97 protein-coding genes, 2 tRNA genes and 2 pseudogenes are annotated in these 87,248 nt (G+C 60.1%); 50 read left to right on the top strand and 51 right to left on the bottom strand.

Annotated elements, in window-relative coordinates:
- The 4 genes from M5J09_RS11175 to M5J09_RS11190 form a co-directional block, all read right to left on the bottom strand.
- On the bottom strand, window positions 1–538 hold a 538-nt coding region (locus tag M5J09_RS11175; RefSeq protein ID WP_257157906.1), incomplete at its 3' end, for an MFS transporter.
- Window positions 539–554: 16 nt separating this feature from the next.
- A complete protein-coding gene (locus tag M5J09_RS11180; protein WP_257157907.1) occupies window positions 555–1,637 on the bottom strand; it encodes a ThiF family adenylyltransferase in 1,083 nt (360 codons plus the stop codon).
- A 701-nt stretch (window positions 1,638–2,338) separates the two neighbouring features.
- Window positions 2,339–2,427, bottom strand: a tRNA-Ser gene (locus M5J09_RS11185).
- Window positions 2,428–2,491: 64 nt separating this feature from the next.
- Window positions 2,492–3,628 (bottom strand): CdaR family transcriptional regulator, encoded by a 1,137-nt coding sequence (locus M5J09_RS11190; RefSeq protein ID WP_257157908.1) that lies wholly within the window; start codon window positions 3,626–3,628, stop codon window positions 2,492–2,494.
- Window positions 3,629–3,657: 29 nt separating this feature from the next.
- Between M5J09_RS11190 and M5J09_RS11195 the strand changes: the two genes are divergently transcribed.
- From M5J09_RS11195 to M5J09_RS11210, 4 genes are read left to right on the top strand one after another with little or no spacing between them, the layout of a single operon-like run.
- Entirely contained in the window at window positions 3,658–5,139 is a 1,482-nt protein-coding gene (locus M5J09_RS11195; protein ID WP_239181209.1) for an amino acid permease, read from the top strand.
- Between the two features lie 17 nt (window positions 5,140–5,156).
- Window positions 5,157–6,830: an alpha-keto acid decarboxylase family protein gene (locus M5J09_RS11200; RefSeq protein ID WP_257157909.1), complete on the top strand. Its 1,674-nt coding sequence runs from the start codon at window positions 5,157–5,159 to the stop codon at window positions 6,828–6,830.
- A gap of 10 nt (window positions 6,831–6,840) precedes the next feature.
- Window positions 6,841–7,899, top strand: coding sequence for a histidinol-phosphate transaminase (hisC, locus tag M5J09_RS11205; protein WP_070537767.1), 1,059 nt, complete (start codon window positions 6,841–6,843; stop codon window positions 7,897–7,899).
- 21 nt (window positions 7,900–7,920) lie between these two features.
- A complete protein-coding gene (locus M5J09_RS11210; protein ID WP_257157910.1) occupies window positions 7,921–8,292 on the top strand; it encodes a phage holin family protein in 372 nt (123 codons plus the stop codon).
- Here M5J09_RS11210 and M5J09_RS11215 read toward each other — a convergent pair.
- Complete coding sequence (locus M5J09_RS11215) at window positions 8,289–8,543, bottom strand: MoaD/ThiS family protein (protein WP_257157911.1); 255 nt, start codon at window positions 8,541–8,543, stop codon at window positions 8,289–8,291. The genes M5J09_RS11210 and M5J09_RS11215 overlap by 4 nt on opposite strands.
- Window positions 8,544–8,583: 40 nt before the next feature.
- On the opposite strand from M5J09_RS11215, the gene M5J09_RS11220 reads away from it, so the two are divergent.
- From M5J09_RS11220 to M5J09_RS11240, 5 genes are all read left to right on the top strand, one after another.
- A complete protein-coding gene (locus M5J09_RS11220) occupies window positions 8,584–9,735 on the top strand; it encodes a molybdopterin molybdotransferase MoeA (RefSeq protein ID WP_257157912.1) in 1,152 nt (383 codons plus the stop codon).
- Window positions 9,732–10,202, top strand: coding sequence for a MogA/MoaB family molybdenum cofactor biosynthesis protein (locus M5J09_RS11225; RefSeq protein ID WP_257157913.1), 471 nt, complete (start codon window positions 9,732–9,734; stop codon window positions 10,200–10,202). The genes M5J09_RS11220 and M5J09_RS11225 overlap by 4 nt, the downstream gene beginning before the upstream one ends.
- On the top strand, window positions 10,192–10,611 hold the full coding sequence (locus M5J09_RS11230) for a molybdenum cofactor biosynthesis protein MoaE (RefSeq protein ID WP_257157914.1): 420 nt from the start codon (window positions 10,192–10,194) through the stop codon (window positions 10,609–10,611). Before M5J09_RS11225 ends, M5J09_RS11230 begins: the two co-directional genes overlap by 11 nt.
- A gap of 297 nt (window positions 10,612–10,908) precedes the next feature.
- On the top strand, window positions 10,909–11,829 hold the full coding sequence (locus M5J09_RS11235; RefSeq protein ID WP_257157915.1) for a hypothetical protein: 921 nt from the start codon (window positions 10,909–10,911) through the stop codon (window positions 11,827–11,829).
- A gap of 108 nt (window positions 11,830–11,937) precedes the next feature.
- On the top strand, window positions 11,938–12,336 hold the full coding sequence (locus M5J09_RS11240) for a hypothetical protein (protein ID WP_257157916.1): 399 nt from the start codon (window positions 11,938–11,940) through the stop codon (window positions 12,334–12,336).
- A gap of 54 nt (window positions 12,337–12,390) precedes the next feature.
- Here M5J09_RS11240 and M5J09_RS11245 read toward each other — a convergent pair whose 3' ends face one another.
- A complete protein-coding gene (locus tag M5J09_RS11245) occupies window positions 12,391–12,789 on the bottom strand; it encodes a hypothetical protein (RefSeq protein ID WP_257157917.1) in 399 nt (132 codons plus the stop codon).
- 117 nt (window positions 12,790–12,906) lie between these two features.
- Between M5J09_RS11245 and M5J09_RS11250 the strand changes: the two genes are divergently transcribed.
- Complete coding sequence (locus M5J09_RS11250) at window positions 12,907–13,146, top strand: hypothetical protein (RefSeq protein WP_257157918.1); 240 nt, start codon at window positions 12,907–12,909, stop codon at window positions 13,144–13,146.
- Between the two features lie 51 nt (window positions 13,147–13,197).
- Here M5J09_RS11250 and M5J09_RS11255 read toward each other — a convergent pair whose 3' ends face one another.
- Window positions 13,198–13,728 carry a recombinase family protein gene (locus M5J09_RS11255; protein WP_257157919.1) on the bottom strand — a complete coding sequence of 177 codons (531 nt, stop codon included), beginning with the start codon at window positions 13,726–13,728 and terminating at the stop codon, window positions 13,198–13,200.
- Window positions 13,729–13,861: 133 nt separating this feature from the next.
- Between M5J09_RS11255 and M5J09_RS11260 the strand changes: the two genes are divergently transcribed.
- From M5J09_RS11260 to M5J09_RS11270, 3 genes are read left to right on the top strand one after another with little or no spacing between them, the layout of a single operon-like run.
- Complete coding sequence (locus tag M5J09_RS11260; RefSeq protein WP_257157920.1) at window positions 13,862–14,863, top strand: ThiF family adenylyltransferase; 1,002 nt, start codon at window positions 13,862–13,864, stop codon at window positions 14,861–14,863.
- Window positions 14,864–14,896: 33 nt separating this feature from the next.
- The gene (locus M5J09_RS11265; RefSeq protein WP_257157921.1) at window positions 14,897–15,133 is read left to right on the top strand and encodes a ribbon-helix-helix domain-containing protein; all 237 of its coding nucleotides are present in this window, start codon (window positions 14,897–14,899) and stop codon (window positions 15,131–15,133) included.
- Window positions 15,117–15,380, top strand: coding sequence for a type II toxin-antitoxin system RelE/ParE family toxin (locus M5J09_RS11270; RefSeq protein WP_083311434.1), 264 nt, complete (start codon window positions 15,117–15,119; stop codon window positions 15,378–15,380). The genes M5J09_RS11265 and M5J09_RS11270 overlap by 17 nt, the downstream gene beginning before the upstream one ends.
- On the opposite strand, the gene M5J09_RS11275 is transcribed toward M5J09_RS11270, so the two are convergent.
- Window positions 15,377–15,691, bottom strand: a complete 315-nt coding sequence (locus tag M5J09_RS11275; RefSeq protein ID WP_042528787.1) for a DUF4288 domain-containing protein — start codon at window positions 15,689–15,691, stop codon at window positions 15,377–15,379. The two genes, M5J09_RS11270 and M5J09_RS11275, sit on opposite strands and share 4 nt — an antisense overlap.
- A gap of 252 nt (window positions 15,692–15,943) precedes the next feature.
- Between M5J09_RS11275 and M5J09_RS11280 the strand changes: the two genes are divergently transcribed.
- The 5 genes from M5J09_RS11280 to M5J09_RS11300 all read left to right on the top strand — a co-directional run bounded on the left by M5J09_RS11280 (window position 15,944) and on the right by M5J09_RS11300 (window position 18,463).
- Window positions 15,944–16,117 carry a hypothetical protein gene (locus M5J09_RS11280; RefSeq protein ID WP_257157922.1) on the top strand — a complete coding sequence of 58 codons (174 nt, stop codon included), beginning with the start codon at window positions 15,944–15,946 and terminating at the stop codon, window positions 16,115–16,117.
- A 235-nt stretch (window positions 16,118–16,352) separates the two neighbouring features.
- Complete coding sequence (locus M5J09_RS11285) at window positions 16,353–17,081, top strand: DUF1648 domain-containing protein (protein WP_257157923.1); 729 nt, start codon at window positions 16,353–16,355, stop codon at window positions 17,079–17,081.
- A gap of 4 nt (window positions 17,082–17,085) precedes the next feature.
- Entirely contained in the window at window positions 17,086–17,841 is a 756-nt protein-coding gene (locus M5J09_RS11290; RefSeq protein ID WP_257157924.1) for an NAD-dependent deacylase, read from the top strand.
- Between the two features lie 66 nt (window positions 17,842–17,907).
- On the top strand, window positions 17,908–18,183 hold the full coding sequence (locus M5J09_RS11295; RefSeq protein ID WP_257157925.1) for a prevent-host-death family protein: 276 nt from the start codon (window positions 17,908–17,910) through the stop codon (window positions 18,181–18,183).
- Window positions 18,184–18,187: 4 nt separating this feature from the next.
- Window positions 18,188–18,463 carry a hypothetical protein gene (locus M5J09_RS11300; protein ID WP_257157926.1) on the top strand — a complete coding sequence of 92 codons (276 nt, stop codon included), beginning with the start codon at window positions 18,188–18,190 and terminating at the stop codon, window positions 18,461–18,463.
- Between the two features lie 11 nt (window positions 18,464–18,474).
- On the opposite strand, the gene M5J09_RS11305 is transcribed toward M5J09_RS11300, so the two are convergent.
- Window positions 18,475–18,562 (bottom strand) — tRNA-Ser (locus M5J09_RS11305).
- A 101-nt stretch (window positions 18,563–18,663) separates the two neighbouring features.
- Here M5J09_RS11305 and M5J09_RS11310 point away from each other — a divergent pair.
- Window positions 18,664–19,560 carry an NAD(P)/FAD-dependent oxidoreductase gene (locus tag M5J09_RS11310; RefSeq protein ID WP_257157927.1) on the top strand — a complete coding sequence of 299 codons (897 nt, stop codon included), beginning with the start codon at window positions 18,664–18,666 and terminating at the stop codon, window positions 19,558–19,560.
- A 13-nt stretch (window positions 19,561–19,573) separates the two neighbouring features.
- On the top strand, window positions 19,574–20,530 hold the full coding sequence (locus M5J09_RS11315) for an NAD(P)H-quinone oxidoreductase (RefSeq protein ID WP_257157928.1): 957 nt from the start codon (window positions 19,574–19,576) through the stop codon (window positions 20,528–20,530).
- Window positions 20,531–20,540: 10 nt separating this feature from the next.
- Here the strand turns inward: M5J09_RS11315 and M5J09_RS11320 are convergent, their stop codons facing one another.
- Window positions 20,541–21,752, bottom strand: a complete 1,212-nt coding sequence (locus M5J09_RS11320) for an aminotransferase class V-fold PLP-dependent enzyme (RefSeq protein WP_257157929.1) — start codon at window positions 21,750–21,752, stop codon at window positions 20,541–20,543.
- Window positions 21,753–21,948: 196 nt separating this feature from the next.
- On the opposite strand from M5J09_RS11320, the gene M5J09_RS11325 reads away from it, so the two are divergent.
- Window positions 21,949–22,800, top strand: coding sequence for an ABC transporter permease (locus tag M5J09_RS11325; protein ID WP_042532983.1), 852 nt, complete (start codon window positions 21,949–21,951; stop codon window positions 22,798–22,800).
- Between the two features lie 12 nt (window positions 22,801–22,812).
- Complete coding sequence (locus M5J09_RS11330; protein WP_042528771.1) at window positions 22,813–23,610, top strand: ABC transporter ATP-binding protein; 798 nt, start codon at window positions 22,813–22,815, stop codon at window positions 23,608–23,610.
- A 111-nt stretch (window positions 23,611–23,721) separates the two neighbouring features.
- Here the strand turns inward: M5J09_RS11330 and M5J09_RS11335 are convergent, their stop codons facing one another.
- Complete coding sequence (locus M5J09_RS11335; RefSeq protein WP_042528769.1) at window positions 23,722–24,327, bottom strand: GNAT family N-acetyltransferase; 606 nt, start codon at window positions 24,325–24,327, stop codon at window positions 23,722–23,724.
- A 33-nt stretch (window positions 24,328–24,360) separates the two neighbouring features.
- Between M5J09_RS11335 and M5J09_RS11340 the strand changes: the two genes are divergently transcribed.
- Complete coding sequence (locus M5J09_RS11340; protein ID WP_210385405.1) at window positions 24,361–25,275, top strand: glycosyltransferase; 915 nt, start codon at window positions 24,361–24,363, stop codon at window positions 25,273–25,275.
- Between the two features lie 24 nt (window positions 25,276–25,299).
- On the opposite strand, the gene M5J09_RS11345 is transcribed toward M5J09_RS11340, so the two are convergent.
- The 4 genes from M5J09_RS11345 to M5J09_RS11360 are packed head-to-tail and all read right to left on the bottom strand — an operon-like array spanning window position 25,300 to window position 27,521.
- Window positions 25,300–25,758 (bottom strand): GtrA family protein, encoded by a 459-nt coding sequence (locus M5J09_RS11345; RefSeq protein WP_042528765.1) that lies wholly within the window; start codon window positions 25,756–25,758, stop codon window positions 25,300–25,302.
- Between the two features lie 10 nt (window positions 25,759–25,768).
- Window positions 25,769–26,158 carry a GtrA family protein gene (locus M5J09_RS11350; protein WP_042532981.1) on the bottom strand — a complete coding sequence of 130 codons (390 nt, stop codon included), beginning with the start codon at window positions 26,156–26,158 and terminating at the stop codon, window positions 25,769–25,771.
- A gap of 44 nt (window positions 26,159–26,202) precedes the next feature.
- Window positions 26,203–27,078, bottom strand: coding sequence for a hypothetical protein (locus M5J09_RS11355; protein WP_070536850.1), 876 nt, complete (start codon window positions 27,076–27,078; stop codon window positions 26,203–26,205).
- 20 nt (window positions 27,079–27,098) lie between these two features.
- Window positions 27,099–27,521, bottom strand: coding sequence for a hypothetical protein (locus M5J09_RS11360; protein WP_257157930.1), 423 nt, complete (start codon window positions 27,519–27,521; stop codon window positions 27,099–27,101).
- A 36-nt stretch (window positions 27,522–27,557) separates the two neighbouring features.
- On the opposite strand from M5J09_RS11360, the gene M5J09_RS11365 reads away from it, so the two are divergent.
- The 5 genes from M5J09_RS11365 to M5J09_RS11385 all read left to right on the top strand — a co-directional run bounded on the left by M5J09_RS11365 (window position 27,558) and on the right by M5J09_RS11385 (window position 35,546).
- The gene (locus M5J09_RS11365) at window positions 27,558–27,836 is read left to right on the top strand and encodes a hypothetical protein (protein WP_042528759.1); all 279 of its coding nucleotides are present in this window, start codon (window positions 27,558–27,560) and stop codon (window positions 27,834–27,836) included.
- A gap of 150 nt (window positions 27,837–27,986) precedes the next feature.
- Window positions 27,987–29,402 carry an FAD-binding oxidoreductase gene (locus tag M5J09_RS11370; protein ID WP_257157931.1) on the top strand — a complete coding sequence of 472 codons (1,416 nt, stop codon included), beginning with the start codon at window positions 27,987–27,989 and terminating at the stop codon, window positions 29,400–29,402.
- A 14-nt stretch (window positions 29,403–29,416) separates the two neighbouring features.
- Entirely contained in the window at window positions 29,417–30,175 is a 759-nt protein-coding gene (locus M5J09_RS11375; RefSeq protein WP_042528754.1) for a decaprenylphospho-beta-D-erythro-pentofuranosid-2-ulose 2-reductase, read from the top strand.
- Window positions 30,176–30,213: 38 nt separating this feature from the next.
- Window positions 30,214–32,151, top strand: coding sequence for a galactan 5-O-arabinofuranosyltransferase (locus tag M5J09_RS11380; RefSeq protein WP_257157932.1), 1,938 nt, complete (start codon window positions 30,214–30,216; stop codon window positions 32,149–32,151).
- A 44-nt stretch (window positions 32,152–32,195) separates the two neighbouring features.
- On the top strand, window positions 32,196–35,546 hold the full coding sequence (locus M5J09_RS11385) for an arabinosyltransferase domain-containing protein (RefSeq protein ID WP_257157933.1): 3,351 nt from the start codon (window positions 32,196–32,198) through the stop codon (window positions 35,544–35,546).
- A gap of 12 nt (window positions 35,547–35,558) precedes the next feature.
- Here M5J09_RS11385 and M5J09_RS11390 read toward each other — a convergent pair whose 3' ends face one another.
- Both M5J09_RS11390 and M5J09_RS11395 read right to left on the bottom strand, forming a co-directional pair.
- On the bottom strand, window positions 35,559–36,404 hold the full coding sequence (locus M5J09_RS11390; RefSeq protein ID WP_257157934.1) for an alpha/beta hydrolase: 846 nt from the start codon (window positions 36,402–36,404) through the stop codon (window positions 35,559–35,561).
- A 14-nt stretch (window positions 36,405–36,418) separates the two neighbouring features.
- The gene (locus M5J09_RS11395) at window positions 36,419–38,335 is read right to left on the bottom strand and encodes a M13 family metallopeptidase (RefSeq protein ID WP_042528746.1); all 1,917 of its coding nucleotides are present in this window, start codon (window positions 38,333–38,335) and stop codon (window positions 36,419–36,421) included.
- A 42-nt stretch (window positions 38,336–38,377) separates the two neighbouring features.
- On the opposite strand from M5J09_RS11395, the gene M5J09_RS11400 reads away from it, so the two are divergent.
- Window positions 38,378–38,872 carry a hypothetical protein gene (locus tag M5J09_RS11400; protein WP_070536845.1) on the top strand — a complete coding sequence of 165 codons (495 nt, stop codon included), beginning with the start codon at window positions 38,378–38,380 and terminating at the stop codon, window positions 38,870–38,872.
- Complete coding sequence (locus tag M5J09_RS11405) at window positions 38,869–39,711, top strand: PrsW family intramembrane metalloprotease (protein ID WP_042528742.1); 843 nt, start codon at window positions 38,869–38,871, stop codon at window positions 39,709–39,711. Before M5J09_RS11400 ends, M5J09_RS11405 begins: the two co-directional genes overlap by 4 nt.
- A gap of 70 nt (window positions 39,712–39,781) precedes the next feature.
- On the opposite strand, the gene M5J09_RS11410 is transcribed toward M5J09_RS11405, so the two are convergent.
- From M5J09_RS11410 to M5J09_RS11425, 4 genes are read right to left on the bottom strand one after another with little or no spacing between them, the layout of a single operon-like run.
- Complete coding sequence (locus tag M5J09_RS11410) at window positions 39,782–41,209, bottom strand: MFS transporter (protein WP_257157935.1); 1,428 nt, start codon at window positions 41,207–41,209, stop codon at window positions 39,782–39,784.
- 1 nt (window position 41,210) lies between these two features.
- Window positions 41,211–42,182: a nucleoside hydrolase gene (locus M5J09_RS11415; RefSeq protein WP_257157936.1), complete on the bottom strand. Its 972-nt coding sequence runs from the start codon at window positions 42,180–42,182 to the stop codon at window positions 41,211–41,213.
- Window positions 42,183–42,195: 13 nt separating this feature from the next.
- Window positions 42,196–42,897, bottom strand: a complete 702-nt coding sequence (deoC, locus tag M5J09_RS11420; RefSeq protein ID WP_257157937.1) for a deoxyribose-phosphate aldolase — start codon at window positions 42,895–42,897, stop codon at window positions 42,196–42,198.
- Window positions 42,898–42,922: 25 nt separating this feature from the next.
- Window positions 42,923–43,879: a ribokinase gene (locus M5J09_RS11425; protein ID WP_257157938.1), complete on the bottom strand. Its 957-nt coding sequence runs from the start codon at window positions 43,877–43,879 to the stop codon at window positions 42,923–42,925.
- A 183-nt stretch (window positions 43,880–44,062) separates the two neighbouring features.
- On the opposite strand from M5J09_RS11425, the gene M5J09_RS11430 reads away from it, so the two are divergent.
- Complete coding sequence (locus tag M5J09_RS11430; protein ID WP_257157939.1) at window positions 44,063–44,827, top strand: GntR family transcriptional regulator; 765 nt, start codon at window positions 44,063–44,065, stop codon at window positions 44,825–44,827.
- 190 nt (window positions 44,828–45,017) lie between these two features.
- Here the strand turns inward: M5J09_RS11430 and M5J09_RS11435 are convergent, their stop codons facing one another.
- The 9 genes from M5J09_RS11435 to M5J09_RS11475 all read right to left on the bottom strand — a co-directional run bounded on the left by M5J09_RS11435 (window position 45,018) and on the right by M5J09_RS11475 (window position 49,840).
- Window positions 45,018–45,794: a hypothetical protein gene (locus M5J09_RS11435; protein ID WP_257157940.1), complete on the bottom strand. Its 777-nt coding sequence runs from the start codon at window positions 45,792–45,794 to the stop codon at window positions 45,018–45,020.
- Between the two features lie 29 nt (window positions 45,795–45,823).
- A complete protein-coding gene (locus M5J09_RS11440) occupies window positions 45,824–46,132 on the bottom strand; it encodes a multidrug efflux SMR transporter (protein WP_257157941.1) in 309 nt (102 codons plus the stop codon).
- The gene (locus M5J09_RS11445; protein ID WP_257157942.1) at window positions 46,129–46,479 is read right to left on the bottom strand and encodes a multidrug efflux SMR transporter; all 351 of its coding nucleotides are present in this window, start codon (window positions 46,477–46,479) and stop codon (window positions 46,129–46,131) included. Before M5J09_RS11445 ends, M5J09_RS11440 begins: the two co-directional genes overlap by 4 nt.
- A 15-nt stretch (window positions 46,480–46,494) precedes the next feature.
- Window positions 46,495–46,803 carry an MGMT family protein gene (locus M5J09_RS11450; RefSeq protein WP_042528736.1) on the bottom strand — a complete coding sequence of 103 codons (309 nt, stop codon included), beginning with the start codon at window positions 46,801–46,803 and terminating at the stop codon, window positions 46,495–46,497.
- A 10-nt stretch (window positions 46,804–46,813) separates the two neighbouring features.
- Complete coding sequence (locus tag M5J09_RS11455) at window positions 46,814–47,518, bottom strand: VOC family protein (protein ID WP_257157943.1); 705 nt, start codon at window positions 47,516–47,518, stop codon at window positions 46,814–46,816.
- Window positions 47,518–47,802, bottom strand: a complete 285-nt coding sequence (locus tag M5J09_RS11460) for an RNA-binding S4 domain-containing protein (protein ID WP_144790752.1) — start codon at window positions 47,800–47,802, stop codon at window positions 47,518–47,520. Before M5J09_RS11460 ends, M5J09_RS11455 begins: the two co-directional genes overlap by 1 nt.
- 30 nt (window positions 47,803–47,832) lie before the next feature.
- Window positions 47,833–48,507 (bottom strand): LysE family translocator, encoded by a 675-nt coding sequence (locus tag M5J09_RS11465; RefSeq protein WP_257157944.1) that lies wholly within the window; start codon window positions 48,505–48,507, stop codon window positions 47,833–47,835.
- An 80-nt stretch (window positions 48,508–48,587) separates the two neighbouring features.
- Window positions 48,588–49,289: an SDR family oxidoreductase gene (locus tag M5J09_RS11470; RefSeq protein WP_257157945.1), complete on the bottom strand. Its 702-nt coding sequence runs from the start codon at window positions 49,287–49,289 to the stop codon at window positions 48,588–48,590.
- 5 nt (window positions 49,290–49,294) lie between these two features.
- Window positions 49,295–49,840, bottom strand: coding sequence for an NADPH-dependent FMN reductase (locus tag M5J09_RS11475; RefSeq protein ID WP_257157946.1), 546 nt, complete (start codon window positions 49,838–49,840; stop codon window positions 49,295–49,297).
- A gap of 172 nt (window positions 49,841–50,012) precedes the next feature.
- Here M5J09_RS11475 and M5J09_RS11480 point away from each other — a divergent pair, with 172 nt between their 5' ends.
- Genes M5J09_RS11480 through M5J09_RS11490 form a run of 3 tightly spaced genes read left to right on the top strand, consistent with a single transcriptional unit; the run spans window position 50,013 to window position 53,945 of the window.
- On the top strand, window positions 50,013–51,098 hold the full coding sequence (locus tag M5J09_RS11480) for a Fic family protein (RefSeq protein WP_239181317.1): 1,086 nt from the start codon (window positions 50,013–50,015) through the stop codon (window positions 51,096–51,098).
- Between the two features lie 23 nt (window positions 51,099–51,121).
- Window positions 51,122–51,736: a sugar O-acetyltransferase gene (locus M5J09_RS11485; protein ID WP_257157947.1), complete on the top strand. Its 615-nt coding sequence runs from the start codon at window positions 51,122–51,124 to the stop codon at window positions 51,734–51,736.
- Complete coding sequence (locus M5J09_RS11490; protein WP_257157969.1) at window positions 51,729–53,945, top strand: ATP-dependent RNA helicase; 2,217 nt, start codon at window positions 51,729–51,731, stop codon at window positions 53,943–53,945. Before M5J09_RS11485 ends, M5J09_RS11490 begins: the two co-directional genes overlap by 8 nt.
- Here the strand turns inward: M5J09_RS11490 and M5J09_RS11495 are convergent.
- Window positions 53,942–54,712, bottom strand: a complete 771-nt coding sequence (locus M5J09_RS11495; RefSeq protein ID WP_257157948.1) for a TSUP family transporter — start codon at window positions 54,710–54,712, stop codon at window positions 53,942–53,944. The two genes, M5J09_RS11490 and M5J09_RS11495, sit on opposite strands and share 4 nt — an antisense overlap.
- On the opposite strand from M5J09_RS11495, the gene M5J09_RS11500 reads away from it, so the two are divergent.
- Window positions 54,711–55,787: an AbrB family transcriptional regulator gene (locus M5J09_RS11500; protein ID WP_042528719.1), complete on the top strand. Its 1,077-nt coding sequence runs from the start codon at window positions 54,711–54,713 to the stop codon at window positions 55,785–55,787. The two genes, M5J09_RS11495 and M5J09_RS11500, sit on opposite strands and share 2 nt — an antisense overlap.
- On the opposite strand, the gene M5J09_RS11505 is transcribed toward M5J09_RS11500, so the two are convergent.
- From M5J09_RS11505 to M5J09_RS11515, 3 genes are all read right to left on the bottom strand, one after another.
- Complete coding sequence (locus M5J09_RS11505) at window positions 55,767–57,017, bottom strand: ATP-binding protein (RefSeq protein ID WP_144790736.1); 1,251 nt, start codon at window positions 57,015–57,017, stop codon at window positions 55,767–55,769. The two genes, M5J09_RS11500 and M5J09_RS11505, sit on opposite strands and share 21 nt — an antisense overlap.
- Window positions 57,018–57,112: 95 nt before the next feature.
- Complete coding sequence (locus M5J09_RS11510; RefSeq protein ID WP_070536831.1) at window positions 57,113–58,780, bottom strand: DUF885 domain-containing protein; 1,668 nt, start codon at window positions 58,778–58,780, stop codon at window positions 57,113–57,115.
- Between the two features lie 69 nt (window positions 58,781–58,849).
- The gene (locus M5J09_RS11515) at window positions 58,850–59,419 is read right to left on the bottom strand and encodes a TIGR00730 family Rossman fold protein (protein ID WP_257157949.1); all 570 of its coding nucleotides are present in this window, start codon (window positions 59,417–59,419) and stop codon (window positions 58,850–58,852) included.
- Between the two features lie 98 nt (window positions 59,420–59,517).
- Here M5J09_RS11515 and M5J09_RS11520 point away from each other — a divergent pair, with 98 nt between their 5' ends.
- Complete coding sequence (locus tag M5J09_RS11520; protein ID WP_257157950.1) at window positions 59,518–60,588, top strand: ROK family transcriptional regulator; 1,071 nt, start codon at window positions 59,518–59,520, stop codon at window positions 60,586–60,588.
- 52 nt (window positions 60,589–60,640) lie between these two features.
- On the top strand, window positions 60,641–61,702 hold the full coding sequence (locus M5J09_RS11525) for an HNH endonuclease signature motif containing protein (protein ID WP_257157951.1): 1,062 nt from the start codon (window positions 60,641–60,643) through the stop codon (window positions 61,700–61,702).
- A 112-nt stretch (window positions 61,703–61,814) separates the two neighbouring features.
- Here the strand turns inward: M5J09_RS11525 and M5J09_RS11530 are convergent, their stop codons facing one another.
- The 7 genes from M5J09_RS11530 to M5J09_RS11560 form a co-directional block, all read right to left on the bottom strand.
- Window positions 61,815–62,393, bottom strand: a complete 579-nt coding sequence (locus tag M5J09_RS11530; protein WP_070537226.1) for an HAD-IA family hydrolase — start codon at window positions 62,391–62,393, stop codon at window positions 61,815–61,817.
- On the bottom strand, window positions 62,326–62,733 hold the full coding sequence (locus M5J09_RS11535) for a hypothetical protein (protein ID WP_042528707.1): 408 nt from the start codon (window positions 62,731–62,733) through the stop codon (window positions 62,326–62,328). The genes M5J09_RS11530 and M5J09_RS11535 overlap by 68 nt, the downstream gene beginning before the upstream one ends.
- A 64-nt stretch (window positions 62,734–62,797) precedes the next feature.
- A complete protein-coding gene (locus tag M5J09_RS11540; RefSeq protein ID WP_257157952.1) occupies window positions 62,798–63,280 on the bottom strand; it encodes a ferritin in 483 nt (160 codons plus the stop codon).
- A gap of 53 nt (window positions 63,281–63,333) precedes the next feature.
- Window positions 63,334–64,803, bottom strand: a complete 1,470-nt coding sequence (locus M5J09_RS11545) for a SulP family inorganic anion transporter (protein ID WP_257157953.1) — start codon at window positions 64,801–64,803, stop codon at window positions 63,334–63,336.
- Entirely contained in the window at window positions 64,803–65,318 is a 516-nt protein-coding gene (locus M5J09_RS11550; protein WP_042528702.1) for a phosphoribosyltransferase, read from the bottom strand. The genes M5J09_RS11545 and M5J09_RS11550 overlap by 1 nt, the downstream gene beginning before the upstream one ends.
- 53 nt (window positions 65,319–65,371) lie before the next feature.
- Complete coding sequence (gene amn, locus M5J09_RS11555) at window positions 65,372–66,775, bottom strand: AMP nucleosidase (protein ID WP_257157954.1); 1,404 nt, start codon at window positions 66,773–66,775, stop codon at window positions 65,372–65,374.
- Window positions 66,776–66,785: 10 nt separating this feature from the next.
- On the bottom strand, window positions 66,786–67,211 hold the full coding sequence (locus M5J09_RS11560; RefSeq protein WP_257157955.1) for a MarR family winged helix-turn-helix transcriptional regulator: 426 nt from the start codon (window positions 67,209–67,211) through the stop codon (window positions 66,786–66,788).
- A gap of 230 nt (window positions 67,212–67,441) precedes the next feature.
- Between M5J09_RS11560 and M5J09_RS11565 the strand changes: the two genes are divergently transcribed.
- The gene (locus M5J09_RS11565) at window positions 67,442–68,203 is read left to right on the top strand and encodes a triacylglycerol lipase (RefSeq protein ID WP_257157956.1); all 762 of its coding nucleotides are present in this window, start codon (window positions 67,442–67,444) and stop codon (window positions 68,201–68,203) included.
- Here the strand turns inward: M5J09_RS11565 and M5J09_RS11570 are convergent.
- The 3 genes from M5J09_RS11570 to bioB are packed head-to-tail and all read right to left on the bottom strand — an operon-like array spanning window position 68,200 to window position 70,384.
- Window positions 68,200–69,123, bottom strand: coding sequence for a Sir2 family NAD-dependent protein deacetylase (locus M5J09_RS11570; RefSeq protein ID WP_257157957.1), 924 nt, complete (start codon window positions 69,121–69,123; stop codon window positions 68,200–68,202). The two genes, M5J09_RS11565 and M5J09_RS11570, sit on opposite strands and share 4 nt — an antisense overlap.
- Window positions 69,124–69,137: 14 nt before the next feature.
- Window positions 69,138–69,404, bottom strand: coding sequence for a hypothetical protein (locus M5J09_RS11575; RefSeq protein WP_042528693.1), 267 nt, complete (start codon window positions 69,402–69,404; stop codon window positions 69,138–69,140).
- Window positions 69,404–70,384 carry a biotin synthase BioB gene (gene bioB / locus M5J09_RS11580; RefSeq protein WP_257157958.1) on the bottom strand — a complete coding sequence of 327 codons (981 nt, stop codon included), beginning with the start codon at window positions 70,382–70,384 and terminating at the stop codon, window positions 69,404–69,406. Before bioB ends, M5J09_RS11575 begins: the two co-directional genes overlap by 1 nt.
- Window positions 70,385–70,462: 78 nt before the next feature.
- On the opposite strand from bioB, the gene M5J09_RS11585 reads away from it, so the two are divergent.
- Window positions 70,463–71,779 carry a M20/M25/M40 family metallo-hydrolase gene (locus tag M5J09_RS11585; protein ID WP_257157959.1) on the top strand — a complete coding sequence of 439 codons (1,317 nt, stop codon included), beginning with the start codon at window positions 70,463–70,465 and terminating at the stop codon, window positions 71,777–71,779.
- A gap of 35 nt (window positions 71,780–71,814) precedes the next feature.
- Complete coding sequence (locus M5J09_RS11590) at window positions 71,815–72,384, top strand: hypothetical protein (RefSeq protein ID WP_257157960.1); 570 nt, start codon at window positions 71,815–71,817, stop codon at window positions 72,382–72,384.
- A 16-nt stretch (window positions 72,385–72,400) separates the two neighbouring features.
- Here the strand turns inward: M5J09_RS11590 and M5J09_RS11595 are convergent, their stop codons facing one another.
- Entirely contained in the window at window positions 72,401–72,709 is a 309-nt protein-coding gene (locus M5J09_RS11595) for a CHY zinc finger protein (protein ID WP_257157961.1), read from the bottom strand.
- Window positions 72,706–73,428, bottom strand: a complete 723-nt coding sequence (locus M5J09_RS11600; protein ID WP_084226130.1) for a hypothetical protein — start codon at window positions 73,426–73,428, stop codon at window positions 72,706–72,708. The genes M5J09_RS11595 and M5J09_RS11600 overlap by 4 nt, the downstream gene beginning before the upstream one ends.
- Window positions 73,429–73,497: 69 nt before the next feature.
- Between M5J09_RS11600 and M5J09_RS11605 the strand changes: the two genes are divergently transcribed.
- Window positions 73,498–74,130: a VC0807 family protein gene (locus tag M5J09_RS11605; RefSeq protein WP_052471347.1), complete on the top strand. Its 633-nt coding sequence runs from the start codon at window positions 73,498–73,500 to the stop codon at window positions 74,128–74,130.
- Here the strand turns inward: M5J09_RS11605 and M5J09_RS11610 are convergent.
- From M5J09_RS11610 to M5J09_RS11620, 3 genes are read right to left on the bottom strand one after another with little or no spacing between them, the layout of a single operon-like run.
- On the bottom strand, window positions 74,127–74,954 hold the full coding sequence (locus M5J09_RS11610) for an alpha/beta fold hydrolase (RefSeq protein ID WP_257157962.1): 828 nt from the start codon (window positions 74,952–74,954) through the stop codon (window positions 74,127–74,129). The genes M5J09_RS11605 and M5J09_RS11610 overlap by 4 nt on opposite strands.
- Window positions 74,955–75,003: 49 nt before the next feature.
- The gene (locus M5J09_RS11615; RefSeq protein ID WP_070537239.1) at window positions 75,004–75,879 is read right to left on the bottom strand and encodes a trypsin-like serine protease; all 876 of its coding nucleotides are present in this window, start codon (window positions 75,877–75,879) and stop codon (window positions 75,004–75,006) included.
- A gap of 41 nt (window positions 75,880–75,920) precedes the next feature.
- Window positions 75,921–76,568, bottom strand: coding sequence for a TetR/AcrR family transcriptional regulator (locus M5J09_RS11620; RefSeq protein ID WP_144790697.1), 648 nt, complete (start codon window positions 76,566–76,568; stop codon window positions 75,921–75,923).
- A 69-nt stretch (window positions 76,569–76,637) separates the two neighbouring features.
- Here M5J09_RS11620 and M5J09_RS11625 point away from each other — a divergent pair, with 69 nt between their 5' ends.
- Window positions 76,638–77,846, top strand: coding sequence for an MFS transporter (locus M5J09_RS11625; protein ID WP_257157963.1), 1,209 nt, complete (start codon window positions 76,638–76,640; stop codon window positions 77,844–77,846).
- Window positions 77,847–77,861: 15 nt separating this feature from the next.
- Window positions 77,862–78,086, top strand: a complete 225-nt coding sequence (locus tag M5J09_RS11630) for a 3'-5' exonuclease (RefSeq protein WP_257157964.1) — start codon at window positions 77,862–77,864, stop codon at window positions 78,084–78,086.
- Here M5J09_RS11630 and M5J09_RS11635 read toward each other — a convergent pair.
- Window positions 78,064–79,544, bottom strand: a pseudogene (locus M5J09_RS11635) (multicopper oxidase domain-containing protein). The gene M5J09_RS11630 and the pseudogene M5J09_RS11635 overlap by 23 nt on opposite strands.
- 167 nt (window positions 79,545–79,711) lie before the next feature.
- Between M5J09_RS11635 and M5J09_RS11640 the strand changes: the two are divergent.
- The 6 genes and pseudogenes from M5J09_RS11640 (at window position 79,712) to M5J09_RS11665 (ending at window position 84,967) form a co-directional block, all read left to right on the top strand.
- Window positions 79,712–80,038: a heavy-metal-associated domain-containing protein gene (locus M5J09_RS11640; RefSeq protein ID WP_257157965.1), complete on the top strand. Its 327-nt coding sequence runs from the start codon at window positions 79,712–79,714 to the stop codon at window positions 80,036–80,038.
- Between the two features lie 52 nt (window positions 80,039–80,090).
- The gene (locus M5J09_RS11645) at window positions 80,091–82,325 is read left to right on the top strand and encodes a copper-translocating P-type ATPase (RefSeq protein WP_257157966.1); all 2,235 of its coding nucleotides are present in this window, start codon (window positions 80,091–80,093) and stop codon (window positions 82,323–82,325) included.
- A gap of 94 nt (window positions 82,326–82,419) precedes the next feature.
- A pseudogene (locus M5J09_RS11650) lies at window positions 82,420–83,131 on the top strand (IS6 family transposase).
- A 48-nt stretch (window positions 83,132–83,179) separates the two neighbouring features.
- The gene (locus M5J09_RS11655; RefSeq protein ID WP_257157970.1) at window positions 83,180–83,410 is read left to right on the top strand and encodes a DUF2599 domain-containing protein; all 231 of its coding nucleotides are present in this window, start codon (window positions 83,180–83,182) and stop codon (window positions 83,408–83,410) included.
- A gap of 765 nt (window positions 83,411–84,175) precedes the next feature.
- Entirely contained in the window at window positions 84,176–84,730 is a 555-nt protein-coding gene (locus tag M5J09_RS11660; protein WP_257157967.1) for a hypothetical protein, read from the top strand.
- A gap of 15 nt (window positions 84,731–84,745) precedes the next feature.
- Complete coding sequence (locus tag M5J09_RS11665; RefSeq protein ID WP_042528670.1) at window positions 84,746–84,967, top strand: hypothetical protein; 222 nt, start codon at window positions 84,746–84,748, stop codon at window positions 84,965–84,967.
- Between the two features lie 539 nt (window positions 84,968–85,506).
- Here the strand turns inward: M5J09_RS11665 and M5J09_RS11670 are convergent.
- Window positions 85,507–86,448: a YafY family protein gene (locus tag M5J09_RS11670; RefSeq protein ID WP_257157968.1), complete on the bottom strand. Its 942-nt coding sequence runs from the start codon at window positions 86,446–86,448 to the stop codon at window positions 85,507–85,509.
- 142 nt (window positions 86,449–86,590) lie between these two features.
- On the opposite strand from M5J09_RS11670, the gene M5J09_RS11675 reads away from it, so the two are divergent.
- On the top strand, window positions 86,591–86,956 hold the full coding sequence (locus M5J09_RS11675; protein WP_144790685.1) for a VOC family protein: 366 nt from the start codon (window positions 86,591–86,593) through the stop codon (window positions 86,954–86,956).
- The last annotated feature ends 292 nt before the right edge of the window (window positions 86,957–87,248 follow it).

Raw genomic sequence — 87,248 nt, forward strand, 5'->3', positions numbered from 1 at the left:
CTGTTTCGCTTGACCGGAAACGAATAAACAAAAGGCAAGCTAGAACCCAGCAGAATGAAGCTGCATCAACCCAAAAAGGAGCTTGCGCCGAATGCGAGATAAGCAGACCGGCAATTGGTGGCCCAATTAAAGTTCCGATCGAGTATCGACCTTGATTAACAGCCATGGCTTTTGCTAGCAAACTCGGGGGGATTAGTTCTTTAAGAAATGCGCGTTCTGCCGTACCAAAAGCCGAGGAGATACCCCCTAGCAAGAAAGCCGAAACTGCAAAAAGAGATATCGGATAATGTCCATTGGCCGCAAAGACGCATAACAGGGAACCAACGACGCCAAGTATGGCGGAAATTTTAAGAATTACTAGTCTTGAGTATCTGTCCACTAGGCGACCGATTGGCAGCCCCAAAACAACCATACTTAAGACAAACAATCCTGACGAAAAACTTGCAGCGGATGGAGAGTTGGTAACATTAAGAACTACAAGGAATAGGGCGAAAGTAGTAATTTGATTACCGACTACATTTACTGTTTGCCCCGACATTAGCAATTTGTAGTCTCTATTTTTCCAAAGCGACAACACCAGCTCCTTTATGGGCGCAAGTTTCGAAGTTAGGTACTTCAACTTTGTTTATCGTCATTGATTGCATAGAAAACCAATACTCTACGTTTGTTTTTATACAAGGAACTCCCGTGAGTAGACTAATTATTCCGTGCGCAAGAAAGGCTGCTGAAATTGAGGAAGAAACGGAATTACCCGCTTGCCTTAGAGGACGTGAGTACTCTCGGATGTCCAGATCACGGTCGACACGCTCGATCGTCTGATAGTCTTTTATGCATCTAAAACAGGCACCACAGCTATCGTGAATACCTAGGATAATCTCGGGACCTTGGTACCCGCAGTGCGCCCACGGCATTTCATGACGTAATGCAAAGTCATTCGCCGTGAATCTTATTCTCTCAGGGTAGTCCGCTGACAGTGCGAAAGTATCTACCGAATTCAGCGTACGCTCGAAGTCACTCGTTGTACATAAGCTTTTCTGCAAGCAGTCTATCTCTGTCTCAAGTCCAATTTCCGCTATTTGACTAGCTAACGCCTTACTCTTTGCATCTCCAATATTGGTAAATTTGAAATGCTGGCGAACAATATTTGTCGGCTCAACTGTATCTGGGTCAATAAGGACGAGCTTTCCAATGCCAGCTCGGGCAAGAAGAACGGCCACTTCTGACCCGACTCCCCCAAGCCCTACTATGGCAGCGGCGCTATTTGATAATTTCTCCTGCACATACCATGGATGCTCTCGCAACTGGTTATCCATCCCTTGATATAGGTTTTGCGCTCTAGACCATAGTTCGAACCTAGTATCAAGTTCGGAGGGATACTCCGACTCTTCAAGAAATCCAAAGTCTGCAAGTGTGGAAACGAGCTCCTCGACAAATTGATAGCTTAGCGACGGAAAGGACCCCTCAAGCTCGAAATAGATCTGCTCAAGGGTCCTAGTTCCATCTAACCGAGTTAAGATCGCCTTGATTCTCCCATCGGAATCCCTTACCTTCCTAGAGCTCCCGTAGGAAACTCCGCCAATGATCAAGGAGTCCTTACCAACAGCGAGTGGCCTATGAGCGTATTTCAGACGATACATACTCAACTCTTTCTGGGATTATCCGTCGGTACAGCAACCGCCGCATAACAATACGAAATCTTCAGCTTTCAAGTTTTCGAAAGTCAGGCTTTCCATTTCCACTCCCTTCAGGATAAATAACTGTTACAACCGCCTAACCTACCAAAAGCTTTGGGATTCAAAACGGGTTTGTATACAAATCTGGAATCGGTCGTGCGATTTCGACCAGGAGGCTCATCGCTCCTCAAACATATGGGGCTTAGCCGTTCCCACTTTTGCAGCCCAGAGGGATGCCCAATACGTTGGCCTCATATCTAGGGCGATCAGGACCACTGCTTCATTAAATGGGCCTGCACTCCGAGGCAATGGAACCACATATGCTCGCTAGGTAGCGACACGAACTTGGAGCCAGCATCATGGTAGAGAGTGGCAACCCGGGTAACCTTCGGCACTTGATACCGTTGGTTACCTGCTTAAACAGCACGGTCCGATTAGCAGAGTCCTGTGTACCATCCGCACTTCGACCTACCGAGAGCAAGGCCTTTAGGCTATCCAGCTCCCTTAAGCGGCGGGGTATTTCAGGAAAACTGGATGAAGCGCATCTGACCGCATTAGGGGGGTTCAACGCAAAACCGGCACCCCAGAACAAAACATGCTGAGATGCCGGTTTGTCAACGATGCCGCGACTCACTTGTCAAGCAGGTCGCAACTCATGACATGTGCGGAGACGAGAGGATTTGAACCTCCGGACCTACGCAAGTAAGTCAACTCCTTAGCAGGGAGCCCCATTCGGCCGCTCTGGCACGTCTCCAGCGATTCGCAATGAATCGTCCATCACTCTACCTGAGCGCTTCCCCTAGGAACAAAATGGGGCTTCACTTTTCTTTCCCTATAAGGGCCGCGTGCAGCTTAAGGGCCACATACAGTGCAGCGCAGCGCCAGCCGTCATCCAGTACACTGGGCCCGAGAATGTCGCGCACGCGGTCTAGGCGGTAGTGCAGCGTAGCGCGGTGAATATAGAGAGCATCGGCGGTTTCAGACACGTTGCGAGAGTGCTCAAAATAGGTAAGGAGAGTCTCCCAGTAGGAGTTGCGGGGCTCGTCGAGAAGCACAGCGGCATCCGGGCTTATCTCCTCTACCGTCTCTGGAGTCAGCTCCCACCCGCGCAGCAGCCGCCAAGCACCAGCTTCATCCCAGCTCATAGCCTCGTGGCCACACAACCTGGCCACATCCGCCATGAGTCGCGCCTGCCGGGCAGTGGGCGCCGACCCACGCGCCACGACGGCCGCGCCAACCACGAGGGCAGCGCTGTGCAGCTCCTCCATCAGCGCTTCCGTGTCCAGCACACTGCGGCGGCATTCGATGAGAACGAGGGAATCGTGGGAGTCCGCTACCAAGAAAGGCCGGCGAACCAAGGGACGCGAAAGCTCCACAGCGAGCGCGCGCTGATCACCTTCTATCAGCACGCGGTGTATGGTCAACTCGCCATCGGAGGGTAGGAGGTCACGTTCCCGGGCTGCCGCCAGCGCGGCAGGATCGCCCGCGAGGACTTCGCGGGCCATGTCACCTAACTGTTGCGCATGGGCGGCCAGTGGAGCATCGTGTTCGTCGATAAGCCGAGCCAAGCGGGTAAGAAGAGAGCCGAGCTTGACCACGGGGGCATCACCCAGCGCGGGCTCATCAATAGCCCACAGATACCCCACCAGTCTCCCCTGGTGACGCAGCGGAATAACCAAACGAGGCAACATGTCGTAGCGCGGGTTGGCGGGCAGGCGCACCGGCAGGACCGCTTCCTGAATGCCGAAGCTCAGCATCCACGGAATCGGCTCCGGCGGTGGCGTGCGGTTAAGGATGGATCGGGCACGATTGTTGTCGATGGCGCCGATCTGAGCGCTGGCAGCAATCACGGCGATGGTGGGGGTAGTCACCTCAACGGAGCGCTGCAGGATCTGGGCGCAATCGTCGACGATGTCCTGAATGTTCGTCAGCTGCGGGGGAGACACTTTTGACATATGTCAAAGATACTTACGAAAATTGTCTAGTGACAAACAAAACTGTGGTGGGCGATAATCTCCTACAGTTCAATGACACTCGTCACACATATACGTTCATGAAGGGCGTCTACATGACCACAACCAATAATTCCGTCAGAGCACAGGACGTGAACACCGGTACCAGCGCTGGTGCAGACGACGGCCTGCAGCGCGGCATGAAATCACGCCACCTGCAGATGATCGCCTTCGGCTCCTGCATCGGCACGGGCCTCTTCCTTGGTTCCGGTGCCTCCATCCAGGAGGCCGGGCCGGGCGTTATCGCCGCCTACGCCATCGGTGGTTTCATCATCTTCCTCATCATGCGCATGCTGGGTGAGATGGCCGTGGAGAATCCCGTCGCGGGTTCCTTCAGCGCGTATGCCCGCGAGTACATCGGCCCCATCGCCGGCTTTGTCACCGGCTGGAACTGGTGGTTTACCACCATCGTCGTGGGCATGGTGGAGCTCACCGCGGCCGGCACCATTATGGACTTCTGGTTCCCCGGCATCCCACACTGGCTCACCGCGCTCGTTGCGCTTGTCATCGTCACCGCTATTAACTTGGTGCACGTTGGGGCTTTCGCCGAAGCGGAGTTTTGGCTTTCCCTCATCAAGGTGGCCGCACTGATCCTCATGATCATCGTCGGCGTCGCCATCGTCTTGGGCCTGACCCCAGAACCTGCACTGGGCTTAAGCAACATCACTGAGCACGGCGGCATGTTCCCCAACGGCGCTAGCGGCGTCATCTTCTCCCTCGTCGCGGTGATCTTCTCCTTCGGCGGCATCATCTCCATCGGCACCGCTGCCGGTGAAGCACAGGATCCTTCCGAGTCCCTGCCCAAGGCCATCAACAACGTGATCTGGCGCATCCTTATCTTCTACATCGGCGGCATCGGCATCATCGTGCTGCTGGCTCCCTGGAATGAGTTGGATACTTCCACTTCGCCTTTCGTGCGCGCGCTGAGCACCCTTGGCATTGGCGCCGCCGCCACGGGCCTGAACCTCATCGTGCTGGTGGCTGCCGTATCAGTGTTCAACACCATGACCTTCTCCGGTGCGCGCATGTTGCGGGATCTCTCCCGCGGCGGCCAGGCCCCGCCTTTCTTCGATTCGGTCAACGCCAAAGGCGTGCCGGTGCGCGCTCTGCTGTTTAACGCCCTGCTCATGGGTTCGGCGGTGCTGCTCAACTTCCTCTTCGAGGGCAAGATCCTCATCATCTTGCTGGCCATCATTGTGGGGGCGGAGCTCATTTCGTGGTCCGCCATTGCTATTGCGCATCTCAAGTTCCGTCGCCGCTACCCCAACGCCGCCTTCCGCGCACCGCTGTATCCCTTTGCGAACTACCTATGCTTAGGCTTCTTTGCCTTCGTCATCGTGCTGATGTTCTTCCTGCCCGATTACCGCACCGGCGCTATTGTCTTACCCTTGTGGATTATGGCCCTGGGACTGATCTGGGCAGGCAAGAAGCGCCACGACGCACGTAAAAAATAGAAAGGTTTCCTCCTATCATGCAAACCACCATTGGTGATTTCATTATTGACCGACTCAAGGCCATCGGCATCACGGAGATCATCGGCGTACCCGGTGACTTCAACTTAAGCTTCCTTGAACAAATCGAGGCTGCTGACGGCATCCGCTTCGTCGGCGCCTGCAACGAGCTCAACGCGGCGTATGCGGCAGATGGCTATGCCCGCCAGAAGGGCGTGGGCTGCCTGCTCACCACCTACGGCGTGGGCGAACTCTCTGCTCTCAACGGCATTGCGGGGGCGCGCGCCGAGCACGTCCCGCTGGTGTCACTGGCTGGCGCGCCGCCGCAGTACGCCACGGAGTTCCGGTGGAACCTGCACCACTCGCTTGCCGACGGCGACTTTGCCAACATGCTCGACTCCATCGCACCGTTTACGGAAGTTGCCACGCGCGTTTCCCCGATGAACGTGGTCGAGGAGTTTGACCGTGCCTTGCATGCGTGCCTGCGCGAGAAGCGCCCGGTGCACATCCAGATCCCCTCCGACATCACGCACCTCACCGTCGAGGTGCCTGATGAGCCTTTCTCCACCGCACTGGCAACCTCCGATCCTGAGCGTCTTAACGCTGCCGCCGACTACGTGCTGGAGCATCTCGCAAAGGCCAAGGATCCCATCATCCTCATTGACCAGGACACCAACCGTCACGGTTTCACGGAGAAATTCCGCGCCATCATCGACAAGGCCCAGCTGCCCTACTCCCAGCTCTCCTCCGGCAAGGCCATCCTCTCGGAGCGCCACCCGCTGTTCATCGGCACCTACAACGGCGCGGCGTCTGCGCCGGGCGTGCAGGAGCGCATCGAAAAATCGGACTTCCTGGTCACCACGAACCCGCGCTTCATCGAGGTCAACTCCGGTTCCTTCACGCACAACCTGGCTGATGCTCACGTTTACAACTTCGGCGATCAGCACCTCAACGCCGATGGCGAGTTCTTCGTGGGCATTCAAACGCTGGAGCTTCTCGACGTCCTCCTGGACCGCATTCCGGAAGCTGAGGCGTCGCCAAGCACTGCCTTCGAGCCCGAGCCCTTCGAGCCAAACCCGGACGCCCCACTCACCCAGGAGCGGATGTGGCCGCAGATGCTGGGTTTTATTCAGGAAGATGATGTGGTCATCGCCGAAGCCGGCACCTCCAACATTGGCTTGGGCCAGCAGCGTATGCCCGAGGGCGTGCAGTACATCAACTCCACTATCTGGGGATCCATCGGCTTCACCTTGCCGTGCGTCCTCGGCTCGCAGCTGGCCAATCCGGAGCGCCGCCACGTGCTTTTCATCGGTGACGGCTCCTTCCAGCTCACTGCCCAGGAACTATCCACCATCGTGCGCCAGGACCTCAAGCCCGTCATCGTGCTGGTCAACAACGATGGCTACACCATCGAACGCTTCATCCTAGGTATGGAGCGCGAGTACAACGAGATTCAACAGTGGGACTACACCGCCCTGCCGAAGGCATTCATGGCGGACACCACGATGGAGTCCTACACCGCCGCCACGGAGGGCGAGCTCGCCCACGCCCTGGAGGACATCGCCGCCCACCCGGAGCGCGGTGCCTTCCTCGAGGTTCGTCTCGATCCTCTCGATGCCCCTAAGGGCCTGCAAGCCTTTGGCCCGCAGACCGCTGACTTCGACTTCGGGCCACGTGGCCCGCGCAACGCCTAAGGTGGAAAACATGATTCGCCCAGATCTTTCGTCCCTGCCCATCTATGTTCCCGGTAAGAATTCCGAGACTGCCTTGAAACTCTCCTCCAACGAGGCAACTCAAGAGCCGCTGCCGGGCGCGCTCAAGGCCATGGAAGCCGCCGTGGCACACGTCAACCGCTACCCAGACATGGGCGCGGTGGAAATCCGCAAGGCCCTGGCGGAGAACCTCGGTGTCACCCCGGAGCAGGTCACCACTGGTGCTGGCTCCTCCGCCATCTGCCAAGAGCTAGTGGAAATCACCTCCGTGCCGGGCGATGAGGTCATCTTCCCCTGGCGCTCTTTCGAGGCCTACCCCATCTTTGCGCAAGTCGTGGGCGCCACCCCGGTCAAGGTGCCGCTCACCGCCGACCACCGCGTGGACCTAGACGCCATGGCTGCAGCAATCACGGAGAAGACCCGCCTCATCTTCGTGTGCAACCCGAACAACCCGACTGGCTCCATCATCACCAAGGAGGAGTTCGACGCCTTCCTGGCCAAGGTTCCGGACAACATCATCGTGGCACTCGATGAGGCCTACATTGAATACAACCGCAATGATGCCATTCCACTGGCCACGGACTACGTTCACACGCACGACAACGTCATTGGCCTGCGTACCTTCTCCAAGGCCTACGGCTTGGCCGGCATTCGCTTGGGTTATGCCTTTGGCAATGAGGAAATCATCGCAGCTCTCAGCAAGGTGGCCATCCCCTTCTCGGTGAACTCGGTAGCGCAGGCGGGTGCCCAGGCCTCGCTGGCCTCCCAGAAGGAGCTACGGGAGCGCACCGATGAGACCGTCGAACAGCGCGACCGCCTGGTCAAACACTTCGCGGATTATGGCGTGCCGGAGTCCCAGGCCAACCACATCTGGTTTGCCACGGAGAACATCGCCGCGCTTGGGTCTCCGCAAGAGGTCGCCGAAAAGCTAGCGCAGCACGATGTCCTCGTCCGCGCCTTCCCCGAGGGCGTGCGCGTCACCGTCACCACGGCGGAGGAAACCGAGACGCTGCTCAAGGCTTGGGACGCAGCCTTCGGTGCACAGAATTAGTTTCCGCGTTAGAGTGCAGTTGTGAAGACATTGATCAATTTTGCACTCAACGTCATTGCCGTCGCGGTGGCCTTCTGGGCCGTGGTGGCGATTGTCCCCGGAATCGACATCGTCCCCGCGACCACCCAGAATTTCCTGCTCATCGCGGCGGTTTTCATCATCGTCAATGAGGTGGTCACACCAATCCTCCGCTTCCTTGGCGCCCCGCTGACCTGCCTAACGCTGGGCCTCTTCACGCTCGTCATCAACGGTGCGGTCCTGCTGCTTGTCAGCGCGCTGATGGATTCACTCGTCATCGACGGCCTAGGCGCCGCCATCATCGGCGCGATTGTCCTCGCGATCGTATCCGGCGTGGTGAACTTCTTCACCAGTCCCTTGCGGAGCCGAAACTAACCCCCTGCGAAGGGCGGGAGGACGTCGACGCGGGAGGCGTCGGAAAGCACTGCGTCCTCCGTAGCGCTCGCGCCATCAACGAGGAATGTGCAGCGTTCCAGCACTTGCGCAAAGCTCATGCCGGCCTCCGTGCTGCCGGTGTGGCGCTGGCGCAACACGTCGAGCAACTCCCCCAGTGTCGCTGCGTCCGCTGTGTCCTGCGCGCGCCCCGCGGCGGCGCGGGCTGCGGCAAAATAGTGAACATCAACCATGGCTGCTACTATGCCAGCCTCTGTGACAGGAAGGAACTTGATGCGCACTTATGAGGAGCACCTCGCCGCCGTTCACGCGGCTCTTCCGCAGCCCCGAGCGGTCTCGACGCCGCTGACCAGCGCCTTCGGACGCCGCGCTGCGACCACCTACCGCGCGGAGGCGGACCTGCCGCCCTTTGATAACTCGCAGATGGACGGCTACGCGCTGCCCACGTGTGACGGCGGAACCTTCACCGTGGGCCGCACCATCGCGGCGGGAGACGTTCCTGGTGAGCTCACGGACGGCTCCGCCCTGCCCATTATGACCGGCGCCAAAGTTCCCGCGGGCACCGCCACCATCGTGCCCGTCGAGCACTGCGAGCCCCCGCACTTCCCGGAAGAAGGCGCTACCGTCACCGTGCCGGCAGCTCCCGAGCAGTTCATCCGGCGCGCGGGCTCCGACGTCCAGGCAGGCACAACCCTCATCAACGAGCACGCGCTTCTCGACGCCCCCTCCATCGCCACCCTCGCTTCCCAAGGTCTCACCGAGGTCTTGACCTTCGCGCCCGCCCGCATCCTCATCTGCACCGGCGGCGCTGAAATCGGAGGCGACGGCGAGGCAACCATCCCTGATTCCAATGCGCCCATGCTTGCCGCCCTGGCCACGCAGTACGGCATCGACGTGGCCGGCTTCGTGCGCACCAATGATGATCCCGCTGCCCTGCGCGCCGATCTGGCCGAAGCAGTCATTACCCACCGCCCCGATGTCATCGTGACCTCCGGTGGCATCTCCCACGGCAAGTTTGAGGTCATCCGCCAAATCTTCGAAGAAGACGGTTGGTTCGGCCACGTGGCGCAGCAGCCCGGTGGCCCGCAGGGCCTGTCCCACCTTGGCGACGTCCCCGTAGTCTGCTTCCCCGGCAACCCCATTTCCACCCTGGTGAGCTTCCGTCTCTACTTGGCTCCTCTGCTTGGCCACGCGCCGGCTCCTTTTCACGCACGTCTTGCTGAGCCCGCGGATGGCCTTAACAACCGCGAGCAATTTCGCCGCGGAACTATCAGCATGTCCGGCGGCACAGCCCAGGTTTCCTTCCTCGGCGGCACCAGCTCCCACCTGATGTCCCAGGCCATCGGCGCAACAGCCCTTATTCGTATCCCCGCCGGCTCGCAACTTTCAGCCGGCGACCTCGTGGAGGTGTTCCCGCTGTCATGACCCGCACTGCACTCGTTATCGTTGCCTCGACCCGCGCCGCCGCCGGCGAGTACGAGGACCGTTCCGGCCCTATCTTGGTGAACCTCCTGCGTGAGCAAGGCTTCGCTACCCCGGATCCCACCGTCGTCGCTGACGCCGAAATCGACTCCGCCTTGGCCACCGCCTTCGCCGATGCCCCCTCCGTCATCCTCACCTCCGGCGGCACGGGCATCACACCGGATGACCGCACCGTCGAAGCGCTCACCCCGCACCTCGAGCGCGAGCTCCCCGGCCTGGCCCACGCCTTCTACGCGCACTCCGCCGCCATCCCCACCGCGGCACTCTCGCGTACGGTTGCCGGAGTCACCGGGCCCACTTTCGCCATGGCCCTGCCCGGCTCCACGGGCGCGGCCAAGGACGGCTGCGCGGTACTCGAACCAGTTCTTCACCACATCATCAACCAGTTGGAAGGCATTCATGAGCACTGATTTCGGCCTACTCGGCGCCCACATCAGCGCTGAGCCCATCACTGCCCCCGACATCGCCACCGCTGAAACCGGCGCCGTCGTTGTATTCGACGGCATTGTGCGCAACCACGATTCCGGCCGCGGGGTCAAACTCCTGACCTACACCGCGCATCCCAGCGCCCAGCAGGAAATCGAGCGCGTGGCCGCTGACGTCGCCGCTGCCTTTCCCGCCGTGCGCCTGTGGTGCGCGCACCGGACTGGAACACTAGAAATTGGCGAATCCGCTTTCATCGTCGCCGCCGCCTCCGCACACCGCAAGGACGCCTTCGAGGCCGCCTCGACCTGCGCCGACCGCGTCAAAGCGGAAGTGCCCATCTGGAAAGAGCAGCTCCACACCGATGACACCACCACCTGGGTAGGCCTGGAATGAACCGCTGTATGCACTGTCGGAATTCGGTATGGACGGGAAATGGGCTTAGATCCAGAAAGTGAAAGCGCAATGCTCATAGCACTACTTCGAAAACTCCTAGCGGTTTGCGCTCTAGGCGTCTGTGCACTTGTCGTTTCTTCGTGTGCGCAAGAGCGTTCACAAACATCGAAATCTTTTGCCACTTGGGAATGGGGTGGGATCGCTAGAGCTGTCTCTGCAGCTCCTTCCGCAAGCAATCCCAATTATGTTTTTGGAACGAGCACTGACGAGGTAGGCCCTCTCGCTGAACTTGCATCGGTGTATAACCCTTCGATGGAAAGACTTGGTGAAGGGTATGTAGCTCCAGATAAGGATCAATTGGTTGTCTTCGATTCAGATTTTCGCAAGCAATCTGAGAAACCACTCGAAGGTTTAGGCCTACCAACCCAAACAACTTCTGCTGGTTCTGTGGACAATAAAACAGCAGTATTTGTTTTTAATGAAAGCACGAGTGATAGTCCGTATTCGAGCCGCATTGTGCTCGCAACTAAGGAAACTACAAGCGCGGTACCTCGCGATAGGGGACCAGTCGCGTTAAGGGCTTGTACTGATGAAACAGCTGTCTGGCTAGAGCGTGATGAAGATGATGGAAGCGGTTTAACGCTTGTGCGTATGGGAACCGACGGGTTGTTGTCTGAATCTCGCCTTGATATACCTGCCGGAACAGTCGCATCCGAATACTTCTCTGCTCTTGGGTGTGGGAAAGAAAAATCATATATTTCATTTCCTGACGATATTGGCGGTGCGGATGTTGTCTCGGTTGGTAGCCCGAATGAAAAACCAACTTTGAAGCATGAAGGAAGGATCGAAGGGCTGCCGATACCAGGCGTAAATAGGTCATCTCGCTACGAAGAAGGAAGCGTGTCGTACTTTACAAGTCGAGGAACGATCGTGGCACTTGATCTCGAGCATCAGGAAGTTAAAGAAACTGAACCGCTAATCGGCGCAGATCGCCGTCCTGTATCTGCAACTATCGACGGCGGAAATCTATATATCGTGACTCAGCCGATTGAAGGTGCTGAGGAGCTTCGCGTACATTCTTTTACATTCAAAGACCCAGCTGCGGATAAGGATGGCGCGCATATCGCGAAGCTTAGCCAGCTTATGCAAGGTGGTACTGCAAAAGGTGCATACACAATTCCGATGTCTATTTACCCTTTCGATAAACGGACGGAATAATGCCTAGAAGAGCTTTATTTTCTGCTCTTTACCTCGCATGGAAATCGCAAGTCCACGGACCTGACCCCCTGTTAGGTGGCGACACACTGGTGGCCAGCAAGGGCGTGGATGACGTTCGAGTGGGCGTCGCGGTGGAACGAAGCAACTACAGGACAAAATCAACGCACTCTAAAACCGGAAGGGCCCGTTTCAGTTGCAGTACCGTCTGCTTCGGCAGCCACTGTCACAGCTCAATGCCAGGTCATCAAAATTGGACTAGGGGGAGATATAGTCGGTCACGTATATGGCAATGCGTCAACATTGAATGACGCCAAGAAAGATGCTAATAAATACGTTCCCAACGGGCATTACAAGCGCCATTGCAGAGGGGTCGGCCAACATCCTTCTGGATACTTTCCGGGAGGGGGAGGAGGATTTAGAGGGGCAGCTTTTAATCACATCATCGGCGACGACAAGGAAACTTATCGAGGAAAATTCTATATCAACGATTTTTCGCAATTTCCCTAGCCAATCCGTTCCTTATTTATCACCCGGCGCTCCGCGTAAGTGGAGCGCCTCAATCTATTTACCTGTAGAAACCGGCGAAGAAATAAGCTCCCTTACTCCAACACTACTAGGAAAAACATCAGCCTTTGCATATTCCTCATCCATTAGAAAAAATGACGCTAAAGACCCCTCAGCCTTTGTAAAAAGCTCTTGCTCAGCAGAAACGATTGATTCGCAAAGGTATAACCGTAAACTCTCAAAATCCTCGTTGGGCCTTTCAATCCTGAACTGAGTAATGAGATCTCTTTTCATCTCTTCGGAATCCACTTCAACTGGTTCGGAGCAAATAAAAAGTACGTCGACTCCAGGCAGGCGCGCTGCTTTACGCACTACTTGCGAATACGTTTCATATGCCGATTCCACAACACGCTGATCGGCCACGAAAAAAGTGTCTAAAGCAAAAAACATACGCATTGTAATCCTTTCCAAAACAGATACAGCTTGTCAACGTCCTGTATACCGTCAGGATTTTGTCACGTGAGATTCTTTCTCACCACCTAGCGGCAGGTGAGGCTGTAAATTGCTTCCTATGTGAGGCATTTATTTATCGTCGACACTGCCGCACTAGCTAAGCAGCTTGTCGATGTGCTGTCCTACAAACTGTCCTCATTGCTTGAACTTGTCGGCCTGGCCAATCCGAACGCTCACGCGGCGATAGCCGACGCCACCGCCACAGGAATGCTGTTTAACAAACTCCTTGACGGCAACGCTGCACAGCTCGGGCGCCAGATTCTTGACAAGGCCCAGTTCTTCAACGCCACCCACGCCTAGTGCTGGCAGCTTCCGCAGCGCCCGCCCCTGCCCCGCCGCTAACGCTCAGCACTATCTTCTAGCACTCGGTAGAGGGCGGGGCGGGTAATCCCGAAGGCACGAGCCACCAATGTTTTCGACCCCCGCCACGATACGCTTCCGCGCGTCTACGACTTGCTCGGGTGTCAGGGCGCGCTTGCGGCCTGTATACTTGCCGGCCTTTTTCGCCAAGGCGATACCTTCGGCCAGGCGCTCACGGATGATTGCGCGCTCAAACTCGGCAAACGACCCCAAAAGTCCCAGCATCAAATCTGCGCGTGGTTCGCTGTTGCCCTTCGAGAACGAGAGGTGCTCGTACAGAAAGGTCACGGTTACGCCTTTGTCGGTGAGTTCGTCCACCAGGGCGCGCAGATCTGTCAGCGAGCGGGCGAGACGGTCAATGGATGAGACAACGAGTTCGTCCCCGTCGCGCAGGTAGGTCATGTACTCGGTAAGCCCTAGGCGCAGGGCGCGGGAGCGTCCGGAAATCTTGTCCTCAGAGATGCGGTCAATGGTTCCTGAGGCGTGGAGTTGTTCGCGTTGCCGGTTGTCGTTTTGTACCACCGTGGAGACACTCCACCAGAGTTTAGGGCATCGAACAGCAACCGAGGTTGAGACCGAATTTTGGAATCAGAAACCGCCACAGGACAATAGTAGGAATCAAGGCAAACCCAGGAAAAGGTCGGAGCACGTCAGAATGAGTTCACGCTACGCACGCCAAGAAACCCTGTGGGGAGCTGAAATCCAGCAGCGGCTTCGCTCTTCCACCGTCGCTGTCATCGGTGCCGGCGGCTTGGGCTCGCCTGCCCTGCTCTACCTAGCAGGCGCCGGCGTGGGGCGCATCCTGCTTTTCGATGACGACACCGTTTCCCTCTCCAACCTGCACCGCCAGGTCATCCACACCACGGCGACCGTGGGCCAGCCCAAAACCGAATCCGCCGCCGCGGCCTTGAATGCCCTCAACCCCGAGTGCACCGTCGAGCAGTTCTCGCGCCTCACACCTGATACCGCCCTGGAGCAACTGCGCGGCGCTGACCTCATCATCGACGGCACCGATAACTTCTACTCCCGCCACCTGGCCTCCTGGGCCGCCCACGAACTGGGCATTCCGCACGTGTGGGCCTCGCTGCTGGGATACGATGCGCAGCTCACCGTCTTCCACTCCGGCCACGGCCCGGTCTACGAGGACCTCTTCCCCACCGACCCGCAGGTGCCTTCTTGCTCACAGGCCGGCGTGATGGGCCCGGTCGTCGGTGTGGCCGGCTCCGCCCTAGCGGTGGAGGCCCTCAAGCTCCTCACGGGCATCGGCACCCCGCTCATCGGCACGCTGGGCTACTACGATTCCCTCGCCGGGACCTGGGAATACATCCCCGTGCGCGCGAACGGCGCTACCCCGGCGCGCCCCGACAACCCCACGGATATTCGCGAGATTCCAGAGGATGCCACGCTCATCGACGTCCGAACCACCTCCGAACGCGCTACCTCCCTCATCCCCGGCTCGCAGCATCTTCCGCTCGATGACATCCTCGCCGGCCACAACCCACCCCTGGACCGCGCCGACCTCGCCGTCCTCTACTGCGCCAGCGGCCTTCGCTCCTCCCAAGCAATCGAGGCCCTGCGCGCCCGCGGCTTCAGCAACGTCTACTCGCTGCGCGGTGGCATCGATGCTTGGCAAGAATCTCATCGCGATGGGGTCTAGACATGGGACTTCACCTCGTGTAATCATGTTTACATGAGTAGTTCAGTTATCAGTTTGCGTATTGACGCAGAGCAAAAGGAGCGCCTTGATTCTTTGGCGTCCAAGACTGGACGTTCTGGCGCGTTTTACCTCCGAAAGGCACTTGACGCTTACTTGGACCAGTTGGAATACATCTATGCGCTGGAGGCCGAGGCCGAGGCCGCACGCCGTGGCGAGCTAGAGACCATTTCTCTTGAAGACCTAGAGGCTGAATGTGGCGTGGAGAATTAGCTTCACGCCGCGCGGTGCGAAAGCCTTCCGAAAGTTAGACAAACCAACGCAGAAGAGAGTCAGCAGGTTTCTTCGCGAAGTGGCAGAACTCGAAGACCCGCGCTCGCGCGGCAAGGGTCTCGTGGGGGATAAATCCGGCCTGTGGCGCTGGCGAGTCGGGGACTACCGCGTTATCGCGGCAATATACGAAAACACAGTCACTGTCACCGTTGTTGACTTAGGTCACCGACGCGAAGTCTACGATTAATCAGCCAACGGGTCGGTTCCGCCGAGCTTCATCTCGAAACGCTCGTAGTCTTCTAGGTTCGCAAAGTGCCGCGAGTAGAGATCACAATCGCGATCTACATAACCATAGAGGGCTGGCGCGACGTCCACGATGTGCCGTACCTTCACGTCCTCACCATCAGCCTGCTCGTTCGCCATCGCTTCAACGCGTTCTCGAGCCTTCTCGTCCGACTCCGCATACACAATATAAAAGTCCTCGCGGAAGAAGCTTTGGGCAGATGAACTGGACTTTTTAGCAAGCTCCATCACGACAATTCCAACATAAGGTTCCATTGCCGGCTACTGTCCTTTCCGGTTCTTCGTCAGCTTGAACTCGACTCTACTTACTCACCCAGACCATGTAAACACGGAAACCTCAGCCGGTCGCCTTGAAAGCTCACCGCCATGCGGACCCGCCAGTATTACGTCGCCACCACTGCAGTGCGAGCTCTCACACTGGGGTACAACTACTGCGCTGGGACTCAATACCAGATCCATGCTTAACCGCTTCAATCCGGAGTTCTTCCTCAACGCAACGGACCTAGTGTGCACCATAGCGCTACCGCTGCGGGTGTCACCAACTTTCACTCCGCGCATACAGTCGACGCCCTGCGCGCCCGCGGCTTCGGCAACCCCTATTCACTGCGCAGCGGCATCGATGCTTGGAAGGAGCACATTTCCGGGCTTAAGTCCGCGGCCGCCCGCCGCGACATTCTCTAACCCCTCAGCCGGCGGCTCCGCCTTCTCGACATCACCCTGGCCACATGGTCCCTTTGGTTTGGTCCCCATACTCTGGTCCCTACTCATCGCAAAGGGACCTTTTACAGCCAGTTTCCTGCGCCCAGATGGTCCTTTTGCTCAGTGAAAGGACCAAAGTAATGGGACCACTATGAAGGGACCATCTTTGTCCCCCCTTCATCGACCAACCAGCCACCCCCTTTGTAAGCTCACTACCATGAGGATCCGCCAGTATTACGTCGCTACCGCTGTGGTGTGTGCTCTCACGCTGGCGTACATGCTGCTGCGCTGGGACTCGGTCCCCGATCCCATCCCGGTCCACTTCGATGTCTCGGGCCACCCGGACCGCTTCGAGCCCAAGTCTTTTTTCAACGCCACCGCTTTGGTGTGGATCGGCGTTGTGTTCGCCATTACTCTGCCGCTGTGCGTACCGCCAGTCTCGCTTGCACGGAAGACGGTGAGTGTTTCAACAGAGTCAGCGATTCCTTTCTCCGAGGCCACCGCACAGCGCGCGGAGCTTCTCACCGAAAAGACCGCCACGTTCATCGCCCAGACAGTGTTCGCCATGACCGTCTGCTTATGCCTTTCCGCCGTCGGTACCGTCGTGCCGGATATCCCGTTCTCGGGCATTCTCCTCGTGGCCGCATGGGTGGGCTTCTTCCTGTTCGTCATGGTCGCGGGTATCCTCACGCTATCGGTCCGAAGGTCCCTGAAAGCCATACCAACTGACCAGGATGAACAGGTTCGCAACGAAGCACTTCGCTTTGCTGGCGGCATGGGCGTCTACAACGAGCCTCGAGACCCCATGTGCTTAGCAGTCTTCCCCACGAATCCTTCGAAGCTGCAGATCAACACCGCGCACGAACCTGGTCGGCGTTACCTGTGGCGCATGGGCATCGCTCTCGCCGCATCCATAGCATCCTGCGTGCTCATCGCCGTACTCTAGGCATATGGAGCACCTGTTTGAGCGCGCACATTCGATTCTTTCTGACGCCACCCACGTCGAGGTCTTCACCGGCGCGGGCATGAGCGCGGACAGCGGCATCGCCACGTACCGTGATGCGCAGACAGGGATCTGGGAGAACGTGGATCCGGTGGCGATGGCGTCGATAAGCGCATGGCGCAGCGATCCTGAGCCGATGTTCGCCTGGTACCTGTGGCGCGCACAGCTGGCGCAGCGGGCGGAACCCAACGCTGGGCACCGCGCGATTGCTGCCGCACGCGGCATGACGGTGACCACGCAAAATATCGATAACCTGCACGAGCGTGCCGGAAGCCAGGATGTGGTTCACCTGCACGGCTCCTTGTTTGCCTTCCGCTGCACCGACTGCGCTACACCCTATGACGAGGACATCGCGCTGCCGAAGGAACCGGTCGAGAGCATCACTCCGCCCGAATGCCCGGTGTGCGGCGGGCTCGTGCGCCCAGGCGTGGTGTGGTTCGGTGAGGCCCTGCCCAATGACGAATGGGCCGAGGCCGAGCGCCGCATGTCCACCGCGGACGCGCTGCTCATCGTGGGAACCTCCGGTGTGGTCTACCCCGCCGCCGGCCTGCCACAGCTTGCCTATGCACGCGGCGTCCCCATCGTGGAAGTTACCCCGCAGCCCACGGACCTTTCACCGCTTGCCAGCGTGGTGGTCACCGCCACCGCAGCGGAGGCGCTGCCGCGCATCCTGGCGGGGCGGATCGATGGCAAAGACGAGTAGCAACCAGAAATCCCGCGGCCCTTGCCCACCAAAATGTACAAGATGTACATTCGTAGTATGAAAACAATGTCAGTAGCATCCAGCCAGTTTCGCCAATCCCAAAGCCAATTTCTTGAAGAGGCACAGCACACACCCGTCGCCATCACTAGTCGTGGAAGCCGTGTTCGCGCTTTTGTCGTCTCTCCTTCATTTTTCGCCCGCGCAGTCGAAGCACTGGAAGATCGTGAGGATGTTCAGACCGCAGAGATTGCCCGAGGAGAAGCCGTAGAGATTTCACACGAAGACCTTAAAAAGAACTCGGTCTCACCTAACCACAACCATTATTCCCCCGAGAGGAGATAAATCCATGCTCTACCTAGTTCCAGGCGCATTAGCCGGGATAACTTTTTATGCCATTCTCACAGCAGTGAGCTGGGTCATCGGGAGAGCCTGGCCGCAATGTCACCTTGGCGCGCATAGCCGGTTGGTCATCCACTGCCTCGTCGCGATTGCATTCTCTATTTTTGTCTTTGTTGCCGACGGCGGAGGGGATTGGGCCACGAACCTGCAAAATAGCGGATTCCTGCTGGCAGGTTGTGTCCTGAGTTTCATTACAGCCGCACAGGATAAGAAGCGGAACTGAAGCAAAACAATTGGCGGAGGCGGCGGGATTTGAACCCGCGGTGAGTTTCCCCACGCTGGTTTTCAAGACCAGTGCATTCGGCCGCTCTGCCACGCCTCCTCGTCACGCGTCAGCATGCACCGCGCGCAACACGTTTAGAGTACTAGACCCCTACCACCGATTGAGAATCCACCCCGAGCTTTTGTGATTTACTCGGGGACATGCAGACTGTAGATACCCTCATCATCGGCGGTGGCGCGGCCGGCCTTCAGGCAGCCCTGGTCATGGTCCGCGCACGCCGCAGCGTCCTCGTTGTTGATTCCGCCACTCCCCGTAACCGCTTTGCCCACGAAATTCACGGCGTCATCGCGCTCGAAGGCACACCACCTCTTGACTTCCAAGAGCACGGCAAGGAGCACGTGCGCAACTACGGCGTGCAGATCGTGAAGGTCACCGTAGATTCTGTCACCGATAATGACCGCACGTTGACCGCAACATTGAGCAACGGGGACACCGTCGCGGCGCGCTCCATCATCGTTGCTAGTGGTGTCGACGACGTACACCCAGCCATCCCGGGCCTGGAGGAAAACTGGGGAAATACGGTCCTCCACTGCCCCTATTGCCACGGTTACGAGGTGGCGGACAAGCACCTCGGCGTTCTCTGCATCGGCGAATTCTCCCTGCAGCACGCGGCAATTCTGCGCCAGTGGTCTCAGAACATCACCTTCTTCACCAACGGCATGGAGCTCAACGAGCAACAGCGTTCACACCTCACCCGGCGAGGCATGGCGCTTGTCGACGGCCCCATCACCGCCTTCCACGACGGAAAAGTCCAGGTTGGAGACGACGACCATGCTGTTGATGCGCTGTTCTACATGCCTATCCCCCACCCGCACGATGAGTTCCTCGCTGACCTCAACCTCGAGCGCCACAGTCCTCCGTCAGGGATGGGCGGAAGCCTCATCAAGGTGGGCCCAGCCGGCGCCACCAGCCACGCGCGCATCTGGGCCGTGGGCAACGTGGTAAACCCACCAGCACAGGTGGCGATGGCCATGGGAGAAGCGAACGCCGCCGCCATCGCGGTCAACGCTTTCCTCGTCGAGGATGATTGGATTTAAGTACGGTGGTGGCATGAAAGCCATCATTCAGACCAATCCGGAAGACCCAAGCTCGCTGCAGCTGGGGGACGCTGATAAGCCGCAGCTCAAAGACGGCGAAGTGCTGGTCCAGGTCAGGGCCGCTGGCGTGAACCGCGCCGACCTGCTCCAAGCCCGTGGGCATTACCCGCCACCGCCGGGGGCGTCGGAGATTATTGGCCTCGAAGTCGCCGGCGAGGTCGTCGACGCAGGTGATACCGACATCAAGGTTGGCTCCAAGGTCGGCGCACTTCTGGCCGGCGGCGGCTATGCCGAGTACGTCGCCGTGCCCAAGGGCCAGCTTATGCCCATCCCCACCGGCTACTCCTTTGCCGAGGCAGCCTCCGTCATCGAAGTGGCCTGCACCGTGTGGTCCAACATCGCCATGGAGGCCGGCCTCGCAGAAGGCCAGACCATCCTCATCCACGGCGGTGCGGGCGGCATCGGCACCTTCGCCATCCAGGTGGCCAAGCAGCTGGGCGCCACCGTTGCCGTGACCGCCGGATCCGATGAGAAACTCGAGACGTGTAAGGAGCTCGGCGCGGATATCCTCATCAACTACAACGAGCAGGACTTCGCCGAGGAACTAAAGAATCAGTGCGATGTCATTCTGGACATCATGGGCGCGAAGTACCTCAAGAAAAACCTCATCGCGCTGGCCAAGGGTGGCCACATGGTCACCATCGGCATGCAGGGCGGCACGAAGGCGGAGCTCAACATGGGTATTCTGCTCAACAAGCGCCTGACCCTGCAGGGCACGACGCTGCGCTCCCGCTCGGTGGAGGACAAGGCCGCCATCGTGGCCGACACCATCACGAATGTCTGGCCCTGGCTGGAGGACGGCAGCGTGAAGCACCACCTCCACGGCACGTACCCGCTTGCCGACGCCGCCAAGGCCCACAAGGCCCTCGACTCCGGCGAGGTCACGGGCAAGCTCGTCCTCGAGGTCTAGAACTTAAGCCCTAAGCCAGGGAGGCCACGACACGGGTCAAGTGCTCAATGTCGTGGTAGGTGCTGAACGGGCTCAGGGAAACTGTCACGGCGCCGCCGATTTCCTCCACACCCATCTCCGTCAGCAGAGGTGTGTGCGGGGCCGTCGTGGTGACAAGGCCGTTGTCGAAGAGCCGGCGGTGAATGACCTCCGCCGGAACGTCGCGCACCGCGAAGGTGAGGCGTGGGATGCGGTCATCGGAGGCGTCGGCAGCCGCCTCGCCCGTCACACCCAAGATGTGCACGGCTGGCAGAGTGCCCAGCAGGCTGTACAGATCCCCGGCAAGTTCCTCCATGTAGGAGGACAATGCCGTGAGAGAGCGCGTCAAACGCACGCGGCGTGAACCACGCTCACCGCCTGCCAGGACCGCAAGATGATCCGCCAGGGGGCCCACACCGCCGGCCAGGCCCGGAGACACCGGACCCACCACGATTTCATCGAGGCGGCGGAACATCGCCGTGTCACGAAACACCAGCGCGGCAATCTGGGGGCCGCCTAGCTTGCCGACGTCCACCCCTACAATGTCCGCACCAATCTCATCGAAGTCGAGGAGGCGGTAGGGGGCGACATCGGAGACGTCGACAAGCGTCCAAGCGCGCGAGCGTTCATGGACCGCATCAATAATCTCCTCCGTCGGCGTCACCGTGCCCAACAGTGCATGAGCGGCGGAGAAGGCAACGAAGCGCGTGGATCCATCAACGAGCTCAGCGTACTGGAAGGCAGGCAGCTCGCCGGTGCCGAGGTCCGGCTGTGCCCAGCGGATGTCTGCGTCGAGGTGCGCGAATGCCCTGGACAGCTCCGGAGGATCGAGGCGCGAGAGCACCACTGAGGACTGACGGCGTACAAGCGGACGTAACGCTGCCGCCAGGGACTGGTAGAGCACCGGCAGGGACGGGCCGAGGATAACGCGCTCTGCCGTCGCACCCGTGAGGTCGGCCACGGCACGGCGCGCAGAAGAATACATGTCATCCGCCAGCAATTCGCCCGGCGCGCGGCGAGCCGAGTGCGCGCCGACGGTATCCTCCTGCGGCTTTACCGTAGCGGATGTACGGAAGGACCGCGCCACGCCCGAGGCCACGCGCTCCGCAATTTGCGGTGAAGAGTGGGCATTGAGGTAGGTCCATCCATCGGACAGACCAGTGTAGAGACCTCGCACACTGGCGACGTCATACTGTTCTGTCATGGTTAACCCTTCCTCCTCAAGCGGATGATCGCCTCCCTACTCTATACGTCTCACGTAAATCTTTCCTAACCCGTGATTTCCCCTGCTCGTCACCGTTTTCGCTGGTTACGGGCGTGTGTCTAGGTGTTTAGGTATCGTGCGCGCTAGGGTGAAGGGCGTGCAAGACAAGAAAAACCTGCGTGACGACGTCGCCCGCATGACCACCGCGCCTGCACCCGGCGAGGAGCCGGCCTCGCGGTCAATGACCATGTCGGCGGCTTTCGCCGACCTGCTGCAAGGCGCTCGCCAGCGCGAGCTGTGGTTCAAGCTGGGCATTCAGGACATCAAGCAGCGCTACCGCCGCTCGGTGCTGGGCCCGTTCTGGATTACCATCGCGACCGGCGTCATGGCCGCCGCTCTGGGCCTGCTGTATTCCATGCTCTTCCAGATTCCCGTGGCGGAGTTCCTGCCCCACGTCACCGTGGGCCTGATTATGTGGAACTTCATCTCCGGCGCAATCAAAGAGGGCTCGACGGTCTTCATTGATAATGAGGGCCTGATCAAGCAGCTGCCTGCCCCGTTGTCGGTCCACGTCTACCGCCTAGTGTGGCGCCAGACTTTGTTCTTGGGCCACAACCTCATCATTTGGTTGCTGCTCATCATTATCTTTCCTCGGCACCTGGGGTGGGAGTTCTTCCTGTGCATCCCGGCGCTGGCCTTGCTGCTGGTCAACGGCGTGTGGGTAGCCATGTTCTTCGGCATTATCGCCACCCGTTTCCGTGACGTTGCCCCGCTGCTGGAGGCTCTCACCCAGCTGCTCTTCTACGTCACGCCGATCGTATGGATGACCTCTACCTTGAAGGACCAGGGTGAGGCTGTTGCCAGCCGTGCGCGCATTGCGGAGCTCAACCCGCTGTATCACTACATGGAGATTGTCCGCGGCCCGCTCATTGGTGTGCACGTTCCCGCCTATCACTGGTTCATTGTCCTGGGCTGCACGGTTGTGGGCCTGCTTATCGCCGGTCTTGCCATGAAGCAGTGGCGCTTCCGCGTCTCCTATTGGGTCTAGAAAGGTTTGTCCATGGTTTCCATTGATACGTACAACGCCTGCGTGGACTTTCCCATCTTTGACGCCAAGTCCCGCTCATTAAAAAAGGCCATGCTCTCCACCGCCGGTGGCTCCATTGGGAAGAATGACCAGAACGTGGTCATGGTTGAAGCCCTCAAGGACATCAACCTTCACCTGCGTGAAGGTGACCGCGTGGGCCTCGTGGGCCACAACGGTGCCGGTAAGACGACGTTGCTGCGTCTGCTCTCCGGGATCTATGAGCCCACCCGCGGCGCTGCCGATGTGCGCGGGCGCGTGGCTCCTGTCTTTGACCTCGGCGTAGGCATGGACCCGGAGGTCTCCGGCTACGACAACATCATCATCCGCGGCCTCTTTTTGGGTCAGACCATCAAACAAATGAAAGCCAAGATGGATGAGATTGCCGAGTTCTCTGAACTGGGTGATTACCTCTCCATGCCGCTGCGCACCTACTCCACCGGTATGCGCGTGCGCCTAGCGCTGGGCGTGGTGACCTCCATTGAGCCGGAGATCCTGCTTCTCGACGAAGGCATTGGCGCCGTCGACGCCGCCTTCATGGCCAAGGCCCGCGTGCGGCTCCAAGACCTGGTGAAGCGCTCCGGCATCCTGGTCTTTGCCTCCCACTCCAATGACTTCCTGGCCCAACTGTGCGATACCGCCCTGTGGATCGACCACGGCCAGATCCGCTCGGTGGGCGAGGTCTCTGACGTCGTGGGCGAGTACGAGGGCCCCGAGGTTGGCGAGTACGTGCGCGACCTGCGTCGGCGCTTCGACAACGAGGAGAACGCCTAAGTTTCCGTGAAAACAGGCAACTATTCACTTGTTTTCACGAAATCCTCGCTGTTCCTACTGCCCTAGCTGCCAATCTTGCCGGCCCTCAGCGAATGGCTGACCAAACTTTCGTCACTTAGGGCACCTCACCCCGAGCATCGCACCCAGCTCCTCGGTCATGCCACTGACAGTCACTTCCGGCCCCGGATGGTAATCCTCTTTGCGCAGCACTGCCTTGTTGCCTTCGATGGAGTAGCGCAGCTTGCGTGATACCGCCTGGGAAGCCGCGTTGCCGGGATCCCACTCGGAGCACAACCGATGCGCGCCCAAGTACTCAAAGCAGAAGACCGCAGCCGCATGGCGAATCTTCGTGCCAATGCCGCGTCCTTGGAAGCGGCGGTAGATCCACGATCCGGTTTCGACCTCATGGTTATCGGGAAAATTCTTCGCCCGCAGATCTACCGAACCAATGACCTCACCGTCGAGGTGGACACCGAAGTCCAGCGACCATTCTTCCGGGGACATCTGAGCACGGTGCGCCCACCGGAAGCTCGGATCAGGTTTCTCCTTCAGCCACGGGAAGGTGTACTCCGGTAGCGGCTCTCCAAAAATCTCAGCAGCCGTGACGCCATGGATGGCGGCGATGTCGCCATCACGCAACACCCGCAAAGTCAGGTCTCCTACTTGTAGGGAGAGCTTAAAAGGTGCCCACATGTCTTCGACGCTTTTCACAGTCATGGCAACATTGTATTGAGCTATGCGGGTGGCACAATGGAACGCATGACTGCCACCCTGTCCCCGGCCGGAACAACGGCCGCTGTGATCGTCACCCACCAGCGCGTAGAGCTGCTGCGCGCCTCGCTTGAGCAGGTGGTGAACCAAACGCACCCAGTGCAGTGGGTCATCGTGGTGGATAACGGTGCGGAGCACGCAGTAGAGGATCTGCTCCACGAACTGGCGGGCGAGCGCGCCGTCTACGTTCCTTCGGAAACCAATCTAGGCGGTGCGGGCGGCTTTGCGCTGGGCTTTCTGACTGCACTCGCCCTGGGCGCGGACGCGGTGTGGTGCGCGGACGATGACGGCCGCCCCGCCGACCACCACGTGTTGGAGGAGCTCTACCGCGTGGCTGAGAAGAACAACCTGCACGAGGTCTCCCCCGCCGTGTGCAACATCGATGAACCAGCCAAGCTCGCCTTCCCGCTGCGCCAAGGCCTGGTGTGGCGCCGCTACATGAGCGAGTTGGAGGGGGACTTTCTACCCGGAATCGCCTCCCTCTTCAACGGCGCGCTGATCTCCGCTGAGGCTATGGACATCATCGGTGTTCCGGACTACCGCCTGTTCATCCGCGGCGATGAAGTGGAATATCACCGCCGCCTGGTCAACTCGGGATTAAACTTCGGCACCGCCCTGACCACGAGCTACCTACACCCAGACGGTTCCGATGAGTTCAAGCCCATCCTCGGCGGAAAAATGCACACGCAGTACCCGGAAGGGGAATTCAAGCGTTTCTTCACCTACCGCAACCGCGGCTACCTGCTGTGGCAGCGCGGCATGCGCAAACTCTTACCACAGGAATTCGCGCGCTTCGGCTGGTTCTTCCTAGTGCAACAGCACGACGTCAAGGGTTTCCTCGAGTGGCTGCGCCTGCACAACCGCGGCCGCAAGGAAGATTTCCGCCGCCCCTAATCCGCCGCCCCCTCAACTGCGGAGCTAGTCCACCTGAAAGGACTTGCGTGTGCTGCGGAAAATAACCCAGCGTTGAACAAAGAAGTTAATGAGCGTGGCCGTACCCTGGGCAATAACAAAAGCCATGGCCAGCGCCCACGAGGACGGCCATTCCAGGTTGTGGTCAAAGAAGGGAAACGCCCAGCGATACAGAAGGATATTGATCGCATAAGTCATGGCGTAGGTAGCGATAACGGCCGCAAAGCGACGCTTCGACGCATTCGCGTTGAAGGTCCACCGCCGATTGAGCAGGTACGCCACCAAGGTACCGGCCACAAAGCCCAAGGTGCGCGACGTTACCCCGCCGAAGAGGTCTAAGCCGATTTGAAAAAGCCACGTAATACCGACGTCAATGACCGCAGAGATTGCGCCCGTGATGGCGAACTTTGTTCCCTGCGCCTGCAGGGAGTTCGACCGGGAAAGGCGTTCGGCATGGTTGGGCATGTCAGGAATTTTACTTGTCCTTAAAAATGAACACGCGCTGAATAGCGAAGTTCGTTACCGTTGCCACACCCTGCGCAATGACGAAGGCAATGGTGTCCTTGAGGGCTCCCTCAAAGCCCATGCTGATGAGCGGAGCGTTGAGAACCCAATACAAGAAATTCTGAACCGCAAAGGTGGCGAGGTACAGCATGCCCACCGCGCCCGCGGTGCGACCGGACACGTGGGCACCGAAAGTCCAGCGGGCGTTAGCGATGTAGGCGGCGATCGTGCCGAAGACCCAGCCGATGGCCTTCGCCAACGAGCGATGCAGGCCCAGATAAGTAAGGAATAGGGTGAGACCATAATCAATGGCCGCGGTGAACACGCCGACGGATACGAAGCGCACGAGCTGCGTCTTCAGAGTGGAGTCACCGGTAGAGGTTGGTTTAGTCACGGCGCAATACTCTACCCGCGCACGAGAGCCCGGTAAATGTCTAGGCGATCAACCGGTGCGGCGGCATCGACACCATAGGCCCCCAAGGACGCCAAAACGTCGAGAGACGCGGTACATAATTCCCGGATGTCAGAGCCATGAAGTTCCTCGCCGTCATCATCCACCCAGCCCAATGCTGCCATAGAGGTCTCCACCACCGAATCAGTCAGTGCGCGCCCACCCATACAGGACAAGGCCAACGCCATGGACCAGAAAGCATCCTTACCTTCATTGGTGACCTCTCGCGGTAGGGTGCGCAGCTGGTTGAGCGTGGCGCCATCGACGTTAATCCCACGGTGCAGGTCAAGTGCTTGAAGGAGCGGTACGAAGTCATAGAGCCGCGAACGCTCAATGAGCGCGCGGATGGGAGCGGCAACGAGGTCAAGGACCTCATCGATTGTTTCTTGGCCGGTAAGTTCCGCATTGACGGCAGTGAGATCGAACGGAGTCTGGAAAGAACCAGAACCGCCCACACAGAGGGCTTCTGGCGTGCCGCCATCGCGCGGATAGGTCTCGACCACAACAATCTCGAAATCCCACAAGCCCCACGCATAATCAATCTGTTCACCCTCGCGGCGAAGAAACTCACGCACGGTATGGCTTGGATCAATGCGCTGGCCCCGAGCATCGTGATGTTCAAAGAAGTGCCAAGGGGAACTCTCTTCCGGCAATCCGAAACACACCTCGAGGATGCGGTGGAGCTCTTCCAGCGTCAGCGCATCGGAGAAACCAATCTGGCGGTGCACCTCGGCTTCCGCACGGACATTAGAGACTTGGCAGAGCAAGGTGCGAGCGGCGTCGCCACGATCGGCGCGGACCTGCGCCAGATCTGTGACCTTTGAGCTCATGGGCCCCACCATACGCACTTTTAGCTGTGGGCGGCGTGCTCGCGGGCCTCCAGCTCACTGAAAAGGAAGGTTAGAGCAGCACCAATGGCGCCCCACAGGGTCCACGGCTTGGACACGCCGCGGCGGCGGGTGAGGCTCACGATGCCCTGTTGGATCTTGATGTTCAACCAGCCACCGAGTACCAGAATGGCAAAGGCTACGGGGATGGCCCACGCAGGGACGTCGGGAAGCTCCGGCTCTGGTCGGTCCTCGTGGCTTTCTGCATTAGTAATAGCCACCAGCGCGCCGAATCCGAGGAAAGACAAGATGTAGGCGCACACAAGCGCGGTCTTGTTCTTAATCCAATCCGGGAATGCCGTCATAATTCCTACTGCAGCGGCCTGGGTAATGCGGCCGGGCAGGGTATCATCCAGCGCGTAGTTGTCAGTCTTGGGAGTAGTCATATCGCCCTACTGTAGGCGGGCGGTAGGCTACCGTGCATGTACTCCTCTAAAAAAGAGCACCTCACCCCAGCACAGCGCGCGGCTCACGACGACCGCGCCGAAGATGACAAGCGCCACGGCCACTTCCTGGCCACTGAACACACCGCGCTGCCTCTCGACGGCTTCATGACCAGGCTCATTGCTGAGGAACTGCCGATCCTCGATTCCGCTTCACGCGGCCGGGTGTACGAGATTCTTCGCGAATATGAGGGGCCCGAGATCACCACTCAGGAGGAGCTCCCAGACGAGATTCGGGACATCATGGATCTGCACTAGCCCATCACCACACCCCACACGATCAGACAGTACGCCTGTCCGGTTTGTTTTGTATGTGTACCTAATCTCACGTTTTCCCTCACGCCATCTGTCTCTCTTGCTATGTAGGGTGGAGAATCGACCCATCACATCGAGTCAAAAGAAGAAGAGATGGAACTGCATACTACTGAGAAGTCCCTCTACGGTTGGGGCCGCACTGCGCCGTCAACCGCCCACGTCCTGTCCACCCCGGACATCGACGTCATCAAGTCCGCCGTTGCCCAGGTTGCTGAGGACAACGCCGACAAGCCTTCCCACCTCCGTCGCGGTGTCATCGCCCGAGGCATGGGCCGCTCCTACGGTGACCCCGCTCAAAACGGCGGCGGCTTGGTCATCGACATGCAGGCCCTCAACAAGATCCACTCCATCGATCCAGAGTCGGGCATCGTTGACGTCGACGGCGGCGTCACCCTGGACCAACTCATGAAGGCTGCCCTGCCGTACGGCCTGTGGGTACCGGTTCTGCCGGGCACCCGCCAGGTCACCATCGGTGGCGCCATTGGTCCGGACATTCACGGCAAGAACCACCACTCCGCCGGTTCCTTCGGTAACCACGTCACCTCTATGGAGCTGCTCGTTGCCGACGGTCGCGTCCTCCATCTGACCCCGGATGGATCAGATGAGGATCCAACAGGAGAACTCTTCTGGGCCACTGTTGGTGGCATGGGCCTGACCGGCATCATCCTGCGCGCGCAGATCAAGATGACCAAGACGGAGACCGCGTACTTCATCGCGGACACCGACCGCACGGATAACCTTGACGAGACCGTCGCCTTCCACTCTGACGGTTCGGAGCACAACTACACATACTCCTCCGCGTGGTTCGACGTCATCTCCCCGGAACCGAAGCTCGGACGCTCCACCATTTCCCGTGGCTCCCTGGCCACCCTGGCACAGCTCGAGGAGCTGGCCCCGAAGCTGGCCAAGGATCCGCTGAAGTTCAATGCTCCGCAACTCATGACCGTTCCGGACATCTTCCCGAACTTCACCATGAACAAGCTGTCTCTCATGGCCATTGGTGAGGCTTACTACCTCATGGGCTCTCCAGCCCGTAACCAAGTCAAGAACCTCACGCAGTTCTACCAGCCGCTGGATCTCATCGGCGAGTGGAACCGCGGCTACGGATCCAATGGCTTCCTGCAGTACCAGTTCGTCGTGCCGATGGACGCGGTCGAGCCTTTCAAGGACATCATCCGCGACATACAAAAGTCCGGCCACTACTCCGCGCTCAACGTGTTTAAGCTCTTCGGCCCGGGCAACAAGGCCCCGCTGTCCTACCCGATGCCGGGCTGGAACGTCTGCGTGGACTTCCCCATCAAGCCGGGCTTGGGCGCCTTCCTCGATGATCTGGACAAGCGCGTCATGGAGTTCGGCGGCCGCCTCTACCTGGCTAAGGAGTCCCGCACCTCGGCGGAAAACTTCCACACGATGTACCCAGGCCTGGAAAGTTGGCTCAAGACCCGCAACGACATCGACCCGACCGGTGTCTTCGCCTCCGACATGTCCCGCCGCCTCGAGCTGCACTAGAAAGGAATCACCTCATGCTGAATGCAGTAGGCCAAGCACAACACATCCTCCTTCTCGGTGGCACCTCCGAGATCGGCCTGGGCATCGTCGAGGAATTCCTCGATCGCGGCCCCGCCAAGGTCACCCTCGCTGCTCGCCCGGACTCCCCGCGCATCGCGCAGGCACAGGCCACCCTGGAATCCCGCGGTGCTGACGTTGAGGTCATCGATTTTGACGCTACGGACTTCGAGGCCCACCCGGGCGTCATCAAGCGCGCGTTTGAGCGTGGTGACGTCGACATCGCCATCGTCGCCTTCGGCACCTTGGGCGACCAGGAAGAACTGTGGCAGGACCAGGCCAAGGCCGTGGCTTCTGCGCAGACCAACTACACCGCACCGGTGTCCCTCGGCGTGCTCCTGGGGCAGAAGTTCAAGGAGCAGGGCCACGGCACCATCGTGGCGCTGTCCTCCGTCGCGGGCATGCGCGTGCGTCGCTCCAACTTTGTCTACGGTGCCTCCAAGGCTGGTGTCGATGGCTTCTTCATCAATCTCGGTGAGGCCCTGCGCGGTTCCGGCGCTAAGGTGCTTGTAGTCCGCCCGGGCCAAGTCCGCACGAAGATGTCGGCGGATGCCGGCGAAGCTCCGCTGACCGTCAACGTCTCTGACGTGGCCAAGGCCACCGTCAAGGCCGTTCTGGACGGTAAGCAATCCATCTACGTGCACCCGCTCTTCGAGTACGTGTCCTTGGGCTTCAAGTTCATCCCACAGGCGATCTTCCGAAAGCTACCGTTCTAAAGTTCCTCTAAGTCCGTGGCGTGTGGGAGACTTGTAGCATGACTGAGTCCCCCGCCATGGAATATGACGTCGACCGTCTGTCACGTCGCGCCTGCCTCGTGGGCATCGTCGCCGCCGCTTTCGGCGGCGGCCTTGTCACCCTTCTCGGGTTCTTTGCCTTCAAGACGGTCTCTCTACCGGCGTTTAGCACGTCCATGGTCACTCGTGCGTTGAGCACGACGGGCACGGTGCTCACTGTCGGCCTCGTCGGGGCTCTGTGCGTGTGGTGGCTCTTCGATGAGCACAAAGATGCGGTCAACCAGCGCCCGCGCTGGCGTACCTGGCTCACCACTGCCGTGTGTTACCTCTCCCCCGCGCTCCTCACCCTGGCCACCATCGGCCTGCCGCTATCAGCCTCGCGCCTCTGGCTCGACGGCGTCCAGGTGGACCAGGTGTTCCGCACCCAATTCCTGACGCGACTGACGGAGACAAGCTCGTATGCGGACATGAACTACGAGGGCCTGCCCACCTTCTACCCCCTGGGTTGGTTCTGGATGGGCGGCCGCTTGGCCAACCTTCTCTCTATGCCCGGCTGGGAGGTGTATCAGCCATGGGCGCTGATCTCCCTGTCGGTGGCCGGCTGCATCTTGGTTCCGCTGTGGCAGCGCCTAGTCGCTTCTCTGCCCGTGGCAACCGCCATCGCGCTGACCACCACTGCAGTCACGCTCACCATCGGTGCTGAGGAGCCCTACTCGGCGGTTATCGCCATGGGCGTTCCAGCCGTAGCCATCCTGTGTTCCCGCGCATATGACGGCTCCTGGCTTTCCACTCTTGCCATTGCCCTTTACCTGGGCATCTCCGCGTGTTTCTACACGCTGTACACGGGTGCTGTCGCGCTCACCATCGTCAGCCTCATCGCCCTCGTCGTCTGCATCTCCGAGCGCACGTGGCAGCCCCTCGTGCACCTCGCTGCGATTGCCGCAGGCTCGCTGGCCATCGCAGCCATTGCCTGGGCTCCCTACATCAACGGCGTCCTCCGTGCCTCCGCGCCCTTGGAGTCTGCAGCGCAGCATTACCTTCCGGAGGAAGGCACCCAAATCCCAGCGCCATTCCTGTCGCTGTCCGTCATCGGACTGCTCAGCATCATCGGCCTAGTCTACCTCGTGCTGCGCATCGATGAGCCAGATCTCCGCGCCCTGAGCACCGCGCTCGTAGGAACCTACCTGTGGACGGTGGCGTCCATGGTGATGACGCTGGCCGGTCACACGCTGCTGGGCTTCCGCCTCGAAGTTATGGTGGTTGTCCTCTTCGCCACAGCCGGTATCCTCGCGCTCGCGGACGTCCGCCTCATGGGCCTTCCCACGCTGTATCCGGAGCGCTTCACTGAAAGCATGAGCAAGCGCGTTACGGCGGCCTTTGCCCTCATCTTGGGCATTGGTGGCATTTACTACGCACAGCAGATTCCGGCCACCAACGAGACAGCGCTGGATCATGCCTACACCGACACCGACGGCTACGGCGAACGCGCTGACCGCTACACCAGTGATTCTGCTGCTAACTACGGCAAGATTCGCCAGTTTATCGATGCACAAGGTTACGAAGCCGCGGACACCGTGGTGCTCACGGATGAAAAACTCTTCATGGCGTACAACCCCTACTACGGGTTCAACGCATTCACCAGTCACTACGCCAACCCGCTCGGTGAGTTCAACACCCGCAACCTGCAGATTGAAGATTGGGCTAAGCGGTCCTGGGAGCAGACCCCAGAGGAATTTGCGAAGTCTCTCGATTCATCTCCGTGGCGTGGGCCGGATGTCCTCATTTTCCGCGGCGATCTGGAAGAGCCGGGCGATGGCTACAAGACGCACTTGGCGGAAGACATCTACCCGAACCAGCCCAACGTGCGCTACCGCGCCGTCTTCTTCAACCCAGATGTCTTTGAGAAGGGCTGGGAAACCACCCAGATCGGTCCCTTCGTTGTGGCGGCACGTTCCTAAGAGCGTTTCTCAATAAGGCGAGGCAGTGACGTAGACTGATCGCCGTGTCAGATAGGAAAACCTCAGCACCGCAGTCCCTGCGGCTCACCGCCATCATCGCCGGACTCATCGGCTTCCTGTGCTTTGTAGCCACGCCACTGCTGCCGGTCAATCAGACCCAGTCCTCCTTCGACTGGCCGCAGCAGGACTCCCTGCAGTCCATCAACGCACCGCTCATCTCAGTGGCGCCGGAGGAGATTGAAGCAGAGATCCCACTGGTGGCCGTCGACAAGCTGCGCGATGGCCAGGACCTGCTCTACGGCACCATCCCGCCGGAGTCGAAGAAGGCCTCCAACCGCGGCATGTTCGTCCGTGCCGGCGAGGATGGCTTGTCGGTGACCAGCCTCGATGAAGTAGTGTTCTCCCTTACCCCGGAGCAGGTGGCCAAGCTGCCTGACGACGCCTCCCTCCGCATCGATTCCACCGAAGAGGCCACCACTGTCTCACTGGGCACGTACTCGAAGACCTCCGAGGAGGACCTGCGCCCGCAGGTCACCGGTGTCTACACCGAGATCGATAACACTCCGGAGAACCTGCAGGCGCTGGACAGCGACCTGCGCATCCACGTGGAGGTCAACTCCCGCTTCACCTCGTCACCAACAGCACTGAAGCTCATCGCCATGTGGCTGGGCTTGGCCATGGTCGTGATCAGCCTTGTATGTCTGTGGCGCATCGACCGTCTCGACGGCAAGCGCTTCGGCTTTATGCCGGAGACGTGGACGCAGATCCGCCCGCTCGACGGCGTTGTGGCCGCAGTCCTGGGCTGGTGGTACATCTTCGGCTCCAACACGTCGGACGATGGCTTCATCCTCACCATGGGCCGCGTTTCGGATCACGCGACCTATATGGCGAACTACTACCGCTGGTACGGCGTTCCTGAGGCACCGTTTGGCGCGCCCTACTATGACCTCGTCGCCTGGCTCGCGCAGCTGTCCAGCACATCTGTTGTTGTGCGCCTGCCATCGCTGATCTCCGCGCTCATCATTTGGTTTATCCTCTCCCGGGAGATGCTGCCGCGCTTTGGCGGTCGCGTCAATGACCGGCGCCTCGCGCACTGGACCGCGGCGTTAATGTTCCTGGCCTTCTGGCTGCCCTACAACAACGGCATTCGCCCCGAGCCCATCGTGGCGCTGGGCGTCATGGTGACCTGGGCTTCCTTTGAACGCGCGATTTCCACGCACCGCCTTCTGCCTGCTGCCGTGGGCACCATCGTGGCCAGCATTACCTTGGCGGCAGGCCCCACGGGCCTCACCGCCGTGGGAATCTTCCTGGTCTGCCTCCCGGCGCTCTTCCGCATCATGGGCGAGCGCGCCCCGCAGGTGGGCTGGCCGGCTCTCATTGCGCCTTTCCTCGCCAGCGGCACGGCCGTTATGGTGGCGGCCTTTGGGGACCAGACCCTGGCCAGCGTCCTCGAGTCCACACGCGTGCGCTCCCAGGTCGGCCCCTCCCTGCCGTGGTACTCCGAGTTCGTGCGCTACGCCACGCTCTTTGAGCCTTCCGTGGATGGTTCGCTCACGCGCCGCTTTGCCATGTTCACCATGATTTTCTGCTTGGCGCTCATCATTTACGCCTTCATCAAGAACCACCGCGTGGTCGGCGCGGAGGTCGGACCTACCCAGCGCCTGCTGGCCATCATGGCGCTCTCGGCTTTCTTCCTCATGTTTACCCCAACGAAGTGGACGCACCACTTCGGTATCTATGCAGGTATTGCCGGTGTCATCGCTGCACTCGGCTCCGTGGTGCTCTCCCAGATCGCCCTGCGCTCGCCCCGTGCACGCACCTTCTCCATCGCCGCGGTCATTTTCCTCATGGCTATCTCGTTGGGCGGCTGGAATGCCTGGTGGTACGTGTCCTCCTTCGGCATCCCGTGGTGGGACCGCACCGTCCAGTTCAAGGCTATTGAGGCCAATACCGTCGTCCTGGCCATCGGCATGGTGGTACTGGCGATTGGCCTGTACCAGTCACTCATCCACGATTACCGCAAGAACAAGGCCGAGGCCAACGGCACACTCGAAGACTTTGAGAAGGCGTCCGCGGCCAAGGTTTCGCGCTGGGCTGGGGCTATGTCAGCGCCGATCGCTATCGCCTGCGCCCTCATCGTGGCGTTCTCCTGCGCTTCCTTTGCCAAAGGCTATGTGGCCCAAGCAGATTCCTACTCGGTGGGCAAGGGCAACCTGGCGTCCCTGCGTGGAGACACCTGCTCACTGGCAGATTCCACCCTGGTGGAGACCAACACCAACGACGCCTTCCTCACGCCCGTCAAGGGCGAGTTCAAGGATTCACTCGTTGACAAGAAGGAAGACAACTACGGTTTCGGCCCCAACCTGATCAAGGAGGATATCGAGCCGGAGAACCTCAACTCGGCGTCGGTAGGCGCCATTGCGAACAGCACCGGGGATAGCGCCGCCACCTCCAATGAACAGAAGGAGGCCACCACCACCGGCACCGCCGAACACGAGGAGAAGGCCACCGAGGTCACCGATTCCTCCGCGGGTGGTGTGCGTGGTACCCGCGGCGTGAATGGTTCGGAGATGCACCTGCCCTTCAACTTGGATTACACGAAGGTCCCGGTCATGGGGTCCTATTCGGAATCCCAGCGCTCCACCGCCACCATCACGACACAGTGGTACAACCTGCCGGAGGAGACCGAGGACACCCCCGTTCTGGCGGTGTCCGCCGCCGGCAAGATCTACCACCATGATGTCAACGGCGTGGAGCAGGAGGGCACCGAACTCACCTTGGAGTACGGCACGCTCAAGGATGGCACGGTGACGAACAAAGGTGAAGCCGAGCTTTCCGACGTCGGCGCAACCCCCAAGTGGCGCAACCTCCGCATCGCCCGCAAGGACCTTCCTGAGGAGGCCAACGTTGTGCGCCTCGTTGCGGTTGATGATTCCACCGACGAGGACGACTGGATGGCATTTACCCCGCCGCGCGTTCCGGAGCTGGCCTCTATCAACTCGCAGTTCAATGCCGAGACCCCGGCCCTGCTGGACTGGTCGGTGGCGCTGCAGTTCCCATGCCAGCGGACCTTTGACCACTTTGCGGGCGTGACGGAGATTCCGGAGTTCCGCATTCTTCCCGACGCCGCCGCGCAGACCTCCCTGACGGACTTCCAGTCCTTCTCCGGTGGCGGTGCGATGGCCACAGCGGAGGCCGTGAACTATTCCTACGAGATCCCGAGCTACCTCACCAACGATTGGGCGCGCGACTGGGGCTCGATTGAGAAATACGAGCTGCGCACCAACTCCCTGGGCGAGGCCCCAGCGGAGGCGGAAATCGACCTCGAGGTCATCCAGCGCTCCGGGCTGTGGAAGAACTCAGAGATGAAAATTCGCCCCGAGTGGGAGCAGTAAATCTCGAGCCTCTTAGACGGCGGACCTCAAAAACTCCGCCGCCTCTGTAATGCGCTGGCGAGCTACCGCTGGGGTGGAGATGCGGTGCATCGACACGTACTCGGCTGTTTCCGCCCCGGGGATCTCCACGCGCTGAGCAATCTCGTCCTGCAGCGCGGTCTGCACAAGGATGCGCGAGTAAACACCGGGGAGCTTTTCCACGTCAATGGCGTAGTTATTGCGGATATCCTCCGGCAGCTTGGCTAGGGCGCCAAAGTCGGGGTAGGTGGCCAGGAGGGCGTCGGCAGGCACCAGCGCCGCAAGGGCCGCGCCGGAAGAATAACCCCACACCGTGACGTGCTCAGCGCCCTGGGCGCGGGCATAGTCGATGGCTTTCTGAACGGACTCGACCATCTGCGCCACGGTGTGCTCGGGCGCGAGCGGATAGTCCACATCAATGATGGTCGTGCCCGACAGCTGCGCCGCCGCGGCAACCTCAGGGCGCCACTGCATCTCCAGTGCCTGCCCATCACCGCGCCACCAGCCACCCGAATGCAGGGATACCGCCCAGCGGCTGCCGTCAGCATCGGACGGGGTAAAGACCGCGCCGACCTCAGACTCCGTGACCGTCACGCCCTCCGTGAAGGCGGTTCCGGGCAGCGAATGATCCACCGCAGAGCCCAGCACCATCATGGAGGCCTGCACGATACGGTCCGGCAGCAGTGCGCAATAGCGATCCGCCTCCGGCGAGCCACCACCGGTCCACGGTGGGCGGAAGTCCGGCAGCGGGTAGTGCACCTCCATGTAGGAGGAGAGCTGCTCCAGCTGCTGTTCCGGCGTTAGCTGGCGGTCTTGGCCGCCGATGGTCCACTCACTCATGGCCCCCAAGGGTACTACCAGATAGTGACGCGCTCCTCCGGCGCGATGCCGCCCTCCACATCGAAAGCCTCGTAGAACTCATCAATGTTGTCCGCAATAATGTTGCAGCGGAACTCCGCCGGGGAGTGCGGGTCGATGGCAAGGTACTGGGTCGCCATCTCTGGGCGGATAGCCGTGCGCCACACCCGCGCCCATGCCAGGAAGAAACGCTGCAGGCCGGTGTACTCGTGCTCCGCCAGTTCCGGCTCGGCACCCTCGGCCTCGAACGGCGCAACCTGGCCGTTGATGTCTAGGCCCTTGTCTGCGCAGTAGTTCTTGTAGGCCACCACGGCGATGCCGAGTCCGCCCAGGTCACCGATGTTCTCTCCGAGGGTAAAGCTGCCGTTCACACCCGCGGAATCGGTGCCCTCAAGCACCTTCGGCACCTTTCCCTGATACTGATCCACGAGCTTGGCGGTGAGCTTCTCAAAAGCGGCGCGGTCCTCCTCGGTCCACCAGGAATTGAGGTTGCCCTGGCCGTCATACTGCGAGCCCTGATCGTCAAAGCCGTGGCCGATTTCATGGCCGATGACCGCGCCAATCGCGCCGAAGTTCTCCGCGGCATCTGCGTCCGGGTTATAAAACGGCGGGCGCAGGATGGCGGCCGGGAAAGTGATGTCATTGACCACCGGGTTATAGAAGGCGTTGACGGTTTGCGGGGTGGAGAACCACTCATCGCGATCAGCCGGCTTGCCAATCTTGGCCAGCTCATAGTCGTGGTTCCAGGCGCTACCTGCGCGCACATTGGCCACAAGGTCCGCGCCCTTCGGCGAGAATTCCAGGTCAGAGTAGTCGCGCCACGTGTCGGGGTAGCCAATCTTGGCCTTGAACTGGGACAGCTTCTCCAACGCGCGCTCGCGAGTGGCAGGGGTCATCCACTCCAGCTGGGAGATGCGCTCGCGGTAGGCAGCCGTGAGGTAGTCCACGAGCTCATCCATCTCCGACTTCGAGGAGGGCGGGAAGTGCTTATCCACAAAGACCTTGCCAATTTCCTGGCCCACCATGTTCTCCGCCAAGCCCACGGCGCGCTTCCAGCGATCGCGCTGCTCTGTGGCGCCAGAGAGCGTGGTGCCATAGAACTCGAAGTTCTTACGGCCAATCTCCTCGGTAAGGTACGGCGCGCGGGAGAGCAGGATGTGCCACGTGGCCCACAGCTGCCAATCCGCCATACGGCCGACGGTAAACAGGCCCTCGAGGTGCTCAAAGTAGGAGGGCATCATGGCCACCACGCGGTGCTCGGGCAGGCCCCCACCGTTCAGGATGGCACGGGTAATGCTCGGCAGCTTATCGACGTCCCCCGGGTTGTACGTCTTCACCGCATCGCGGGCGGCCACCACATCCCAGTGCCCGGCCGCGATCTCCTTCTCCAGAGCCACGATGCGGGTTGCAGCTGCCTCCGCGCCGAGGCCGAAGAGGCGCGCTGGGTCAAGGAAGCCCAGCATGGTAGCCACGTGCTTTTCATAGGCATCCAGGATCTCCGCGTGGGCCTCCTCGCGGTAGTAGGCCTCATCGGGCAGACCCAGGCCAGACTGAATAATGTAGGCCACCGCCTCCTCGGAGCCGGAGTCCTTCTCCACCCAGAACGTCACCGGAGCGCCAATGCCCTCGCGCTCGAGTTTGCCCAGGTTGTGGGCCAGCTCTTCCGGGGTGGCGGCAACCAGCTTGTCTAGATCGGCGGCCAGCGGTGCGGTGCCAGCAGCGTTCACACCCTCGGTATCCATGTGGGAGGCATACAGGGTGCCGGGGCGTCCGGTGTCCTCCTTGACAATCTCGTGGACGAGCTCCTCGGCTTCGTCGCGCAGCGCGTGGAACGTGCCATCGACGGCGCGGTCATCGGGGATCACGTGGGACTCAATCCAGGGGCCATTAACAAATTGGTACAGATCCTTCATGCACTTCACTCTATGTCAGAAGCACGCGTTAATGTGGTGCCCATGACTTCCTATCGTTTCCCGCCGGCGAAGATGACAGGGCCCTTCTTCGCGGTGCTGGGCGCAACCGTCCTCGTCCTCGGTACGCCCGCAGTGCTGAGCCTGGCCCTGCCAGAACAGGAACCTGAGCTTGAAGACGTGGTGCTGGATGACCCCGACTGGCGCCAGCCCATCGACGGCCTCAAGTGCAGCGTCAACCATGATTCCATGGCCAACCAGGCGTGGGACTGTGGCGATACCTTGGTCGAGGCCTATGTGACCGAGGGCGTCGATGACGATGCTCTCGCCCTGCGCCGAGGGGTACGCGCCACATCCTTTGGACGCATGCCGGCGGAATCGGAGGTCACGGATCAGGACGGCATCCTTGTCCTTGGAACGTATGACGTCGTTCCGATCTACGCCTTCAGCGTCGCCAAAGGCGACCTCAACTATCAGATCATCTTCTCCGATGGTGAGCCCGCCGATCTCGCCGAACAGTTTATGGAGGCCTTCCGATGAGCAAGATTTTCCGAGTCACCCTGTGGATCATCATTGGCCTGTGCTTGCCGTGGTCACTGCTCAACCTAGCCGTGACCTTCTTCGTCGCGCCGCTGCCAGGCCTAGTCAGCGTGCTTATCGGCGTGGGCTTCCTCGCACTGGGCCTTTTCCTGTGGAGCCGGAGTCCGATGTGGGCGCGGCCGGGGAAAGGGTGGGCGTCGGCAAGCGTGCTGTGGGGCGCCGGCGCCGCGGTATCTCTCGCGTTACTTACCGCCACGCCACTTACCGATCTCAGCGTCGGCATCGGCTGGGAGGAGTCCATGATGTCCTGGGGCGGCGCCTATCCGGAGGAATTCGCCAAGGCCCTCGGCGTGGTTTTCGTCCTGCTGAGCTTCCGCCAGCTCAACCGCCCCTGGCACGGGTTTATCGTGGGCGCGCTCGTGGGCTGGGGCTTCGAAGTCTTAGAAAATACCCTCTACGCTTCCATGGGCGCCTTGATGCACCCCACCTCGGACTGGATTGGCATGCTGCAAATGTGGGGCCTGCGCCTCGTGGCAGGTCCGTGCCTGCACATGAGTTTTACGGCCATCGCCGGTTTCGGCATTGGCTGGGCTATCTATGCCGCCCATAAGCCCTGGTGGTGGCGCCTCGGCATCGGCGTGGGCGCGCTGTTCGTCTCCTTCTGTCTCCACTTCGCGTGGAACTACATGTGGGATGCGACCTGGCAGCTGATTACGCAGTACATCCTGGTGGCACTCATCATGTACCCGTTGGTCATCTACCTTGGCATCCGCGCCCACCGCCTTGCCAAGGCCGATGACACCTATTCACACTCGCCGGGAGCAGTGAGCCTGCAGTGAACTGTATGCAGAAGAAACCGAAGGAGAATCGAGTTAAGGTTTCAGCCGCATAAGGCGCATATAGTCATATTTAGACTACGATGTCTTCGCTAATCTTGGGTGGCATCAAGTACGAGCAGAACAAGGCAGCAACAGCGCACACCAAACCAACAAGCAAAGCAGTACGATACCCTCCGCTAACGTCGCCAGCATTAATCGACTTCGAAACAATCGAGGCCATGACACCAGTGCCGACACCAGCCCCTAGATTAAATGCGGCGGATGTAAGACCTGGGAGAACACCAGGCCGCTCTGCACTCGCATATAAGACGCCCGTCGTATTTAATGGGGTATTCGTCCCAGCGACATATGTTGCACCCATTAGGAACGATAGAGCGAAAAGCGACCACTCATGCGCAAATCCGCCAAACCACATACCCGCAATCAAAACGACCGAGCCAAGAAGACCGAGCCGCAAGACTTTCCTATAGCCGACTATTGGGGCAACCTTACCGACCAAGGGTGAAAGAGCCCAACCCAATAGCGAAAATGGCATCAAATAGAGCAAAGCCGACTTAGTACCCGACATAGCAAAACCAGCTTCATCCTGGGAGAAGGCCGGCACAATGTAGAGTAACGTTGAAAATGCCGAAGCAAGAGCAAAAAAGGTAGTTCCGAGCTGGCCCCAGGTTGTGCGGGATTTCATTTCTTGCAAACTGACCAAGGGCACCTCTGCTTTCTTTTCTTGAAAAAAGAAAGCAACGGAGAAAATGACAGCAAATACGATAAACAGAATAGTCCAGAGACTTGTCCAGCCAGTCGCTGAGAATCCTAGGGTAAGCGTCATATTTGCGCACCACAATGATCCCGTTAGCGTAAATGCTCCGACCCAATCCATGGCCCCAGCACCCTCAACCCGAGAATCAGGGACCGACAAAATCACTAAGGCAAGTGCCAGCAGGGCAACTGCAAAAATAACCCAGACGATTCCCTTATATCCCCATAAATCGACGATTACACCGCCGATTAGAGTGTCGACGCCGCCAACTCCAGCATTCATTGCCGCAATGATGCCGACGTACAATCCATATTTCTTAGGATCTAGCATAGCGTGTAGCGTAAGGTTACTTAATGCAAAGGTTGCCCCTACGAAGCCCTGTAGAGCACGACCAACGATTAGAGCAAAAGGGCTGGTCGCAAGTAGAACAATCACTGTTCCAGCCAACATGACCGCGACCGACAAAATGAGGATCTTCTTTCTGCCCACTAAGTCCGAAAATGGTGGCAAGAAAATCGCCAAAGCAGCGGCCACAGAGAGAAATATGGTGGAGCTCCAACCCACTACACCAACGTTGGTCCCGAGCTCGTCCGCCATATCAGTAACAGCCGGCGACAACATCGTTGCATTTAACTGAAAACTCGCTACCACCAATATCAAGGAAATCAGAACCAAAACAGGGCTGGCTGACTTCCCCCGCACATCATCGACGACAGTGCGAACGTGAGTTGTGGTCTCCATGTCACTGCACCCAAGTTTTCTGATTCGGCTTCGTTTCCGTCGACAGTATCTGATCGACGAGAGAGAAAAACGCCTCGTGGTCTACTTTTTCAATAACAGTTGCGTTGGGCGCCAATTCAAACTTAGACCAAGCCATAGAGGAATACCCTCTAGTCAATTGTGAACCAGTTTCGACATCAACACGGTAAAGGTTCGATTCGAGCACGATTTCCGGATGTAAAAGTGTCGCCAAAGTCATCGAATCAGGGTGGGTCGATCCATCGATCCCTACCGACTCATTGAAGGCTAGGGTCGTATCGCAGACAGCCTTGAAGAAACTTGCAACCGGAGTGTTGAAGTTTGCTTTGCTATCGTAGACCTGACGCGTGATGGTTGCATCCTTGAGCGTTACCGGATCCCAAGGAAGTATGACGATATCCTCAAATCCGGCATTCAGGACGATACTTGCAGCTTCTGGGTCAACATAAAAGTTGAATTCTGCGCAAGACGTTATGTTCCCTCTGCCATTATTCGAACCACCCATAATGTACAGAGATTTAACATTTTGGACGAAGCTTCGATCTTTAACAACTGCTGTTGCGATATTCGTCAACGGCCCGATTGCAACAATTGATACTTCGCCCGGTTGCTCGGATGTAATTCGAAGAAGTGCATCGACAGCATGCTCATCCTGGACTCGGCAATTTGAAAAATCCATGGTCAAGCCTCCAGTGCCATCGCCGTGGACATTCTCAGCAGATGCCCAGGGCTGCAACATAGGACGAGAGCACCCGACATGAATTGGCACTTCATTTAGTTTTCCAGCGCAATTGAGCGTCAAATGAGCGTTTCGAATTTGCTGCTTGAACCCTACGTTACCTGCAACCATTGTTATTGCTTCGAGCGAAGCATCTCCATCCAAAAGACCAAGCAGAAGGGCTACGCAATCATCTTGCGCCGTATCAGTGTCCAATATGAAAGACTTTTTACCCATTTGAGACTCTCTCTCAGTAACTAGTTGCACCATTTTCGTTCCCGCTCACAATTGCAATGGAATTTGAGGATCCTACAAGGTCGGCGCCTGCTTTCAGAAGCTCAAGCGCATGCTCAAATGTTGAGATTCCACCCGATCCCTTGACCTGAACTCCCTCAGGGGCAAGCGATTTTAGAAACTTAATCGATTCAACGCTGGCCTTTTCAACAGCGCCAGAGGAAGCGTTTTTCAGCACCTTGGCTCCTGCCTCGACCGCCAGTTCCACAGCAACCTTTCGCTCGTCGAGTGATAGCAGGGGAAGTTCAAGCATTACTTTCACTGGAACACCCGCAGATACGACACCAGCAATGTCGTTTCGAAACTTGGTGTATTCTTTATCCTTCAGCCACCCAATTTGCACACCAATGTCAATTTGAGTAGCGCCCAGACGAACCAATTCTTCAGCCTCTGCCGCCTTACCCCGCGAAGTCATCACACCGGTAGTAGGGAAATCCAAGGCTGACGCAATTTCGATGCCAGTGCCACGCAGCACCTCGGCCGTAATCGGCACACATGAACCAGCCACCATTGCTGCATCGAAACCATACTTTGCTGCTTCTTCTGCATGCTGGATCGACTGTTCCCTAGTCGTTCCAATTCCAATTTTTGTGTGCTGAATGTATGGTGCAAGTTGTTCTGGCTTAGTAATCATTTTAGGGGCGATAATTTCGGACATGTTTTCCTCCTAGTGCTTTTCGGATTTACTTGTGGTTGGTTTTTGGAGCTTCAACTCCGTACCGTCGTTTCAGCTGGTCTTTGGTGGGAAGTGCCGTAATCACCCCCTCCTTTTCAACAGTGAATGCACCATTGTGTACTGCGAACTTTGCCGCTTCTTTAGCACTCACCCCCGCCAACATGGCTGTAGCAAGTGCACCGTTGAAAGAGTCGCCTGCGCCGGTCGTATCTACTACACGCTCTGGCTCAACCGGGAAAATTGTTGTCGCTTCTCCCTTCAATTCGGACGTTGCAACGAGACAACCTTGCCCTCCATTCGTCATCACCACGTCTATGTCGAATGCTTCGCTGACCCTCCCAGCTAGCACGCTCGAAGGCAGGTCTTTACTTACACGTGCAGGATCGAAGTCCCTAAGTAGCTGTACGGCTTCAGTACGATTTGGGGTAACCACATCGATATTTTTCCAATCTTCCGCCGAAAGCTTGGGCGCAGGCGCCGGATTAAGAATCACCAAACATCCGTGTTTCCGCCCCATTTCGATGGCCGATCGCACAGCTTCCAAAGGAATTTCACATGATACGAGCACACAATCCGCTTCCCGGAACGCTTCTTCGTGTTGGCGCACATGGCCAGCGCTGTAATCAGCAAGAACACCATCGGCAATAATAATCCGATTTTCTCCTGAACTATCAGTTATGACGCAACCCATCATGGTTGAACCATTTAGCTGATCTACGTGAATGCTTTCTATGCCCTCCTTTTGCCACATTTTCTTCGCTTGCTCAGCAAATTTGTCCGACCCTAGGGCAGTCATCAGCCCTACTGAAGCCCCTAAACGCGAGGCTGCAACAGCCTGATTAGATCCCTTTCCGCCGTGCTCTTCACTCATACGGGCTCCACTAACTGTTTCACCATCGGCCGGAGCACGTTTGGTGAAGAAGCTCAACCCAATGCCATACCCTCCTACTACCAGAAGTTTCATAGCCATTCCTTTTTGTCACCAGTAGAGACTAATGCGCCGCACATCACACCGAGCGATGGATAAGCTTTGCGCCACTTGCAACCCTACCAATAAATAGACATCCATGGACATCTTTTCCAATTTTTTGAGTTTGCGCACGTAGTTTATAGTTGTTCTGTCGACAGCAAACGAAAGATTTGTCCCTTGGAAACCCCAGACTTCTTCCCTAACAAAAGCGAGCCCCAGCCGCTTCACATCCAAGTTTCAGACTTCATGCGCACGAAAATTGCTTCAGGCCATTGGAGCCCAGGCACGAAGCTTCCGTCAGAGCCAGCCCTTGCAATTGAACTAGGGATCGCTCGAGGCACTCTACGACGCGCAGTAGATGATCTAGCTTCAGAAGGCATCTTGTCTCGAGTGCACGGGCGCGGAACTTTCGTTTCCAATCCGCCAATCGAGACTTCAATGACTACAGCCTTCGGGACGATTGCAGACGAACTCCGTGAACAAAACATCGATTTCACCACTTCAACTATTTCCCACAAAATTGTGACACTAAGTTCCGAAGAGTGGCTGGCAAAATTTAGCCTTAAAGAACCAATTACTGCATTGCAATTACAAAGAGTCCGCAGCGACAACGAAGGGCCTATTGCATATCTCGAGAATACGGTACTTATTGGAGAAAAAGGAGTAGACCCCGAGATTTCCGATTACAACTTCGACAAAATTGCCCTTTTTGACAAGATGGAAGATCTACTCGGATCCCGCCTTGGCAAAGGGGAGCGCTTGTTGTCAGCCGTCAATGCAAGCTCCCGAATAGCTAGCTTACTGAAAGTTCCTCAGAACACTGCACTTCTCCACATGGAACAACGAACTTACACCGCAACAAATTCCACAACTCCCGTAGAATTCTCTTCGGTACATATTAATTCGTCCCGAATGAGAGTCAAAGCATTTGTTTCTAGATAAAATATAATATCGCAGTAAATTTTTAATCTTTAAATTCTAGCGTTATACGTAAGTTCCATATCCCAACACTATCAAATTCTTTTGGTTGTCCTTCTTGAATATTCTTCGAAGATTCTCCAAATTTTAGCGATCGATATTGTTCATCCCCAGATATCGCTCGGTATTTCAGTCACAAAATCCTCTGACAACCCTATGACGAAAAATTCATCATAGACCTTAGCTCCTCGTAGGCTCGATCGCGCAGGTCCTGCGGCGTCGGCGCGGCTGGTGGCGCGGGCACCTGGGGTGCTGCGGGCAGGACCTCGACGGCCCCAAGGACATCCGCGGTGAGGTCGGCTGGGGAGCCATAGGTGTTCGCCGCCACGGTATAGCCCGGGCCAAAGGAAGCGGTGGCATGCACCTGGCGGTCATCCGACCAGCCAAACTTCGTCCCCAGAATGCCGGGTATCTGCGCGGTGCCGAAATCTTGGCGGTAACCATCGGCCGCTGCGGGCGCTGCCGTGGCCATGCCCTTCATAATGGGAGCGGCAGCCGGATCCGTTGAAATAACGCCCACGAAGTGCGCGAGATCCTCTGTTGACGTCGTGGTCTGACCCCAGTAGCCGTTGTGGTGGGTCTCTCCCAGGTGATACTCCGCGATGATGGACGGGATAGCCTGCGGATATTTCCGCTCCAGGTCACCCGCAGTGGCATCTTCGGAGAAGCGAATCATGTTCTCCACGCGGGCTTTGTCCTCCGGCGCACCGTATTTGAGCACCCACGTGCCCAGGTACAACTTCACCAGGCTCAAGGCTGGGCGTGACTCGTGGCTGTTGGGCGTGGAGACGACGTTGCCGTCGGCATAGCGCACGGTCATCTGCGTGCGCGGCGGAACCTTGTTTGGGTCAAAGGTCATGCCCTGGGCTGCTGGCGCAGCAGCGAGGGTGGCGGTGAGGGCGAGCGCGAAAGCTCCAGTTTTTGTCAACACACGTCACAGCCTAGTCCTCGCCACAGCGTTTACCCCATGTCCACAAGGAGTACTCCCCCAATAATCAGCGCCACGCCCAGTCCTTTGAGCCACGTAAACGGCTCGCGGAACAGCGCATAGGAGGCCAGCGCGGTGAGCGCGACGCCGGATGCGGTCCAGATGCCATAGGCCACGCCGAGCGGCATGCCCGCGCGCAGCGCGAGCGACAAGAAAGCATAAGAGGACACGTACGCCACCACGACCCACGCAATCCACGCCTTGTGGCCGTGCACGGCCAGCATGCGCAAACCCAGCGTTCCTGCTACTTCGATGAGGATGGCAAGAGCAAGCCAGGTCACGGCGTCACCTCCGTCAGCTCTGTCTTCTGCTCACGCCCACCCATCTCCACGCAGGCCACGCCAGCGATGATGCAGCCCATGCCCACCAGCATGAGCGGCGTGAGCTGCTCGCCGAAGAAGAGCGCGGACAGCCCCGCAGTGAGGACCACACCCGTGGCACCCCAGATGCCATAGGCCGCGCCCACATGCATGCCGCAGCGCAGCACCTGGTGCAGCGAAGAAAAGGCCACGATATAGCCCACCACCACGACGCCGTAGACCACCGGGTGCTCCAGCGCTACTTTGAGACACAGCGTCGCGGTGACCTCGCTGAGGATGGCGACGGTGAGGAAAAACCAGGCGCGCATCACGTGTCCTTTCACTTATGGGGCATGCTTGCCGACGTCCCCCAGATCCCCCGCATCCAGCCCACACTCCGCCAGCACTACACGATTTCCGTTGTGTGGAATCCCCTCCGCATCCCAGTGGTCCTGGGCAGCAGAAGAGTGGGTACGGCCTGTGCTGTTGACCACGCGCCACCAGGGCAGGTCAGCTCCCTTCGACATCACCCACCCCACATAGCGTGCGCCCACGCCAGCCACCTTGGCAATTTCACCGTAGGTGGAGACGTTGCCGGGCGGGATGCGGCGCACGACTGCCCGCACATCATCCACGCGCGTGTCGGTGCTCATTTGTTGTTCTTTAGATCTCGATGGGCTCATCGGGGGCGTCTTCCACCTCGCACAAGGTGGCGGTCGCGCCTGTTGAATCCGCGATGAGGCACAGGCGGCCGAAGGGAGACTCATAAGGCTCACGAATAACCTCGCCGCCGTTGTCCACAACGGCCTTCGCCGCCTGGTCGACGTCCCTCACTCCCAGGTAGGTCTGCCAGAAGCTGGGCAAGCCCTCGGCCTTCCAGAACCCAGCAAAGGCAGCACCTTCCTCCTCCGCGAGGGCGTACTCCTCGTCGCCGCGGATGTCCCAGTCGAAGAGCTCGCCGTAGAAGTCCAAGGCGGAACGGAAGTTTTCAGAGACTGCCAGCTCATGCCACACCGGGGTGCCCGGCTCGCCGCCGGCAACGAAGCGATCGAGTTCCGGCTGCACCAGGCCGAACATGGCGCCGGTGTTATCCAGCACAAGGGCCAGCGGCGCGCCCAGCGCCAAGATCTTTCCACCGAGCTTCTCCACTCGGGCACAATCGGCCTCCAGATCGCGGGAGAGGAAGTACGTAGCCCACGTGTCCTGACCAGGAACAATCTCCGCAATGGGCAGGCCTTGCAGGCGGGCGATGCCCTCCTCAAACTCCCAGCCCAACACGGCCGAGTAGAACTTCTCCGAAGCCTTCACATCGGAGGAGGCCAGAGTAATCCAGTAGGGCATTCCCACTTCTGCTTCAAAAGCTGGCATTAGAGGTTCCTCCACTTCTCCGGGTCGAAGTCATCGTCTGCCGTGGCTTCGTCAAAGTAGTCATCGTCGTCGTCCTCGGCGGCGACGCGGGCGCAGGTGTCAGCGACACAGATGACGTCGCCAAGCGCGAGCGTGGCCCCGCGCTGTGTGACAACCTCGCCGTTGACCGTAACCTGGCCTTGCTCGATGAGCTCTTTGGCTTCACCCCCGGTAGCGACCAAGGAGGCCAGCTTGAGGAACTGGCCGAGCTTGATGGATTCTCCCCTAATTGAGACGTCTAGCATGCCGCCCAGCATACCCAGCCACAAGTGCGCTTAGAGAGCCAGGACCCCGCGAATGCCCTCAGCCAAAATGATCACACCAAGCAGCGCGAACACCACGCCACTGAAGATATCTACATTAGCTGAGTTCTTCGACATCCACTTCGACACCGCACGGGTGCACAGCGCGACGCCGACAAAAATCATGAGGCTTTCAACGATAAGCACGGAGCCCACCAAGGCGTTGGCGCCGAATCCCATGCCGGGGTCAATAAAATTGGCAAAGATAGCGCCGAAGAAAATGACCACCTTGGGGTTAGAGAGATCACTGACCAAGCCCATGCGGTACGCGGTACCTAGTTTGATGATCCCGTCCGGGGTAAATCCGCGCGGCTGTGGGGCGCTCTTTTCGGTGCCCACCACAGTCGCCGGCGCCCGACGCTCCTTAATGCCACCGCTAATGGCAGAAGAAGCCATCCACAGCAGATAGCCACCACCAGCAACCTGCAGTGCTACGAGGATGACAGGATGCGTCGAAATCAGCGCAGTCAACCCCGCCAGCGAGGCCACCGTCCACACCACCAAGCCTGTCGTACTGCCAATGGCTGCCCATACGGCAGCGCGCGTGGAACGCGCACCTAAACGAATTATCTGCACCACATCCGGTCCCGGCGAGGCCATCGCCGCGAACCACACACCCATCAAGGCCACTAGGGCGCTGAGAGCCACTTAACACCCCCACGTTCACATGCGTTGATATTTACGCACGTCAGTGTAGGAAGCATCTCACCTGCAGCGAAACAGATAATTTAACTTTGCGTGCGCGGCTTAATCGTCATGGTGTCAATGTTGACATGTTCCGGCAGGGACGCCACCCAGCGCACAGCCTCGGCGATGTCCTCCGCGGTGAGATTAAGTTCGCCATCGTAGACGGCCTCCGCGCGCGCTTGGTCACCGCGGAAGCGGTTGAGGGAGAACTCCTCCGTGGCTACGCGTCCGGGGTCAAGCTCGGTAACGCGGACGCCATGCTCCTCAATGCGCAGCGCACGAGAAATCACGCGCACGCCATGCTTCGCGGCGTTGTAACCGGAGCCGCCTTCATAGACGTTCCAGCCGGCGACAGAGCCCATGTTGATAATGAGGCCACCCTCCAGCTTGGGCATAAGCGCCTGAATCATGCGCACGGTGCCGAGGACGTTCACCTCGTACATCCACTGCCAATCCTCGATGGTGGTCTCCACGAGGGGCTCTAGGCCCTTCGCGCCGCCGGCGTTGTTGACCAGCAGGTCCACGCGGTCCAGATGGGAGGCGAACTCCGCGACGGACTCGTCCGAGGTCACGTCCAGCGCATAGGCCTCACCGCCGATGTCCTTGGCTAGGGCTTCAAGGCGATCCACGCGGCGCGCGCCGACGATGACATGCCAACCATCGGCAGCCAATGCTCTTGCCGACGCCTCCCCAATCCCCGACGATGCCCCTGTTACGACCGCGACGCGTGCTGTATCTGCCATGCGTTTTAGGATAGGGCTTCTTCCAGCTCGGCGCAGATGTTTGCCACGATCTCAGACTTGAAATCAGCCGGGGTGAACTCGCCCTCCGTCATATCGGTGGCGAGTGAGATGTCGAGCTGGGTGCGCAGCTGCGTCATGGAGAAATTCGCCATGACAAGACGCCAGGCCTCCACCGCACGGATGCCGCCGCTGAAGCTGTAGCCCACGTACGCAATCGGCTTGGCTACCCACTCGGCACCCAGGGAATCAACCGCGTTCTTGAACGCACCCGGCACGGAATGGTTGTACTCCGGGGTGACAAAGATATACGCGTCGCAGGCATCAATCGCATCGGACCAGGCCTGCACCTTCTCGTCCTCGTAGTTCTTGTTAGCCGCCATCGGAATGACCGAGGTGGTGAGGACTGGGACATCGAAGGCCTTGAGGTCAATGAGCTCATACTCCACGCCACTCACGCCACGGCCCTGGGCCAGGTCAGCGACCCACTGAGCGATGGCCTGCCCGGCGCGGTCGTCGCGGGTAGAACCAAGAATGATGCCGATTTTTGCCATGTCAGTGAGCCTTTCCGCCCTCAAGGTGTGCCCCCACTAGGTAGTGGGCACGTCAACGTTTGTTCTGCCACGAGCGTACGCGGATATGTCGACGCAATCGACACGTCACCGGGATATGTTTAAAATTTCGAAAAAAATCGACATATCCACCAAACATGTCTATTCTTTTGCCATGGCAACCTACAGTCCAGAAATTCCCTACAACGAGCTTCCGCCCCTCCCGCCTGCAGACGTCGTGGAAACTGTCCCTGTGCTCAAGGCCATCATCGACGCCAAAGAAAAGCTCGCTGAACTGCGTACCGCGTGCCAACTCATCCCGAATCCGGAGATCATCACCTCCACGATCCCGCTGCGCGAGGCGCGCGCTTCCTCCGAGATCGAAAACATCGTCACCACTAACGACGAGCTCTTTCGTGCAGCGTGGCAGGTCGATACCGAGCCCTCCCCTGCCACGAAGGAGGCTCTCCGCTATAACTCCGCGTTACATGCAGGCTTGTCCTCGTTATCGCAGCGTCCTCTATCGGAAAAGACAGCGAAGATTGTCTGTAGCACGCTCTTAGATACCCAGGCCGAGGTGCGTTCCCTGCCTGGAACTTTCATCGGTAACCCCGTTACGCAGCAGCGGCTTTACACGCCTCCCGAAGGCAAGGAAATTATCGAAGGTCACCTCGCGGCATGGGAGGACTATATCTATTCCAGCCATAACGTGGATTCGCTAGTGAAAATGGCGCTCCTTCACTATCAATTCGAGGCAATCCATCCCTTCTACGATGGCAACGGACGCACCGGCCGGATCCTCAATGTCCTCCATCTCATCCAAGAGAAACTCCTTGAACTTCCAGTCTTGTATTTGTCCGGTTATATCGTCGGCAATAAGGCTGAGTACTATCGCTACCTCAATGCCGTGACGGCTGAGGGAGCGTGGGAGGACTGGCTCCTTTTCATGATCCATGGCGTGTACGCGGCGGCGGACGACGCTTCCTCGATGATCACCCAACTCCGTGCCATCCAGGAGAACACCGCACATGAAATACGCGCTGCGGGTGTCATTAGCCAGCCACACGAGATGGCTGAACTAATCCTCATCAAGCCTTACGTCCGCATCTCGGACGTGGTGGAGATGGGCGTCGTCAAGCGCCAAACCGCCAGCGCATGGTTAGCCCACTTGGTTGACCTGGGAATTTTGGAAGAGATTCAGCAGGGCCGCGGGAAAGTGTTCATTCACCGCGCCGCCCTTGAAGTTCTCACCCGCGAGTAGGGCAAAACAATAGGATGGTGAGCATGACTCACCCTGATACCGGATCCTTTGAACGCATGGCCAGCGGGCAGTGTTTCATGCCAGGCGTTAATGAGGAGGTCCGCGCGGAGCACCAACGCGGCTTTCGCTTGGTCAAGGAGCTCAACGAGTTGCAGAACACCGACCATGAACGCGCGAAGGAGATCCTGCGCGCGCTGCTCTCGCCCGAGTCTGAAATTCCCGGCCTCCATGCACCGCTCAACCTGGAGTTTGGTCGCAACGTCACGGTGGGCCGCGGCGTGTTCATCAATTTTGGCGCCACCATCCTGGCCCAGGCACCGATCAGCCTGGGGGATCGCGTCATGATAGGGCCGAATTGCTCGCTCATTACCGTCGGCCACCCCGTGGATGACCACCGCCGGCGCGAGGAGGGCTGGGAGATTGCCAAGCCGATTAGCGTCGGGCGCAACACGTGGTTCGGCGCGAATGTCACGGTGCTGCCGGGTGTCACCATCGGTGAGGACTGCGTCGTGGGCGCGAATACGCTGGTGACCACGGATATTCCGGACAAGTCGCTGGTGCTGGGCTCCCCGGGGCGCGTGGTGCGCACGCTCGAGAACAACGAGGATGCGTGGGAGCGTAAAGACCTCGATGTTTGATCTCGCCACCATTGGCCGCGGCCTGCCGGTTCTGGAAACCATCGATTCACTTCCTTCCGAGGGCCACGTCGTGGTCCAGGCCCCGCCGGGTACGGGTAAGACCACCCTCGTTCCGCCGGCCCTGGCCAACCAGGTACACGGCACCGTGCTCGTCACCGCGCCGCGCCGCGTGGCGGTGCGTGCGGCGGCCAACCGCCTTCAGGAGCTCTCCGGCCAGCGCATCGGCTATGCGGTGCGCGGGGATTCCCGCAAAGGCCAGGACGTCGAGTTCGTCACGCCCGGCGTGCTGCTGCGCCGCCTCCTGCGTGATCCGGAGCTCGAGGGCGTTGCCGCCGTGGCTATCGACGAGGTCCACGAGCGCCAGCTCGATACCGACCTCGTCCTCGGCATGTGTCTCGAGTTGTCGCAGCTGCGCGAGGACTTCCGCGTCATCGCCATGTCCGCGACTGTCGACGCCGCCCGTTTCTCCCAACTCATGGGCGGTGCTCCCATTCACTCCACCGAGGCTGTCACCTACCCGCTCGACATCACGTATGAACCATTGCCCGGCCGGGCGGCGGGGGATAGAGAATTCTATCGAGGCGTGGCAGACATCGCGGCGAGGCAGCACGAGTCCACCCTCGTCTTCGTGCCCGGCGTGCGCGAGGTGAACCTCGTCTGTGAGGCGCTCGCCGGCCACAACGCTTATCCCCTGCACGGCCGTCAGACCACCCAAGAGCAGGACGCCGCGCTCTACACCACCGAGCAGCGCATTGTCGTCGCGACCTCCATCGCGGAGTCCTCGCTCACCGTGCCGGGCGTGCGCACCGTCATCGATGCTGGTCTTTCGCGCGTGCCCAAGCGCGATGCGCAGCGCGGGATGAGTGGGTTGGTGACGGTGTCGACGTCGAAAAGCAGCGCGGATCAGCGCGCCGGCCGTGCCGGACGTGAGGCGCCCGGCACCGTCATCCGCTGCTACTCACAAGACGATTACCAGCACTTTTCCCCGCACGTTACCCCGGAGATCCTCTCCGCTGACCTCACGCAGGCAGCACTTTTTATGGACTGCTGGGGCGCGGGCCCGGACTTCCCCCTCCTGGATCCCCCTCCCGCCGCCGCGCTTGCCGACGCCCACCGCACCCTCTCCTCCCTCCACGCCACCGAAGAGCTGGCGCTGCTGCCGACGCACCCACGCTGGGGAGCCGCGCTTCTCCAGCACGGTGCTGGTGCGGCCAGCACGATTGCGCGCCTGGATGATTCCGATCCGAAGCGCCTCGCGCACCTCGTGCCCAACAAGGGTCCGGTGGACCCAGGCGTGGTCGTGGCCACGGCCTTCCCCGAGTTCGTGGCCAAACGTGTGGCGGAAAAGGAGTACCTTCTGGCCAGCGGTACTCGCGCCCGGCTTCTCGATTCCGCTGACGCACGGGGGCTTCGCGGCCACGAGTGGCTCGCCGTGGCCGAGGTCTCGTTGTCCAATGCCGGAAATGCCATTATCCGCGCGGCCGAGCCTATCGCGGAACAAGACGCCCTCGACATCGTTGGCGTCACCGAGGAGACCCGCGCTTTCCTCGACGGCTCCAAGGTCCGCGGCGTGCGCGTGCGCGCGGCGGGCGCCATCGTGCTTTCTGAAACCCCGGTGAAGGTTTCCGGCGACGAAGCCGTGGCGGCGCTGCGCAACTCCGGCCAGGGCCTCGAGCTGTTTGAGTTCAGCGACAAAGCCCAGAACCTGCGCGATCGCCTGCGCCACCTGCGGGCGGCCTATGGTGAGCCGTGGCCGGACGTCGATAGTGACAGTGCCAGCTTGGAGTGGCTCGAACCGGAGCTGCGCCAGCTGGCCGCAGGAAAGAAGCCCGACATGTACCCCGCCCTGCAGCGCCTCCTGCCCTGGCCGGAGGCCAGCCGCCTCGACGAGCTCGCCCCTGAGCGCCTGCCTGTGCCCTCGGGCCGCGATGCGCGCATCGACTGGTCGGGCGAGCGCCCCGTGGTGTCCATCAAACTGCAGGAATGCTTCGGCCTGGCGGAATCCCCCGGATACTGCGGCCACCGCGTGCAATTCCACCTGCTCTCTCCCGCCGGCCGTCCCCTCGCCGTCACCGATGACCTCGCCAGCTTCTGGGCCGGGCCCTATGCCGGCGTGCGCGCCGACATGCGTGGGCGCTACCCCAAGCACCCGTGGCCGGAGAACCCGTGGAACGCGGTGGCCACGGCGAAAACGAAGAACCGGCTCTAACCCCACTGCTGCCAAGCCAAGTACACGCTCATCACCACGACGAGTGTGAGCAGCGCGTAGCGGATGAGCTTCGCGCCGCCTCCCAACACCGTGTGGGCGCCGACCTGCGCGCCCACGATATTGGCCACCGCCAGCACGACAGCCAGCGCCCACTCCACGTGGCCACCCGCAATAAAGACCACGAGCGCACCGACGTTGGTGCACGTGTTGACCACCTTCGCCATCGCCGCGGAGGTGAGGAAGTTCCGGGAGAAGATGGCGGTAAACGCCATGATGAGGAACATGCCGGTGCCGGGGCCGAAGATGCCGTCATAGAAGGCGATGGCCGCCACGGCCCCGAGTGCTGCCCACGTGCGCCAGCCGCCGCGCCGGCCTTCCCCATCGCCGCTACCGAACTCGGGACGAAACGCCACGAAAATACCCACTGCCACCATGAGAACGATGATGAGCGGGCGCATGACGTCCTTGTCCATGAGCGCGGCTGCCACAGCACCCAGCCCGGAGCACAGCAGCGCGAGCAAGCCCAACCGGATGAGTTCACCTTTCGGCGGGCGCACTTTCTTGACCAAGGTATAAGCCGCCGACGCCGTTCCCGACACCGCCGCCACCTTGTTTGTCGCCAGCGCCGTCGCCGGCGCAAGCTGGGGTGCCACCGCCATGATGAGCGGGATAAGCACGAGCCCGCCGCCGCCAATCACGGCGTCAACCCAGCCGGCCACGCCCGCGCCGATGGTGAGAATGGCCCAACCGCTCAATCCAAAGTCCATGGCCACTATTAAACTCGACGGCATGTCTATGCGTGCACGGTGGTTCATTGTTGCCCCGGGGTCTGCAGCCCTCGGGGCGCTGTTCAGCTACGTGCACGTCCCCGCGGCGTGGATCCTGGGCGCCATCGTGGTCTCCGGAGCCATGGCCCTGACCACGGGCACCGAGCTCACCGTCAATGACCGCTTCTACGCCATGGCCCGCGGTTTCATCGGAATGATGGCCGGCATTCCGCTGACCCTCGTGCCTGCCTCCACGCTCCTCGGCTTCGTGCCGGCGGCAGTGACAATGTCCCTCATCACCGTGCTCATCGGCGTCAGCGGTGGCGTGCTCCTGCACCGCGCACAGCCCAAGGACATTTCCTGGGAGACGGGTATTTTGTCCATGCTGCCCGGCGGGGCCTCGCTCATGCCGGCCCTGGCCAGCGAGCTCGGGGCGGACTATCGCTACGTGGCGCTGACCCAGTACCTGCGACTGCTGGCGGTGTCGGTGTCCCTGCCGCTGGTGGTCTCGCTTCTCGACGCCCCCGCTGGCCACGGTGTCGACATGAGCATCGAGGGCGAGGTCACCTGGTGGATTGTGCTGCTCACCATCGCCATCGCGATCCTCGGAGAGCGCCTGGGCAAGCTCGTCCGCCTGCCCGCTTCCGCGGTGTTGGGCCCGCTGATTCTGACCGTGCTTGTCTCCCAGATCCTGCCTGCCGGGCACACCTTGGAACCGCTTTTTGTGTTCAAGATTATGGCGTTCATGTCCATCGGCTGGGTCTGCGGCGGCGGGCTCTCCGTGCCGGCGCTGCGGTCCTTTGCCAAGCAGCTTCCCGCCACGATCCTCTTCATCGTCGTGGTCATCGGCGTCTGCGCGCTCACCGCGCTGCCGCTGACCGCGTGGCTGCACATCACCTACTTCGAGGCTTACCTCGCCACCTCGCCCGGCGCGCTGGAAACCGTCCTCGCTCTGTCCGCGGAGGGCGGCGCCGGCCCCGCCGTCGTGGCGGTGCAGATCATCCGGCTCATCATCGTCCTCGTCGTGGCCGGCTACTTGCCGCAGATCCTGGGCCTATTCCGCAAGCGCCGCTAGTGGAACTACCCACACTCCATCGGATCGTTGGAAAGCCGGGCCGCTAGGAATCACCACGATGAGAGCGGACGGTGGCGAGGACACCTTCTTTGCCACTCTTAACAAATGTGCCGCCGCTGCATCGACCTCGTTGTGAGAAAGCTTTGCTTCAAATCCCACCCACGAACCGTCCCGGAGTTCCACTATCGCGTCAATCTCCTCGCGCCCCTTCATATCCCTCAAGTGGAATACTCCGCGTGCCCTTAATGCTTGCGCATAAACGCGCAGATCGTGCACTAGTTGCGCCTCAAAGAGAATCCCCAAGGTCTCTAAATCACCAAGCAGTTTTTCTGGCCCAACCGCCAACAATGCAGCTGCCAAACCAGGATCCGCGAGCTGACGCTTCGGCATTTGAACCATAGTCGTCTTAGATCGCGTCCTCGGCGACCACGCAGGTTGGTCTTCAACTAGGAACAGGCGTGTAGCAAAATCATGAATAACGTTGACAGTTTCTGCTGCCGGCATGGCGGCAGCACTGCTGAGTTCGCCAATGCGTTTGCGAATCGCTGCAGCGGTGGCCGGTTGGGCAACTAGCCCCGCATACGCGCGAAGAAAAGACTGGAAGCGGCGCGGATCGCGGCGCGGACCGCCAAGCTCTGGGTAATCGTGCTCGCTCATCTCCGTGATATAGGATTCCATCGCCTCTTGGGCATCTAGAGGATCAAGGCCGAAAAACTCCGGGAAGCCACCGGCAACAATCCAGCGGGCATAGTCTTCCACAGTGGCGTCTGTCCCAGCGGTAGGATTCTGACTGCCATTAATGATCGCGCCCAGTGATACGCGTTCAGCCAAATCTCCTCGCTCTGCCAAGCTCAACGTACGCAACTGGATCGAGCGAATACGCCCAGCCCCCGAATGCCGAGCGGCATCGTCCTCAGGCGTCGAAGAACCCGTGAGGAGGAACTGCCCCTTTTCCCGCGACTCATCGACCGCATGGCGCACTTCGTTCCACATTGCAGGAACAACCTGCCATTCATCGATTAGTCGCGGCCGTGAGCCTTGAATCCCCAAAGCCGGTTGCATGCGCGCAAGGTTTGCTTCTGGAGTGTCACGGTCAAGTTGGATGACAGACTTAGCAAACTGGCGCGCCGTCGAAGTTTTTCCGCTCGCACGAGGGCCTTTCAGGAAGAGAGCTCCGGCGACGCGAAGCCCTCTCTCGACTTCGGCATCAACGATTCGGGGAAGGTACATGCCGAGTAGTTTATCCAAAAGATGGATAAATTACAGAGCCACTAGTGGATAAATCCAAGAGTCAGGTGTGGATAAATCCAAGAGTCTGGCAAATCTTAGTCCAAGATGGTCTCGCGCAGGATCGACATCGGCACCGAGCCCAGAGCCAGGGCCTCCGAGTGGAAGTCACGGACCTCCATGCCCTGCTCCACGGCCGCATCGCGCGTCTGCTTCCACAGGCGCTGGCCCAGCGCATAGGACGGGGCCTGGCCCGGCCAGCCCAGGTAACGGGTGACCTCAAAGTTAAGGTTGGCGTCATCCATCGCGGTGTTCTCGCGCATGAAGGTTTTGACGTGGGACTTATCCCAGGTGCCGGAGGTGGTGCAGTCCGGCAGCGCCTTGCCCAAGTGAAGTCCGATGTCCACGACGACACGGGCGGCGCGGAAGCGTTGGGCGTCGAGAAGCCCCATGCGGAAGCCCGGGTCATCCATGTACCCCAGCTCCGCCATAAGATCCTCGGCGTACAGGGCCCAGCCCTCGCCGTGGCCGGAGTTCCACGTCACCGCGCGGCGCCACAAGTTCAGGTCCGGCTGCGTCAGCGCGGCACCAATCTGCAGGTGGTGGCCCGGCGCACCTTCGTGGTGGACGGTTGTGAGCTCCTGCCAGGTGTGGAAAAGCTCCTGACCAGCAGGAACCGACCACCACATGCGGCCCGGGCGGGAGAAATCATCCGACGGCGAGGTGTAGAAAATGCCGCCGGTCCCAGCCGGATCGATGCAGCACTCAATCTCGCACACCTCGTCCGGAATGTCGAAGGCGGTGCCGTTGAGGTCCTTGATCACACGGTCCGCCGTGGACTGCATCCACTCCACCAGCGCATCCGTGCCGTGGAGCTGGTAACGCTCCTCCTCGTTGAGCTTGCGCATCGCCGCACGGACCGTAACGTCAGCTCCATAGAGCTGACGGGCAATCTTCTCCTGCTCCGCCTTAATGGAGCGCACCTGGTCCAGGCCCCAGTCGTAGGCCTCATCGAGGTCCACGGCGTCACCGACAAACAGCTTGGAGAAGCGCTCGTAACGCTCGCGGCCCACCGCATCCTGCGACGGGGCCTTCGGCTGCAACTCATTGGAGAGCCAGTCGGCGAACTCACCGAACGCTTGCTTGGCCTTGGTGACCTCTGCAGAGTCAGCGTCGAGGCCAAGGTCCTCGAGCATGGAGCCGGCGTCAGCAAGCCGCTCGCTCTGCACGAACACGTCGGAGATCTGGCGCTGCGGTGCCACCATGCCACGCGACGCCGCTTCAATCAAGGAGTCCTTGTACCCGTTAAGTGACGCCGGCACCTTCGACAGACGTGAACGCAACGCGTCGAGCTGCTCCGGAGTGTCATGCGGCATGAGCATGAGCGTGTCGCGGATAGTCTGCACCGGGGAGGCGATGTTGTTGAGGCAGCGGATGTCCTCACCGGCGTGGTGCAAGTCCATGTCCAAGCAGAGACGATCGCGCAAAACCTCGGCGGTGACGTAATCCACCTCGTCGAAGTCATCATCGTCATCAGACTCGTCGGTGGTGTCATCGAGGGCGTCGAGATCCGCCAGCATTTCACGGGTGCGATCCGCCACGGCGGAGTAGTACTCCGGCGAGAAATCCTCCAGCTCCCCATCGAAGCCGGGAATGCCCCACGCGGTGGCGTCGGTAGGCGTGAGCTGCGCGAGATCGTGAACGAAGTTATCGCACGACGCGTCCAACAGCGACGGCTGGCGCTCTGCGTTCTGGTCAAAACTCATAAGGGCGAAGTCTAACGAAGAACCTCCCCATTCGCCCAACCCAGCCGCGCCTTTTTACCAGGTTGTTAGCTAATTGTTGCCCCATTTGCTGCCGGGGTTAGTCCAGGAACCGAAAGCGTCCAGCACACCAACCGGCGTCGGCTCCACCACGAGGGCATCAAGGAAGCGCTGTTGAACGAAGCCCTCCTGCACCATCGCCGAATACATGTGCACGAAGGGCTGCCAAAAGCCCTGCACATCCACCAAGCCCACCGGGCCGTGAATGTTGCCCAGTTGCTGCATGGTGAGAACCTCCGTGAGCTCCTCCAAGGTGCCCACGCCGCCCGGCAAGCACACGAACGCATCCGCGAGTTCCTCCATGCGAGTCTTGCGCTGCGCCATCGTGTCCACGACCTCGAGCTGCGTGATGTGCTGGTGAGATAACTCGACGTCAACGAGCTGCTGCGGGATGACCCCGATGACGTGTCCGCCCGCCGCCAGGCACGCGTCCGCGACGATGCCCATAAGCCCAACATCGCCGCCGCCGTAGACCAACGTGAGGTCTCGGCGTGCGAGCTCCTCCCCGAGATCGTGAGCAGCCTGTGCATAAGCTTCCGAGTTTCCGGCGGCCGAACCGCAGTACACAGCAACAGATTTCATGACTTCAACCTTATCGCAGCCCCTCCCCTAGACCATGATGTCTACTGGAACCCAATTTCTATTAGACAATGCGGTCTGTTGAATTTATACTTGACGCCATGATCAAGTCCGGCCCCGTGTTCACCCGCCCCCGCACCCCTGCGGCGAAGTGCCTCCACATCATTCGACTCAACCCCGTCGTGACCCGCAGTGAGCTGGTGGAAGCCACTGGTCTCTCCCAACCCACGATTACGCGCGCCACCGCTGCGCTGCTGGGCGCTGGGTTGATCCGTGAACGCACCGACCTCACTCAGTCCCGGGGGCGTGGGCGCCCGACCGTTCCGCTAGAGGTTGCGGATAATGACTGGATGCTGGGCGGCATCGCGGTGGGCACGGCATTTACGCGCATCGCTTTCTTCGACACCAAGGGCCGCACGCTCTGCGAGGAGGACGTGGCGACCCCGGTTTCCCGCCTCAGCGAGGGCGACATCATCGAGCACATCATCGCAGGCATGAACCGTCTGATGACTGGCGTGGACCGCCGGCTCGTGTCGGTCGGGGTGACCACGTCCGGTAGCGTCGACGAGTCTGGCCACGTCACCGCCCACAACCTGGGTTGGGACAGCATGGACATTACAAGCCGCGTGCAGTACCAGTTCGGCGTGCCGGTGGTGGTCTCCTCCGTCATCCCCGCCATCCTGGGCTCGGAGACGCAGTCCACGGAGATGGGCGCAGAAAAGCCTGTCATGGTGCTCTATGCGGATGACACGGTAGGTGCGGCGCTTACAGTCGGCGATGAGATTGCCCCGCTGGAGCTCACTGCCCCGGATTCCCTGGCCACCCAGGCCGTGCTCGCCGCGGCAGGCGCAGAGTCCCTCCCGGAGGCGGTGCAGGACCCAGATGCGCGTGCGCTTCTCGACGACCGCGCCCGCTCCCTCGGCACCATCGCCGCCTCCCTCGTGGCTGAGCATGCACCGGACACCCTCGTGGTGGCAGGAGGCGCATTCTCCGACGATCCGGCTGCTCCGAAGCTCTTCGCGTCTGCCGTGCGGCACAACACCGACCAAGCGGTGGAACTGCGTATGATTCCTTCGCCTTCAGAGATCGTGCGTGCGTGCACTCGTGCTGTGGCTTTGGATCCGCTGCTGCGCGTACCGCTTGAGCTGGGCCGCGAGGCCAAGGCCGCCTAAAGTTTTCCTCTCCGGTTGCGGGGTGGTGTGTGGTGGTTTAGTGTTCTGGGTCATGGGGGATTTAGAGACCTATTTCTCCTTCCGCAACTCGGGGATGAGATTGGTGGGGCAAGCGGGAGGAGGAGAACAACACCTACGCGCACTCGGCGCGGCACCGGCTGATGCCGCCGAATTAGCACGCCTGCACCACATCTACTTCGGTGCTACCAAGTTCACTGGTAAGCAACGCACCGCGCGTGCGCATGCCCTGGACCAGGGCCATGATGTGGCCACGCTAAGCCTTATCGAGTCCTACACTTCGAAACTCAAGAATCAGTTGGATGCCTGGAACCTAAGACTCAGACTTGCCGGCACCGACGCACACAACATCCCAGCAGTAGCCACCAAGCGGTTAAAAGAGCTCAAGCCCAAGCGTGTGCCGAAACCTGGGGTGCGCATGACCTACCGTAAGCAAGGCCCGCACTCGCTGACTATTACTGGTGATGCGTTGATGATTACTGAGATGCACGGCACCTTAGAATCCATCAACCACACCAACCTGCTGGAGGCCTGCAAACAGGTCTTCTTCACCAAGTCCCACGGTGGAACAAAGCCTGCGGTGCTTACCAGCGTGGTGGTGGCCTTGGATAAGCTTGACAAGATTGTCTCCGGTGACGGTGACGACATTGTCCTGGAGTTAACTAATGGTGGGCGTATGACCGGGGCTGAGTTTTTGAACTACAAGTTTGCGGAAATCGGCTACGTCACCCTAATCCACCCCACCATCGGGCCGGTATGGCTACACCGCATGCAGCGCTTCGCTGGGTTTGAGCAACGCATGATGGCTAGTGCTGAGCACCCTACGTGTGCTCGGGAAGGTTGTAATAAGCCGGCTGATTATGCCCAGGTGCATCACTTGGTGCCGTGGAAGGCCGGTGGGGAAACCAACCCACCGAACCTGACCATGTTGTGTGCTTATCACAACGGGATTAACGATGATGACCCAGATAAACCCACCGGGGCTGGCTACGTGTTTAGGATTCGCGGCGAGGTTGGCTACATCCCGCCCTGGGCAGAACCGATCACCACCCAAGCGGCCTACCAGCAAGCAGCAGCACGAGCCGCACCCGGCTAAAACCACAAACAACAAGCCACGCGGACGCCCACTCCAGGGCCCTCCGCGACATCGGCGATCGCAGAAACAGCAACCGCAGAAACGGGGATCCGGAGAAACGGCGATCCGAAGACTAAAAGCGCACCGAATCGATGCCCGTAAACACGTGGGCGTTGAGTCCCACACGCTGAGCACCCTCAACGAAGTCAGGGCGATCGTCGAAGAAGTGGGTGTCCTTGGCGTGAGCGCCGAGGGCGTCGACAGCCACGAGGTACGCCTCCGGGTCAGGCTTGGCCACACCAATATCGCAACTCAGCGTCACTGCGGCACACTCCTCAAGCCACGGCTGCGCTTCACGCACCTTGGCGCCTAAGGCTGCAGGCACATTGGACAAAATACCCACGCTGTGGCCCTCTCCGATGAACCCTAAAACCATCTCCACCATGTCCTCGTCGGCGGCAAGCAGGTGGTCAGTATCAAGATCCACCGCGTGGGAGACCTCAAAAGGCCCTAAGTCCGTCAAGGCGCGGATACGGCCCCAATACTGCGAATCACTGAGTTGCCCGGCGTCATAAGCGGGGCGAAACTCCTCGTAAATAGACCAAAAGTGATCCGAATCAGCGGGGCGGACGTAATCTTCAAGCTCAGCGTGTCCGGCGGGCGTGGCTGAGCGCATGAGCACGCCGTACAGATCGAAGAGCAGAGTGGCCATGCGCCCAGTGTAGCCACACTGCCACCGCACCCGTCAGCGTGCCAACAATGAACAACGGCAGGGAGACACTGACACGGCCCCACGGCAGCGCGCCCAACGTAGAAATGGCACCCACCAGGAATAATCCCCCCACACTAAACAGCGATCGGCTCAGCGCCGTCGACGCCGCCGCGGCACACACCAAGAGAGCCACGCCCGCAAACGGGCCCAGCATGATCGCCAGCGCGAAGAAGAAGGTCCCCAACGCCACATTCGTAGCAGCCAGCCAGATGCCACCAACGAGCGCCACCGCCAACCCAGCAAGGGCAGTACTCAGGAGCATCAGCCGCGTGTTCGTCATAAAAGCAATTCTCCCATCAACCGCGAGGGCTGTGGGAGAATTCGCACGAAATTATATGGCTTCGTTACCGTTCTGCCAGCGAGCTATCGATGCGCAGCAGGCCGGAGCCATCGTTGCCCACCAGCTTGAGCTGGTCGATAACCTCCGACACGCTGGCCTCTTCCTCCACCTGCTCATCGAGGAACCAGTTGAGCAGCGCGCGGGAATCCAGATCCCCCACCGAGTCGGCGGTGCGCACGATCTCACGAATCTGCTCCGACACCTTCTGCTCGTGCTCCAGGGAGGCCTCGAAGGCATCCAGCGGGGTGGCCGCCTTCACGGCGCCAACCGTGATGTCCTCCAACTCCACGCGGTAGCCGCGGTCCAGCAGGTGCTCCGCAAACTTCTCCGCATGCTCGCGCTCTTCCTCTGCCTGCTTAAAGAACCATGCGCTCATGCCCGGAAAGGACAGGTTGGCCATCTCGTAGGCCAGCTGTGTGTAGATCGCAGCCGCGCCGTACTCGTTGTTGACCTGGTCATTCAGCAGGGTTTGCAGTTTCTCATCCATGGTGGGAATCCTTTCGCATCAAGCTTTAGCTTGATGCCCACCATACAGAAAACTTATTTCTTCAGTCCATGGCTTAGACGGCGGTAGCGTTGCTCATTTGCCGCATCCAGTCCTCGGAAGGACACCCTCACCCCGCGCGCAGCGTATTTGCTCTCCACGGAATCCAGCACCGCCACAGTCGAGGCATCCCAAATATCGGCCCGACTGAAATCCACGATGACCTCCTGCACTGGCAGGGTGTAGTCAAAGGAGTACACCAAATCATTCGAGGAGGCGAAGAAGAGCTGGCCTCGCACCTCGTAGACGGCCGTCGAACCTTCGCTCGACACCAAGTCAACCGACGCCACGTGCGCCACCCGGCGCGCAAACGCCACGGACGCCGCCACAACACCCAGCACCACACCGACGGCCAGATTATCGGTGACCAGCGTACCGACCACGGTCACCAGCATGACGATGGTCTCCGCCAGCGGCATGCGGTGCAGAGTGCGCACCGAGTGCCAATCCACCGTGTGGAAGGACACCATGAACATCACAGCCACGAGCGCGGCCATGGGGATACGCCCCACCGTATCGCCCAGCGCGAGCATGAGGATGAGGAGGAAGACGCCGGCGAGGAACGTCGACAAGCGCGTGCGTGCCTGGGATTCCTTGACGTTAATCATGGTCTGGCCGATCATCGCGCACACGCCCATGCCGCCGATGGCGGCCGCTAGCATATTGCCAATGCCCTGGCCCACGGATTCGCGGGTCTTGTCGGAGTGGGTATCGGTGAGGTCGTCGACAAGCTTGGCGGTGAGCAGGGACTCCATGAGACCCACCAGCGCCACGCCGAGGGCATAGGGCAGGCACAACATGAAGGTATCCATCGTCCACGGCACGTCCGGGATCACGAACCCAGGCAGCGACGTGGGCAGCTCGCCCTGGTCCGCCACGTCGGGCACGTCCCAGCCGAACACCACGGTGAGCACGCTGACCACGAGAATCGCCACGAGCGGGGCGGGCACGGCGGTGGTAATCCGCGGCCACAGCACCATGATGACCAGGCCCAGCGCCACGAGCACATAGACCAACCACGGAACATTCCACAGGTGGGAGAGCTGCGCGGTGAACATGAGGATGCCCAAAGCGTTGACGAAGCCCAGCATGACGCTGCGGGGAATGAAACGCATGAGCTTAGCGACGCCCAACAGCGCCATCACCACCTGCAGAATTCCCGCCATCCAGATGGTGACGAGGACGTAGTGCAGGCCATGCTCATGTGCGAGCGGCGCGATGACCACGGCGACGGAACCTGCTGCGGCGGAGACCATGGCGGGGCGGCCACCCGTAATCGCGATCGACATCGCCATGATGACGGAGGCGAACAGGCCCACCTTGGGGTCGAGGCCGGCGAGGATGGAGAAACTTAGTACTTCCGGAATAAGTGCGAGCGCAACAGCAAGCCCGCCAAACACTTCCTTACGGAAGCGGGCGGGCGAGGTGAAGGCCGCGCGGAAAGATCCGGCGGAGGCTTCTGGCATTAATGACCTTCCTTGTAAGAGCCATCGCGGGTGATGACCGGCAGGACGGACCACGCGAAGTTGATCCACTGGTCGGTCTTCTTCCACGAGAAGTCCGGCTCGAAGATGGTGGTGGGCTTGGTGTAGATGACGGCAGACTTGACCTCAGAGGCGGTCTTCTCCAGAAGGTTCACCACGAGGTCGAGGGTCTTGCCGGAGTCGGCGACGTCATCGACAACGAGGACCTTCTTGTCCTTGAGCGAATCAGTATCCAGCTGCGGGTTGAGCAGGATGGGCTCGGGGAGGGTTTCGCCGATGTCGGTGTAGAACTCCACGTTGATGGCACCCATTTCTTTGACGCCAATGGCGTAGCCGATGGCACCGGCCGGGATGAGACCACCGCGGGCCACACCGACGATGAGGTCGGGGAACCAGCCGGAATCCACAATCTCCTGGGACAGGTAGCGGCTGGCCTCGCCGAAGACCTCCCACGTCAGGTTTTCGCGTTCCGGGTTCCACCAATCCGGTGTGCTCATCGTCTAGGTCTCCTTCGCCAGAGTTGTCATTTCCACCAGTTTAACCGCCAACCTCAGCGGAACGGAACCTCCGCTACCGTTCGGCGCAACTTGCGGGTGCGCAGGCGCTCCGGGTTTTCCGCCAGAGCCTCCACCGCGCGCACCGCGCACATGACGTGCGCTTCCTTGGAGTTGGAGTAAAAGGCCTGCGCTTGGGCCGGAAGCTTGGGCACGGCATGCAGCGGGAGGTCCGAGACCGACAGCAGCGTGCCGTACGGGATGCGGTAGCGATAACCGTTGGCGGCCAGCGTGCAGGACTCCATGTCCACGGCCACGGCGGTGGAGTGACGCAGCCATTCCCATAGGTCACGGGAGGTGCGCCATTCCCAGTTGCGGTCATCGGTGGAGAGCACCGTACCGGTGCGCATGAGCGAGTTATCTTCGCCGTAGACCTCCTCCACGGAGGCTTCGAGCATGCGCTGGATTTCCGGAATGGCAGGAATGGGGTTGCCGGTGGCCACGGTGCCATCGAGGATGTGGTCCTCGCGCTGGTAGGCATTGCCCAAGATGAGGTCACCGATGCGCATGCGGCCATCGAGCCCGGCACAGTGCCCAATCATGATCCACGCCTCCGGACGCAGCACCGCCAGGCAATCCGTGATGGTCTTGGCATTCGAAGGGCCCACGCCGATGTTGATCATTGTGATGCCATCGCCGCCTGCTGTGATGAGGTCGAAGCGCGGCATTTGGTAGCGGGAGGTGAGGGTGAGCTCGTCGACGTCGAGAAGCACGGCGTCATTGGGATGAATCGTCTCCCCTGTGGGTAACACCAGCGCCGTGTACCGCGAATCCTCCCGCGCGAGCTCACGCAGGCCGAACTTCACAAACTCCGTGGTGTGCATCGCGTAGTTGGTGAACAGGATATACTTCTGCACCGAATTGACCTCAATACCGGTGTAGTGCTCGATGCGCGCGCAGGCGATGTCGAAGCGCTGCGGCCCGAAGTGAAAGAGCGGCTTCTCCTTGCCGTGGAAGGCCTTCCAGGCGCCGTCAACGATGCCATCGTGCACCGCATCCAAGGTGGGCCGGGGAATCTCTCCACGATTCTCCGGCAAGGGTCCAGCACCCCGGATGTACTCCGGCGGGATACGCTCATCCGATTGGCCCACGTAAATATCGCAGGGGTAATTGCTGGTCAGCCTGGTCAGCTGCTCAAGCAGGTAGCCGCGGATGAGCCACGGCTTGGAAATGACCGCCGAATAGCGGCCCTCTTGGTCCACATAACCGAAGGGCTCGGAACGGTCGATGGGGCTCCAGTGGCGGACCTGCACGATGATCTTGGGATAAACCACGTGACGGTAGGCGTCAAGGTCTCCCGAGGCTAGCGCTTCGCGCGCCAGCTCGCAGGAGCTGTCGTAGAGCTCGCAGAGGCGGTTAACAGCCTCAATGACGGAGTGGGCATGCTGCAGGTCAGTCATGCCGGCCAGTCTAGTTGGGATACTGCATCTGGGAGGCGTCTCCAGCTTCGCGCACAATCTCCAGGGACTCACGGAATTCAACGAGGTCCACGCCTGACTGGCGGTACTCGTTGAGGATGGTCTCCGGGATGCACACCGCGCGAGGCTCGAGGTCACTGCCCTTCTGGGTGATGGTGATCATGCCGTCTTCGACGGTGGCCAAGCCGGAATCCTGCAGGCCCTGCACGAGGCCTTCGTAGGTGCCGGTCTCCGGCTGGAGGCGCTCCTTCATGACCTCCAGGGTGATCGGCTCCTCAACTTCCCACAGAATCATGAGCATGAGGTACTGCGGGTAGGTGATATCGAGCTCCTTGAGCAGGGGATCATAGGAGCGGATCACCGAGCGAGCAGCACGGTACAGCGAAAAACACAACTGGTCTTCAAGGTGGAGAGACATGTCACCAAGGATACCTTAAAGATTTTTTCGTGCGCAATGGTCCGAACTGAGAAAAGGCGCCCGTGTGCTCAAGAAATGCCCCGTCACGGGCGAAATCAAACCTTAACGTATGTACAGAAGAGGATACACACAGGCAGGGCACGATGGGGGGGGCGGTCCGGCCGCGGCGAGGCGGCCCCGCCACTGATCGGGTGTAGCGGGGTGACACAAAAGGCGTAAAATATATCCACATGTCCACTCCCCCGCTCCCCCTCGGCGCCCGAATGCGCGCCCGCGGCGTGTGTGAAGATGACTGGTCCGCGCGCCCCACCACCGAACGACCCTGGCCCGTCGTCCTCATCCATGGCACCTGTGACACCAAAGGCGTGTGGCAGGTCCTTGCCGGAATCTTGCGGGACGCCGGGTGGGCGGTTTTCGCTCCTGATTACGGCACCCGCGCCACCGGCCCCATTCCGGATTCGGCGCGGCAGGTGGATGCCTACATTGATGCTGTCCTGACGGTGACCGGTGCTGAGAAGGTCATCCTCGTGGGCCATTCCCAGGGCGGTTTGCTCGCGCGCTACTGGATGCGCATGCACGGTGGCGCGGGGCGCGTCCACCACGTCGTGTGCGTCAGCGCGCCCAACCACGGCACCACGCAGGGCGGCATCGCCAGCCCCCTGTTCAAGAGTGAGCGCCAGGAGGACGTGGTGCGCTCGCTTATCGACGGCTGGTTCGGCCCCGCCGGCATGCAACAAATCGTCGGCAGCGAGATCGTGGAGGCAACGAACCGCGGCAGCGAGGTTGAGCCAGGTGTGAGCTATACGTGCATTGCCACGCGGTCCGACGCCGTCGTCGTCCCACCCAACACGTGCTTCCTCAACGGACCCATGGTGCGCAATATCTACGTTCAAGACGTGGAGCGCCGCGCCATCATCCGGCACGAGGACATGCCAATGGATAAACGAGTGTGCGAGATGATCCTGGAGGATGTGGAGCAGCTGGTGGGTTAGAGATCGAGGGCGTCGAGAAGCGCGTCGAAGGCTGGGCCGACCTGCGTGCGCCACAGCGTGTCCACGCGGTCATCGGCGCGGCCCGGCCCGCCGTTGATGGTGGCCACGCGCTTGCCCTGCTTCTTCGCCTCAAGCACGAAGCGAAAGCCACTCATGACCGCCAACGAGGAACCGGCCACGAGCAGGGAGTCTGCGGCCGCCACCATCTCATAGGCCGCATCTTTCTTGGCGGTGGGCACGGGTTCGCCGAAGTACACAACATCCGGCTTGAGGCGTTGCGAGCCGCAGCGCACACACCCGGGCATCACGAATTCCGCAACCGCTTCCGCGCTCAGCGCCACGTCACCGTCCGGGTTCACGTCCGCCTTGTCCACGACCCACCGCTGCAGGAAGCCCGGGTTCGCCGCGGCGGCGCGGGCATCGTAGTCTGCCCGCCTCTCCTCATAACCACAGCTCAAGCACACCACGTGTTGCATATCTCCGTGCAGGGTAATGAGGTTGCGTTGGCCCGCCTCCTCGTGGAGACCGTCCACGTTTTGGGTCACCACACCCGTCAGCAGCCCGGCGCGCTCAAGCTCCACGAGCGCAAAGTGCGTGCGGTTGGGGGCGGCGGCCTTCATGACGCGCCATCCGACGAAAGCGCGCGCCCAATAACGGTGCGAGGCATCAGGATCGTGGAGAAACTCCTGGTAGGTCATGGGTCGGTGGCGGCTCAGTGATCCTTTCGGCCCGCGATAGTCCGGCACGCCGGATTCCGTTGACACGCCCGCGCCCGTGAGGACCATGACGTTGCCGTTGCGGAGTTGGCGGGAGACGTCGGCAAGCGCCTGCTCCGGTGGGGTAGGCGTCGCTATTTCGGAGACGACTCGGGAGATCGAGCGCAGCGCGGACTGGTGGGCGTGGGCGACGGCGGGATCCATGGCGCCCACTCTAGCTAGCCCAGCGTCTCCTCGTAGATATCGTCAGAATCGAGTTCGCCGTGGCGCGAGCAGCGTGCGCTCCAGCCATCAGGGCGAACCTGGACCACCATACGGCGCCCGCACAGCTGGCAGTAGCGCGGCACGTCGAGGCCGGCCGCCGCCGCTGGGTGGAGCGGAAAATTCTCACTGAGCGGCTTGCCGGTGTTGGGGTGAAACAGTGGTTCCTCCCCGGCGAGGACCGCGGCGACGAGCTCGGTCGACTCGCTCCGTGAAGGGGCCATTAGAGGGCCTTGATGGGCAGATCGATGCGGCCGAGCATGTCGACGTCCTTCTCAATCTGCTTGCCCAGCGTGGTGAGGTAGTTGCCGGCGATAATCGCGTTGATGCCGCCGAGGAGTCCCTTCTCGGTGCCATCATCACCGAGTGAGAGCTCGCGTCCGCCCGCGAAACGCAGGGTCACCGACGGCATGGCCAAACGGAAGGCGGCCACCGCGCGCAGCGCTTCACCCAGCGGGACCAGGGGGCGATCCGCAAACGGGGTGCCCGGGCGCGGGTCAAGGAAGTTCATCGGAACCTCGCACGGCTCGATCTGGGCCAGCTGGTAAGCGAACTCGGCGCGGTCCTCGAGGGACTCACCCATGCCGATGATGCCACCGGAGCAGACCTCCATGCCTACGGCGCGGACGTTGTCGAGGGTCTCCTTGCGCTCTTCCCAGGTGTGGGTGGTGACGACGTTGGGGAAGAAGGACTTGGAGGTCTCCAGGTTGTGGTTATAGCGCTGGGCGCCCATGTCCTTGAGGCGCTGCGCCTGCTCCAGGGTCAGCGTACCGAGGGACAGCGAGATCTCGATGTCAACCTCATCGAGAATGGCGGGGATCGCCTCGGCGACCTGGGCCAGGAGGTTTTCATCCGGGGCCTTCACCGCGGCAACAATGCAGAACTCCGTGGCACCAGACTTGGCAGTCTTCTTCGCGGCCTCCACCAGCTCCGGGATGTTGAGGCGGGCGGCGCGCACGGGTGACTCGAACAGGCCGGACTGTGAACAGAAGTGGCAGTCCTCCGGGCAGCCGCCGGTCTTAATGGAGATGATGCCCTCCACGGATACGTCCGGGCCGCACCACTTCAAACGGGTCTTGTGGGCGATGTCAGCGATCTCTTCCAGCTGCTCATCGGGGATCTGGAGGACCTGAAGGAGTTCCTCTTGGTTGAGGCCGATGCCCTGTTCGAGGGCCTTGTCACGCGCGATATCTACGATGCTCATGACAGAAACCTTACTTGAACGCCGTTCAAGTTGTGGAAAATCGCCGCCTTTTCCTTCCGCGGACTACCCTTGAGGGCCATGACTCTCTACGACGACACCCTGGCCCTCCTCCAAGAACTCATCCGCAACGCCTGCGTCAATGACCTCACACCGGATTCCGGTGACGAGGTACGCAACGCCGACACCCTGGAGAAGTTCTTCGAGGGCACGCCGGTGGAGATTAAGCGCTACGAGTCCCATCCGGGCCGCGTCACCCTCGTCGCCACCGTTCCGGGCGACCCGGACAAGGAGCCACTGACCCTCATGGGCCATACGGATGTCGTGCCCGTGGACGAGCCGAAGTGGACCAAGCCGCCTTTCGACGCCGTTATTGAAGACGGCAAGCTCTATGGCCGCGGTGCGGTGGACATGCTGTTCATTACGGCGACGATGGCGGCGGTAACGAGGGATGTGGCCAAGCGCGGCAATCCCGGCGGCACCCTGGCGTTTGTCGGCATGGCGGACGAGGAGGCCCGTGGCGGTTTGGGCTCCATTTGGATGGATAAGCGCCATCCGGAGGCCTACTCGGTGCGCAACTGCCTGTCGGAAACCGGCGGCAGCCACCTGCCCGGCGCGCTCGGCTTCAACGTCGGCGAAAAGGGCGCGGGCCAGCGCCGACTGCACGTGCACGGCGATGCCGGCCATGGTTCAACGCCGTTTGGCAAGGATTTTGCCATCGTCAAGATTGGTGAGGTGGCGCGCCGCATTGCCGCGGCTGAGCCGCCGGTGGCTACAGACGAGGTTTGGCAGGGCTTCGTCAAGACCTTCCGCTTTGACCCGGAAACGGAGGCCGCGCTTCTCGACGGCTCCGCAGACCCCACCCACTACGAGCAATTCGGCAACCTTGCCGCCTATGCCCACGCCTTCTCACACACCACCATCTCCCAGACGGTGCTGCGCGCCGGTGGCGCCATCAACGTTTTGCCCTCCCACGCCTACCTGGAGATGGACATCCGCCCCTTCCCCGGCCAGACTCAGGAAGAGCTCGATGACTTCCTGCGCGAAGCCCTCGGCGATATGGCCGACGAGGTAGAAATCGAGCACCTTATTACCGAGGACGCCACACAGTCCTCCACGGATACTGAGCTGTGGCGTTGCATCGAGGAGACCGCGCACAAGTTCTTCCCGGATAAGGAAGTGCTGCCGGTGTTGGCCACGGGTGGCTCGGACCTGCGCGTGGCTCGACGCCGCGGCGGCAACGCCTACGGCTTCGCCCTGCATGCGGAAGATCGCGATATGGCCAGCGCCAACTCGCAGCTACACAGCCACGATGAGCACCTGCACCTGGAAGACTTGGATCTCACTGTGAAGGCGTATTCTTCGCTGGTAGATCGCTTCCTGGGGCAGGAGCACTAGCGCAAAAGTGTAAAAGGTGTGGCACAATGTGGCGCATGAGAAACAAGCTTGCCCTTTTCACCGCCGCTACCGCCCTTACCGTTGGCCTGTCCGCCCCTGCCGCATCTGCCGACATGGTCGATAACTACCTGGCCAAGGTTCCGGCTGGTCAGATCTCCTGCGACCAGGCATCGAAGTATTACACCAACCCGTCCGACTACAACAGCAAGAAGTCCCAGGCCCTCGCTGCCGCCAATTTCCACCCGCGCGGCGGCGAGATCCGTGACGCCATCGCCCGCGCCGACGAGGCCATCGCTCGCTGCGGCCTGGGCGCCGGCGGCAACAACGCCGGTAACAACGGCGGTAACAGCAACACGGCCCCCGCCAACAACGGCGGCAACCACCAAGCTGCGCCGGCGCCAGCGAAGCAAAACCAGCCGGCGCCGGCGAAGCAGAACCAGCCGGCCCCGGCCCCTAACCGTGGCGGCCAGCCGGCACCGGCTCCGGCCAACAACGCTTTTCCGACGATTCCGGTGAAAATCGGTAACGTGACGATCTACATCCCGGATGTGGTGGCCTACCTTAAGACCATCGTTGAAGGTGCCCCGCTGACCTCCTCCCGCTAGAGATCGCCACAGCTATTTAGCGAAAATACGTCCCCGCGTGCAGCGCGCAGCCGGTATTGAAGGCATGCCCGCACGCGGGGCATGTGTATGCCGGGCCTAGTTCATCGCCTGCGTACTCGGCATACGTCATCTGACGTCCGCACGCCCCGCACATGACGCAGAGTTCGTCTTTCGGCATGGCGCCAAACTCGTGGTCGGTGAGCTCCGCGTGGCACAGCGAGCAGGCGAACCACCCGCCGCAGGTGCGGCACTTGTTTGCAACGACGTCGACAAGCGTATGCCAGTGCCGGCAGCGCCCTTCCGCGTCGATGGCTCCCTGGATCATGGCCACGACTCTAACAGCCGCGCCATCGCCCGATAGGCCGGCGTGACGTCCATGCGCAGGCGGCTCTCCAGCATTTCCGAAGGGAAGTCAGCGGGAAGAAGCTCTGCAGGGAAGGGCGGGGTGTGGCGCAGCGCCGCAAAGACGGCAGAATGGCGGCGTGTGGTTTCGACGACGACGCCAACGTCATCGGTGGGCAGAGGGGGGACGTCGCCCAGCGCGCTAATGCGGGCAGCGCTCTCCTCAAGGTCCCACGCGGTGGCAATAACGTCGCGGGCGGTGTCCGTATCCACGGACCAAGTGCCGACAAAGGTTTTCTGCGCCCACTCCCCCGGCGCGTGGGCACCCACCAGGACTCCGGGCCGCAGCTGCCGGAAACCGCTGGCCTGCGCGGCGCGCAGGAGGGCATCCCTTTCTGTACGGCGATCCTCGCCGATATCGAAGATAACGGTGTGAAACGCCCCGTCCCATTGGAAGGCGCGCGGCGAGCCTAGGTGACGAAACTCCGCAAGGTAGTTCCCCACCATGGAATACACGGAGTATCGCCCGGCTCGGCGCGAGGATAGATCGCCCGCGCGCACCATGCGGGACAGATAGGTGCGAACGCCAGCCGGCGACAGACCCAGCCCAGTAAGGATTGGTGTCAGCACGGGCCCGGGGAGTTCCTCACGGCGAGCTAATCCGCAGAGATATCCAAAGGTTCCTGGTCCAACGTCAGCCATGCGCCAACCCTAAGGATTTTATGTGTCACAAACAAACCGTTACGTATGTTTTGTGGCACACTATGTGGCATGAGTCTCAATCCGCGCCTGCTCAACTTCCTCATCCTCGGCGTCTTCGACGTCGGCCTCGCCATCCTCCTGTTTCAACTGGTTGACTCCGCAACCGGCAACCACGTCTACGCCTACCTAGCCGCCAGCATCGGCCCCCTCATCGGTGGCATCATCCAGCACGTGCGGCAAAAATCCTTTTCTGGGATTTCTGCACTGATCTTTGCATTCAACCTTGCCGCGGCCTTAGCCACGCTGATCGGTGGCACCGATGAGCGCCTCCTTCTAGTTAAAGGCAGCGTTATTACCGGTGTTTTCGGCCTGCTCTTCCTTGGTAGCCTTGCCCTGGGCAAGCCCCTCGCCTTCTACTTTGGCCAGCGCTTTGGCACCGATGGCACGAAGGAAGGCGTGGCCTACTGGAATGGGTTGTGGCAATACCCGACCTTCCGCGCTTCCCAGCGCTACATCACTATCGTGTGGGGCGTAGTGTTCCTACTCGAAGCAATCATCCGCATCGTCGCCGCCTATTCTCTCCCCTTCACCACCGCCTACTGGCTGTCGAATGCGTTGCCTTTCGTGGCCCTCGCTATCTGTTTGACGGCTACCTTCGTCATTGCCTCACGCACCCGCAGGTCTGCGCCGACCCCGGCCTAGCGCGTGAGCCCCCACACGATCAGCTCGTGTACGCGCGGATCATGGGGCAGTTTTCCGTGCTCGACCGGAACTGACTCCACGTTGGCCACGTCCGCGCCCGGAACTGCAGTTAACTGCGAGGTCTCATTCGGCGTCACAGTGTTGTCTGCGGGTGAATAGATAGAGGTGTAGGTGATCCCCGGCGCGGTGTCCGGCAATTGGTTGAGATTCTCCATAAAGTCCGAACCCTGCAGCTGCTGGATACCGGCACTGGTTCCAACAAAATTGGTCACATCGGGCGCGATTTTTGCCGCCGTGCTTAGGGGCGTTGCTCTGTCGCCCCATGTTGTCCCGTGAAAGTTCGCGCCAATCGTGACCACGCGGCGCACCTCATCGGGTGAACCATAAAGCTGTGCATAGGACTTGGTGTGCAGCCCACCCTGGGAAAAGCCCACGAGGTTTACTTTCTCTGCCCCAGTAACGCCGCGGATGTACTCGATATGCTGGGCGATTTCACGCCCGGAGGACTCTAAATCCGCAATGCCCTTCATGTACGGGTAGGCGTTCTGGAAGGCCAGGTCATCCGCACCGTAGTCGAAGGCCCACACGCACATGCCTTGCTCGGTGAGCTTAGGGATGAGATCGTTCCACTCGGCCGAGTTCGCCGAAGTGCCGTGGAGAAGGACGACCGGCTCGGTGACGGGTCCTGTGGGGTGGCATTCTGGGTCATTGATGCCGAGCTCCAAGGAGGCAGACGTCTCCATCGTTTGAGCATGGGCTGGAACGGGTGCAGAGGTACCGAGGAGAATGGCGAGGAACGCGCGCTGCAGAAAGCCGTGTTTCATGAGGAGCGAGCATATCGCCCTAGTCTGGGCGCATACTGTGTACTCGCTGTTAGCGCGAAGAGAGGCTGCTCAAGCTGCTGCTGCGGTCTTTCTCTGGCTGCTCGGTGCGCTCTTCGGATGGCTTTTCTGCGGGAGCTTGGCGGCGCTCTTGGGCGCGGGCTTGGCGCACGATGGCGGCCTCAGTCTCCGCCAGACGCGCGGCCGCTTCCTCCTCGTCGTAGCTCTTCATCAGCGCGGTGAGGTTGTCCACATATGGGTAGATCTCGCTGTGCCACATGAGGCGGCGCGTGCCGTCCTCGCAGGACTCATTTTCCTCGCCACCGGTGTGTACGGCGAAGATGGTCTCGTCCTGGTAAAGCGGGGCGCCGGAATCACCGCTGCAAGAGCGCGACGCGAACAGGGAATGGGATTTAAGCAGGTTCTCAAACTCGTGGTTTTGGATTTCGTAGGTCACGCCGGTTTGCTCAATGCGGGACACGGCCTCCGAGGCGAACGTATGGGAACCGCCGTAGCCCACGAGGAAAAGCTTTTCGTTGACGCGCAGGGGGCGGTCGGGAAGCTCGAAGGCCTCAGCATCCATGGGTTCCGCTTTGAGCAAAGCAATGTCCGATTTCTCCGCCACCGGAGTCGACGCAACTACCTTGGCGCTATCCCCGTCTGTCTGGGTAAGACGCAGGTTGCGGCCTAAACAGTGCGTGGCCGTAAGCCACCAATCATTGCCGATGTACCCCGCTGAACATTCCCTCGCGCCATTCATCCACACCGCGGCTACGCGGTCATCATTCACAGCGACCTTGCTCGTAGCCTGCAGGACCGCCGAGTCGCCGGCACCTTCCAAGGTGCCGGATGCGGCATGGGGAACCCCGAACACGGAAGCTACCGCTACGAGGACGGACAGTATGGATGCGAGAAAACCTGAGAACACAAGGCGTTACTTTATCAGCGGTACCACAGAAACGCAGCGCGCTACTGCACACCTAGGCGTTCGGCCAGTCCGGTGAGGAAGACATCGACAAAAGCGTCGAAGGAAGCGGCGAGGAAGTTCTCGCCCGCCGTGCCAGAAGGCTGCTGGCTGTCGAGGGAAGCGAGGAGAGTCAAGACAGAAGGGGCTCCTTCTGGCGGGACGGGGATGGGGGAATCGGGTACCTCGGCGTGGCCGGGCGTGGGGGCAACCTCCGCCAAGAGGTAGCCGTTGAGCGCGCAGAAGAATGACTGGACGCTAAAGAGCTGCTGCTCGGGAGGGATTCCGGCCTCGTCGAAGACTGTCAACGTCGGCGCGATGTGCGCGATTTCCGCCGGTGTGGAAATCGGACGGGTAGCCACGAGCACGAAGAGATTGGGGTGGCGCAGGGCAAGGGCGCGGTAGGCACCGGCAGCGCTGCGCAGTGCCGCCTCCCAGGTTGGGGACTCCGAGGGGAGGGTGAGTTCAAGGATGAGGTGTTCATGGATGGCGTCGAGAAGCTCGGCCTTGTTGCGCACGTGGTGGTAGAGGGACATCGCCTGCACGCCCAGGCGGCCCGCGACGGCACGCATGGACACACGCTCGAGGCCCTTTTCATCACCAATGGCGATGGCTGCCTCGACGATGGCATCGCGCGTAATGATTTGTGACACGTGACCTCCTTCTGGGCGGCCGTCGGACTACGATAAAAAGTGAAACTTACAGTGTAAGGGAGAAGGGACATGAAGCACCCGTTTCGCTGGCTGCTTGGCGGCCAAGCCATATCCGCACTCGGTTCCCAGGTTACGTTCATGGCGCTGCCGCTCATTGCAGTCACGCTTCTTGATTCTAACCCGCTCCACATGGGCATTCTCGGGGCCCTGGACAACCTGCCCTACCTACTCTTCGGCCTGTTCGTCGGCTCGCTCGTGGACCGCCGCCGGCGCCGCCCGCTCATGATCGCCTCCGACCTCCTTCGTGCGCTGGCCGTTCTCACGATTCCGCTGGCATTCCTTGTCGGTGGCATCACGTTTACCCACCTGTGCCTCGTCGCTTTCGCCGTTGGTCTGGGCAACCTCGTCTTTGATGTAGCCTGCCAGGCGCAGATGCCGGACATCGTCGGTGAGGACGGCGACCTTGTGCAGGCCAACGGCGCGCTGCAGACCACCTCCGGCATCGCCTCGCTCACCGCCCCGGGCCTCGTGGGAGTCTTTATCACCACGGTAGGTGCGCCCCTTGCCATGCTTATCGACGCCTTCTCCTACCTCATCTCCGCCGCCAGCCTCCGCATGATCGGGCCCGATTCCTCTACCGCCACCGCCGACGCCACCGTATGGGAGGACGTGAAGACCGGCGTGGGCTCCGTCGTGCGCGATAACCGCTTGCTCGGCCTCACCGGCGCGGGTGCGGCCGTCTCGCTGGGTATGAACGCAGCTTTCTCGGTTCTCATGGTGTTCCTCGCGCGTGAGCTGCACGTCAGCACGATCGGCATCGGGCTGGTTTTCCTCGCCATCGCTCTGCTCGGCGCCACCGGCGCGCTGACAGCACACCACCTGGCCAAGGTTGTGGGCGCTGGACGGGTGCTCCTGTGGGGGCCGGTAGTGGCAGCCGTGGGACTGGTGTGCATGGCGCTTGCCGGCCACGTCACGACCCCACTGCTGCTCATCTACCTTGGAGCAGGCTTGTGCGGCTGGGGCATCATGACCAGCCAAGCTCTTGCCGCCGGCCTGCGCCAAGCCTTCGCCCCTGAAGAAATTCGCGGCCGCGTACTAGGCACGATGCGCTTTGTGGAATGGGGCATCATGCCGGTCGGTGCGCTCCTTGGCGGCTTCGCAGGCCAGCTGCTCGGGGTGGCCCCGGCCGTCGCCTTCTCCGGCGCACTCGTAGCCACCGGCTCCGTGTGGGTCCTCACCACCGGCCTGGCGCGCCTACACAGCGTGCCGATTCCCTGACTCGGCCCACGAACAATGTTGCTCACGGTAAATAGCACCAAAAACGTCGGCTTTAACAAGCGCTACGACCGCATCATTGGACTTGCTGCCGTGCGCGCTGACGCATACTCCAATCCCGTCGACTCCTGGCGCACACTGCTCAACCCTGACACCAACGCCGTGTCCACTACTCGGGGGACACTCCCGCCCACCTCGGCACTCAACCCTGCTGTGGGGGTTACTCGTAGCGAAGCGAGCTGACCATCCCGGTTTCCATGTGATAGGCGTTATGGCAGTGAAATGCCCACTCACCGGGGTTGTCAGCGATCAGGTCGGCGATCATGGTTTCACCGTGGCGGAGAAGGACGGTGTCCTTGCGTAGCCCGCCGCTGCCGGGCAGCGCCCACGTGTGGCCGTGGATGTGCATGGGATGGGGCATCATGGTCCTGTTGCGCATGACCATCCGCAGGCGCTGGCCCTCCTGCACGGTCGCGGAGGAGGATTGACCGTCGGTGAGAATGCTCCATTCATACGGCATCATCTGCCCGCCCAGGTCGATGCTGACTTCTCGGTCTGGTGTGCCCTCGGGCAGGAGTGCACGGTCTGCTGGCTTCAGGGAGGACAGAAGCAGTCCGGTGGACGACAACTCGGGGAAGTCGACATCGGGGTGGGGGCCTGGCCGCCGGCGGTGCGGATGACGGCGAAGGCGCGGTCGTCCTTACCCACCGCCAAAGCCGTGAGCGGGAAGATGCCGTCGCCGAGGATGACCTCGACGTCGACACGCTCGCCCATCGACAGGTAAATCGATTCGGTCTCCCAGGGCTGGACAGGGAAGCCGTCGGTGTGGGTGACGGTCATGCGGTGACCACCGAGGGCCACCTTGAAGATGGTGTCACCGCCGGAGTTGATAAACCGCAGGCGGGCCTTGTCGCCCGGGCGAGCCTCGAAGGTCCGGTGAGCACGGGGGATACGTCCGTTGATGAGGTAGTGCGGATACATCACATCGCCGGCATCCCCGCCCAGTACCCGGTCCGGGGTGCCGTGCATCATATGGCCGTGACCTCCCATTCCCATCCTCCCGTTATGGTCGCCCGAACCCATTCCGGTGAGCTTGTCGAGCTCATCGTCGGGAGTGCCCTGAATGCCATCGACCCAGTCGTCGAGCACGATGGTCCACTCGACGTCCTGGTCCTCAGCGTCTTGCGGGTCACGGATGATCAGTGGGGCGTGAAGGCCGCGATCAAGCTGCAGGCCGGAGTGGGAATGGTAGAAGTAGGTGCCACCGTGGGGGACTTCAAAAACATAGGAGAAAGACTCGCCAGGTTCAATGGGGTCCTGGGTCATGCCGGGCACACCGTCAGCTGCGTTGTGGAGTGCGATGCCATGCCAGTGGATGGAGGTGCTATCAGGCAGTTCATTGGTGATATCGACCTGGAGGACGTCGCCGGCGGTAGCCTCAATGGCCGCATCCCCGGTGTCAGAGACGTATCCCCACGTCTTGGCTTCGATGCCGCCGATATCCAGAGAGAGGGGCCGGGCGGTCAGTGTCCGGCGCACCGTCGGCTCACCGAGCGCAGTGGGGGTGGGAGTGGGGCGAAGGGAGGAACCTGGTGCCGAGGCAGCAGGTCCAGGGTCGCTGGTGCAGGCGGCCACGGCCCCGGTGCCGGCGAGGACGAGCCCGCCGAGCAGAAACTGTCGTCGGGAAAATTCGTTCATCATGATTTAACCTTCCCTGGTGTTAGATTTCGGTGAGACGGGAGACAGGCGCAGGTGAGGACCCTGCCCCGCGTGAGGGCCGTGCCCTCCACCCATTGAAAATATACCCCCCTGGGGTATACGCTAGAGAGCGGCATCGCCGCACCCCACCGAACCGAAGGAGCTTTCCCATGATCACCTCCCCGCCCCGCCTCTTGCCGCTGGCCTCCCACGGCTGCAGCTGTTGCGGACCTGCCTCACGTGCCGACACCGCCTCCGTCCCTGCCACCAGCGACTCGTCAGCAGGAGGGCCCTCCCCTAGCTACCAGGTCACCGGCCTGACCCGCGGGCACTGCGCGAAAAGCGTGACCCAGGCCCTCCAGGCCCTCCCCCAGGTCGACGACGTCCAGATTGATCTCGCTGCTGGTGGTGTTTCCACCGTCACGATCACCGGTGCCGTACCTCCGGAGATGGTTCGCCGGGCCATCGAGGAGGCCGGCTACACCGTCTTATCCTGATTAGTTTTACCCATCATCTCGACCCCCGACCGGGTTGAGCGAAAGGAACGTCATGAGCACTCCCCACCATTCGGGTGATCACCATGGTGATCACCCCGCTCCGGAAGCAGGCCACACCCACCACCCGGATCATGCCAGCCACGAACACCACGCACATGCCGACACCCACGGCCAGGCGATGCCCCACGATCACCCGCACTCCGCCCTGGACGAAGACCACCACGTTCATGGTCACGGCGAACACGCCGGACACAGCACCGCAATGTTTCGGGACCGCTTCTGGTGGTCGCTGATTCTGTCCATTCCCGTCGTTATTTTCAGCCCCATGGTCGCCGACCTGCTCGGCTACCGCCTCCCGGCATTCCCCGGATCCACCTGGATCCCCCCGGTGCTGGGCACGATCATCTTCGTCTACGGCGGAACGCCTTTCCTCAAGGGCGGATGGAGAGAACTGAAATCCCGCCAACCCGGGATGATGCTCCTGATCGCCATGGCCATCACCGTGGCGTTTGTCGCCTCCTGGGTCACCACTCTGGGGCTGGGCGGTTTTGAGCTGGACTTCTGGTGGGAGCTGGCCTTGCTGGTGACCATCATGCTGCTGGGCCACTGGCTGGAGATGTCCGCTCTCGGGGCCGCGTCCTCCGCACTTGACGCGCTGGCTGCCCTGCTGCCGGATGAGGCCGAGAAAGTCATCGACGGGACCACCCGCACCGTGGCCATCTCCGAGCTGGTCGTCGACGACGTCGTGCTGGTGAGGGCCGGTGCCCGGGTGCCGGCCGACGGAACCATCCTCGACGGAGCCGCCGAATTCGATGAGGCAATGATCACCGGCGAATCCCGTCCCGTCTTCCGCGACACCGGTGACAAGGTGGTCGCCGGTACCGTGGCCACCGACAACACCGTCCGCATCCGGGTGGAGGCTACAGGCGGGGACACCGCCCTGGCCGGGATCCAACGCATGGTTGCCGACGCCCAGGAGTCCTCCTCCCGGGCCCAGGCCCTGGCGGATCGGGCGGCGGCGTTGTTGTTCTGGTTCGCGCTGATCTCCGCTCTGATCACCGCGGTGGTGTGGACCATTATCGGCAGCCCGGACGATGCCGTGGTGCGCACGGTCACGGTGCTGGTCATCGCCTGCCCGCATGCCCTGGGCCTGGCGATTCCGCTGGTCATTGCGATCTCCAGCGAGCGAGCCGCGAAGTCCGGGGTGCTCATCAAGGACCGGATGGCGCTCGAGCGGATGCGCACCATCGACGTGGTGCTCTTCGACAAAACCGGCACCCTGACCGAGGGTGCGCACGCGGTCACCGGTGTCGCGGCCGCTGTCGACGTCACCGAGGGCGAGCTGCTGGCCCTGGCCGCCGCCGCGGAGGCCGACAGCGAGCACCCCGTGGCCCGCGCCATCGTGGCGGCCGCGGCCGCCCATCCCGAGGCCTCCCGTCGGCAAATGCGTGCAACTGGATTCAGCGCCGCCTCCGGCCGGGGGGTCCGGGCCACTGTCGATGGCGCTGAGATCCTCGTGGGCGGGCCGAACATGCTGCGCGAGCTCAACCTCACCACCCCGGCCGAGCTCACCGACACCACCAGCGCCTGGACCGGGCGTGGGGCCGGTGTGCTCCATATTGTCCGCGACGGTCAGATCATCGGTGCGGTGGCCGTCGAGGACAAGATCCGCCCCGAATCCCGCGCCGCCGTGAAAGCCCTGCAGGACCGCGGGGTGAAGGTCGCGATGATCACCGGCGACGCGCAGCAGGTGGCCCAGGCCGTCGGTCAGGACTTAGGCATCGATGAGGTCTTCGCCGAGGTCCTGCCCCAGGACAAAGACACCAAGGTCACGCAGCTGCAGGACCGGGGTTTGAGCGTGGCCATGGTCGGTGACGGTGTCAATGATGCCCCCGCTCTGACCCGCGCGGACGTCGGTATCGCCATCGGTGCCGGCACGGATGTGGCCATGGAATCTGCCGGGGTGGTCCTAGCCAGCGATGACCCGCGGGCAGTGCTGTCGATGATTGAGCTGTCCCAGGCCAGCTACCGCAAGATGATCCAGAACCTGATCTGGGCCTCTGGCTACAACATCCTCGCTGTGCCGCTGGCCGCCGGAGTGCTCGCCTCGATCGGGTTCGTGCTGTCCCCGGCCGTGGGCGCGATCTTGATGTCTGCCTCGACCATCGTGGTGGCCCTGAACGCCCAGCTGTTGCGCCGCATTGATCTGGATCCGGCTCACCTGGCTCCGACCGAGTCGAAGGAGGAACACACCACGCCTACTCCGGCATCCACCGCCGTCCACTGATCCACCACTTCTCTCCACTGCCCCCATATGACCCTGAACAGGTGCTGTTGCAAAGTTGGGGCAGTAGGAAGGGCGACGTGAAGTAATCACAGCCATGGGTATCTTCTCCGGTCGTCATTTCCCCCCGTGACATCATTCTGTGGGCAGTGCGGTGGTACTGCCGCTACGGGGTGAGCTACCGCGATCTGGAGGAAATGATGACCGAACGGGGCGTGCCGGTCGATCACACCACGATCTACCGCTGGGTCCAGAAATACCCCCCTGAGCTGGACAAGCAAACACGGTGGTACCGACAGGTACCTGACTGGCAGGCCAGTTCCTGGCGGGTGGATGAGACCTATATCCGGGTAGGCGGCAGGTGGTGTTACCTCTATCGGGCGATCACCGCCGGTGGCCAGACCCTGGACTTTTACCTCTCTCCGAAGCGAAACGTGGCCGCAGCGAAGCGTTTCCTGGCCAAGGCCTTCAAATCCAATGCGTCAGCCGGGTATCCCAGAGTGATCAACACCGATAAAGCACCCTCCCTAGCCAGGGCGATCGCCGAGTTGAAGTCAGAGGGAATCTGCCCGCCAACAGTGGAACACCGGCAGGTGAAATACCCCAACAACATCCTGGAAGGCGACCATGGTCGGCTGAAGCGGATCCTCGGGCCGAAAGGCGCGTTTAAGAACCGGACATCTGCATATCGGATGTTGAAAGGGATGGAGGCGATGCACTCATTGCGGAAAGGGCAAGGCGCGATGTTTGCCAACAGGCAACCGAACCCGGACGCGGTGATCGTCAACCAGGTCTTCGAGACGGCCTAATAACGCCCACACGCAGCGGCCACCAGGGAATGAGAAACTGAGTCTTCGCTGCTCTCCCCCCAACTTTGCAACAGCACCTCCCCTGAAACTGCAGGTTGGAATGAAGCAAAATCCAAGGGGATTGCGGATACCGGAAGCCTCCACAACCAGTTTGTGTTTCACCCGCTATCTCAAGTCGCCCGAGTTAAGCCTAGTTGGAACTTGGAGGATTGGCGCCCTGATGTTGGACTTCCTAGAACAATAGCCGAACGATGTAATCTGGGTGGGGGAGACGACTAACCATACAAACCCGTGCTAAAACAGCAAACATGTATTGAGGAGGGTGGCATCGATGCGTAAACAGAAAAGCGCAGCCTACTGGTGGAGCGTTAGTGTCGTTGTAGTGCTGTTCATCGCAACGCTTGTAATCAATTATCTAGCAGGACTAAGTGCTGATGAATCATACTTTGGAGCACATTGGTGGCATCGTCTGGCGTGGGTTACGCCACTGTTGTTCTTGGCTTCTTTGATTTGGGCCTGGTTCGAGCACAGGAAGGTACATCGCTATCCGCAGTGACCCATATTTAGTAGCGTCGGGCGTGAATGGGAAGGAAGCCTTTGCGCTTGGGTGAAAGATGCTTTTTGCTCTAGGGGAGTGTCGATCCTGCTTTAGCCAATTGGATGACCGGGACTAACACTGTTAGAGCGGTGTATTACAGGCGTCCGGAATATGAACAGGTCAACAAGTACGTTTTGTCCTGTTGACCCCCCAACTACAACCATTCAATCGGCATCCAAAAAGGCCAAATCTAGCCCAAGCGACACGCCGAGCCAGACACACATTTTGACCCTTAACCGGCATTTCGTGTGGAGCGTTCGCCGCGGTTTCATGGGGCAGCCTTGGGTGATGCCTTGATCCCGATACAGAAACCCACATAGGCGCTATTGACAATCATTTCCCATTTCTTTATCCTTATATAACCGCGTGCCAACCGCACCGGACGATTGCAAGCAACCCCGCAAGGCATAGTTTTGAAAAGCAATTTCGCCCATAGAATCACGGTCGTGACTCTCGCAGTAGCAATTCCACTCACCGGCGGCCCTATTGCCGATGCTGTCGCCCCGCAATCTCTTGCCTCGACTCAGGAAGGCGACAACCAACAACTAGATAGGATTGGCACACCAGAATGGAACTCCGACATCCAGAAGCTCAAAGAGCAAGGGCGCATCGAGGAAACCAACCATTCAGAAACTGACACCGAAAGATCCACTAGTTATCGCATCAATGACCCACAAACTGGTAATCGGGTGGGCGATTTCACTGTGGTAGAACCAAAATTTGCAGATCGCATCGGCGGCAAATTCGACCATGGAACCCCAGCTATCGTCTTCAACCAAGACGACCAAAAGGCCCTCAAAGCCGGCGGATCAGCGGCAGTGGGCGCAATGGCAGCTGCATGGGCAGCAGCACTTTCCGAAACAGTCGTAGGATCCGTCCTCTCTGCAGGAGCAATTGCCTTCGTCGGCGGTACTGCCGCTTACTACCTGTCGAAGAATGGGATCTGCTCAAACAACAGAAATCTAGTCGTCAATGTGAAAAGGCAAGCACACTGCGAATAGCGCAAAGGACACCTAATGCCAACTCACAATAAAAAGAAGCTAGCCATCTTCACCCTCGGTGTCTTGCTTGCCGCCATCGCCATACTTTTTGCTGAATGGTGGGTTGTCAAGACGACCGTTTCCCAATCCCCGGCGCAAGTGTTCGCAGCCATTGCAGCAATAACCGCCGTAGTATTTGGCACCGTAGCCGGTCGAGCTGCAAGGCCCTGGTTGCGCAGTGATAGCGACACGGAATAATCGCCTACACGAAAAGGCAGATTAACACCTGGCTGCCGCCCCGCTCCGGAAGATGACTACAGTCGCTTACGCTCAACGAGATGGCGAGGACGCTTCAAACCCAGTCTCGGTCCTTAAATACCCCGGGGGAGTGCCGGTGTGCTAGCTGCCTAGGTTCACCATGAGAGGATGAGTAGGAATCCTCCTCGATGCTCCATCTATAGCGGGTGTGCACCAAACACGGAATGACAAGTGCTGGTCGCCAATGATGTCGATGCCGTGATGCCGCACGCAGGGCCGTTGCCTACTGGATTGAAGTCGTCTACAACCGTCGGCGCCGGCACTGAAGCACTCGGGATGGCCAGCCCCGTCGACTTCGAGAACCGAATTGGTCTAACCACAAACAGAAAAGAAATAGCTGCCTCACCACTAGGTAGCTCCACTACGTGTCCACAAATTGCGGGCAACCCCAGACTCTCGAGGGCTCTTAGTTTGTTAGCGCACTTCTTTCCGTTTCAGCAGAGGTGTTACGACGGTATCCCGATGCCCATCATTGGTCTCTATGATTCAGGACTTGTGGCCCCACTATGTCGTTTCGCAAGTTCATTAGCCAGATCAGCAGTGATTTTTACCGCTTCTGGGGGATCAGTGACCCAGATGTGGTCCCCAAACTGAAGCAATTGCCTTACCCCCTGAATATCCGCATATCCCACCACGATACGGACAAAGTCTTCGTCCACGGGTTCATGATGGATAAGCCGTGATCCCAAAATACGACATGCCATATCAAGCCTATTCGCTCGAAGAAGTGCGGTGATTCGGACTGGCATGTTTTCTTCCAAACGCACAACAAGCTGCGCCCACACGCTTGCCAAGCTTTGCCCTGGACGAAGCTGAGCAGCTTGATCTAAAACGCGAAAGGTTTCCAAGCGCGAAACAGCCAGCATCCTTGGTTCCCCATCGATATCGACGACCAAGTACCAATTTCTACCCTTGTGCACAAGCCCATAAGGATCAGCCACAGCACGTTGCTGCTTCTTGTCCCCACTTCGGCGATACAACACCTCAATTCGAGCTTCATTCCGTACAGCCTCGAGCAGACCTTCTAAGTCGCTATGGGTTTCATTGCTAAACCAGCCACTGGAATCAAGTAGAACCTTCTTGTCCAAATTATGAGTATCGGACGCTTTCGAGAATGAGACTGCGTTCATTTTCTTCTGCAACAGGTCGATGTCCTCACCAAACCCCAAGTGTGCGAGTGAATCTGCCCCCACACCCAGAATCCTCAGCAGCTGAATCTCAGTCGGCTCCAATCGAGAAGCATTCAACCGAGAACGCCTATCGAGCACAATCCCACCATGAATACCTTGCTCCGTATAAACAGGTATCCCTGCGGCTGAGAGCGCATCAACGTCACGCAGTATTGTGCGCTGCGAAACTTCGAAATGTGACGCCAACTCGGCAGACGTAGCACGGCCTCGTGTTTGCAACAGCAAGAGCATAGACAACAGTCGCGCCGATCTCATGCCGCAATTATCGCTGGAACCAGATTCTTTTTCGGATTATGACACTCTTTGTCAGGTTTGTTTGGTCCAATGCGCTTTGGCCACGTAAACAACACCACTCACCGAGAGGAGAATGGCAATGCCAACCCCCAATCTTTTCCTGACTTATGTCTCTGATGCCGAGACCTCGACTGCCTTCTACAGCGATTTATTCGACATGCAGCCATCGTTCATCAGTCCTCGATATGTAGCTTTTGAAATTTCAAAGGATGTCCTGTTTGCTGTATGGACCGGCCATAACACCCACATGGAGAAACAAGCACCGCGAACAAGCGAAATAGGTTTGATGTTGGATGGGCCGGCAACCCGCATTGATGAGACATACCGTCTATGGAAATCCAAAGGGGTCCAAATTGTGCAGCCACCCTACGATGACGTCTTCGGCCGCACCTTCGTAGTTGCCGACCCTGATGGAAACCTTATCCGCGTCAGCCCAGTCGATTAATTCTTAGATCGGGATCCAACAACTAGGAAATCCTCCAACACCCCAAGGAAAACATCTCAGTTTGAGGATTCCAAGTGCCCCAAAGTGGGCGCTAAAGCCAGGAAAGAATTAGGCACACCGTCTTTCCCGTACAACGAATCCTAAAACTGACTGGCCTATGGGCCCCAGCTGTTCAGAAGACTGAAATGGTAGCGGTGTGGTGAGTATCTGGTAGCGCCTGAGTGAGTATCCGGTAGCGGTGTCTTACTCAGGCGTTGTTGGTGGTTATGTGCGGGTGGTCAGTCGCATGTTT

The organism is Corynebacterium sp. BF-R-2, from assembly GCF_024586525.1.
Taxonomy (GTDB): Bacteria; Actinomycetota; Actinomycetes; order Mycobacteriales; family Mycobacteriaceae; genus Corynebacterium; species Corynebacterium singulare.

Coding starts and splice junctions, on each gene's coding strand:
- M5J09_RS11355 (WP_070536850.1), bottom strand. CDS start 27,078: ATGAGCTCAAAGGTCACAGATCTGGCGCAGGTCCGCGCCGATCGTGGC.
- M5J09_RS11400 (WP_070536845.1), top strand. CDS start 38,378: ATGACTTCCTATCGTTTCCCGCCGGCGAAGATGACAGGGCCCTTCTTC.
- M5J09_RS11275 (WP_042528787.1), bottom strand. CDS start 15,691: ATGGAACCTTATGTTGGAATTGTCGTGATGGAGCTTGCTAAAAAGTCC.
- M5J09_RS11450 (WP_042528736.1), bottom strand. CDS start 46,803: ATGAGCACCGACACGCGCGTGGATGATGTGCGGGCAGTCGTGCGCCGC.
- M5J09_RS11505 (WP_144790736.1), bottom strand. CDS start 57,017: ATGTACCTTCCCCGAATCGTTGATGCCGAAGTCGAGAGAGGGCTTCGC.
- M5J09_RS11600 (WP_084226130.1), bottom strand. CDS start 73,428: ATGGCTGACGTTGGACCAGGAACCTTTGGATATCTCTGCGGATTAGCT.
- M5J09_RS11310 (WP_257157927.1), top strand. CDS start 18,664: ATGCAGACTGTAGATACCCTCATCATCGGCGGTGGCGCGGCCGGCCTT.
- M5J09_RS11215 (WP_257157911.1), bottom strand. CDS start 8,543: ATGGTTGATGTTCACTATTTTGCCGCAGCCCGCGCCGCCGCGGGGCGC.
- M5J09_RS11425 (WP_257157938.1), bottom strand. CDS start 43,879: ATGAAACTTCTGGTAGTAGGAGGGTATGGCATTGGGTTGAGCTTCTTC.
- M5J09_RS11335 (WP_042528769.1), bottom strand. CDS start 24,327: ATGACTGTGAAAAGCGTCGAAGACATGTGGGCACCTTTTAAGCTCTCC.
- M5J09_RS11550 (WP_042528702.1), bottom strand. CDS start 65,318: ATGAGCACACCGGATTGGTGGAACCCGGAACGCGAAAACCTGACGTGG.
- M5J09_RS11325 (WP_042532983.1), top strand. CDS start 21,949: ATGACCACCGCGCCTGCACCCGGCGAGGAGCCGGCCTCGCGGTCAATG.
- M5J09_RS11645 (WP_257157966.1), top strand. CDS start 80,091: ATGAGCACTCCCCACCATTCGGGTGATCACCATGGTGATCACCCCGCT.
- M5J09_RS11405 (WP_042528742.1), top strand. CDS start 38,869: ATGAGCAAGATTTTCCGAGTCACCCTGTGGATCATCATTGGCCTGTGC.
- M5J09_RS11625 (WP_257157963.1), top strand. CDS start 76,638: ATGAAGCACCCGTTTCGCTGGCTGCTTGGCGGCCAAGCCATATCCGCA.
- M5J09_RS11365 (WP_042528759.1), top strand. CDS start 27,558: ATGTACTCCTCTAAAAAAGAGCACCTCACCCCAGCACAGCGCGCGGCT.
- M5J09_RS11300 (WP_257157926.1), top strand. CDS start 18,188: ATGCTCTACCTAGTTCCAGGCGCATTAGCCGGGATAACTTTTTATGCC.
- M5J09_RS11360 (WP_257157930.1), bottom strand. CDS start 27,521: ATGACTACTCCCAAGACTGACAACTACGCGCTGGATGATACCCTGCCC.
- M5J09_RS11380 (WP_257157932.1), top strand. CDS start 30,214: ATGACTGAGTCCCCCGCCATGGAATATGACGTCGACCGTCTGTCACGT.
- M5J09_RS11590 (WP_257157960.1), top strand. CDS start 71,815: ATGAGAAACAAGCTTGCCCTTTTCACCGCCGCTACCGCCCTTACCGTT.
- M5J09_RS11535 (WP_042528707.1), bottom strand. CDS start 62,733: ATGACGAACACGCGGCTGATGCTCCTGAGTACTGCCCTTGCTGGGTTG.
- M5J09_RS11670 (WP_257157968.1), bottom strand. CDS start 86,448: ATGCTCTTGCTGTTGCAAACACGAGGCCGTGCTACGTCTGCCGAGTTG.
- M5J09_RS11445 (WP_257157942.1), bottom strand. CDS start 46,479: ATGCGCGCCTGGTTTTTCCTCACCGTCGCCATCCTCAGCGAGGTCACC.
- M5J09_RS11575 (WP_042528693.1), bottom strand. CDS start 69,404: ATGGCCCCTTCACGGAGCGAGTCGACCGAGCTCGTCGCCGCGGTCCTC.
- M5J09_RS11500 (WP_042528719.1), top strand. CDS start 54,711: ATGGCCACTATTAAACTCGACGGCATGTCTATGCGTGCACGGTGGTTC.
- M5J09_RS11565 (WP_257157956.1), top strand. CDS start 67,442: ATGTCCACTCCCCCGCTCCCCCTCGGCGCCCGAATGCGCGCCCGCGGC.
- M5J09_RS11490 (WP_257157969.1), top strand. CDS start 51,729: ATGTTTGATCTCGCCACCATTGGCCGCGGCCTGCCGGTTCTGGAAACC.
- M5J09_RS11240 (WP_257157916.1), top strand. CDS start 11,938: ATGACGTTCGAGTGGGCGTCGCGGTGGAACGAAGCAACTACAGGACAA.
- hisC (WP_070537767.1), top strand. CDS start 6,841: ATGATTCGCCCAGATCTTTCGTCCCTGCCCATCTATGTTCCCGGTAAG.
- M5J09_RS11610 (WP_257157962.1), bottom strand. CDS start 74,954: ATGAAACACGGCTTTCTGCAGCGCGCGTTCCTCGCCATTCTCCTCGGT.
- M5J09_RS11480 (WP_239181317.1), top strand. CDS start 50,013: ATGGCAACCTACAGTCCAGAAATTCCCTACAACGAGCTTCCGCCCCTC.
- M5J09_RS11260 (WP_257157920.1), top strand. CDS start 13,862: ATGAGTTCACGCTACGCACGCCAAGAAACCCTGTGGGGAGCTGAAATC.
- deoC (WP_257157937.1), bottom strand. CDS start 42,897: ATGTCCGAAATTATCGCCCCTAAAATGATTACTAAGCCAGAACAACTT.
- M5J09_RS11675 (WP_144790685.1), top strand. CDS start 86,591: ATGCCAACCCCCAATCTTTTCCTGACTTATGTCTCTGATGCCGAGACC.
- M5J09_RS11285 (WP_257157923.1), top strand. CDS start 16,353: ATGAGGATCCGCCAGTATTACGTCGCTACCGCTGTGGTGTGTGCTCTC.
- M5J09_RS11315 (WP_257157928.1), top strand. CDS start 19,574: ATGAAAGCCATCATTCAGACCAATCCGGAAGACCCAAGCTCGCTGCAG.
- M5J09_RS11190 (WP_257157908.1), bottom strand. CDS start 3,628: ATGTCAAAAGTGTCTCCCCCGCAGCTGACGAACATTCAGGACATCGTC.
- M5J09_RS11180 (WP_257157907.1), bottom strand. CDS start 1,637: ATGTATCGTCTGAAATACGCTCATAGGCCACTCGCTGTTGGTAAGGAC.
- M5J09_RS11290 (WP_257157924.1), top strand. CDS start 17,086: ATGGAGCACCTGTTTGAGCGCGCACATTCGATTCTTTCTGACGCCACC.
- M5J09_RS11530 (WP_070537226.1), bottom strand. CDS start 62,393: ATGGCCACTCTGCTCTTCGATCTGTACGGCGTGCTCATGCGCTCAGCC.
- M5J09_RS11390 (WP_257157934.1), bottom strand. CDS start 36,404: ATGAGTGAGTGGACCATCGGCGGCCAAGACCGCCAGCTAACGCCGGAA.
- M5J09_RS11295 (WP_257157925.1), top strand. CDS start 17,908: ATGTCAGTAGCATCCAGCCAGTTTCGCCAATCCCAAAGCCAATTTCTT.
- M5J09_RS11605 (WP_052471347.1), top strand. CDS start 73,498: ATGAGTCTCAATCCGCGCCTGCTCAACTTCCTCATCCTCGGCGTCTTC.
- M5J09_RS11525 (WP_257157951.1), top strand. CDS start 60,641: ATGGGGGATTTAGAGACCTATTTCTCCTTCCGCAACTCGGGGATGAGA.
- M5J09_RS11340 (WP_210385405.1), top strand. CDS start 24,361: ATGGAACGCATGACTGCCACCCTGTCCCCGGCCGGAACAACGGCCGCT.
- M5J09_RS11630 (WP_257157964.1), top strand. CDS start 77,862: ATGTTGCTCACGGTAAATAGCACCAAAAACGTCGGCTTTAACAAGCGC.
- M5J09_RS11395 (WP_042528746.1), bottom strand. CDS start 38,335: ATGAAGGATCTGTACCAATTTGTTAATGGCCCCTGGATTGAGTCCCAC.
- M5J09_RS11485 (WP_257157947.1), top strand. CDS start 51,122: ATGACTCACCCTGATACCGGATCCTTTGAACGCATGGCCAGCGGGCAG.
- M5J09_RS11595 (WP_257157961.1), bottom strand. CDS start 72,709: ATGATCCAGGGAGCCATCGACGCGGAAGGGCGCTGCCGGCACTGGCAT.
- M5J09_RS11460 (WP_144790752.1), bottom strand. CDS start 47,802: ATGCTAGACGTCTCAATTAGGGGAGAATCCATCAAGCTCGGCCAGTTC.
- M5J09_RS11410 (WP_257157935.1), bottom strand. CDS start 41,209: ATGGAGACCACAACTCACGTTCGCACTGTCGTCGATGATGTGCGGGGG.
- M5J09_RS11495 (WP_257157948.1), bottom strand. CDS start 54,712: ATGGACTTTGGATTGAGCGGTTGGGCCATTCTCACCATCGGCGCGGGC.
- M5J09_RS11230 (WP_257157914.1), top strand. CDS start 10,192: ATGAGCACTGATTTCGGCCTACTCGGCGCCCACATCAGCGCTGAGCCC.
- M5J09_RS11245 (WP_257157917.1), bottom strand. CDS start 12,789: ATGCGTATGTTTTTTGCTTTAGACACTTTTTTCGTGGCCGATCAGCGT.
- M5J09_RS11345 (WP_042528765.1), bottom strand. CDS start 25,758: ATGCCCAACCATGCCGAACGCCTTTCCCGGTCGAACTCCCTGCAGGCG.
- M5J09_RS11375 (WP_042528754.1), top strand. CDS start 29,417: ATGCTGAATGCAGTAGGCCAAGCACAACACATCCTCCTTCTCGGTGGC.
- M5J09_RS11370 (WP_257157931.1), top strand. CDS start 27,987: ATGGAACTGCATACTACTGAGAAGTCCCTCTACGGTTGGGGCCGCACT.
- M5J09_RS11545 (WP_257157953.1), bottom strand. CDS start 64,803: ATGCCAGAAGCCTCCGCCGGATCTTTCCGCGCGGCCTTCACCTCGCCC.
- M5J09_RS11520 (WP_257157950.1), top strand. CDS start 59,518: ATGATCAAGTCCGGCCCCGTGTTCACCCGCCCCCGCACCCCTGCGGCG.
- M5J09_RS11330 (WP_042528771.1), top strand. CDS start 22,813: ATGGTTTCCATTGATACGTACAACGCCTGCGTGGACTTTCCCATCTTT.
- M5J09_RS11585 (WP_257157959.1), top strand. CDS start 70,463: ATGACTCTCTACGACGACACCCTGGCCCTCCTCCAAGAACTCATCCGC.
- M5J09_RS11265 (WP_257157921.1), top strand. CDS start 14,897: ATGAGTAGTTCAGTTATCAGTTTGCGTATTGACGCAGAGCAAAAGGAG.
- M5J09_RS11510 (WP_070536831.1), bottom strand. CDS start 58,780: ATGAGTTTTGACCAGAACGCAGAGCGCCAGCCGTCGCTGTTGGACGCG.
- M5J09_RS11665 (WP_042528670.1), top strand. CDS start 84,746: ATGCCAACTCACAATAAAAAGAAGCTAGCCATCTTCACCCTCGGTGTC.
- M5J09_RS11415 (WP_257157936.1), bottom strand. CDS start 42,182: ATGGGTAAAAAGTCTTTCATATTGGACACTGATACGGCGCAAGATGAT.
- M5J09_RS11560 (WP_257157955.1), bottom strand. CDS start 67,211: ATGTCTCTCCACCTTGAAGACCAGTTGTGTTTTTCGCTGTACCGTGCT.
- M5J09_RS11640 (WP_257157965.1), top strand. CDS start 79,712: ATGATCACCTCCCCGCCCCGCCTCTTGCCGCTGGCCTCCCACGGCTGC.
- M5J09_RS11540 (WP_257157952.1), bottom strand. CDS start 63,280: ATGGATGAGAAACTGCAAACCCTGCTGAATGACCAGGTCAACAACGAG.
- M5J09_RS11200 (WP_257157909.1), top strand. CDS start 5,157: ATGCAAACCACCATTGGTGATTTCATTATTGACCGACTCAAGGCCATC.
- M5J09_RS11455 (WP_257157943.1), bottom strand. CDS start 47,518: ATGCCAGCTTTTGAAGCAGAAGTGGGAATGCCCTACTGGATTACTCTG.
- M5J09_RS11320 (WP_257157929.1), bottom strand. CDS start 21,752: ATGACAGAACAGTATGACGTCGCCAGTGTGCGAGGTCTCTACACTGGT.
- M5J09_RS11570 (WP_257157957.1), bottom strand. CDS start 69,123: ATGGATCCCGCCGTCGCCCACGCCCACCAGTCCGCGCTGCGCTCGATC.
- M5J09_RS11475 (WP_257157946.1), bottom strand. CDS start 49,840: ATGGCAAAAATCGGCATCATTCTTGGTTCTACCCGCGACGACCGCGCC.
- M5J09_RS11220 (WP_257157912.1), top strand. CDS start 8,584: ATGCGCACTTATGAGGAGCACCTCGCCGCCGTTCACGCGGCTCTTCCG.
- M5J09_RS11225 (WP_257157913.1), top strand. CDS start 9,732: ATGACCCGCACTGCACTCGTTATCGTTGCCTCGACCCGCGCCGCCGCC.
- M5J09_RS11515 (WP_257157949.1), bottom strand. CDS start 59,419: ATGAAATCTGTTGCTGTGTACTGCGGTTCGGCCGCCGGAAACTCGGAA.
- M5J09_RS11470 (WP_257157945.1), bottom strand. CDS start 49,289: ATGGCAGATACAGCACGCGTCGCGGTCGTAACAGGGGCATCGTCGGGG.
- bioB (WP_257157958.1), bottom strand. CDS start 70,384: ATGAGCATCGTAGATATCGCGCGTGACAAGGCCCTCGAACAGGGCATC.
- amn (WP_257157954.1), bottom strand. CDS start 66,775: ATGACTGACCTGCAGCATGCCCACTCCGTCATTGAGGCTGTTAACCGC.